The 112,408-nt window shown below is 68.6% G+C and carries 99 protein-coding genes, 1 tRNA gene, 2 pseudogenes and 1 riboswitch (1 of these 103 running past the window's edge); of the genes and pseudogenes, 46 read left to right on the forward strand and 56 right to left on the reverse strand.

Annotated elements, in window-relative coordinates:
* The 9 genes from nuoI to CCO03_RS05075 form a co-directional block, all read left to right on the forward strand.
* On the forward strand, positions 1 to 352 hold the 3' portion of the coding sequence (gene nuoI, locus CCO03_RS05035) for an NADH-quinone oxidoreductase subunit NuoI (protein ID WP_087278049.1). The gene continues 161 nt to the left of window position 1, outside the view; the window shows 352 of its 513 coding nt (coding positions 162-513); the start codon falls outside the window, past its left edge; it ends in the stop codon at positions 350 to 352.
* 27 nt (positions 353 to 379) lie between these two features.
* Positions 380 to 1,018, forward strand: a complete 639-nt coding sequence (locus CCO03_RS05040; protein WP_087278053.1) for an NADH-quinone oxidoreductase subunit J — start codon at positions 380 to 382, stop codon at positions 1,016 to 1,018.
* Complete coding sequence (gene nuoK, locus CCO03_RS05045) at positions 1,015 to 1,326, forward strand: NADH-quinone oxidoreductase subunit NuoK (protein WP_087278056.1); 312 nt, start codon at positions 1,015 to 1,017, stop codon at positions 1,324 to 1,326. Before CCO03_RS05040 ends, nuoK begins: the two co-directional genes overlap by 4 nt.
* Positions 1,327 to 1,332: 6 nt before the next feature.
* A complete protein-coding gene (gene nuoL, locus CCO03_RS05050) occupies positions 1,333 to 3,366 on the forward strand; it encodes an NADH-quinone oxidoreductase subunit L (RefSeq protein ID WP_087278059.1) in 2,034 nt (677 codons plus the stop codon).
* Between the two features lie 13 nt (positions 3,367 to 3,379).
* Positions 3,380 to 4,864: an NADH-quinone oxidoreductase subunit M gene (locus CCO03_RS05055; RefSeq protein ID WP_087278062.1), complete on the forward strand. Its 1,485-nt coding sequence runs from the start codon at positions 3,380 to 3,382 to the stop codon at positions 4,862 to 4,864.
* 13 nt (positions 4,865 to 4,877) lie between these two features.
* On the forward strand, positions 4,878 to 6,383 hold the full coding sequence (gene nuoN / locus CCO03_RS05060) for an NADH-quinone oxidoreductase subunit NuoN (RefSeq protein ID WP_087278065.1): 1,506 nt from the start codon (positions 4,878 to 4,880) through the stop codon (positions 6,381 to 6,383).
* Entirely contained in the window at positions 6,380 to 6,682 is a 303-nt protein-coding gene (locus tag CCO03_RS05065) for a DUF2818 family protein (RefSeq protein WP_087278067.1), read from the forward strand. Before nuoN ends, CCO03_RS05065 begins: the two co-directional genes overlap by 4 nt.
* A gap of 58 nt (positions 6,683 to 6,740) precedes the next feature.
* The gene (locus tag CCO03_RS05070; protein ID WP_087278070.1) at positions 6,741 to 7,418 is read left to right on the forward strand and encodes an NUDIX domain-containing protein; all 678 of its coding nucleotides are present in this window, start codon (positions 6,741 to 6,743) and stop codon (positions 7,416 to 7,418) included.
* Positions 7,419 to 7,495: 77 nt separating this feature from the next.
* Positions 7,496 to 7,939: a DUF1178 family protein gene (locus CCO03_RS05075; RefSeq protein WP_087284208.1), complete on the forward strand. Its 444-nt coding sequence runs from the start codon at positions 7,496 to 7,498 to the stop codon at positions 7,937 to 7,939.
* Between the two features lie 316 nt (positions 7,940 to 8,255).
* Here CCO03_RS05075 and CCO03_RS05080 read toward each other — a convergent pair whose 3' ends face one another.
* From CCO03_RS05080 to CCO03_RS05130, 12 genes and pseudogenes are all read right to left on the reverse strand, one after another.
* Positions 8,256 to 8,735, reverse strand: coding sequence for a hypothetical protein (locus CCO03_RS05080; RefSeq protein ID WP_087278073.1), 480 nt, complete (start codon positions 8,733 to 8,735; stop codon positions 8,256 to 8,258).
* Positions 8,736 to 8,748: 13 nt separating this feature from the next.
* Entirely contained in the window at positions 8,749 to 9,528 is a 780-nt protein-coding gene (locus tag CCO03_RS05085) for a tyrosine-protein phosphatase (RefSeq protein WP_236904034.1), read from the reverse strand.
* A gap of 157 nt (positions 9,529 to 9,685) precedes the next feature.
* Positions 9,686 to 10,147, reverse strand: coding sequence for a GNAT family N-acetyltransferase (locus CCO03_RS05090; protein ID WP_087278079.1), 462 nt, complete (start codon positions 10,145 to 10,147; stop codon positions 9,686 to 9,688).
* A gap of 224 nt (positions 10,148 to 10,371) precedes the next feature.
* Positions 10,372 to 11,421: a DctP family TRAP transporter solute-binding subunit gene (locus CCO03_RS05095; protein WP_087278082.1), complete on the reverse strand. Its 1,050-nt coding sequence runs from the start codon at positions 11,419 to 11,421 to the stop codon at positions 10,372 to 10,374.
* A gap of 67 nt (positions 11,422 to 11,488) precedes the next feature.
* Positions 11,489 to 12,019, reverse strand: coding sequence for a hypothetical protein (locus tag CCO03_RS05100; protein WP_157667509.1), 531 nt, complete (start codon positions 12,017 to 12,019; stop codon positions 11,489 to 11,491).
* 3 nt (positions 12,020 to 12,022) lie between these two features.
* Positions 12,023 to 13,321: a TRAP transporter large permease gene (locus tag CCO03_RS05105; RefSeq protein WP_087278089.1), complete on the reverse strand. Its 1,299-nt coding sequence runs from the start codon at positions 13,319 to 13,321 to the stop codon at positions 12,023 to 12,025.
* Positions 13,318 to 13,455, reverse strand: a complete 138-nt coding sequence (locus CCO03_RS19510) for a hypothetical protein (protein WP_157667510.1) — start codon at positions 13,453 to 13,455, stop codon at positions 13,318 to 13,320. The genes CCO03_RS05105 and CCO03_RS19510 overlap by 4 nt, the downstream gene beginning before the upstream one ends.
* Complete coding sequence (locus tag CCO03_RS05110) at positions 13,452 to 14,009, reverse strand: TRAP transporter small permease (protein WP_087278092.1); 558 nt, start codon at positions 14,007 to 14,009, stop codon at positions 13,452 to 13,454. Before CCO03_RS05110 ends, CCO03_RS19510 begins: the two co-directional genes overlap by 4 nt.
* Positions 14,010 to 14,420: 411 nt before the next feature.
* A pseudogene (sbcB, locus tag CCO03_RS20280) lies at positions 14,421 to 14,573 on the reverse strand (exodeoxyribonuclease I); the annotation flags it as partial.
* A gap of 10 nt (positions 14,574 to 14,583) precedes the next feature.
* A complete protein-coding gene (locus tag CCO03_RS05120) occupies positions 14,584 to 16,239 on the reverse strand; it encodes a sensor histidine kinase (protein ID WP_236904035.1) in 1,656 nt (551 codons plus the stop codon).
* 79 nt (positions 16,240 to 16,318) lie between these two features.
* Positions 16,319 to 16,981 carry a response regulator transcription factor gene (locus tag CCO03_RS05125; protein WP_087278097.1) on the reverse strand — a complete coding sequence of 221 codons (663 nt, stop codon included), beginning with the start codon at positions 16,979 to 16,981 and terminating at the stop codon, positions 16,319 to 16,321.
* Between the two features lie 3 nt (positions 16,982 to 16,984).
* The gene (locus CCO03_RS05130) at positions 16,985 to 17,731 is read right to left on the reverse strand and encodes a PepSY domain-containing protein (RefSeq protein ID WP_087278101.1); all 747 of its coding nucleotides are present in this window, start codon (positions 17,729 to 17,731) and stop codon (positions 16,985 to 16,987) included.
* A 140-nt stretch (positions 17,732 to 17,871) separates the two neighbouring features.
* Between CCO03_RS05130 and CCO03_RS05135 the strand changes: the two genes are divergently transcribed.
* From CCO03_RS05135 to tatC, 11 genes are all read left to right on the forward strand, one after another.
* Positions 17,872 to 18,510, forward strand: a complete 639-nt coding sequence (locus CCO03_RS05135; protein WP_087278105.1) for a PepSY domain-containing protein — start codon at positions 17,872 to 17,874, stop codon at positions 18,508 to 18,510.
* A gap of 439 nt (positions 18,511 to 18,949) precedes the next feature.
* Positions 18,950 to 20,398, forward strand: coding sequence for a phosphomannomutase/phosphoglucomutase (locus tag CCO03_RS05145; protein WP_087278110.1), 1,449 nt, complete (start codon positions 18,950 to 18,952; stop codon positions 20,396 to 20,398).
* Between the two features lie 73 nt (positions 20,399 to 20,471).
* Complete coding sequence (locus tag CCO03_RS05150) at positions 20,472 to 21,863, forward strand: 3-deoxy-D-manno-octulosonic acid transferase (RefSeq protein ID WP_087278113.1); 1,392 nt, start codon at positions 20,472 to 20,474, stop codon at positions 21,861 to 21,863.
* A 59-nt stretch (positions 21,864 to 21,922) separates the two neighbouring features.
* Positions 21,923 to 22,702, forward strand: a complete 780-nt coding sequence (hisF, locus tag CCO03_RS05155; RefSeq protein ID WP_087278116.1) for an imidazole glycerol phosphate synthase subunit HisF — start codon at positions 21,923 to 21,925, stop codon at positions 22,700 to 22,702.
* Positions 22,703 to 22,836: 134 nt separating this feature from the next.
* Positions 22,837 to 23,262 (forward strand): phosphoribosyl-AMP cyclohydrolase, encoded by a 426-nt coding sequence (gene hisI / locus CCO03_RS05160; protein WP_087278119.1) that lies wholly within the window; start codon positions 22,837 to 22,839, stop codon positions 23,260 to 23,262.
* Positions 23,263 to 23,274: 12 nt separating this feature from the next.
* The gene (locus tag CCO03_RS05165) at positions 23,275 to 23,661 is read left to right on the forward strand and encodes a phosphoribosyl-ATP diphosphatase (RefSeq protein WP_087278121.1); all 387 of its coding nucleotides are present in this window, start codon (positions 23,275 to 23,277) and stop codon (positions 23,659 to 23,661) included.
* A 103-nt stretch (positions 23,662 to 23,764) separates the two neighbouring features.
* Positions 23,765 to 24,160 (forward strand): DUF4870 family protein, encoded by a 396-nt coding sequence (locus CCO03_RS05170; RefSeq protein ID WP_087278123.1) that lies wholly within the window; start codon positions 23,765 to 23,767, stop codon positions 24,158 to 24,160.
* On the forward strand, positions 24,157 to 25,209 hold the full coding sequence (locus CCO03_RS05175) for a patatin-like phospholipase family protein (RefSeq protein WP_087278126.1): 1,053 nt from the start codon (positions 24,157 to 24,159) through the stop codon (positions 25,207 to 25,209). The genes CCO03_RS05170 and CCO03_RS05175 overlap by 4 nt, the downstream gene beginning before the upstream one ends.
* Positions 25,210 to 25,440: 231 nt before the next feature.
* Positions 25,441 to 25,683, forward strand: coding sequence for a Sec-independent protein translocase subunit TatA (gene tatA / locus CCO03_RS05180; protein WP_087278129.1), 243 nt, complete (start codon positions 25,441 to 25,443; stop codon positions 25,681 to 25,683).
* 111 nt (positions 25,684 to 25,794) lie between these two features.
* Entirely contained in the window at positions 25,795 to 26,301 is a 507-nt protein-coding gene (gene tatB, locus CCO03_RS05185) for a Sec-independent protein translocase protein TatB (protein WP_087278131.1), read from the forward strand.
* A gap of 157 nt (positions 26,302 to 26,458) precedes the next feature.
* Positions 26,459 to 27,298: a twin-arginine translocase subunit TatC gene (gene tatC / locus CCO03_RS05190; protein ID WP_087278134.1), complete on the forward strand. Its 840-nt coding sequence runs from the start codon at positions 26,459 to 26,461 to the stop codon at positions 27,296 to 27,298.
* A 103-nt stretch (positions 27,299 to 27,401) separates the two neighbouring features.
* Here tatC and CCO03_RS05195 read toward each other — a convergent pair whose 3' ends face one another.
* A complete protein-coding gene (locus CCO03_RS05195; protein WP_087278137.1) occupies positions 27,402 to 27,818 on the reverse strand; it encodes a hypothetical protein in 417 nt (138 codons plus the stop codon).
* A 139-nt stretch (positions 27,819 to 27,957) separates the two neighbouring features.
* Between CCO03_RS05195 and CCO03_RS05200 the strand changes: the two genes are divergently transcribed.
* Positions 27,958 to 28,800 carry a helix-turn-helix domain-containing protein gene (locus CCO03_RS05200; RefSeq protein ID WP_087278140.1) on the forward strand — a complete coding sequence of 281 codons (843 nt, stop codon included), beginning with the start codon at positions 27,958 to 27,960 and terminating at the stop codon, positions 28,798 to 28,800.
* 108 nt (positions 28,801 to 28,908) lie between these two features.
* On the opposite strand, the gene CCO03_RS05205 is transcribed toward CCO03_RS05200, so the two are convergent.
* The 8 genes and pseudogenes from CCO03_RS05205 to CCO03_RS05235 form a co-directional block, all read right to left on the reverse strand.
* Positions 28,909 to 30,144 (reverse strand): hypothetical protein, encoded by a 1,236-nt coding sequence (locus tag CCO03_RS05205; RefSeq protein ID WP_087278142.1) that lies wholly within the window; start codon positions 30,142 to 30,144, stop codon positions 28,909 to 28,911.
* A gap of 87 nt (positions 30,145 to 30,231) precedes the next feature.
* Complete coding sequence (locus CCO03_RS05210; RefSeq protein WP_087278145.1) at positions 30,232 to 31,125, reverse strand: SDR family oxidoreductase; 894 nt, start codon at positions 31,123 to 31,125, stop codon at positions 30,232 to 30,234.
* A 288-nt stretch (positions 31,126 to 31,413) separates the two neighbouring features.
* Positions 31,414 to 32,208: an enoyl-CoA hydratase/isomerase family protein gene (locus CCO03_RS05215; RefSeq protein WP_087278148.1), complete on the reverse strand. Its 795-nt coding sequence runs from the start codon at positions 32,206 to 32,208 to the stop codon at positions 31,414 to 31,416.
* A gap of 182 nt (positions 32,209 to 32,390) precedes the next feature.
* Positions 32,391 to 32,535 (reverse strand): annotated as a pseudogene (locus CCO03_RS20285) (aldehyde dehydrogenase family protein); the annotation flags it as partial.
* Between the two features lie 235 nt (positions 32,536 to 32,770).
* Positions 32,771 to 33,553 carry an SDR family NAD(P)-dependent oxidoreductase gene (locus CCO03_RS05220; protein ID WP_087284214.1) on the reverse strand — a complete coding sequence of 261 codons (783 nt, stop codon included), beginning with the start codon at positions 33,551 to 33,553 and terminating at the stop codon, positions 32,771 to 32,773.
* A 702-nt stretch (positions 33,554 to 34,255) separates the two neighbouring features.
* A complete protein-coding gene (locus CCO03_RS05225) occupies positions 34,256 to 35,179 on the reverse strand; it encodes a LysR family transcriptional regulator (protein WP_087278150.1) in 924 nt (307 codons plus the stop codon).
* Positions 35,180 to 35,545: 366 nt separating this feature from the next.
* Complete coding sequence (locus tag CCO03_RS05230; protein WP_087278153.1) at positions 35,546 to 36,283, reverse strand: SDR family oxidoreductase; 738 nt, start codon at positions 36,281 to 36,283, stop codon at positions 35,546 to 35,548.
* Between the two features lie 75 nt (positions 36,284 to 36,358).
* Complete coding sequence (locus tag CCO03_RS05235) at positions 36,359 to 36,943, reverse strand: TetR/AcrR family transcriptional regulator (RefSeq protein ID WP_087278157.1); 585 nt, start codon at positions 36,941 to 36,943, stop codon at positions 36,359 to 36,361.
* Between the two features lie 181 nt (positions 36,944 to 37,124).
* Between CCO03_RS05235 and CCO03_RS05240 the strand changes: the two genes are divergently transcribed.
* On the forward strand, positions 37,125 to 38,153 hold the full coding sequence (locus tag CCO03_RS05240; RefSeq protein WP_087278160.1) for a zinc-binding alcohol dehydrogenase family protein: 1,029 nt from the start codon (positions 37,125 to 37,127) through the stop codon (positions 38,151 to 38,153).
* Positions 38,154 to 38,216: 63 nt separating this feature from the next.
* Here CCO03_RS05240 and CCO03_RS05245 read toward each other — a convergent pair whose 3' ends face one another.
* The 5 genes from CCO03_RS05245 to CCO03_RS05265 form a co-directional block, all read right to left on the reverse strand.
* The gene (locus CCO03_RS05245; RefSeq protein ID WP_087278163.1) at positions 38,217 to 39,833 is read right to left on the reverse strand and encodes a DHA2 family efflux MFS transporter permease subunit; all 1,617 of its coding nucleotides are present in this window, start codon (positions 39,831 to 39,833) and stop codon (positions 38,217 to 38,219) included.
* A complete protein-coding gene (locus tag CCO03_RS05250) occupies positions 39,830 to 41,125 on the reverse strand; it encodes an HlyD/EmrA/EmrK family protein (RefSeq protein WP_087278167.1) in 1,296 nt (431 codons plus the stop codon). The genes CCO03_RS05245 and CCO03_RS05250 overlap by 4 nt, the downstream gene beginning before the upstream one ends.
* A 53-nt stretch (positions 41,126 to 41,178) precedes the next feature.
* On the reverse strand, positions 41,179 to 41,775 hold the full coding sequence (locus CCO03_RS05255) for a MarR family winged helix-turn-helix transcriptional regulator (RefSeq protein ID WP_087278169.1): 597 nt from the start codon (positions 41,773 to 41,775) through the stop codon (positions 41,179 to 41,181).
* A gap of 95 nt (positions 41,776 to 41,870) precedes the next feature.
* A complete protein-coding gene (locus CCO03_RS05260) occupies positions 41,871 to 42,470 on the reverse strand; it encodes a 2'-5' RNA ligase family protein (RefSeq protein WP_157667511.1) in 600 nt (199 codons plus the stop codon).
* Between the two features lie 254 nt (positions 42,471 to 42,724).
* Complete coding sequence (locus CCO03_RS05265; RefSeq protein ID WP_087278175.1) at positions 42,725 to 43,207, reverse strand: Lrp/AsnC family transcriptional regulator; 483 nt, start codon at positions 43,205 to 43,207, stop codon at positions 42,725 to 42,727.
* A 136-nt stretch (positions 43,208 to 43,343) separates the two neighbouring features.
* Here CCO03_RS05265 and glmS point away from each other — a divergent pair, with 136 nt between their 5' ends.
* Positions 43,344 to 45,257, forward strand: a complete 1,914-nt coding sequence (gene glmS / locus CCO03_RS05270) for a glutamine--fructose-6-phosphate transaminase (isomerizing) (protein ID WP_087278179.1) — start codon at positions 43,344 to 43,346, stop codon at positions 45,255 to 45,257.
* Positions 45,258 to 45,382: 125 nt separating this feature from the next.
* Here glmS and CCO03_RS05275 read toward each other — a convergent pair whose 3' ends face one another.
* Genes CCO03_RS05275 through CCO03_RS05285 form a run of 3 tightly spaced genes read right to left on the reverse strand, consistent with a single transcriptional unit; the run spans position 45,383 to position 47,876 of the window.
* Positions 45,383 to 46,165 (reverse strand): SDR family oxidoreductase, encoded by a 783-nt coding sequence (locus CCO03_RS05275; RefSeq protein ID WP_157667512.1) that lies wholly within the window; start codon positions 46,163 to 46,165, stop codon positions 45,383 to 45,385.
* A complete protein-coding gene (locus CCO03_RS05280; protein WP_087278186.1) occupies positions 46,162 to 46,920 on the reverse strand; it encodes a class II aldolase/adducin family protein in 759 nt (252 codons plus the stop codon). Before CCO03_RS05280 ends, CCO03_RS05275 begins: the two co-directional genes overlap by 4 nt.
* Complete coding sequence (locus CCO03_RS05285) at positions 46,917 to 47,876, reverse strand: Bug family tripartite tricarboxylate transporter substrate binding protein (protein ID WP_236904036.1); 960 nt, start codon at positions 47,874 to 47,876, stop codon at positions 46,917 to 46,919. Before CCO03_RS05285 ends, CCO03_RS05280 begins: the two co-directional genes overlap by 4 nt.
* A 128-nt stretch (positions 47,877 to 48,004) precedes the next feature.
* Between CCO03_RS05285 and CCO03_RS05290 the strand changes: the two genes are divergently transcribed.
* From CCO03_RS05290 to CCO03_RS05310, 5 genes are all read left to right on the forward strand, one after another.
* Positions 48,005 to 48,682, forward strand: a complete 678-nt coding sequence (locus CCO03_RS05290; protein ID WP_236904037.1) for a GntR family transcriptional regulator — start codon at positions 48,005 to 48,007, stop codon at positions 48,680 to 48,682.
* Positions 48,683 to 49,169: 487 nt separating this feature from the next.
* Positions 49,170 to 49,484: riboswitch (cobalamin riboswitch) on the forward strand.
* A 302-nt stretch (positions 49,485 to 49,786) separates the two neighbouring features.
* Positions 49,787 to 50,827, forward strand: coding sequence for a cobalamin biosynthesis protein CobW (gene cobW / locus CCO03_RS05295; RefSeq protein ID WP_087278192.1), 1,041 nt, complete (start codon positions 49,787 to 49,789; stop codon positions 50,825 to 50,827).
* Position 50,828: 1 nt separating this feature from the next.
* A complete protein-coding gene (gene cobN / locus CCO03_RS05300; protein ID WP_087278195.1) occupies positions 50,829 to 54,740 on the forward strand; it encodes a cobaltochelatase subunit CobN in 3,912 nt (1,303 codons plus the stop codon).
* Positions 54,733 to 56,061 carry a magnesium chelatase ATPase subunit I gene (locus CCO03_RS05305; RefSeq protein ID WP_087278197.1) on the forward strand — a complete coding sequence of 443 codons (1,329 nt, stop codon included), beginning with the start codon at positions 54,733 to 54,735 and terminating at the stop codon, positions 56,059 to 56,061. Before cobN ends, CCO03_RS05305 begins: the two co-directional genes overlap by 8 nt.
* Positions 56,062 to 56,219: 158 nt before the next feature.
* On the forward strand, positions 56,220 to 56,759 hold the full coding sequence (locus CCO03_RS05310; protein ID WP_087278200.1) for a vWA domain-containing protein: 540 nt from the start codon (positions 56,220 to 56,222) through the stop codon (positions 56,757 to 56,759).
* A 534-nt stretch (positions 56,760 to 57,293) separates the two neighbouring features.
* Here CCO03_RS05310 and CCO03_RS05315 read toward each other — a convergent pair.
* Together CCO03_RS05315 and CCO03_RS05320 are read right to left on the reverse strand one after the other, a co-directional pair.
* Complete coding sequence (locus CCO03_RS05315; protein ID WP_087278203.1) at positions 57,294 to 57,665, reverse strand: hypothetical protein; 372 nt, start codon at positions 57,663 to 57,665, stop codon at positions 57,294 to 57,296.
* Positions 57,666 to 57,886: 221 nt separating this feature from the next.
* Positions 57,887 to 58,909 (reverse strand): GlxA family transcriptional regulator, encoded by a 1,023-nt coding sequence (locus CCO03_RS05320; RefSeq protein ID WP_087278206.1) that lies wholly within the window; start codon positions 58,907 to 58,909, stop codon positions 57,887 to 57,889.
* A 104-nt stretch (positions 58,910 to 59,013) separates the two neighbouring features.
* On the opposite strand from CCO03_RS05320, the gene CCO03_RS05325 reads away from it, so the two are divergent.
* From CCO03_RS05325 to CCO03_RS05340, 4 genes are all read left to right on the forward strand, one after another.
* Complete coding sequence (locus tag CCO03_RS05325) at positions 59,014 to 59,838, forward strand: dienelactone hydrolase family protein (RefSeq protein WP_087278209.1); 825 nt, start codon at positions 59,014 to 59,016, stop codon at positions 59,836 to 59,838.
* Positions 59,839 to 60,072: 234 nt separating this feature from the next.
* Positions 60,073 to 60,672 carry an ATP-dependent Clp protease proteolytic subunit gene (locus tag CCO03_RS05330; RefSeq protein WP_087278211.1) on the forward strand — a complete coding sequence of 200 codons (600 nt, stop codon included), beginning with the start codon at positions 60,073 to 60,075 and terminating at the stop codon, positions 60,670 to 60,672.
* A gap of 19 nt (positions 60,673 to 60,691) precedes the next feature.
* A complete protein-coding gene (locus CCO03_RS05335) occupies positions 60,692 to 61,312 on the forward strand; it encodes a glutathione S-transferase family protein (protein WP_087278214.1) in 621 nt (206 codons plus the stop codon).
* A 26-nt stretch (positions 61,313 to 61,338) separates the two neighbouring features.
* Positions 61,339 to 61,950, forward strand: coding sequence for a LysE family translocator (locus CCO03_RS05340; protein ID WP_418236050.1), 612 nt, complete (start codon positions 61,339 to 61,341; stop codon positions 61,948 to 61,950).
* A gap of 120 nt (positions 61,951 to 62,070) precedes the next feature.
* On the opposite strand, the gene CCO03_RS05345 is transcribed toward CCO03_RS05340, so the two are convergent.
* The 3 genes from CCO03_RS05345 to CCO03_RS05355 all read right to left on the reverse strand — a co-directional run bounded on the left by CCO03_RS05345 (position 62,071) and on the right by CCO03_RS05355 (position 67,561).
* Positions 62,071 to 62,820 (reverse strand): SDR family oxidoreductase, encoded by a 750-nt coding sequence (locus CCO03_RS05345; protein WP_087278216.1) that lies wholly within the window; start codon positions 62,818 to 62,820, stop codon positions 62,071 to 62,073.
* Positions 62,821 to 63,021: 201 nt separating this feature from the next.
* Positions 63,022 to 63,095, reverse strand: a tRNA-Gly gene (locus CCO03_RS05350).
* A 236-nt stretch (positions 63,096 to 63,331) separates the two neighbouring features.
* Positions 63,332 to 67,561: a sulfite reductase subunit alpha gene (locus CCO03_RS05355; RefSeq protein WP_087278219.1), complete on the reverse strand. Its 4,230-nt coding sequence runs from the start codon at positions 67,559 to 67,561 to the stop codon at positions 63,332 to 63,334.
* Positions 67,562 to 67,966: 405 nt separating this feature from the next.
* Between CCO03_RS05355 and CCO03_RS05360 the strand changes: the two genes are divergently transcribed.
* Entirely contained in the window at positions 67,967 to 69,778 is a 1,812-nt protein-coding gene (locus tag CCO03_RS05360; protein ID WP_087278222.1) for a bifunctional protein-serine/threonine kinase/phosphatase, read from the forward strand.
* A gap of 137 nt (positions 69,779 to 69,915) precedes the next feature.
* Here CCO03_RS05360 and CCO03_RS05365 read toward each other — a convergent pair whose 3' ends face one another.
* From CCO03_RS05365 to CCO03_RS05380, 4 genes are all read right to left on the reverse strand, one after another.
* Complete coding sequence (locus CCO03_RS05365) at positions 69,916 to 71,136, reverse strand: MFS transporter (RefSeq protein ID WP_087278225.1); 1,221 nt, start codon at positions 71,134 to 71,136, stop codon at positions 69,916 to 69,918.
* Positions 71,137 to 71,224: 88 nt separating this feature from the next.
* Positions 71,225 to 71,725, reverse strand: coding sequence for a nitrate reductase associated protein (locus tag CCO03_RS05370; RefSeq protein WP_087278228.1), 501 nt, complete (start codon positions 71,723 to 71,725; stop codon positions 71,225 to 71,227).
* Between the two features lie 637 nt (positions 71,726 to 72,362).
* The gene (locus CCO03_RS05375) at positions 72,363 to 72,968 is read right to left on the reverse strand and encodes a GAF domain-containing protein (protein ID WP_087278230.1); all 606 of its coding nucleotides are present in this window, start codon (positions 72,966 to 72,968) and stop codon (positions 72,363 to 72,365) included.
* Positions 72,969 to 73,349: 381 nt separating this feature from the next.
* Positions 73,350 to 73,937 (reverse strand): acyltransferase, encoded by a 588-nt coding sequence (locus tag CCO03_RS05380; RefSeq protein ID WP_087278233.1) that lies wholly within the window; start codon positions 73,935 to 73,937, stop codon positions 73,350 to 73,352.
* A 201-nt stretch (positions 73,938 to 74,138) separates the two neighbouring features.
* Here CCO03_RS05380 and CCO03_RS05385 point away from each other — a divergent pair, with 201 nt between their 5' ends.
* Positions 74,139 to 75,572: an NHL repeat-containing protein gene (locus CCO03_RS05385; protein WP_087278236.1), complete on the forward strand. Its 1,434-nt coding sequence runs from the start codon at positions 74,139 to 74,141 to the stop codon at positions 75,570 to 75,572.
* Between the two features lie 214 nt (positions 75,573 to 75,786).
* On the opposite strand, the gene CCO03_RS05390 is transcribed toward CCO03_RS05385, so the two are convergent.
* From CCO03_RS05390 to CCO03_RS05400, 3 genes are all read right to left on the reverse strand, one after another.
* Positions 75,787 to 76,833, reverse strand: coding sequence for an amino acid ABC transporter permease (locus tag CCO03_RS05390; RefSeq protein WP_236904038.1), 1,047 nt, complete (start codon positions 76,831 to 76,833; stop codon positions 75,787 to 75,789).
* 5 nt (positions 76,834 to 76,838) lie between these two features.
* Complete coding sequence (locus CCO03_RS05395) at positions 76,839 to 77,858, reverse strand: ABC transporter permease subunit (RefSeq protein ID WP_087278242.1); 1,020 nt, start codon at positions 77,856 to 77,858, stop codon at positions 76,839 to 76,841.
* Between the two features lie 631 nt (positions 77,859 to 78,489).
* Positions 78,490 to 79,530 carry an amino acid ABC transporter substrate-binding protein gene (locus CCO03_RS05400; RefSeq protein WP_418236039.1) on the reverse strand — a complete coding sequence of 347 codons (1,041 nt, stop codon included), beginning with the start codon at positions 79,528 to 79,530 and terminating at the stop codon, positions 78,490 to 78,492.
* Between the two features lie 308 nt (positions 79,531 to 79,838).
* On the opposite strand from CCO03_RS05400, the gene CCO03_RS05410 reads away from it, so the two are divergent.
* The 3 genes from CCO03_RS05410 to CCO03_RS05420 all read left to right on the forward strand — a co-directional run bounded on the left by CCO03_RS05410 (position 79,839) and on the right by CCO03_RS05420 (position 82,313).
* Positions 79,839 to 80,552: a YggS family pyridoxal phosphate-dependent enzyme gene (locus CCO03_RS05410; RefSeq protein WP_087278252.1), complete on the forward strand. Its 714-nt coding sequence runs from the start codon at positions 79,839 to 79,841 to the stop codon at positions 80,550 to 80,552.
* Between the two features lie 658 nt (positions 80,553 to 81,210).
* Entirely contained in the window at positions 81,211 to 81,519 is a 309-nt protein-coding gene (locus CCO03_RS05415) for a putative quinol monooxygenase (protein ID WP_087278258.1), read from the forward strand.
* Positions 81,520 to 81,773: 254 nt separating this feature from the next.
* Positions 81,774 to 82,313, forward strand: a complete 540-nt coding sequence (locus tag CCO03_RS05420; RefSeq protein ID WP_205690362.1) for a GNAT family N-acetyltransferase — start codon at positions 81,774 to 81,776, stop codon at positions 82,311 to 82,313.
* A 449-nt stretch (positions 82,314 to 82,762) separates the two neighbouring features.
* Here CCO03_RS05420 and CCO03_RS05430 read toward each other — a convergent pair whose 3' ends face one another.
* Positions 82,763 to 83,671, reverse strand: a complete 909-nt coding sequence (locus CCO03_RS05430; protein ID WP_087278264.1) for a LysR family transcriptional regulator — start codon at positions 83,669 to 83,671, stop codon at positions 82,763 to 82,765.
* Positions 83,672 to 83,913: 242 nt separating this feature from the next.
* Here CCO03_RS05430 and CCO03_RS05435 point away from each other — a divergent pair, with 242 nt between their 5' ends.
* Positions 83,914 to 84,987 carry a Bug family tripartite tricarboxylate transporter substrate binding protein gene (locus tag CCO03_RS05435; protein ID WP_087278268.1) on the forward strand — a complete coding sequence of 358 codons (1,074 nt, stop codon included), beginning with the start codon at positions 83,914 to 83,916 and terminating at the stop codon, positions 84,985 to 84,987.
* Positions 84,988 to 85,364: 377 nt separating this feature from the next.
* On the forward strand, positions 85,365 to 86,474 hold the full coding sequence (locus CCO03_RS05440) for an NADPH:quinone oxidoreductase family protein (protein ID WP_087278270.1): 1,110 nt from the start codon (positions 85,365 to 85,367) through the stop codon (positions 86,472 to 86,474).
* 244 nt (positions 86,475 to 86,718) lie between these two features.
* Here CCO03_RS05440 and CCO03_RS05445 read toward each other — a convergent pair whose 3' ends face one another.
* From CCO03_RS05445 to CCO03_RS05475, 7 genes are all read right to left on the reverse strand, one after another.
* Positions 86,719 to 87,150, reverse strand: a complete 432-nt coding sequence (locus CCO03_RS05445; RefSeq protein ID WP_087284226.1) for an OsmC family protein — start codon at positions 87,148 to 87,150, stop codon at positions 86,719 to 86,721.
* 554 nt (positions 87,151 to 87,704) lie between these two features.
* Entirely contained in the window at positions 87,705 to 88,238 is a 534-nt protein-coding gene (locus CCO03_RS05450) for a dihydrofolate reductase (protein WP_087278272.1), read from the reverse strand.
* Positions 88,239 to 88,412: 174 nt separating this feature from the next.
* Positions 88,413 to 89,096 carry a hypothetical protein gene (locus CCO03_RS05455; RefSeq protein ID WP_157667514.1) on the reverse strand — a complete coding sequence of 228 codons (684 nt, stop codon included), beginning with the start codon at positions 89,094 to 89,096 and terminating at the stop codon, positions 88,413 to 88,415.
* A gap of 11 nt (positions 89,097 to 89,107) precedes the next feature.
* Positions 89,108 to 90,073, reverse strand: a complete 966-nt coding sequence (locus CCO03_RS05460) for a 5'/3'-nucleotidase SurE (RefSeq protein ID WP_087278279.1) — start codon at positions 90,071 to 90,073, stop codon at positions 89,108 to 89,110.
* A 237-nt stretch (positions 90,074 to 90,310) separates the two neighbouring features.
* Positions 90,311 to 91,297, reverse strand: coding sequence for a Bug family tripartite tricarboxylate transporter substrate binding protein (locus tag CCO03_RS05465; protein WP_087284229.1), 987 nt, complete (start codon positions 91,295 to 91,297; stop codon positions 90,311 to 90,313).
* Positions 91,298 to 91,477: 180 nt separating this feature from the next.
* Positions 91,478 to 92,452, reverse strand: coding sequence for a thymidylate synthase (locus tag CCO03_RS05470; RefSeq protein WP_087278282.1), 975 nt, complete (start codon positions 92,450 to 92,452; stop codon positions 91,478 to 91,480).
* 267 nt (positions 92,453 to 92,719) lie between these two features.
* Positions 92,720 to 93,724, reverse strand: a complete 1,005-nt coding sequence (locus tag CCO03_RS05475) for a Bug family tripartite tricarboxylate transporter substrate binding protein (RefSeq protein WP_087278285.1) — start codon at positions 93,722 to 93,724, stop codon at positions 92,720 to 92,722.
* Between the two features lie 859 nt (positions 93,725 to 94,583).
* On the opposite strand from CCO03_RS05475, the gene aceA reads away from it, so the two are divergent.
* From aceA to CCO03_RS05500, 5 genes are all read left to right on the forward strand, one after another.
* The gene (gene aceA / locus CCO03_RS05480) at positions 94,584 to 95,915 is read left to right on the forward strand and encodes an isocitrate lyase (protein ID WP_087278288.1); all 1,332 of its coding nucleotides are present in this window, start codon (positions 94,584 to 94,586) and stop codon (positions 95,913 to 95,915) included.
* Between the two features lie 271 nt (positions 95,916 to 96,186).
* Positions 96,187 to 97,818, forward strand: coding sequence for a 3-(methylthio)propionyl-CoA ligase (locus tag CCO03_RS05485; RefSeq protein WP_087284232.1), 1,632 nt, complete (start codon positions 96,187 to 96,189; stop codon positions 97,816 to 97,818).
* Positions 97,819 to 98,169: 351 nt separating this feature from the next.
* On the forward strand, positions 98,170 to 100,275 hold the full coding sequence (locus CCO03_RS05490) for a 3-hydroxyacyl-CoA dehydrogenase NAD-binding domain-containing protein (RefSeq protein ID WP_087278290.1): 2,106 nt from the start codon (positions 98,170 to 98,172) through the stop codon (positions 100,273 to 100,275).
* A 118-nt stretch (positions 100,276 to 100,393) separates the two neighbouring features.
* Entirely contained in the window at positions 100,394 to 101,569 is a 1,176-nt protein-coding gene (locus tag CCO03_RS05495; protein ID WP_087278293.1) for an acetyl-CoA C-acyltransferase, read from the forward strand.
* Between the two features lie 514 nt (positions 101,570 to 102,083).
* Positions 102,084 to 102,818 carry an SIMPL domain-containing protein gene (locus tag CCO03_RS05500; protein ID WP_157667515.1) on the forward strand — a complete coding sequence of 245 codons (735 nt, stop codon included), beginning with the start codon at positions 102,084 to 102,086 and terminating at the stop codon, positions 102,816 to 102,818.
* 487 nt (positions 102,819 to 103,305) lie between these two features.
* On the opposite strand, the gene CCO03_RS05505 is transcribed toward CCO03_RS05500, so the two are convergent.
* The 7 genes from CCO03_RS05505 to tsaE form a co-directional block, all read right to left on the reverse strand.
* Positions 103,306 to 105,369, reverse strand: a complete 2,064-nt coding sequence (locus CCO03_RS05505; RefSeq protein WP_236904108.1) for a family 2A encapsulin nanocompartment cargo protein cysteine desulfurase — start codon at positions 105,367 to 105,369, stop codon at positions 103,306 to 103,308.
* Between the two features lie 60 nt (positions 105,370 to 105,429).
* On the reverse strand, positions 105,430 to 106,368 hold the full coding sequence (locus CCO03_RS05510; protein ID WP_087278299.1) for a family 2A encapsulin nanocompartment shell protein: 939 nt from the start codon (positions 106,366 to 106,368) through the stop codon (positions 105,430 to 105,432).
* A gap of 60 nt (positions 106,369 to 106,428) precedes the next feature.
* Positions 106,429 to 106,701, reverse strand: coding sequence for a helix-turn-helix domain-containing protein (locus tag CCO03_RS05515; protein WP_087278305.1), 273 nt, complete (start codon positions 106,699 to 106,701; stop codon positions 106,429 to 106,431).
* A 3-nt stretch (positions 106,702 to 106,704) separates the two neighbouring features.
* Entirely contained in the window at positions 106,705 to 107,646 is a 942-nt protein-coding gene (gene epsC / locus CCO03_RS05520; RefSeq protein WP_087278307.1) for a serine O-acetyltransferase EpsC, read from the reverse strand.
* Positions 107,647 to 107,670: 24 nt separating this feature from the next.
* Positions 107,671 to 108,141 (reverse strand): rhodanese-like domain-containing protein, encoded by a 471-nt coding sequence (locus CCO03_RS05525; RefSeq protein ID WP_087278310.1) that lies wholly within the window; start codon positions 108,139 to 108,141, stop codon positions 107,671 to 107,673.
* A gap of 627 nt (positions 108,142 to 108,768) precedes the next feature.
* Positions 108,769 to 110,319, reverse strand: a complete 1,551-nt coding sequence (locus CCO03_RS05530) for an N-acetylmuramoyl-L-alanine amidase (RefSeq protein ID WP_087278313.1) — start codon at positions 110,317 to 110,319, stop codon at positions 108,769 to 108,771.
* On the reverse strand, positions 110,316 to 110,834 hold the full coding sequence (gene tsaE / locus CCO03_RS05535; protein ID WP_087278316.1) for a tRNA (adenosine(37)-N6)-threonylcarbamoyltransferase complex ATPase subunit type 1 TsaE: 519 nt from the start codon (positions 110,832 to 110,834) through the stop codon (positions 110,316 to 110,318). The genes CCO03_RS05530 and tsaE overlap by 4 nt, the downstream gene beginning before the upstream one ends.
* A 51-nt stretch (positions 110,835 to 110,885) precedes the next feature.
* On the opposite strand from tsaE, the gene queG reads away from it, so the two are divergent.
* Entirely contained in the window at positions 110,886 to 112,085 is a 1,200-nt protein-coding gene (gene queG / locus CCO03_RS05540) for a tRNA epoxyqueuosine(34) reductase QueG (RefSeq protein ID WP_157667817.1), read from the forward strand.
* 136 nt (positions 112,086 to 112,221) lie between these two features.
* Positions 112,222 to 112,404 (forward strand): DUF4124 domain-containing protein, encoded by a 183-nt coding sequence (locus CCO03_RS05545; protein WP_087278319.1) that lies wholly within the window; start codon positions 112,222 to 112,224, stop codon positions 112,402 to 112,404.
* Positions 112,405 to 112,408 lie beyond the last annotated feature (4 nt).

Below are 112,408 nucleotides of genomic sequence, written 5' to 3' on the forward strand. Positions count from 1 at the left end.
GTTTCGGGGACTGCACGCCCTGCGCCGTTACGACAACGGCGAAGAGCGCTGCATCGCCTGCAAGCTGTGCGAAGCGGTCTGCCCCGCTGTGGCCATCACCATCGAATCGGATGTGCGCGACGACGGCCAACGCCGCACCACACGCTACGACATCGACCTGACCAAGTGCATCTTCTGCGGCTTCTGCGAAGAAAGCTGCCCTGTGGACTCCATCGTGGAAACCCAGATCCTGGAATACCACGGCGAGAAGCGTGGCGACCTGTACTTCACCAAGGACATGTTGCTGGCTGTGGGTGACCGCTACGAACAAGAGATCGCCGCGGCCAAGGCTGCCGATGCGAAGTACCGCTGACGCCGTGCGTTCGAGAAGAAGACACCCATGAATTTCTCAACGGTATTTTTCTACCTGTTCTCGGTGGTGCTGCTGTTCTCGGCCTTCCGGGTCGTGACTGCCCGCAACCCCGTGCACGCGGTGCTGTTCCTGATGCTCGCGTTCTCGCAGGCCGCTGGCCTGTGGCTGCTCCTTCGCGCCGAGTTCCTCGCCATCACGCTGGTGCTGGTGTACCTGGGCGCCGTGATGGTGCTGTTCCTGTTCGTGGTCATGATGCTGGACATCCGCATCGATGGCGTGCGTGAAGGGTTCTGGCGGCAAGTGCCGGTGGCGGTGGTCATTGGCGCCGTTGTGGTGGTGCAGCTGGTCACTGTGCTGATGGGCAGCTTCGGCCTGGTCGACGCGCCGCTGCAGCCCATGGGCGACGAGATTGGCAACACCAAGGCCCTTGGCATCCTGCTCTACACCCAATACCTCTACCCCATTCAGATCGCTGCGGCCATTTTGTTGGTGGCCATGGTGGCGGCCATTGCACTGACCCTGCGTCGTCGCAAGGACACCAAAAAGTTGGATGCCTCGGTGCAAGTGCGCGTGAAGGCCGGCGACCGCCTGCAAATGGTGAAGATGGCGCCCACCCCGGAAGCGCAGCCTGTGGCCGACGCGGCCGCAGAGGAGAAGAAGGCATGAGCCAGATCACATTGGGCCACTTCCTGACCTTGGGCGGCATCCTGTTCGCCATGGCCACGGTGGGCATTTACCTGAACCGCAAGAACCTCATCGTCTTGCTGATGGCGGTGGAGCTGATGCTTCTGGCCGTGAACATGAATTTCGTTGCCTTCTCCCATTACCTGGGCGACATGCACGGTCAGGTGTTCGTGTTTTTCGTGCTCACGGTCGCTGCGGCTGAGTCGGCCATCGGCCTGGCCATCCTGGTGCTGTTGTTCCGCAACCGCGCCAGCATCGCCGCCGACGAGTTGGATTCTCTGAAGGGTTAAAACAAGATGAATCAAACCCTCCAGGCAGGCTGGTTGCTTGCCGTTCCCCTGTTGCCTTTGCTGGGTTCCATCCTGGCGGGGGTGTTCGGCACCAAGCTCGGTGGCAACCTGCTGGGCCGTGCCGCGTGTCACAGCATCACCATCCTTGGTGTGTTTCTGTCGTTCGCCATCTCTGCATGGACGCTCTACCAGGTCATGCACGGGGCCAGCTTCAACGACACCCTCTACACCTGGATGGTGGTCGGTGGCCTGAAGATGGAGATCGGCTTTCTGGTCGACTCGCTGACCGCCATGATGATGGTGGTGGTGACGTCGGTCTCGCTGATGGTGCACATCTACACCATCGGCTACATGCACGACGACGAAGGCTACAACCGCTTCTTCTCGTACATCTCGCTGTTCACGTTCTCGATGTTGATGCTCGTGATGAGCAACAACATGCTGCAGCTGTTCTTTGGCTGGGAAGCCGTGGGCCTGGTGTCGTACCTGTTGATCGGCTTCTGGTACAAGAAGCCCACGGCCGTGTTCGCCAACATGAAGGCCTTCGTGGTCAACCGGGTCGGTGACTTCGGCTTCATCCTGGGCATCGGCCTGGTTGCGGCCTACACCAACACGCTGAACTACAGCGAAATCTTCGCGCGTACCGACCTGTTCGCCACGCAGCTGCTGCCGGGCACCGGCTGGATGCTGGTGACGGTGATCTGCATCTGCCTGTTCATCGGTGCCATGGGCAAATCGGCCCAGGTCCCGCTGCACGCCTGGCTGCCCGACTCCATGGAAGGCCCGACCCCGATCTCGGCCCTGATTCACGCCGCCACCATGGTGACGGCCGGCATCTTCATGGTGTCGCGCATGTCGCCGATCTTCGAGCTGTCGGATGCCGCGCTGAGCTTCATCATCGTCATCGGCGCGACCACGGCCCTGTTCATGGGGTTCCTGGGCATCATTCAGTACGACATCAAGCGCGTGATTGCGTACTCCACGCTGTCGCAGTTGGGGTACATGACGGTGGCCCTGGGCGCCTCGGCCTACTCCGTGGCGGTGTTCCACCTCATGACGCACGCCTTCTTCAAGGCCTTGCTGTTCCTGGGTGCCGGCTCGGTCATCATCGGCATGCACCACAACCAGGACATCCGCTGGATGGGCAACGTCAAGAAGTACATGCCCATCACATGGCTCACCTTCCTGATTGGGAACCTGGCCCTGATCGGTACGCCGCTGTTCGCCGGCTTCTACTCGAAGGACGCGATCATCGTGGCCGCTCACGCTGCGGCTGAACATGGCTTGTTCGGTGCCGGTTACGCCTACTTCGCGGTGCTCGCGGGCGTGTTCATCACGGCGTTCTACTCGTTCCGGGTGTACTTCATCGTCTTCCATGGCAAAGAGCGCTTCGACCAGAATCCCGATGCGCATCACCACCACGACGATCACCATGGTCACGGCCATGACGACAAGCCGCACGAATCACCCTGGGTGGTGACCCTGCCGCTGGTGCTGCTGGCCATCCCATCGATCGGCGCGGGCTACGTGATCATGGAGTTCCTCTTCGGCGACTTCTTCAAGAACGTCATCTTCGTGGACGCGGTCAAACACCCGGCCATGGCCGAACTGGCGAACGACATCCATGGCGTGTTGGCCATGACCACGCACGGCTTCATGACCGCGCCGCTGTACCTGGCCGCGGCCGGTGTGCTGTGCGCCTATGTGTTCTACATGCTCAAGCCCGAGATTCCCGCTCAGCTCAAGGCGTTCTTCCAGAAGATCAAGGTCTACCAGCTGCTGGAAAACAAGTATGGCGTGGACTGGATCTACGAGAACATCTTCGCGCGCGGCGGCCGCCTGATCGGCAGCCTGCTCTGGAAGGTGGGTGATCGCGGCCTGATCGATGGCCTGATCGTGAACGGCTCGTGGAAGGTGGTCGGCTGGGTGTCTGGCGTGGTCCGCTGGTTCCAGAGCGGTTACCTCTACCAATATGCGCTCGTGATGATCTTGGGGATCTTCGTGCTGATGTCGTATTTCGTGATCTGGCCGGCCAAGTAGGAGAAGAAGAAAAATGGTTGCTACGCCTTGGTTGAGCCTTTCAATCTGGTTGCCGATCGCCATCGGCGCCTTCTTGCTGCTGTTGAGCAAGCCAGGCCAAGCGCAGATGGTGCGCTGGATTGCCTTGCTCGGTTCACTGGTCAGCTTCTTGGTGACCCTGCCGGTCTACACCAACTTCCAGCTGGGCACGGCCCAGATGCAACTGGAGGAAAAGCGCTTGTGGATCGAGACCTTCAACGTCTTCTACCACCTGGGGGTGGACGGTTTGTCGCTGTGGTTCGTGCTGCTGACCGCCTTCATCACCATCATCGTGGTGATCGCCGGCTGGGAAGTCATCCAGGACCGCGTGAACCAGTACTTTGGCGCCTTCCTGATCCTGAGCGGGCTCATGATCGGCGTGTTCTCGGCGCTCGACGGCCTGCTGTTCTACGTCTTTTTTGAAGCCACGCTGATCCCGATGTACCTCATCATCGGCATCTGGGGCGGCCCGAACAAGATCTACGCCGCGTTCAAGTTCTTCCTGTACACGCTGCTGGGCTCGCTGCTGACACTGGTCGCCTTCGTCTACCTGTTCAATGCCTCGGGTGGCAGCTTTGACATCCAGACCTGGCATCAAACCCCGCTGGGTGCCACGGCGCAGACACTGATCTTCTTTGCCCTGTTCGCAGCTTTTGCGGTCAAGGTGCCGATGTGGCCGGTGCACACCTGGCTGCCCGACGTGCACGTGGAAGCGCCCACGGGTGGCTCCGCCGTGCTGGCCGCCATCATGCTGAAGCTGGGTGCCTACGGTTTCCTGCGCTTCTCGCTGCCCATCGTGCCCGATGCAGCCCGCGAATGGTCGGGTCTGATGATTGGCCTGTCGCTGGTTGCCGTGGTCTACGTGGGCCTCGTGGCGCTGGTTCAGAAAGACATGAAGAAGCTGGTGGCCTACTCGTCGGTGGCCCACATGGGTTTTGTCACGCTGGGTTTCTTCATGTTCAACTCGCTGGGCGTGGCCGGTGGCATCGTGCAGATGATTGCCCACGGCTTCGTGTCGGCCGGCATGTTCCTGTGCATCGGTGTGCTGTATGACCGCGTGCATTCGCGTGACATCGCGGCCTATGGCGGCGTGGTCAACACCATGCCCAAGTTCGCGGCCTTCGCCCTGCTGTTCACCATGGCCAACTGTGGCCTGCCGGGTACGGCCGGCTTCAACGGCGAATGGATGGTCATTCTGGGCGCCGTGAAGTTCCACTTCAGCATCGGCGTGCTGGCCGCCACGGCCCTGATCCTGGGTGCGGCCTACAGCCTCTGGATGTACAAGCGGGTGTACCTCGGTGAGGTGGCCAACGACCATGTGCGCGACCTGCAGGACATCAACGGCCGCGAGTTCCTCATGCTGGCTTTGCTGACGGCGGCCGTGCTCTACATGGGCATCTACCCCAAGCCGTTCACCGACGTGATGGATGCATCGGTGATCGAGTTGCTGCGCCATGTGGCCGTTTCCAAATTGAATTGAGAAGAGACTGGTCATGATTGATTCAACCAGCGTGGTGGGCAAAAGCGACCTGATCGCCATCTACCCCGAGATCTTTTTGCTGGTGATGGCGTGCGTCGTCGCCCTGGTCGACCTGTCGGTCAAGTCGCGCTTGCGCACGGGCACCTATGTGCTGGCCGTGTTGACCACGGCCGGCGCCGCCTTGCTCACCGGCCTGTATGCCGCCGGCGGCCAGACGCTGTTTGCGTTCGATGGCCTGGTGGTCAGCGACCCCATGGGCAACTGGCTCAAGTGCTTTGCGGCCATCGCCATGCTCGTCACCTTCATCTACGGCCGGCCCTATGCGGGCGACCGCGACATGCTGCGTGGCGGCGAGCTGTTCAGCATGGGCCTGCTGTCGTTGTTGGGCATCTACGTGATGATCTCCGGCCACCACTTCCTGACCATTTACCTGGGTCTGGAACTGCTGACCCTCTCCAGCTACGCCATGGTGGCCCTGCGCCGCGACAGCGGTGCAGCCACCGAGGCCGCCATGAAGTACTTCGTGCTGGGCGCCATGGCCTCGGGCTTCCTGCTCTACGGCATGTCCATGCTGTATGGCGCGACCGGTTCGCTCAACGTCAGCGAGGTCTACCAGGCCATCGCCTCGGGTCAGATCAACAAGCAAGTGCTGGTGTTCGGCCTGGTGTTCATCGTGGCGGGCGTGGCCTTCAAGTTCGGCGTCGTGCCGTTCCACATGTGGATCCCCGACGTCTACCAGGGTGCCCCCACGGCCGTGGCGCTGATCGTGGGCGGTGCGCCCAAGCTGGCGGCTTTCGCCATGGCGATCCGCCTGCTGGTCGAAGGCATGCTGCCGCTGTCATTCGACTGGCAGCAGATGCTGATCCTGCTGGCCATCGCGTCGCTGCTCGTCGGCAACCTGGCGGCTGTCGCCCAGACCAACATCAAGCGCATGCTGGCGTACTCGACCATCGCGCAGATGGGCTTCGTGATGCTGGCGCTGGCCTCCGGCGTGTTTGGGGGCAACGCCTCCATGGCGCCCGACGCCTACGGCGCCGCCATGTTCTACATGGTGACCTATGTGCTGACCACGCTGGCGTCGTTCGGCATCATCTTGCTGCTGGCCCGTGAAGGCTTCGAGCACGAGGAAATCGCCGATTTCGCCGGCCTGAACCAGCGCAGCCCCCTCTACGCGGGCGTGATGACCATCTGCCTGCTGTCGCTGGCCGGCATCCCGCCGCTGGTCGGCTTCCAGGCCAAGCTGACGGTCATCCAGGCCCTGCTGGCCTCGGGCTCGTCCTTCTACATCGGCCTGGCGGTGTTCGCCGTCATCATGTCGCTGATCGGCGCCTTCTACTACATCCGCGTCATCAAGGTCATGTACTTTGACCAGCCCGCCGAGGTCACGCACCCGGTGCGTGCCGGGTTTGACGTGCGTGCCACGCTGTGCGTGAACGGCCTGCTGGTGTTGGTGCTGGGGGTCATGCCCGGTGGCTTGCTGGCGTTGTGCTACGGCGCCGTCCAGACCCTGTTCCGGTGAACCAGTCCCAGCTGCTCTGGATCTTGCTGTTGGCGGCCCTGGTGGCCGCCAATTTGCCATTTGTCAACGACCGATGGCTGGCCATCGGCCCGCGCATGCGCACGCGCAAGCACCTGGGCTGGCGCCTGGGTGAATGGCTGGTCTGGCTGGTGGCCGTGATTGCCCTGGGTCGCGGCCTGGAGCAGTGGCTGGGCCAGGCCGCCCCGCAGGGCTGGGCCTTTTATGCGGTCATGACCTGTTTGTTCGCGACCTTTGCCTTTCCGGGTTTTGTCTACCGGCATTTACTCAAGCGTAAATGAGCAGTATGGCCTAGTCGTTGTAAATGAAACGGCAACAGCCGCATACTCCATTGAAGTGATGCCTGATCAGCCTCTGCCAAGCCCTGCACCCCCGACCTCGGTGCACGACGCCGACGCGCATCTGCGCGAGACGCGGCTGTCGTCCTCGCGCGTGTTCGAGGGCGATTTCCTGCACATCCAGCGCGATGTGGTGCGCCTGCCCAACGGCCGCCAGGCCAGCCGCGAGTACATCGTCCATCCCGGCGCGGTGGTGGTGATCGCCCTGGTGGAGGCCGGTGAGGTCGTGTCCTTGCCGGGCCAGGCCTTGCCCACCATGGTGAGCGCGCGCAGCGTGGTCATGGAGCGGCAGTTCCGCTACCCGGTGGGACAGGTCATCCGCGAATTCCCGGCCGGCAAGCGCGACCCCGGCGAGCGCAGCCAGGTGTGCGCCGAGCGCGAGCTGCGCGAGGAAACCGGCTTCGTCGCCCGGCAGTGGGCCCATGCCGGCGCGCTGCTGCCCACCGTGGCCTATGCCAACGAATCCATCGACATCTGGTTCGCCCGCGGCTTGGTGCAGCAGGGGCGGCGCCTCGACGACGAGGAGTTCCTCGCCGTGGACCTGTGCACGGTCGAGGACCTCGCCGAGCAATGCCGGCAAGGTGGACTGCCCGACGCCAAATCCGTCACCTGCCTGTGGTGGCTGGAGCAATGGTGCGCCGACAAGCTGAACCTGCATTGGCTGGACCCGCTGGCTTGAGCCGTGGGGTGCCGCAGGCGTCTGCGGCAAGCCCTTGCGCATGCCGTTTTCGGGACCATTTCGGGATAATGCCCACGATGAAAGTGTTTGACCTTCAATGCGCGCACGAGCATGTGTTTGAAGGCTGGTTTGCATCGGAAGACGATTTCCAGCGCCAGCTGGCGCAGCGCTTGCTGACATGCCCCGTGTGCGGCGAGGCCGAGGTCCGCAAGCTGCCGAGTGCGGCCCGCTTGAACCTCGGGGCGTCCGAGCCCCCGCGCCGCGCGGCGCCCAGCCAGAAGCCGGTTGACCGCAGCGAGGTGCAGGGCCTGTGGATGGCGGCCGTGCGCCACCTCATGGCCAACACCGAAGACGTCGGCACGCGCTTCGCCGAAGAGGCGCGGCGCATCCACCACGGCGACGCGCCCGAGCGGGGCATCCGCGGTCAGGCCAACGCGGAAGAGTCGCAAGCCCTGCGCGACGAAGGCATCGAGGTGCTGCAGCTGCCGCTGCCCGATTTCGCCAAGGAAACGCTGCAGTGAGCGTGCGCGCCCAGTGACGGCGATGGGGCCCGTCCATGAAGGCCGGGTTGGCCGCCGTGCCGATGGCTTCCGGTGATCGGTGGAGTTCTGGTGCCCGTACCCTGGAGGCAAGCCGCTGAACGGTCCTGATCTGGCCTGTGCTGGGAGGCACACCCTGAGGGGGCTGCTCCTGAACACGCACTGAAGCACCGTCGATGGTGAAACGCGCGAAGACGTGCTGGCCTTCAGACGATTCGGCGATGCGCCTGATCTGCCCCGTCGCCGGGACGATTTCACGCGGCGCTTTGGCGGATTCGGTGGCCGGATGGCCGCAGGCTCAAGGGTGGTCCAGCGGTGCCGTGTCGGCAAACGGTGCTTCGCGAGCCTGGCGCGCCCGCCAGTGCGCGCGCAGGGCCTGGGCCAGCGGGCACAGGTAGAGCAGGGGCGCGAGGATGCAGCCCAGCCAATACACCAGGGCCGTGAGCCAGAACGCCAGGCTCTGCTCGCTGAGGTTGACCCAGGTGCCGGGACAGCCCGCGTCACCGCAAGACAGCAGGTTGCCGTGGATCGAGGCCCGCCACAGTGCCTGGCCCAGCGCGACATGCAAGCCCAGCGCCGCCAAGCCGATCACGGCCCAGAGCAGGACGACCCCGGGTGTGGGCCAGCCGGCATCCGCTTCGCCGTCGACCCCGGTGTCAGCGGACAGCGGCTGACCGGTGCGGCGCAGCCGAGCCCAGACCAGGCACAGCGACACCAGCGCACCCAGGGGCACACTCAGCTGCAACAGCAGGTGGCTGAGGACGGCGTAGGTGTGCATGGCGGGGTTGGCGTCAGGCCAGGTAGCGTGCGCGCAGCTCGCGCTGGGCGTCGGCGCCCACCCCCAGGGCGTCGCGCAGGTAAGTGTCGGTGTTGCCCCAGCCGGCATCCACGGCCTCGAAGGCGGCAGTCAGGAAGTCGGGCTGCACCTGCCAGATGACGCGCAGCACCTCGATCGGGGTGTTGGTCGCGTGCGGGGTGTCGGGCCGCTGGTACAAGGCGTTGGTCAGCAGGTAGTCGGCCATGATGTCGTCCTGGCTGACGCCCAGCACATGCAGGATCAGCGCGGCCGCAAAGCCGGTTCGGTCCTTGCCGGCGGTGCAGTGGAACACCAGCGGGTCGTCGCTGCTCAGCAGGGCCTGGAAGAGGGCCGCAAAACGTTCGGCGTTGTGGTTGACGAAGCCGCGGTAGGTGTCCTGCATCAGCGACACGGCGATGACCGGCGTGACCTGTTCCCCGGCGGCCACCAGCTCCTGCAGCCCTTGCACGACGGTGGGCTCGATGGGCAGGCTGTGCTGGGTCAGGCCCAGCAGCTCGTAAGGCGACGCGGCACGCTCATGCTGACCCCGGAAATCAAAGCTGCGTTGCACGCGCAAGCCTTGGATGGCCTCGTAATCCTGCGGTGTGAGCCGGGCCAGGTTGTCCGAGCGGAACAGGCGGCGCCAGACCACCCGCCGGCCATCGGCGCCCAGGTAGCCACCCAGATCGCGGAAATTGGTGGCCCCCAGCAACCCCAGGCTGCGGGTGGGTTGCGACTGGGCGGCGGCTGGGTTCAGGGTGTGGGTGGTGCTCAAGGTGAACTCGCTGGGTGGTGAAAAGGGAACTGGAAGATGGTGACGCATCTTGCCAGCAGGCTTTGACACGCGTGCGTCAAACGGTGAGCGCCCTGGCGGCTCGTGCGAAACGGTCGGCTGCAGCTGGGCACCTGCGGCCAGCCGATGGCCTTTGGCTTCATCCGGGACTTCGAAATTTCAGAAAGCGCTGCCCGTCCAGCATCACCTCGCCCACGCGCTGGAATCCCAACCTGCTCAGGCCCCTGGTGCGCAGCCGGCTGGGCGGCAGCAAGATGTTGACGGCCTCCAGGCCCAGCTCAGCCCTGCGGCTCATGAAATGGCGAACAATCCGGCCACCTTGCCCCCAGTACGCAGGGAAAAGCACCAAAGCGAAATCAGCCTCGCCATCTTCTCGCTGAAAGCCGCCCCAGCCCGCAAAGTGGCCATCGACTCGGATGGCGAGCGGCCCATGGCCGTTGTCCACCCATTGCGCATCCTTGGCCTGAACCCATTCGGCAACGGCGTCTTCATCCCAGTTGGGGTCTGCCAAGGGCATGTGACGGATCACGTCGGGATGGCGCAGCAGCGCCATCCACTGGGGGATTGGAATGTCGGAGAAGGCGTGCAGAGAAAAACCCATGCGGTGCGCGAAAACTGGAAGCAGGGCTAGCCTGGGGGCAGGGTGGGCGGAGAAGGTTGTGTGAGGCAGTATCACCTGATAGCCGTTCAAGAAAAAACGGCATTCGGCTCATACTCCTGTTTGTGTCGAGGCCGTGTCGCACGGTCGCTCGAGCGGGTGCGAATGACATGGACCTCATCCACAGGCCCATCCGCCAGTCGGCGGATGGCCGTGCGGACGGGCGCTCAGCGCTTGCGGGCGGCGATGGCCTTCTCGGCCTCGGTCACCAGCGGCTCGCCGATCTGCTTCTTCCACTTGTCGAACACCGGACGCGTGGCCTTGGCGAAGGCCTCGTGTTCCGCCGGGCTCAGCTTGGTCACGGTCACGCCCAGGCCTTGCAGCTCCTTGATCAGCGGCTGGTCGGCTTCGACCAGGCCCTTGCGGGCGATGACGATTTGCTCCTTGGCGGCGTCCAGGGCGGCCTGGCGCACGATGGCCTGGTCTTCCGGCGTCCACGAGGCCCAGACCTGCTTGTTCACCACGAACATCAGCGGGTCGGCCACGTAGCCCCACATCGTCAGGTGCTTCTGCTCCACGGTCTGCAGCTTGGCGGCCATGTAGACCGACAGCGGGTTCTCCTGGCCGTCGACGGCGCCGCTGGCCATGGCGGGCTGGGCATCGGCCCAGCTCATCTGCGTCGGATTGGCGCCCAGCGCGGTGAAGGTTTCGAGGAACAGCGGCGAGCCCACCACGCGGATCTTCAGGCCCTTCAGGTCGGCCGGCGACTTGATGGCGTGCTTGGAGTTGGAGATTTCCCGGAAGCCGTTCTCACCCCAGGCCAGCGGCACCACGCCGGCCTTGTCCAGCGTGCCGAACAGCTGCTTGCCCACGCTGCCCTGCGTCAGCGCATCCATGCCCGCGAAGTCGGGGATCAGGAAGGGCAGCGAGAACAGGTTGAGCTGCTTGACCTGCGGCGACCAGTTGATGGTCGAGCCCACGGCCATGTCGATCACGCCCTGGCGCAACGCGGAGAACTCGCGCGTCTGGTCGCCCTGGATCAGCGACACGCCGGGGTAGAGCTTGATGTTGATGCGGCCGTTGGTGCGCTCGCGCACCTTGTTGGCCCACAGCTCGCCGCCCTTGCCCCACGGAAAGGCCGTGCCGAGCACCAGCGACATCTTGTATTCGGATTTGTACTTGGCCGGGTTGGCCTGGGCCAGGGCGGTTTGCGGCAGCAGGGCGGCGGCGAAGGTGGCGGCGCCGGCCAGGGCGATGAGGCTGCGACGAAGGTTCATGATCGGTCTCCTGGAGAGGTTTGTGGCCCTGGGGGCGGTGATGAAAAAGGGGTGGCGGGTGGCCGATTCAGGGGGACAGGCGCGCAATGCCGACCCGGCCGTTCACCGGGCTGCCATCGAGGTTCAACAGCAGCAGCTGGTTCTCGGACACGGCGCCAAACAGCATCACGCCGCTGACATCCTCGATGCGGTCCGGCGTCAGCCGCAGCTGGGTGCCGCCTTGTTCAAGGGCCCAGCGTCCCGTGACGCGTGGGATCACGACCCCACCTGTGAACACGTAACGGCCGCCCGCTTTGAACTCAAAGATTTTGGGATCGTCGCTGTCGCTGGCCTGGAGGTCGAAGATGACGTTGCTCAAGCCGAAGCGGCCGACGACCTGAGCGGGGGTCAGTTGGACGGTGGCTGCCGGTGCGGGTGTGGGCGCTGGCTCCGAGGCCGGCCCGTCCGCAGGCGCCGCCTGGGGGGCGAGGTGGTCGTCGCTGGTGCGGGGTGCCTGGACGACGTCGACCGCCTGGCTGCTGGCCGGCGGGTCGGACGCCTGCCCGCAGGCCGTCAACAGCATGCAGCAGGCCAGACCGGTGGAAAGACGCGTGATCATGGCCTAGTATCCAAGCTGATGCGGCAGCCACAAAGCGATCTGAGGCCAATACATCACGGCCAGCATGACCAGGCCCATGGCGATCAGCATGGGCCAGACCCAGCGGATCGTTTCTTCCATGCGCACGCCGGCGATGCGGCAGGACACCATCAGGTTCACGGCCAGCGGCGGCATGAACTGGCCCAGGGCCACCTTCAGCGTGATCAGCACGCCGAACCACACCGGGTTCCACTGGTAGTGGTCGATGATGGGCCACAGCAGCGGCACGAAGATCAGGATGATGGACACGCCGTCGAGGAACATGCCGACCACGATCAGCATGAGCATCAGCAGGATGAGCACGCCCATCTCGCCCAGGCCCGAGTTGACGATGGCGTTCGTGACGGGGTCGATGATGCCCAGGGTGGACAGCGAGTAGGCAAAGATGCCCGCCAGCGACACCACCAGCAGGATCACGGCCGACAGCTCGCCCGACTCGCGCAGGATGGGGAAGAGGTCGCGCACCTTGATCGTGCGGTGGATGCACATGCCCACGAACAGACCGTAGAACACGGCGATCACGGCGGCCTCGGTGGGCGTGAACCAGCCCATGCGCATGCCGCCCAAGATCAGCACCGGCGCCGACAGGCCCCAGATGGCCTCGCGAAAGCTCTGCCACAGCGCGGGGCGGGGCAGGGCGGCTTCGAGCTGCCCCATGTTGTGGCGGCGCGCCAGCCACACCGCGGGCACGATGAGGGCGATGCCGGCCAACACGCCGGGCACCATGCCGGCGGCAAACAGCGCCGGCACCGAGGCTCCGGGCACCAGCACCGAATAGACGATGAAGGCGACCGACGGTGGAATCAGGATGTCCGTAGCGGCAGCGGCGCCCACCACGCTAGCCGAATACGCGTTGGGATAACCGGCGCGCGACATGGCGGCGATCATCACTGCGCCCACCGCTGCGGCGTTGGCTGGGCCCGAGCCCGAAATGCCACCCAGGAACATGGCCACGACGATGGCCACCAGCGGCAGCATGCCAGGCCCGCGGCCCACGATGGCGATGGCAAAGTTCACCAGCCGCGCGGCGACGCCCGAGCGGTCGAAGATCGACCCCACGAGCACGAACATCGGGATGGCCAGCAGCGGGTACTTGCCCAGGCCGGCGTAGAAGTTCTGCGGCACGGCCAGCAGGCCGAACCACATCACGTCCTGGTTCGCCAGCGCGATGGCCGCGGCGCCGGCCAGGCCCAGGGCCACGCCGATCGGCACGCCGATCAGCATCATGGCGATGAAGGCGACGAAGAGCAGCGTGGCGATCATGACCAGGCTCCCACGTTGCTCAGCGCGGTGCGCAGGGCCTGCTGCCCTTGGGGGCCGCGTGGTGCCACGCTGCACGGCGTGGGGGCGATCTGGCGGGAGAACGGCTGCGGGCCGTGGCCGGTCAACCGGGTCATGCGGGGTCCTTGTTCACGGGGGTGCCGGGGTCGGGGCGCGACTGCCGGATGTACAGACCCAGCGCCCGCAGCGTGATGGCGAAGGCGCAGATCGGCATCCACATCGTGTACCACCAGACGGGCACGCCGATGCCGGGCGAGGTCTCGCCGAATTCGATGTCGTCCAGGAGCACGCGTGCGCTCAGCACCGTGAGCAGGGCAAAGAACACGACCACCAGGGCCGTGGCGACGCGGGCGAACGCGCGCTGGCGGCTGCTGCTGCCGCGCTCGGCAAAGTACTCGATGCGGATGTGGGCGTTGCGCGCGAAGGCGGCCGAACCGGCGACCATGGCCAGCACGATCATCAGGAAGACCGAAAACTCCTCGGTCCAGGCGAACGAGACGCTGGTGAAGTAGCGCACCAGCACGTTGGCAAAGGTGATCAGCGCCAGGGCCGCCATGATGAGGACGGTGAGCCAGTCCTCGATCTTGAGCGGCACGCGCGTGTTCACGTCGGGGGGCGAGCCGGCGTCGGGACGCGCCTCGTCGGGGTCGGGCAATTCGGGAGAGGACATGGGCCAGCAACACAGGAGATGCCAGGGCGAAGCGCTGCGGTGGGCAGGGCCAACCGTCTCCCTGGATCGGATTGGGCATCAAAACGGTGCGACATCTTACTTTCTGGTACGCGTTCGGTCCTTCGGTCTGCCACACGCGTGCAGCCGGCGCACTGTGTCAGGGCGATGACGGCCGGGGCCAGGCCCTCGCGTGAGGGTGGCCGATGACGACTGCGCTGCGGGTTGCTCGGCGCAGCGGGGCGGGCAGGCATCCGCTCGCGGCCACCTGGGGCCGCGGTGAGTCCCCCTCGGCCATCGCCGGAGCGGTTTGCGCGCGGTCGGTTGAGGTGGCTGCACCGGCCCAGGCCGGCTCCTGCCACGGTCTTGCCCATCCACCGGCGATGCCGGCTTTCCATGACGACGTTCAACACCGACGGTGAGGTCGGCCAGCCCTGCGGGGTCCTCACGCAGGTCCCAGGCCAGCAGCTCGTTGGCGTTCGTCGGGTGCATCGCCAGCGGCCACATCACGGCCAGACAGCCGCGGGTGGGTGAAAACACGCCCGACACGATGCTCCGCGGCGGCGCCGGGCATTCGTCAGGCCGCGCCGGTGCGGCCCTGCGACGCCGGCGCAGCGGAGGCCATCCGGCAGGGCGTGAGCCGCAAGCTGGCGCGCAGCCCCTTGAGGCGCGCGCTTTTCGCAAGCACCAGCTCGCCGCCATAGGCGTGCGCGACTTGTCGCGCGATGGCCAGGCCCAGGCCGTGTCCCGACACGGATTCGTCGAAGCGCAAGCCGCGCTGGCCGGCGCGCTGCAGCTGCTCGGCGCTCATGCCCGGGCCGTCGTCCTCGATGTGCAGCCACAGGCTGTCGCCCTCGGCGCTGGCCTGCACGGCCACGGTCGAGGCTGCCCACTTGCCGGCGTTGTCCAGCAGGTTGCCCAGCACTTCCGCCAGGTCGGTGGCGTCGCCACGCCAGAGCCACGGGATGGAGTCGGGCAGGTCCAGGTGCCAGTTCAGCTCCTGCGCCGCATGCAGCTTGCGCATGGCGCGCACCACCTCGCGCAGGGAATCGGCCACGTTCACCGTGCCGGTGGCGGCCCGGGCCTGGGTGGCGTCGCTCCAGGTGCGGGCCTGGTAGCGGTCGATCAGCTCCGTCAGCGTCTGGCTGTGTTGCAGCACCTCCGCGGCGCTCACGCTGGGCTGCTGGCTGGCGGCGGCCGTGAGCAGGGCCAGGGGCTTTTTCAGGGCGTGGTTCAGGTCGGCGGCATGGGCCCGCGCCCGGCTGACCACCTGGGCGTTCTGCTGCAGCAGGGCCTGCAACTCCTGCTGCAGCGGGGCCAGGTCGGCGCCCACGCGCACATGAGGCACCGCGTGCTCGGCAGCTTGCGCGGGGTCCCGTTGGGCGGCCACAGCCTGGGCAAAGCGCCGCAGCGGCAGCAGGCCCACCCGCAGCTGCACGGCCAGCAGCACCGCCAGCAGGGCCACCAGGGCGATGGCCGTGGTCAGCAGGATGTGGTCGATGCGCTGCAGGCTGGCGCGCAGGGCGGTGGCCGGGCCGTAGACGGTCAGGCTCACGGGCACATCCAGGCCGCTCACGGCCACGCGCTGCTGCCAGCCGATCAGGGGCTCGCCCAGTGGCCCCGTGGCTTGCACCAGGCCCAAGGCGGCTGGGCCCACGGCCCGATGCGCCACCAGGCTGGGGGCATCCCACAGCGAGCGCGAGACGCCACGCGGCATGAACGGCATGGATGGCATGGATGGCGCGGCGCCGTCGGATGCGGCGCGCCCGGCAACGGGTGGCGGAACTTGGGCTTCATGGGCCCAGGCCGTGTTGTCGGCGTCGTTGGATGGCGCCAACGAGGGCGCCTGAACCGAGGGGGACGCCGATGCCCCCGGCGCGGGCTGGCGGTGCGCGGCGCGTGGTTCAGACGGCGCTGCGCCGGCTGCGGAAACGTCGGCCTGGGCCTGCCAGTACCAGCCCGAGTAAATGGTGCTGAACTCGTCGGCGCTGGTTGGGGGCTCGCCGAGGCGCTGCTGGGGGCCGGGTCGCAGGCGTGCGGCCACCCGTTGGTGCTTGTCTTGCAGGGTCTGCGCCATGCTGGCGTACAGGGCGTCGTGCATCTGCTGGCGCAGCACGGCCGATCCCGCACCCACCACCAGCGCGGCCGGCACCAGCGCCAGCCAGGTGATGCGCTGCGCAATCGTCCAGGGACGTGAGGCCGGACGGGAGGAGGGCTGCGGGCGTGGCGTCAATCGGGTGGTGGGGGTATGGTGCAGTTATCGATGTCAATGAAACGGCAAGGGGGTTATACCCATGCATGTCATTGACGCGTCAATCCACCTTCAGCCGGAACCCCTGGCCGCGCTCGGTCACCAGCAGGTCGGGCGCACCCAGCTTGCGGCGGATGCGGCCGATGAGCACGTCCAGGGTGTTGGAGTCGGGGTCCAGGTCACGTGCGTAGACGTGTTCGCTGATGGCCGTGCGCGTGAGCAGCTGACCCGGGTGGTGCATGAAGTAGGCCAGGATTTTGTGCTCCTGCGCCGTCAGCTGCAAACCCTGGCCCTGCCAGACAAAGCGGCCCGCGGCCACGTCGTATTCGAGCCCGCCGGCCCGCAGCACCGCGCTGCCGCTGCCCGACACGCGGCGCAGCATGGCGCGCAGGCGCAGCACCACCTCTTCGAGCATGAAGGGCTTGGTCAGGTAGTCGTCGGCCCCCGCGTTGAAGCCTGCCAGCTTGTCGCTCCAGCGGTTGCGTGCCGTCAGCACCAGCACCGGCCAATGGCGGTCGGCCTCGCGCCAGTCGCGCAGCACGGTCAGGCCGTCCTTGCGCGGCAGGCCCAGGTCCAGCACCGCGGCGTCGTAGGCCTCGACGCTGCCCGCAAACGCCGCGGCCTCGCCGTCGTGCTCCACGTCGACCACGAAGCCGGCCGCCTGCAGGGCATGCTGAATCTGCGCGGCCAGCGCCACATCGTCTTCCACCACCAGGATGCGCACCCGTCAGTCCTCCACCTTGCGCTTGAGGATGGCGCCCGTCCTCGCGTCCACGTGCAGCTCCAGCGTGCTGCCAGGGTCCTGCGCCAGCTCGATTTCGTAGTACGCCCCCTGGCGCTCGTCCTGCTCCAGCTCCACCTCGCGCACCAGGCCGGCGAAGCGGCCGCTCAAGGCCTGCAGCACCTCGGGCATGGGGGTGATGGCCGTGGCCGACAGGCTGCCCGCTGGGCCTTCGAGCGCGCCGGTGCGCGCATCCATGAGCACCTTGTGCGTCGTGGTGCCGCGCGGCATGAGCTTGAGCTTGTAGTGGGCCTTGCCGCGGTTCACCTCGAACTCGGCATCGACCACGCGGCTGCCCAGCTGCTGCTCCACACGCCGCAGGTGCGCGGCCAGCTGGGCCAGGGTCAAGGCCTGGTCGCCCAGGTCGGGCTCCTGCGCCAGCACGCGCCCGGTTGCCGCGTCCACCAACAGCTCTTGCTTGTGCCCTTGCGGGCTGGCCAGGGTGATTTCGTAGCGCAGCTCGCCCTGCGGCCCGCGCTTGGTTTCCACGTCCAGCACACGGCCAGGGTATGTCTTGCTCAGGTCTGACACGATGACGGCCAAGGGCTTGTACTGCCCGGTGTGCACGCCGGCACGCACCTGGTCCTGCTCGCCAGCCCAGCCGCCGGGCAGGGCCAGCAGCCCGCTCGCGGCCACGGCGGCCAGCGTCGCGCGCAGCAGGGCAAAAGGAGGGCGGATCGCGCGCGGTGTCATGCGGCTCGATTGTGCCGGTCGCCGGTTAAACGCCGCGTGAACGGCCGCTTCACGCTCGGTTTAGGGGCGGTTGTCGACACTGACACCGTCGTTGGCAGCCGGCTGGCTCGCTGCCGTTCATCCCGTTTCCGGAGTTTTTCATGACCGTCACCCGCACCACCCTGACCACCACCGCTGCCGCGCTGCTGCTGGCGCTGGCCCCCGCCGCCTGGGCGCTGAACGCCTCGCAGGCCCTGCAGGTCATGCAGAACAACGGCTACGTGGCCGCGCATGGCCTGGTGCTGGAGCACGGCCACTGGACCGCCCAGGCCACCTCGCAAGCCGGCCAGCGTGCCCACCTGCTGGTCCACGACGCGACCAGCGGCTTCACCGCGATCCAGCGCGCCGACATCGGCACCAAGCTGCCCGGCGCGGCCCAGGTGACCGAGCGCCTGCGCAGCCTGGGGTATGCCGTGATCCACGACGTGGCGTTTGACGACGGCTTCTGGGAGGCCGAGGTGCGCCAGAGCCGGCGCGGCGAGAAGATCGAGCTGGTGCTGCACCCCGTGAGCCTGGCGGTGTTGAGCCAGACCAGTGCCGCCGGCAATGCCAACGCCAACGTCCTGCCCGCGGCGCAGATCCTGCAGCTGCTGCAGCAAGCCGGCTACACCCAGGTGCGCGACCTCGAGTTCGACGATGGCCGCTGGGAGGCCGAGGCCTACAACGCCGCCGGTCAGCCCGTGGACCTCTCCATCAACGCCGCCACCGGTGCGGTGGAGCGCGAAAAGCTGGACGACTGAGGCGCAGCGCGAGGCCGAGATGGTCGGCCTCGCCAGGCATGCGCAGGGGGCGGTCCCGCCAAGTGGGCGGGCGCTGCCCCCATGGCGTTGGCGTTCCATGCCGCGCGCATGCCGTGCATGGACGTGCGGATCAAGCATCCGATCAAGCAGCTGGGCTGGCTGTTTGCATCAGGCCGCCGCTGCATGCAGCAGGGCGTCGCTGATGGCGCGCGCGATGGGCTCGAAGAGCGCTGGGCTGGTCATCGCGGCCGAGCCGTCTGGCGTGTGGCTCGAGGGCGCCCGCGATGCCGAAGGTGCGCAGCGGCTCCGGACCCCCGGCACGCGCTTCGGCGGGCGCGGGCTGGGCATTTGCGGCTCCATGGGGCCTGCTGGGCCGGTGCGTCCCTAAAATCGGGCCCTTCGCAGATGAGCCGGCGCGCAGCAGCCGGCGTTTCGCTTCATGCAGCTCACCCCCTCCATCTTCAAGGCCTACGACATCCGCGGCATCGTGCCGTCCACCCTGAACGAGGCCGTGGCCGAAGGCCTAGGCAAGGCGTTCGGCACGCATGCGCTGCGGCAGGGCGAACGCGTCGTGGCGGTCGGACGCGATGGCCGCCTCTCCGGTCCGTCGCTCGTCCAGGCGCTGATCCGCGGGCTGGTGGCCGTCGGCATCGAGGTCATCGACATCGGCATGGTGACCACGCCCATGCTGTATTTCGCCGCCAGCACGCTGTGCCACAGCGGCATCCAGGTCACGGGCAGCCACAACCCGCGCGACTACAACGGCTTCAAGATGGTCCTGGGCGGCCGGGCGATCCATGGCGACGAGATCCAAGGCCTGCGCGAGATCATGGAGGCCGAAAGCTGGACCGAGCCACGCGAAGGCGGGGGCACGGTCCAGCAGGCCGATGTGTTTCCCGCCTACCTCGCGCGCATCACCGGCGACGTCAAGCTGGCCCGTCCCATGACCGTGGTGGTCGACTGCGGCAACGGCGTGGCCGGCGCCACGGCGCCACAGGTGCTGCGGGCGCTGGGCTGCGAGGTGATCGAGCTGTTTTCCGAGGTGGATGGGCGCTTCCCCAACCACCACCCCGACCCCAGCAAGCCCGAAAACCTGCGCGACGTCATCGCCGCGCTGCAGACCGGTCCGGCCGAGCTGGGCCTGGCGTTCGACGGCGACGGCGACCGCCTGGGCATCGTCACCAAGGACGGCCAGACCATTTACCCCGACCGCCAGATGATGCTGTTCGCCCGCGATGTGCTGCAGCGCGTGCCGGGCGGCACCGTGGTGTTCGACGTGAAGTGCTCGCAGCAGCTGGCGCCCGCCATTCGAGAGGCCGGCGGCCAGCCGCTGATGTACAAGACCGGCCACTCGCTGGTCAAGGCGCAGATGAAGGCCGTGGGCGCGCCGCTGGGCGGCGAGATGAGCGGCCACATCTTCTTCCAGGAGCGCTGGTTCGGCTTCGACGACGGCACCTACGCCGGCTGCCGCCTGCTCGAGATCCTGAGCCGCGAGGCCGACCCCAGCGCCGCGCTGAACGCCTTGCCGACCAGCCACGCCACGCCCGAGCTGAACGTGCCGTGTGACGAGGGCGAGCCGCATGCGCTGGCCGCACGGCTGCAGACGCTGGCCGCCAGCTGGTTTGCGGCGCCGGCTGCGGGCCAGGCCCCGTCGGGCGCACGGGCGTTGCCCGAAGGCGTGGCCGCGCCCGTGGTCTCCACCATTGACGGCCTGCGCGTGGACTGGTCCGACGGGTTTGGCCTGATCCGCGCCAGCAACACCACGCCGGTGTTGGTGCTGCGCTTTGAAGGGCAGACCGATGCAGCCTTGCGCCGCATCGAGGCCGACATGCTGGCGCTGCTGCACGCGGTCAAGCCCGATGCGCAGCTCGCCCAGGCCGCGCATTGACCGACATGAGTGGAGTATGGGTGAATTGCCATTTTTTGATCAACGGCAGTGCCTGGATACTGTCTGATAAACCATGCCCATGATGCGCACGCTCTACAGCCTGGCCACGGTGCTGGCCCAGCCCCTGCTGCGCCGCAAGCTCAGGCGCCGCGGGGCGGCCGAGCCGGGCTACCTGCAGGCCGTGCCCGAGCGCTTCGGCCAGTACGACCCGCGGGTGCGCAAGGCCGCCGGCCTGGCGCGGCGCGGACCGCTGGTCTGGGTGCACGCGGTGTCGCTGGGCGAGACGCGGGCCGCCGCGCCGCTGGTGGCGCGCCTGCGCCGCCAGCTGCCGGCGATGCGGCTGCTGCTCACGCACGGCACGGCCACGGGCCGGGCCGAAGGCCGCAGCCTGCTGCAGGACGGCGACATCCAGGTCTGGCAGCCCTGGGACACGCCGGCCGCCACGCGCAAGTTCATCCAGCAGTTCAGGCCCGACGTGGGCGTGCTGATGGAAACCGAGGTCTGGCCCAACCTGATGGCCGCCTGCACGGCCGAGGACATCCCCGTGGTGCTGGCCAACGCCCGCATGTCCGCGGCCTCGCTCCAGCGCGCGCGGCGCCTGGCCTGGCTGGCCCGGCCGGCCTATGGCGCGCTGGCGGCGGCGCTGCCGCAGACGAACGAGGATGCGCAGCACCTCAAGGCCCTGGGGGCGCCGGTGCGCGCTGTGCTGGGCAACCTGAAGTACGACGCCGATCCGGACCCGGCGCTGCTCGCCGCCGGGCGACGCCTGAAGTCGCAGTCACGCAAGCCCATCGTGGTGTTCGCCAGTTCGCGCGAAGGCGAAGAGGGCGAGCTGTTCAAGTGGCTGCGCCCGGCCGTGGCCGGCCGCGATGCCACGACCAGCGGCGTCGAGCTGGCGCACGATGCCCTGCACGCCGTGCAGTGGCTGGTGGTGCCACGCCATCCGCAGCGCTTCCAGTCGGTGGCCGAGCTGGCGCAGATCCAGCACCTGCGCGTGAGCGAACGCAGCACCTGGGGGCGCGAGCCCGACCACCTGGTGCTGCCGGCCGAGGCCGACCGGCCCGAGGTCTGGATCGGCAACAGCCTGGGCGAGATGGCGCTGTACTACGGCATGGCCGACCTGGCCTTGCTGGGCGGCAGCTTCAAGCCGCTGGGCGGGCAGAACCTCATCGAGGCCATCGCCTGCGGCTGCCCCGTCCTCATGGGGCCGTCCACCTTCAACTTCGAACAGGCGGCACGCGAAGCGCAATCGCGCGGGGCGGCGCTGCGCGTGGCCAACCTGGGCGAGGCGGTGCAGCGCGCCGCCGCCCTGGCGACCGATGCGCCGCGCATGCAGCGCCTGCGCCAGGCGGGGGCGAACTTCTCGGCCTCGTACCGGGGGGCGGCCGAAGCCACGGCCCAGGCCATCGCCGACGTGCTGGCGCGCCGCGGCGCCACGGGCGGGGGCGCGCCCACGCAGTGGTGAGCGCCGGCCCTGTCAAACCGGGCATCCGGGTTTGCCCGATATGACGAGATAATGACGCCATGCTCGCCAAACGAATCATTCCCTGTCTGGACGTCACCGGTGGTCGCGTCGTCAAAGGTGTCAACTTCGTCGAGTTGCGCGACGCCGGCGATCCGGTCGAGATCGCCGCGCGCTACAACGAGCAGGGGGCCGATGAGCTCACCTTCCTCGACATCACGGCCACCAGCGACGGGCGTGACCTGATCCTCAACATCATCGAGGCCGTGGCCAGCCAGGTCTTCATCCCGCTGACGGTGGGCGGCGGTGTGCGCACCGTCGACGACGTGCGCCGCCTGCTCAACGCCGGGGCCGACAAGACCAGCTTCAACTCGGCCGCCATCGCCAACCCCGAGGTGATCCGCGAGGCCTCGGCCAAGTACGGCGCGCAGTGCATCGTGGTCGCCATCGACGCCAAGCGGCGCGTGGGCGACGAGGTTGTCGCGCGCGGCGAGGGCTGGGACGTCTACAGCCACGGCGGGCGCAAGAACACCGGCCTGGATGCCGTGGCCTGGGCCACCCGCATGGCCGAGCTGGGCGCGGGCGAGATCCTGCTCACCAGCATGGACAAGGACGGCACCAAGAGCGGATTCGACCTGGCGCTGACGCGCGCCGTGGCCGACGCGGTGCCGGTGCCCGTCATCGCCTCGGGGGGCGTGGGCACCCTGGACCACCTCGCCGACGGCGTGCAGCAAGGCGGTGCCGATGCGGTGCTGGCGGCCAGCATCTTCCACTACGGCGAGTACACCGTGGGCCAGGCCAAGGCGCACATGGCCAGCCGCGGCATTCCGGTGCGCGAGTGATGCACTCATCGGGGGTATGCCCATGCCCTCGTTGATTCGAAAACGGCAACCGAGTCATACTGCCCGATTTTTGCCGCCAACCCCGTGACCCGCCGCAGCCCGCCTGGCCTGCGGCCCGATTGAAAGCTTGATGCATGTCTGAACCCAACGTCGAACGCGGCTCGCCGAACTGGCTGGGCCAGGTGAAGTGGGACGAACACGGCCTGGTGCCCGTCATCGCGCAGGAGGCGCAGACGGGCGATGTGCTGATGTTCGCCTGGATGAACCGCGAGGCCCTGCTCAAGACCTCGGAGCTGGGGCGCGCGGTGTACTTCAGCCGCTCGCGCCGCAAGCTCTGGTTCAAGGGCGAGGAGTCCGGCCACGTGCAGCAGGTGCACGAGATCCGCATCGATTGCGACAACGACGTCATCTTGCTGAAGGTGACGCAGCTGGGCCACGAGCCCGGCATCGCCTGCCACACCGGCCGCCACAGCTGCTTTTATTCGCGCCTGGAGCAAGGGCATTGGCAGCCCGTCGATCCGGTCTTGAAAGATCCGGACAGCATCTACACCTCTGTCTGAAGGCTGTTGCACATGAGCGAGACCACCCTGACCGATGCGCTGGCGCGCCTGGCCGATGTGCTGGAAAGCCGTCAACCTGCCGCTGGCGGCGATCCCGACAAAAGCTATGTCGCGCGCCTGTTGGCCAAAGGGCCCGATGCCTTCCTGAAAAAGATCGGCGAAGAGGCCACCGAGGTCGTCATGGCCGCCAAGGATGTGGACGCGGGCGCCGACAAGACCCAGCTGGTGTACGAGGTCGCCGACCTGTGGTTTCACACCCTGGTGGCGCTGACGCATTACGGGCTGCGGCCCGAGGACGTGGTGGGCGAGCTGGTGCGCCGCGAGGGCCTGAGTGGCCTGGAGGAAAAAGCCTTGCGCAAGGCCGTGGGTCGGGAACAATCCGAGTCGCGTCCGGTCTGAGCCGGGCGCCGTCCGACCACCCACGGGTTGCGCCGCCGTGCACGGGCCGGGTGACCGCCTGGACCGCCGTGTTTGTGTTTGCCTTTCCTGAAAGGGACTTGCCGTGCCTTCCAAAGACATCATCGACGTCGAACCCGTGAACCGCCAGGCGGCCGATTCGCTCAAGACCTGGGGCTGGGTCAGCTACATCCTCCACCTCATCGTGGCCGTGGGGGCGGTGGTGCCGGGCGCGCAGGTGTCGGTGGCGCTGCTGCTGGTGGCGCTGGCCATCGACCTGGTCAAGCGCGACGACGCGCTGGGCACCTGGCAGCAAAGCCACTTCAGCTGGCGCATCCGCTCGGTGCTGTGGGCCGCCATCTGGTACGCGCTGACCTTCTGGGGCTTCCTGCTGGGGCTGCTGCTGTTCAACCCGATCTGGGTGGTGGTGTCGGTGTGGTTCCTCTACCGCATCGTGCGCGGCATGGTGGCCATGGAGCGCGGCGTCGCCGTGGGCGCATGAGCGAGGCGCAACCGCTGCCGGCTGCTGCGGCCGCCGAGTCCGACGCCCCGAAGCGGCGCATCAACCTGGCCCTGCAAGGCGGTGGCGCCCATGGCGCCTTCACCTGGGGCGTGCTCGATGCACTGCTGGAAGACGGCCGCATCGAGTTCGAAGGCATCAGCGGCACCAGCGCTGGCGCCATGAACGCCGCCGTGATGGCGCATGGCTTCGCGCAGGCGTTTGCGCGCAACCAGCGCGGCCGGCTGGCCGCCCAATCCGCGCGCGATGCCCTGCGGGCGTTCTGGACCCAGGTCGGGGCCGTGGGCTCGATGGCCGCGGCCGGCATGGCCGTGCCGGGCGTGCAGCTGCTGATGAGCGCCATGGCGCGCGTGATGTCGCCCTACCAGGCCAACCCGCTGGACATCAACCCGCTGCGGTCGCTGCTCGAGCAGCAGGTCGACTTCGAGGCCATCGCGCGGCAGCGCACGCTCAAGCTCTTCATCGGCGCCACCAACGTGCGCACGGGCCGGGCCGAGATCTTCTCGGGCAAGCGCGTGACGGTCGATGCCCTCATGGCCTCGGCCTGCCTGCCGCAGCTGTTCAAGGCCGTGGAGATCGACGGCGAGGCCTACTGGGACGGCGGCTACACGGGCAACCCGCCGCTGTACCCGCTGACCTACGGCACGGTGTCGTCCGACGTCCTCATCGTCCAGATCAACCCCATCGTGCGCGAGGACGTGCCCGATCGCGTGGCGGACATCCAGGACCGTGTCAACCAGATCACCTTCAATGCGCCGCTGATCGCCGAGACGCGCGCCATCGCCTTCGTGCGCAAGCTCATGGAGCAGGGGCGGCTCGACACCGCGCTCTACCGCAGCCTGTTCCTGCACCGCATCGACGGCGGCGAGGCCTTGCTGGCCCTCAACCCCAGCAGCAAGCTCAACGCCACCAGCGGGCTGGTCGAACACCTGTTCGTCGAAGGCCGCCTGGCCGGCCAGACCTGGCTGCTGCAGCACTTCGACGACCTGGGCGTGCGCGACAGCCTGGTCATCCCCAAGGTGCACCTGTAGCGCCGGACCTGCCGGCCGCGCTGTCCGGCCGCACCTCGCCGGCCGCACCCGCCGGCCGCACCCGCCGGACACCGGCTCCGGGGGCCCGGCCCTAGACTCCGGGGGCTGCGGCGCCCGCGGCTTCGCCACGGTGGCTGTCGCCTAAGTCGAATGACTTATCCAACAATTGACCGGGACCGGCCGGGAATAGGTGGGCGCCCACTAAAATGCCCGCATTGCAAGGAGATTCTCATGGGTTCGTTTTCCATCTGGCACTGGCTGGTCGTGCTGCTCATCGTGGTGCTGGTGTTCGGCACCAAGAAGCTCAAGAACATCGGTTCTGACCTGGGCGGCGCCGTCAAGGGGTTCAAGGACGGCATGAAGGACGGCACCGCCACCGACACGCCCGCCGAAACCACGGCGACGCCGCAGGTGGCCAACCAGACGACCGCCGACAAAGCCACGATCGACGTGGAAGCCAAGACCAAGTCGTGACATTGCGCGATGGTGTCATGGGGTATGGTGCGGTTGTCGTTCAAGCATGAACGGCCGTGGCCTCATACCCCTTTGTTGTGTGCGTGTCGCAAGACGTGAGCGAGTGCTGGTGTGATTGATCTGGGCATTTCCAAGATGGCCTTGATCGGCGTGGTGGCGCTGATCGTCATTGGTCCCGAAAAACTGCCGCGCGTGGCCCGCACCGTGGGCGCATTGCTGGGCAAGGCGCAGCGCTACGTGGCCGACGTGAAGGCCGAGGTGAACCGCGCCATCGACCTGGAAGAGCTGCAGAAGATGAAGAGCTCGGTCGAGACCGCGGCGCGCGACGTCGAATCGTCGGTGCGCACGGGCTTGTCCGAGGTCGACGACCAGCTCAACGGCCGCGATGGCGCGGCGCTGTCGGACGACGACCGCGGGCTGGACACGGCCGGTGCCGAGTACGGCCTGGCCAGCGGCTGGGCCACCCCCAGCCCCAGCGCGCTCAAGCCCAAGAAGAACTGGCGCCTGAAGCGGGGCGCGACGCCGCAGTGGTACAAGTCCAAGGCCCGCGTGCGCACCCATGTGCAATCGGGCGCGGCCCGCGTGGCGCGCTTCCGGCCCAAATCGCATGGACGCTGACGGAACCCGGGTCACCCGGGCCGGGCTGAACCGGGCCGGCGTGCCTTCCCACCCCATGACCCCAGGCCATTTCCCCCTGTTCTTCACCCCCGGGCCTGCGGCTGCCGAATGCCGGCAGCCCATGCCCGCCGGGGTTCACGTTTTCCTGGGCTGAACCATGGCCGACAACACCTCCCAAGACGAACTCGCCGGCACCGAACAGCCGTTTGTCGAACACCTGATGGAGCTGCGCGATCGCCTGATCAAGGCGATCTTGGCCATTGGCGTGGTGGCCATCGTGCTGGCGCTGTACCCCGGCGCGGGCACGCTGTACGACTGGCTGGCCAAGCCCCTGGTGGCGCACCTGCCCGAGGGCGCGACCATGATCGCCACCTCGGTGATCTCGCCGTTCATGGTGCCGATCAAGATCCTGCTGATGGCGGCCTTCCTGGTCGCGCTGCCCGTGGTGCTCTACCAGGTCTGGGCCTTTGTGGCGCCCGGGCTGTACTCGCACGAAAAGCGCCTGGTGTTGCCGCTGGTGGTGTCCAGCACCATTTTGTTCCTGGGTGGGGTGGCGTTCTGCTACTTCATCGTGTTCGGCAAGGTGTTCGCGTTCATCCAGAGCTTCGCGCCCAAGTCCATCACCGCCGCGCCGGACATCGAGGCCTACCTGAGCTTCGTGCTGTCCATGTTCCTGGCCTTTGGCCTGGCGTTCGAGGTGCCCATCGCCGTCATCCTGCTGGTGCGCATGGGCGTGGTGACCATCGAGAAACTCAAGTCCTTCCGCGGCTATTTCGTGGTGGCGGCCTTCGTCATCGCGGCCGTGGTCACGCCGCCCGATGTGGTGTCGCAGCTGGCGCTGGCGATTCCCATGATCCTGCTGTACGAGGTCGGCATCCTCGCGGCGCGCCTGTTCCTGCCGCCCGAGACCGAGGCGGAGGCCAGCTCCGACTCCGGGGCCCTCGCGACGCAGGGCGACGAGGCGACGCAGGACGGCAAGGGCAACAGCGCGCCCTGATCGCCACCGCCCTTTGATGCGGAGTATGGCCCTGTTGCCGTTCAAGCTTGAACGGCAACAGGGCCATACTGCATTCAACGGCTGATGAAGCCGATGCGGCTGCTCACGCCGGTTGTGGCTGGCCGCGCCCGGGCCGGGTGCGGCGCAAGCCGGTCCACTGCAGCTCGGCCAGCACCACGACCACCACGGCCTGCAGCCCCAGCCAGGCCAGGCCCAGGCCGGTCAGCGGCAGGGCCTGGCTCAGCATCAGCGCGATGCAGCCCAGCGCCCAGGCGAAGTTGCCGACCACGACCAGGCCGGTCAGGCCGCGCGGCGTGGGGTCTTGTCGCGCCATCCAGGCCGCCAACAGGGCGTAGACGACGAGGAAGACGCCGGTGCCGGTCAGCAGCGGGGCGGGCAGTCCGGTCCAGCTGGCCAGGGTGGGGGTGATCGCCAGTTGCAGCGCGCCGGTGGCCAGGCACGAGGCGGCGTCCAGCCAGAGGATGCGGGACAGGAAGCGGGGGGCGGTGAAGAGGGACATGTGCGTTCTCCAAAGTGGGGGTGAGACAGGCATGCGACCGATTCAGGCGGCATGGGTCGCATGGTCGGCGCCGGGCGTCATCGCGTCCATGACCTCGGAGGTCATTGCCGCAGGCCAGGCTTGTGCGTAAGGTGCGGCGATGCGCCACACCACCGCCACCTCACTTGCCTCGTCCCCCACCGTGCCCAACGCGCGTTCGCCGTTTGGCGACCACCTGCGCCACTGGCGCCTGCACCGGCGCCTGAGCCAGCAGGACCTCGCGCTCGAGGCCAACGTCTCCACCCGCCACCTCAGCTGTGTCGAAACCGGGCGCGCCATGCCCAGCCGCGAGATGATCCTGCGCCTGGCCGACCGGCTGGCGGTGCCGCTGCGCGAGCGCAATGCGCTGCTGGTGGCGGCGGGCTTTTCGCCCACCTATGGCGCGCGGCCGCTGGACCACCCCGAGCTGGCCGCAGCGCGTCAGGCCGTCGAGCAGCTGCTGAAGGCGCATCAGCCGTACCCGGCCCTCGCGGTGGACCGCCACTGGAACCTGGTCATGGCCAACGACGCGGCCCAGGGCCTGATGGCCGGCGTGGCGCCGCACCTGCTGGCGCCGCCGCTCAACGTGTTGCGCCTGAGCCTGCACCCCGATGGCCTGGCCCCGCGCATCGTCAACCTGGCGCAGTGGCGGGCGCACGTGCTCGAGCGGCTGGCGCAGCAGATCAACGCCACGGCCGACGCGCAGCTGCTGTCCCTGCGCGACGAACTGGCCGCGCTGAGCGAGGCCGCGGCCAGCCATCCCGAGTCGGAGGAGGCGCCCAACGCCGGCATGGGCGCCGGCATCGTCGTGCCGCTGGTGTTGCGCACACCGGGCGGCACGCTGCGCTTCATCAGCACCACGACCATCTTCGGCACGCCGGTCGACGTCACGCTGCAGGACCTGGCGATCGAGTCCTTTTTCCCCGCCGATGCCGCGACGCAGGCCGCCTTGGCACGTGCATGACGGGTGGACGTGTGGCCGGATGGGAGTGGGTGGTACAGCCTGGTGCAGCGATGTATTGCCCCGGATGGCGACGTGCCACCGTGAGCGGCCCCAATCAGGCTTGGTGGGTCAGGCCTTGCGCCGCAGGCCGAGCGCCGACATGGTGGCCGCCAGCAGGCTCAATGCGAGCATGCCCAATCCAGGGACCGGTGCCACCGATCCGATGGAAGCGGCCACCACGGTGAACGTTTGCGTTTGTGAGGTGGTCGTGCCCGTGATGGTCGCCGTGACCGTATAGGTGCCCGGGACGAGCCTTGCGCCAGCGATGCTGTAGCTGTTGCCAGGCAGGAGGGGGGCCTGCAGGGTTTCGCTGTAGCCGAGGCCGGTGATGAGCAGGTCCACGGTGCTGGCCGTGCCCGGGTTCTGGACCGTGCCCGCATAGGTGGGGGCCGTGTTCGCTGGCAGGGTGCCCGGGTTTGTCAAGGTCAGGCTGGGCGCTGGGGCTACGGCCCCAGCAGGCACGTCGAAAGCAGCCGCGACCAGGGAAATGCAGTCGGTGAGGCTGTTGGTCAAGGCGTACGGCAAGGTGTTGGCTCCCGGGCTCAAGGCCGAGGTGATGTCGTAGCGCACGGAGTCCCACAGTGCACCCGACTGATCTTCACCTGTACCCAGTTGGACCGTGTTGCCACTGAAGGTGGCCGTCTGGCTCCAGCTGCCCACCGACAGGTCGCCGTCCGTGCCCGAACCAGGGTCCTGGCCATCGGTGACCACCAGGTGCATCCAGGCGGTGCCGGATGTGTAGTTGGGAATGGTGAAGGTACCTGCCCAGCCTGCTGGATCTTCAGGTGGACCAGGGAAATACTGATTGCCGTCGTTGCCGCTGAAGACGATCACATCGCGGTTGTTGCTCGGATTGCCGTCGTTGTAGAACACGAGCAGCTGCGCACCGTTGACGTCGGCATCGGGCTTGATGAAATTGCTCAGGGCATAGCTGCCATTGCCGGTCACCAGGCTGGTCACATCGGCCTTGTAGGTCTGACTGTTGCTGAACCCCATCCAGCAGTTCGAGTCGGCCAGCCCGCCCACATTGATGCCGGCGACGGCTTGACCCGCCAGCTGCACATCGGCATTGACCGTCAGGCTGGAGCTGCGGGTGGGGCCATGCCAGTACAGCACGGCCCGTTGTACCGGGCCGCTCACGCCCGTGACGACCAGGTTGCCGGTGCCCGAGCCACGCAACTGGCCGATGCCAAAGGTGGCGAAATCGGTGCTGGTGACCGTGAAATCGCTGGTCAGCGGGCCTGCTGTCGCGCTCAGCGGCCACGCTGCAGCGACCAGAAGCTTCGTCAGCTGTCTTGTGTTCATGGTTCCCTCCAGAAAACTCCACCGCTTGGCAACAGATGATTGGCACGCACAGGCATGCGTGCCACGAGCGACAGCTGAGTCTGCGCGTCAGGTCGTGCGCTGCTCGCGGTCGGCCTTGTTCTTGGCCTCGATGTTCTCGCGGGCCTTTTGCCAGTCGGCGTCGGTCCACTGGCTCATGAAGGCGAAGTTGCCGCCCGTGGCCTGGTACTGGCCGCCGTCGATGGCCATGGTCTGGCCGGTCATGTACTCGGCCTGCGGGCTCATCAGGTACACGGCCAGGTTGGCCAGCTCGGGCATCTTGCCGGTGCGGCCCATGGGGTTGCCGCCACGCGTGGTGTGCTCGCCACCTTGCGGGTTCAGGCGGGCGCTCATGCCTTCAGTGGGGAACAGGCCGGGTGCGATGGCGTTGAAGCGGATGCCCTTGGGGCCCCATTCGACGGCCAGCGACTGGGTCAGTGTGTTCATGGCCGACTTGGCCATGGCCGAGGGCACGACGAAGGGGCCGCCGTTCCAGATCCAGGTCACCAGGATGGACAGCACCGAGGCCTTCTGGCCCGCTTCGATCCAGCGCTTGCCGCACTCCAGCGTCAGGTTGAAGCCGCCGCGCATGACGATTTGCGACACGGCATCGAAACCGCGCATCGAGAGGTCTTCGGTGCGGCTGACGAAGTTGCCGGCGGCGTTGTTGACCAGGCCGGTCAGGGCGCCCGAATCGGTCCAGATCTTCTCGACCATCTCGCCCACCATGCCGCTGTCGCGCACGTCGCAGGCATGGCCAACGACCTTGCCGCCGTGCAGGTCCATCAGCTCGCGCGCGGTCTCCTCGACCACGCCGCCGCGGCGGCCACAGATGTGGACTTCGGCGCCCAGCAGTTGGAAGGCTTCGGTCATCACACGGCCCAGGCCGGTGCCGCCGCCGGTCACGAGGATGCGCTGGCCATTCAACAGGCCGGGTTTGTACATCAGGTCGTCCAGGGTCATGGCTGCTTCTCCATCTAGGTGTTCAATGCAGTATTGGACGGTTCCCGTTGAATAGAAAACGGGAATGGCCGGATACTGTGCAAGTCAAGCGCTGGTTGGCCCGGGCGGGCATGGCTTCTGGCTTGGGCCGGGCGATGCTAGCGGAGCGCCGCCCCGGCCGCTGACGCGCGCGGGATACCGGGGGCGGGCTGGGCGCAGCCCGATCTGGCGACGGTGGGGCTTGCGCGAACGGTCGGCCCGCAGCGGTTTGGACAAACCAGGCCATGGGCAGGCCCGGTTGGCTTGTGCTCAGCCTTGCGAGCCGGTGTAGGCCGGCTCGCGCTTTTCGAGGAAGGCGCGCACCCCTTCGTCGAAATCGGGCGTTTGCGTGCACAGCACCTGGTTGCGGTCTTCCAGCGCAATCGCGGCGTCCAGGCTGGGGGCGTCGACGGTGAAGTTCAGCGCGTCCTTGGTCAGGCGCAGAGCCAGCGGCGTGGCGCGCAGCATGTCGGCGCACAGGGCTTTGGCCTCGGTCTCGAGCGCGGGCAGCTCGTCGATCTGGCTCACCAGGCCCAGTTGCTGGGCGCGTTGCGCGCTCATGAAGCGGCCCGTGAGCATGTACTCGGCGGCGACCGAGCTGCCCACCATGCGCGGCAGGAAGTAGCTCACGCCCACGTCGCAGGCCGACAGGCCGATGCGGATGAAGGCGGCGTTGAAGCGCGCGTCGGGCGTGGCCAGCCGGATGTCCGAGGCCAGCGCCAGCGCAAAGCCCCCGCCGCTGGCCGAGCCCTGCACGATGGACACGATGGGCTGTGGGCAGCGCCGCATGGCGATCATGATGTCGCGCACGTTCTTCTGGCTTTGCAGCACCGTTTCGACCGAGCGCTTGGGCGTCTTGCCGCGCGCCTTCAGGTCGAGCCCGGCGCAGAACGCACGGCCCGCGCCGCGCAAGACCACGACCCGGGCCGAGGACTGCGCCGTGAGCGATTGGAAGTACTCGCGCAGCGCCGTCATCAGCTCGTCGTCCAGCGCGTTCAGGCGTTCGGGGCGGTTCAGCGTGAGCCAGGCGACGCCTTGGGATTCTTCGATGTGCAGGACGGACATGGGTGCGGAGGCCGCGCACGGCCTGGGGTTGGTGGATGAACAGGCCATGCTAGCCACGCGCTCCATGCTGGGCTGCCGCACACGGGACGGCCGCGTGGTTTCGACCTGGCCGGTCCGGTGCTGTGGGCGACCCGTCATCGGCGGCGCACCAACGGTGGGCCCACGGCGACCCGCACACGGCTTCAGGCCAGCGTGTAGCTGGTCTTGACCGTGGTGTAGAACGCCTGCGCGTGAGGGCCTTGTTCACGGGGCCCGTGGCTGGACCCCTTGCGGCCGCCAAACGGCACGTGGTAGTCGCCCCCCGGCCGTGGGCAGGTTGACCACGATGCAGAGTGGATGTGTGCCGCTGCTCATCCACCCCGGAGGGCAGCGCGGCACTGGGGAACCGCGCAGAGGCGACGCCGGCCTCGATGGCGAGCCAGCGCGAACCGCGCCGCCCGCGCGGCATGCGATCGGCCTGCAGGCCCGCAAACGCAACATGGGCTGGCGGGCGTCCGTTGCCGAACGCCTGCCAGCCCATGCTGCGGGTTGCCGGTAGCCCCCGTGGCCGGGGGGCGTTGCCTCAGCGAGGAGCCATGCGGATGGCGCCGTCCAGACGGACGGATTCACCGTTGAAGTACTTGATGCGGATCATGGTCTCGGCCAGGTCGGCGTACTCGTCGGCTTCGCCCAGGCGCTTGGGGAAGGGCACTTGGGCAGCCAGGGCGGCCTTGACGTGCTCGGGGGCGCGGTTCAGCAGCGGCGTGTTGAACAGGCCGGGCAGGATGGTGTTGATGCGGATCGACTCGCCCATGAAGTCACGGGCGATGGGCAGCGTCATGCCCACGATGCCGGCCTTCGAGGCCGAGTAGGCCACTTGGCCCATTTGGCCGTCTTGGGCGGCAACGGAGGCGGTGCAAATCACCACGCCACGGTCGCCGTCTTCCAGCACGGGGATGGAGGCCATGCCGGCAGCCGACTTGGCGATGCAGCGGAAGGTGCCGACCAGGTTGATCTGCACGATGCGGTCGAAGCGGTCCGACGGATAGGCCTTGATTTCGCCCGTTTCCTTGTCGCGCGACACGGTCTTCAGGGCACCGCCCGAACCGGCGCAGTTCACCAGGATGCGTTCCTGGCCGTGGGCTGCACGGGCCTTGGCGAAGGCGGCGTCCACACCGGCTTCGTCGGTCACGTCCACCTTGCAGAACACGCCGCCGATTTCCTTGGCCATGGCTTCGCCGGTTTCTTCGTTGAAGTCGAAGATCGCGACCTTCACGCCGTGCTTGGCCAGGCGGCGGGCAGTGGCGCCACCCAGGCCGGATGCGCCACCGGTGATGACGGCGGAAATGGACGAGTCGAGTTTCATGAACAAATCTCCAAAGGGGGAACAGGCCGCTGCGTCATGCACACAGCCGGACAAATGTGTCCCCCCGATTATCAGATGACTGGATGGGCGCTGCTGTCACCAACGCTCGACCGCCATGGCGCCAGCGGCTGACGCGCTGGGGCCGAGCCGGGCGCCCGTTTGTCGGCGCGTCCAGTGAAGGGGTGACGGGCCCGCACACCCGGTCGCGCCTAGGGCCTCACCTTTCGCCTGCAAGGTGTTTGAACGAGCCTGCTGACGTCGCGCCCCACAGGCGTTGCGCGCCGGCGACGGCCACCACTGGCGGGATGGTCGCCTCGCGGTGGAAGGGTCGACCCTCGAACGCCTGCTGCAAGGCCGGCACCGACGTGTGGCGCTCCGTAGCGCGCTCGTGGGGTGTAAGGGTGGCTCCGCAAGGCTGGCGTCTGATGGCCGCTGGCCGCACGCGAGCAGCACCTGAACGTGCCCGACGCAGTTGGCCGGGCCGGCTGCGTGGCGTGCGGCACAGCTCTCGGTGGCAGTTTGGTTGGCAGTATTCGGTCATTTCCGTTCATTCAAGATCGGAATATGGGGCATACCCCAAGATGAATTGTTGTGACGTGCGCGCTCTGCCCAGGATGGTGAACGCACCCCGTCGTGCGCCACGGCCCTCGCGGCTCGGTCAGTCGAGACACGGCCGAGCGCGGCAGGTCTGGTGCGGCCCGGTTAGCCGTCCAGGTCTGGCCAGCGGGGCCAGGGCAGGGCGTCCAGCCGGGGCTGCAGCCAGGCGCGCAGGGCGCGCACGGCCGGGGTGAGCTGCTGCCGGCCGGGCACCACCAGGGCCAGGGGGCTGGCTTCGCCCACCCAGCCGGGTTGCAGGTGCAGCAGGCGGCCGGCGGCCAGGTCATCGGCCACGTCCAGCCAGGACTTGTAGGCCAGGCCCAGGCCGCGCAGGGCCCAGCGCTTGACGACTTCGCCGTCGTTGGCCGAATGGCGGCCCGTGACCTCGATGGTCTGCCACTGGCCCGCCAGGTTGAACCGCCACTGCGTCTGCACCTCGCCACCCAGCATGAAGCGCAGGGCCTCGTGCGTGCGGACCGCATCGGGCGTCTGCGGGATGCCGTGCCGGGCCACGTAGGCGGGCGACGCCACGAGCACGCGCCGGTTGTTCGGCGCCAGCGGCAGGGCCACCTGCGTGCCGGCCGTGGGCGTGCCATAGCGGATGGCCGCGTCGAGCGGCGCGCGCACCAGGTCGGCGTTGTGGTCGGCCAGGTGCAGCCGCAGGCGCAGCGCGGGGTGCTGCTCGGCGAAGGCGTCCAGCCACGGCAGCAGCAGGTTGCGCCCCAGGTCAGAGGGCAAGGCCAGCTGCAGCTCCCCGCTCAGGTCCTGTGCCTGGGCGCGGGCGGCTTCGTCGGCGGCGTGCAGCGCGGCCAGGGCCTGGCGCAGATGCGGCAGCAGGCGCTCGCCCTGCGGGCTCAGCCGCAGGCTGCGCGTGCTGCGCACCAGCAGGGGCACCTGCCACTGCGCCTCCAGGCGCTTCACCGCGGCACTGGCGGCGGCAGGTGACCCGTCGAGCGCGCGGGCCGCGGCCGTGAGGCTGCCCAGGTCGACGGCGCGCAACAGCAGCTGGAGGTCGGCGATGCGGGTCATCGAGGTGTTGGATGGGGGTTTCAGTCAGGACCGCTTTATGCCAGAGCGGGAACGCTGCACGCGGCATCTCTTGAATGTAGCGGCTGGCAGCACGCGTCCGTCCTGCCTGTTCAGGGGGATGCCGATGAGCACCGCATCGCCACAAGGGGGCGGGCGCTCACGGCCGCGCTTCGTGTCCTGGCCGGCGACGTGACATGCAGCTTGGCATGCCTTGGCCGCCCAGCTGAATGCGGTGCTGCGGCCGTGCAACGGCTGCTGGCCGATGGCTACGCGGTGGCCTTCACCTAGGTCTCCAGCCCAACAGGCGAGGTGCTTGTTGGCTGGATGAGGTGTTTGCGCAGTCACAGGCGTCGCAACCGGATCGGCTCAGAGCGTGCCCCCACCGTCGATGGTGAGGCTGGCTCCCGTCATGTAGCGCGATGCGTCGCTCGCCAGGTAAGAGATGAGCCCCGCCACCTCCTGCGCGGTACCGACGCGCTTGAGCGGGCTCAAGTCCGCGAGCATGTCGAGGTGGTCGCTGTTCATGTCGGTGTCGATGGGCCCGGGTTGCACGTTGTTCACGGTGATGCGGCGTGGCGCGAGGTCCAGCGCGATGCCCTTCACCATGCCGGCCACCGCTGACTTGGTCGTCTGATAGACGCTGGACCCCGCGAAGCCGGTGCGGATGGCGACGTTGCTGCCGATGGTGATGACGCGCGCTCCGTCGACCAGGTACGGCACGGTCGCCTGGATGGACAGGTAGACGCCACGCACGTTGACATTGAGCATCTGGTCCAGGACGTCCAGCTCGACGGTGTCGATGGTGCCCAGGCGAAGGATGCCGGCGTTGACCACGACGACGCTCAGCAGGCCAAAGCGCTCGGTGGTCGTGGTGACCGCGTGTCGAATCGCGGCGGGGTCTGCGCTGTCGGCCTGGATGGCGAGGGCCTGCAGCCCTTCTTGCTCCGCGGCGTTCACGATGGCCTGGGCCTTGTCGGGGCTGGAGACATAGGTGAAGGCCACCGCGTAGCCATCGGCCAGCAGCCGTTGCACGGCCGCGGCGCCAATGCCGCGCGAGCCGCCGAACACGAGTGCGGTCTTGCGGCTGTCTTGCTCTTGATGCATGCTTTTTCCTTTTTGGATCAATTGATCAATAATTGAGTAAAAAAAATGCCCTGCCAAGCCGTGGGACGGTGAACGTCAAGTGGCCTTGAGGCGGTCTGCGGTGAAATCAGCGATGGCGTGCATGGTCTGAAGGTTCGCTCCGGCGCGGGCCGAGAGCTGCAGTCCGGCCATCGCGGTCTGGATGAAGGCGGCGGTCTCCTGGGCATTCAGCGAGGCGTCCAATTCGCCCAGCTCCTGCCCCTCGTGCACACGTGCTTCGATCCGGCGTTCAAGCACTGTACGTATCACCTCGCGTTGCGCCATCAGCTCCGGGTCGCTGGTTCCAAACTCGCCCACCGACCCGACGCCGAAGCACCCCAGTGCCCGGGTGCAATCGTCCGTAGCGGCCAGGCCCCGCAGCAGTTGGCGGATGCCCTGCAGCGGCGACTCGGGTGTGTTCAGGCGTTTGAGGTGTCCGCTCAGAGACTGTTCCTGATACGCCTGCAGCACCGCGAGGTAGAGCTGACGCTTGTCCCCGAAGGTGTTGTACAGCGTCTGCCGGCCGATGCCCATCTCCTTGAGTAGCAGGTCCGTGGATGACGCAGCGAAGCCGTGTTGCCAGAACACCCGTGTGGCACGTTGCAGAACGGTCGCTTTGTCGAACTTGCGTGGTCTGACCATGGTGCGGATGGTATTCGATATGGACTGATTAGTCAATTACTGAGCGCGGGCGCCAGCTGTTGAAGATGGAGGCGGGTCATTGTCTTGATTTTTTTGAAAATGATTCAGCCCGAACCCACTGTTATGCCAGAGCGCCGGCCTGCACACTGCACACCTCGTTGATTGATTTGAAAGTGAAGCCATGAAAGCCGTTGCCATGCAGGCTGCCTTGCCCAGCCACGATCCGCGGTCACTGCAGGACGTGACCTTGCCCGACCCGGTGCCGGGCGCCCGCGACCTGCTGGTCGAGGTGCGGGCCGTGTCCGTCAACCCCGTGGACACCAAGGTGCGCGCCAGCGCCCAGGTGCCGCCCGGCGAGTGGAAGGTGCTGGGCTGGGACGCCGTGGGCGTGGTGCGCGCCGTGGGGCATGCGGTGAGCCTGTTCAAGCCCGGCGACCGCGTGTGGTACGCCGGCGCCATCGACCGCCCGGGCACCAACGCCCAGTTGCACCTCGTGGACGAGCGCATCGCCGCGCTGGCCCCGCAGTCGCTGGACGATGCCCACGCGGCGGCGCTGCCGCTCACGGCCATCACGGCCTGGGAGCTGCTGTTCGACCGCCTGGGCGCACGGCCTGGCGCCCAGGCCGTGCCGGGCGAGGCGCTGCTGGTGGTGGGGGTCGCCGGGGGCGTGGGCTCGGTGCTGGTGCAGCTGGCGCGTCAGCTGACCGACCTGACCGTGATCGGCACCGCGTCGCGCGCTGAAACCGCGCAGTGGGTGCAGCAGCTGGGCGCGCACCACGTGCTGGACCACAGCCAGCCACTGGACGCGGCCCTGCGCGCGGCCGGCTTGCCGGCGCCCTCGCGCATCGCCAGCCTGACGCATTCGGCGCAGCATTTCGGCCCGCTGGCGCAGCTCATCGCGCCCCAGGGCCGGCTGGGCCTGATCGACGACCCCGAGCCGGGCAGCCTGAACGTGAACCTGCTCAAGACCAAGGCGGCCTCGCTGCACTGGGAGTTCATGTTCACCCGCTCGCTGTTCCAGACGCCGGACATGCTGGCCCAGCACACCTTGCTGACCGAAGTGGCGCGGCTGGTGGATGCCGGCCGGCTGCACAGCACGCTGAGCGAGCACGCAGGCTCCATCAACGCGGCCAACCTGCGCCGCGCCCACGCCGGCCTGGAAAGCGGCCGCACACGGGGCAAGGTGGTGTTGGAAGGGTTTGATGATTGATTGGTGGAGTATGGGGTGATTGCCATTTTCAATGAAACGGCAATGCACCCATACTCCGGTTTGTCAATGCGCGCCGGCGGCAGCCTCGGCGCCGCCGCCGGCATGGGGCGCGGGCCGGTCGCAGAACCACACGGCCACGATGAGCACCAGGAACAGGCAGGCCGAGCCGAAGAAGATGTCGTCGGCGGCGCGCGTCCAGGCCTGCTGGTTGACCAGGCGGTCAAGCTGGGCCAGCGCCTGGCTGTGGCTCAGGCCCTTGGCCTGCAGCATGTGCAGCGTGTTCACCAGCGTGGTGTTGCCCTGGTGCAGGCTCTCGGTGAGGTGGGCGTGGTGCAGCGTGGCGCGCGACTCCCACAGCGTGGTCGAGATCGAGGTGCCCACGGCCCCGGCCGTGATGCGCACGAAGTTGCTCAGCCCCGCCGCTGCCGGCAGCATGTGTGGTGGCTGGCCGGCCAGCGTCAGCGTGGTCAGCGGCACGAAGAACATGGACACGCCCACGCCCTGCAGCACGGTGGGGATCAGGATGTGGAAGAAATCGGTGTCGGTGGTGAACTGTGCGCGCAGCCACAGCACCAGCGCGAACACGGCGAACGCGAACGAGGCCATGGCGCGCGGGTCCCAGGTGCCCACCTTCTTGCCCACCAGCGGCGTCAGCAGGATGGCGAACAGCCCGACCGGCGCCAGCGCCATGCCGGCTGCGATGGCGGTGTAGCCCATCCACTGCTGCAGCCACAGCGGCAGCAGCACCACGTTGCCAAAGAACAGGCCATAGGCCAGCGCCATGGTGAGGCTGCCGACCAAAAAGTTGCGCTGGGCGAACAGGCGCAGGTGCACCACGGGGTGGCGCTCGGTCAGCTCCCAGATCAGGAAGGCGACGAAGGCCACCACGGCGACGATGGTCATCCAGACGATTTCCATCGACGCGTACCAGTCCTGCTCCTTGCCCAGGTCCAGCACCAGCTGCATGCAGCCCACCCAGACCACCAGCAGCACCAGGCCCACGCCGTCGATGGGCAGCTTGCGGCGCTCGGTGTCGCGCTCCTTGTAGAGCACCCAGGTCATGAACGCGGCCAGCGCCCCCACGGGCACGTTGATGTAGAAGATCCACGGCCAGCTGATGTTGTCGGTGATCCAGCCGCCCAGCAGTGGCCCGACCACCGGCGCCACCAGCGTGGTCATGCCCCACAGGGCCAGCGCGATGCCGGACTTTTCGGGCGGGTAGCTTTGCAGCAGCAGGGTTTGCGACAGCGGGATCATGGGCCCCGCGAAGGCGCCCTGCAGCACGCGGCAGGCCACCAGCATCTCGAACGACAGCGCGAAGCCGCACAGCCAGCTCGCCAGCGAGAACATCAGCACCGCCAGCACGAACAGCCGCACGGCGCCGAAGCGCTGCGTGAGCCAGCCGGTCAGCGGCACCGAGATGGCGTTGGCCACGCCGAAGCTGGTGATCACCCAGGTGCCCTGGGTGGTGGACACGCCCATGTCGCCCGCGATGGCCGAGAGCGACACGTTGGCGATGGTCGAGTCCAGCACGTTCATGAACGTGGCCAGCGACAGGGCCAGCGTGCCCAGCACCAGCGCCGGGCCGACCATGGGCGGGTAGGTCACCGACGGCGGCGGTGCAGGGGGGCCACCGCCGGCGTCGTCGGCCACCCCGCCGGACAGGGTGGCGCTGCTCATGGGGCGCCGCGCAGGTTGGCGCGGATGATGGCCTGCACGTGCTCATCGGCGGCCTGGTCCATGGCGTCGTAGACCGCCGTGCTGGCCACCGGCCGGTGGCCAGGTGCGGTGCCCGACGGCAGGGGGGCCGATCCGGCATGGACCGGGGCGGCTGCGCTTGCAGCGTCGCTGGCGGTGGGTGCCGGCGTGGCGGTCACCGCAGCCTGCGCGTCGCTGCCGGTGTCGCGCGTGTCCACCGTGGCCGTCATCGACAGGCCGATGCGCAGCGGATGCGCCTGCAGGTCACGCGGGTCGAGCGAGATGCGCACCGGCACGCGCTGCACGATCTTGATCCAGTTGCCGGTGGCGTTCTGGGCCGGCAGCAGCGAAAACGCCGAGCCCGTGCCGGCGCCCAGGCCGGTCACCTTGCCGTGGTAGACCACGTCCTTGCCATAGACGTCGGAGAACAGCGTCACGGCCTGGCCGATGCGGATCTCGCCGAGCTGGCTTTCCTTGAAGTTGGCGTCCACCCACAGGTCGTTCAGCGACACCACGCTCATCAGCGCCGAGCCCGGCTCGATGCGCTGGCCCACCTGCACGTTGCGCTGTGACACCTGGCCGTCGATGGGGGCTGGCAGCTCGGCGCGCAGCAGGGCCAGGTAGGCCGCGTGCAGGCTGGCCGCAGCGCGCTGCACATCGGGGTGGCTGGCCACGTCCGTGCCGTCGATGTTGACGCGGCTGGCGGCCAGCTGGTCGCGCGCCGTCTGCACCGCCGCGCGTGCCGCTTCCAGCGCGCTGCGCGAGCTGGCCACGCCGGCGGTCGAGTGGTCGAACTCTTCGCGGCCCACCGCGCCCAGCTTGACCAGCGTTTCGCGGCGCTTGACGTCGGCCTCGGCCTTGCTCAGGTCGGACTGCATGCGCGCCAGGTCGGCCTGGCGCGCGGCGATCTGGCTTTGCAGCGTGGTGGTGTTGGCGAACAGGCCGCGCACGTTGCGCACGGCCTGGGCCAGCTGCGCCTCGGCCTGCATCAGGTTCACCTTGGCGTCGGTGGCGTCCAGCTTGAGCAGCGGCTGCCCCAGCGTCACGGTGTCGTTGTTGTCGGCGTAGATGCCGATCACCGTGCCGCTGACCTGCGAGGTGATCTGCACCACGTTGCCCCCCACGTAGGCGTTGTCCGTGCTTTCGACGTGCCGGCCGTGCAGCCAGCTGTACACGCCCCAGGCCGCGCCGGCCAGGACCACGGCCGTGCCCAGCATCACAAGGCCACGTTTGCGGGCGCGTGGCGCCTCGGGGGACAAGGTTGAATCGCTCATGTTCGATCAGGAAGAAGGTGGGGGCGGGCTGGCGTCGGTGATGCGGCGTGACGTCAGCCAGTATCGGGCGATTGCCGTTTTTTGGATATCGGCTTCAGGGGGATACTGCTTGAATTTGTCGCCTCGTCAAGCGCCTGCGTGTCTGGGGCCAGACACGGCGGCGTGATGGGCGCCAGCCGCTGTGCGTTGGCCTGCATGCGGTGCAGAAAGCCCATGAGCTGCAGCCACTCGGCTTCGCTGAAGCCCGTCAAGTGGGCGTTCAGGGCCTGGGTCAGCACGGGCTTGAGCTGCTGCGCCACCTGCTGCCCCTGCGGCGTGATGTGCAGCTCGACCAGGCGCCGGTCGGTGCAGCTGCGCTGGCGCTCGACCCAGCCGCGCGCCACCAGCTTGTCGGTGGACCGCGTCATGGTGGCGGCGTCCACGCCCAGGTCGCGGGCCAGGGCCACCACGGTGCAGCGCTGACCCATGGCCAGCCGCATCAGCGGCATCCACTGCACGCTGGGCAGGTCCCAGGGCGCCAGCGCCTCGCCGATCAGCCGGGTCGCGCCCGACATCAGCTGGCGCATCACGTAGGCCCAGCTGTCCTGGGGCCCGTACTGGCCCGAGCGGTAGAACTCGGGCGGCGCGTCGGGGCAGGTGGGTGTGGGCATGGAGCGCGCATTGTGCGCGCGAGGTCATTGCAAATGCAATGGTTGCAATGCGAAGTTTGTCGCACCCATGACCGGGTTGGGACCGCTTGCCCGGCTCAGAACAGCTCGCCCTGGCCTTCGGGTCCGGCCGGCGCCGGGCGCAGCGGCCAGGCGTCGATCGCCTCGTAGCGCGGGATCGCGGGCCGCACCCTGACCAGCCACACGGTGGCCACGCGCCAGTGCACCTCGCCCATCTCGGGGTGCTGGCGCGGCAGGCGCACCAGCGGCCCGGGCGCGCGGTAGCTCACCGTCACGTGCGGCCGGTTGCCATGAGGAACGGCCACGCCCCGCGCCCGCAGCGCCTCGTGCAACCGCTGCTGCAGCACGGCAAAGCCCGGCGCCGCACCCCGCACCTGAAACGCCCAGTGGATGGCCGACGCTGGCGAGGACGACACGGCATCGCGCAGGCGGTTGAAGCTCAGGGTGAAAGCAGGCGTCTGCTCGGCGGCTGCGGCACCGGCCTGCCGCAGCACGGTGCGCAGGGCGGGTGGGCCTTCGCACTTGGGCGACAGCGACTGATGCCAGTTCGCCGGGTCAAACGCGTGCGGCGCCGCGAGGCGCTGGCCACGAACGGCCAAGGCCTGGCGCAGAGCCTCGACCAGGGCCAGGCGTTCGGCCGGCGACGGCATGGCCATGAACAGGTAGCAGTCCGCCATGGGCGCAGTGTTGGGGCTGCCTCGGCTGGCGTCAACGCGTGTGACGCCGATGTTGCGCGGCTGATCCAATGGCAAGGTGAGGCCTTCACGGCTCAACGCACGCTCTTGAGACACCCGGCTGGCCAGGCTTCTCAGTGCCGGGGCCGCGCAGCTGGGTTCAGGCGCGTCCGGACAGGCCTGGTCTGCAGACCGAGCCACGGCGGCCAGACGGGTGACAGTGCGCAGGGAACAGGTCACCCATCCACCGCCCGCCGTCAGGCGATGGTCAGCCCCGGGTCGAACTTGATCAGCTGCGTGCAGAAAAACGCCTTCACGTTGCGCACGTTGGCATGCTGGGTGAACAGGTGCTGGGCCAGCGCCTGGTAGCCGGGCAGGTCACGCGCCTGCACCACCAGCACCAGGTCGGGCCCGGGCGACACCTGCCAGCACTGCTGCACCTGCGGGTCGGCCGCGGCCAGCTCGGCAAAGGCCTGCACATGTTCCTGGCCTTGTTGATCCAGCGTGATTTCGACCACGGCCTGCACGCCATGGCCTTGCGCCTGCGCCAGCCGCTCGGGGTTCAGCAGCGCCACCTCGCGGGCGATCAGGCCCAGCTCGCGCAGGCGCTTCACGCGGCGCAGGCAGGTGGCGGGCGAGGCATGCACGGCTTGGGCCAGCTCGTGGTTGCTGCGGCCGGCATCGGCCTGCAGGGCCCGCAGCAGCTTGCGGTCCAGCTCGTCGATGGTGATATTGGTCATTTGATGATGATATTTGCAGAAAAATTTCTCACCAATCAGGAGGTGAAATAAATCTCCAAAATGGTCCAAACAATGAACGCCTTCGTCAAACGCTTGTCTCTACCATGCGCACACGTTTACTCAGAGAGGGCCTGCCATGTGCGGCATCGTTGGCGCCATCGCGTCACAGAACATCGTTCCCGTGTTGCTGCAGGGCCTGCAGCGGCTGGAGTACCGCGGCTATGACTCGTGCGGCGTGGCCGTGCAGGGCGCGCACGGCCTGCGGCGTGCGCGCAGCACGGCCCGGGTGGCCGAGTTGCTCACCCAGGTGCAGGACGAGCAGCTCAGCGGCAGCACCGGCATTGCCCACACGCGCTGGGCCACGCACGGCGCGCCGGCCGTGGGCAACGCCCACCCGCATTTCAGCTTTGGGCCCAGCCAGCTCGGCCAGGAAAGGCCCGGGGCAGCTCCGCAACCCGCCCCGCAAGACGGCGGCACCGTGGCCGTGGTGCACAACGGCATCATCGAGAACCACGACGCGCTGCGCGCCGAGCTGCAGGCCAAGGGCTATCCCTTTGCCAGCCAGACCGACACCGAGGTCGTGGTGCACCTGGTCCACAGCCTGTACGACGGTGACATTTTTGAAGCCGTGCGCGCCGCCACCGCACGCCTGAAGGGCAGCTACGCGCTGGCCGTGCTGCACAAGGACGAGCCGCACCGCCTGGTGGGGGCGCGCCAGGGTTCGCCGCTGGTGGTGGGCATCGGCCGCGACGGCAGCGCGCACTACCTGGCCAGCGACGCCATGGCGCTGGCCGGCGTGACCGAGCAGTTCATCTACCTGGACGAGGGCGACCTGGTCGACCTGCAGCTGGGCCGCTACTGGGTGACCGGCAGCGACGGCCGGCCCGTGCAGCGCCCGGTGAAAACGGTGCGCGCCATGAGCGTGGCGGCCGACCTGGGCCCCTACCGGCACTACATGCAAAAAGAAATCTTCGAGCAGCCGCGCGCCATTGCCGACACGCTCGAAGGCGTGGCCGCCATCGTGCCCGAGCTGTTCGATGGCCACGACGACCAAGGCAACACCACAGTATCGGCCTGGCGCGTTTTTGATCAGATCGACAACGTGCTGATACTGGCCTGTGGCACCAGTTACTACAGCGGCTGCACCGCCAAGTACTGGCTCGAGTCCATCGCCAAGATCCCGACCCAGGTCGAAATCGCCAGCGAATACCGCTACCGCGACTCGGTGCCCAACCCCAACACCCTGGTGGTCACCATCAGCCAGAGCGGCGAAACCGCCGACACCCTGGCCGCGTTGCGCCACGCCCAGGGCCTGGGCATGCGCCACACCCTCACCATCTGCAACGTGGCCACCAGCGCCATGGTGCGCGAATGCCAGCTGGCCTACGTCACGCGCGCGGGGGTCGAGATCGGCGTCGCCTCGACCAAGGCCTTCACCACCCAGCTGGCCGGGCTCTACCTGCTGGCCATGGTGTTGGGGCAGATGCGCGGCCACGTCAGCGCCGACGAGGCCAATGTCCAGCTCAATGCCATGCGCCACCTGCCTGCTGCGCTGCAGGCCGTGCTGGCGCTGGAGCCGCAGATCATCACCTGGGCCGAGCAGTTCGCCAGCAAGGAAAACGCTCTGTTCCTGGGCCGCGGCCGGCACTACCCCGTCGCGCAAGAGGGCGCGCTCAAGCTCAAGGAGATCACCTACATCCACGCTGAGGCCTACGCCGCCGGCGAGCTCAAGCACGGTCCGCTGGCCCTGGTCACCAGCGCCATGCCCGTGGTCACCGTCGCGCCCAACGACGAGCTGCTGGAAAAGCTCAAAAGCAACATGCAGGAAGTGCGCGCCCGTGGCGGCGAGCTGTACGTGCTGGCCGACGCCGGCACCCAGATCGAGTCCGAGCCCGGCGTGCACGTCATCCGCATGCCCGAGCACTACGGCAAACTTTCACCCATCCTGCACGTCGTGCCGCTGCAGCTGCTGGCCTACCACACCGCCGTGGCCCGGGGCACCGACGTGGACAAGCCGCGCAATTTGGCGAAGTCGGTGACGGTGGAGTGAGGGGCTGGAATTCGAATAATAGGTGTTGGCCCTTGCGGCACTTCAAATGGCTGGCCGTACCGGAGGCTGTCGCTAAGCCCTCGAACCGAGAATGACTCAGAGCAGTCACTCAAGCAGGATGGCTCTCAAAAACTCATCCCATACCCCCCATCCAGCGTCAGCGTGACGCCGTTCACGTACGACGCGGCGTCGGAGACGAGGAAGAGCGCGGGCCCGACGATTTCGTGGGGCTGGCCCCAGCGGCGCAAGGGGTTGCGCTGCAGGCGGGCTTGGTTTTCGGGTTTGTCCAGCAGCTGGGCGTTGAAGGCGGTGGCAAAGGATCCGGGTGCAATGGCGTTGCAGCGGACGCCTTTGGGGCCATACTCCACCGCGATGGCGCGGGTCATGGTTTCGACGCCCTGTTTCGAGATGGGGTAGGCGAAGTCGGCGTCGCGCATCAGCTGGCCTTGCAGCGAAGTGATGTTCAGGATGCTGGCGGCGCAGCCCGCCGGCAGCCGGGCCAGGTAGGCCTGGCACAGGTGCACGGTGGCGATGAGGTTGGTGTCGATCACGCGCTGCACGTCGGCCATGCTCAGGGCCTGCAGGCCGCGCCGGTCGCGCACGCCGGCGTTGTTGCACAGCACGTGGATGGGGCCGTGGGCGGCCTGCAGCTCGTCCAGCGCCTGGGCCACGCGGGCGTGGTCGTTCAGGTCGAACGCCACGCCGTGCGCGTGCAGGCCCTCGTCGGCCAGCTGCTGCACGGCCTGGGCGACATCGGCCGGCTGGCGGCCATGCACGATGAGGGTGGCGCCGGCCTGCGCAAAGCCGCGCGCAATCTCCAGGCCCAGGCCGCGCACGGCGCCGGTGACGAGCGCGGTCTTGCCGGCCAATGAAAACAGGGCGGTGCCCACGGGTGGCGCCTGCGTCATGTCTTGTAGCTCGCGTCGCGCCGGTCGAGGTAACGCAGCATGGCGGGCCATTCCATCAGGCCGAAGGGGCGGCGCACGTGGGGCTGGTACAGGTTGAAGGTCTTGTCGACGATGGCCTGGCTGGGGTAGTTGATCTCGGCGCCGCAGGCCATGACATCGACCTGGGCGCGGCAGGCCATTTCCAGCCAGTACATGGCGTTGAAGGCTTCGGCGATGCTGGGGCCGGCGACCAGCAGGCCGTGGTTGCGCAGGATCATGCTGTTTGACGCGCCCAGGTCGGCCACTAGGCGCTGCTGCTCGTCCATGTCGATGGCCACGCTTTCGTAGTCGTGGTAGGTGATGTCGGCAAAGCGCATGGCGGTTTGGGTGATGGGCAGCAGGCCTTGCTTCATGCAGGACACGGCCATGCCGCAGCGCGTGTGGGTGTGGATGACGCAGCCCACGTCGTGCCGGTGGGCGTGCACGGCGCTGTGGATGACGTAGCCGGCGCGGTTGGGCGCAAGGTCGGTGCAGCCGGGGTCCAGCACCTCGCCCTGCAGGTTGATCTTGATGAGGCTGGAGGCGGTGATCTCCTCGTACATCCAGCCGTAGGGGTTGATGAGGATTTCATCCTCGGACCCCGGGGCGCCGGGAATGCGCGCCGTGATGTGGTTGTAGATGAGGTCGCTCATGCCGAACAAGGGCATCAGGCGGTAGGCGGCAGCCAGGTCCACGCGGGTCTGCCATTCGATGTCGCTGTAACGGTGCTGGCTCATTGCGCAATCCCCACTTGCTTGACCACGTCGCCCCACATGCGGTGGTTGTCGGCGACGAATTGCTTGAAGGCCTGGGGCGAGGGGCTGGTGACGACCTCGGTGCCCAGGGCGATGAGGCGCTTTTGCACCTCGGGCTTGTTCACGCTGGCCACGATGTCGGCATGCAGCTTGTTGACCACGGCTGCCGGCGTGCCGGCCGGTGCGATGTAGCCCAGCCAGGCGCCGACGTTGAAGTCGGGCACGCCCTGTTCCTGCAGCGTGGGCACATCGGGGGCCAGCTGCGCCCGCTTGCTGGTGCTGACGGCGATGGCGCCCAGTTTGCCGTCCTTGACGTGCGGCATGGTCGACACCACGGTGTCGAAGGTCATGTCCACGTTGCCGCCGATCACGTCGGCCTGCGACTGCGCGCTGCCCTGGTAGGGGATGTGGCGGAACTTCAGCCCGGTCTTGCCCTGCAGGATCTCGACCAGCAGGTGGCTGGTGGTGCCCACGCCGATGGTGCTGTAGGTCAGGGCGTCGGGCTTGCTGGCGGCGAACTTGCGCAGGTCGTCAAAGTTCTTGAAGCCGTGCTTGGGGTTGGCCACCAGCAGGTAGGGCAGCCAGGTGGTCTGGGTGACGAACTCGAAATCCTTGAGGGGGTCGTAGTTCAGCTGCTTGTTCACGTGCGGGTTGATGTTCAGCGGCGCCGTGGCCGACAGCGCCAAGGTGTAGCCGTCGGGCTTGGCGCGCTTGAGCTGAGCCACGGCCATGCTGCCGCCCACGCCGGGCTTGTTGTCGATGACCACGGGCTGGCCCCACTTCTTGCTCAGGTCTTCGCCAATGATGCGGGCCACCGCGTCGGTCGACGTGCCGGGCGGAAAGCCGATCAGCACGGTCACGGGGCGGCTGGGGTAGTCCGCGGCCAGCGCGGTGGTCATGGTGGCGATGCCGATCGCCGTCGCAAGCAGGTTGCGCATCGTGTCTCCTGGGATAAGGCTTGTGGGGTTTGTTTTCAACGATATTATTGATAATCTCATTGGCCATAGACATCGGGTTATCCCGAGCCCGCCACCTCATCGACAATTGCGTGATGGATGTTTCTGCCATGACCCGCCGCCCTGAAACCGCACCGCCGTGCTCGGCCGCCGGCCTGGTGACGCAGCTTGAGGAAGACATCGTGTTCGGCCGGCTGCACCCGCGCGAGCGGCTGGTCGAGGACGAGCTGATGGCCCGCTTCGAGGCCAAGCGCCACGTGGTGCGCGAGGCGCTGGCCTCGCTCGACCGCATGGGCCTGGTCGAGCGCCGGCGCAACGTGGGTGCCTTCGTGCGCAGCTTCAGCACGCAAGAGGTGGAGGAGCTGTACGACCTGCGCAGCCTGCTCGAGGTTGAGGCGGCGCGGCAGATCGCCCTGCCGCTGGCGCCGCAGGCCCTGGACGAGCTGGTTGCCATCCAGCACCGGCACGATGAGGCCGTCGCCCAGGGCCACGCGCGCGAGGTGTTCGTGGTCAACCTGGCGTTCCACAAGACCCTGTTCACGCTGGCCGGCAACCGCACGCTGGCCCGCGCGATCGAGGAGTACGCGCGGCAGACTTACGCCATCCGGTTTGCCGGCCTGGTGTCGGCCGAGTACCGCAGCAAGGCGCGCGACGAGCACTGGCAGATGATCGAGGCCCTGCGCCGCAACGACAGCCCGACCCTGCAGGCCCTGTGCCGCGCGCACCTGCGCCCCTCGCAGGATGCTTACCTGCAGACCCAGCGCTTGCGCGACGCCACCGGCGGCTGAGCGGCCACGGCCGGGCAGAAGGGGCGCGGTTCCACGGCTTCGGCGTTTGCGTTGCGCGGTGACTGGCCTTGCGCTCACCAACGGCGGCAGGCAGAGGGGCGTGGGGGCGGCTCCGCGAGCCTGGACCGCGAACCGCACGTCACGAACGGCGCGTCACGAACGCGGCCAGCCAGGCCAGCGCAGGCCGCGGTGTCTTGCCTTGCGCATCCCACAGGCCAGTGCGGTGCCGACGCAAGCCGGCCGCCGCTGACGGTCTTTGGCGGCACCATCGCGCTTGGCCGGTTCCGGGTGGCCGTCCGCGACGCGGTTCGCGTGGCGGCTGGCCGTGTCCGAGGCTGACCGCCCGTGGCCGGCGCCGCGTCGCGTGGACCTCACTCGTGTCAGCGACCCGCATCGCCGGTGAGCCACGACCCTGTTCGGGTTGAACGGGACTGCGCTGGCCCGGGGCCCAGTCCGGCGCTGTCTATAATTTTCGGGCGCCGGGTTTGGCCTGGCGCTCGGTGTTGGTGCCTGCAGCAGCAGGCTGAAATGGGAAGCAGGTGATTCTGCGCCGCAGGCAGTATGACTGGGTTGCCGTTGGATATTCAACGGGAACTGGTTGATACTGCCGCTGAGCGACACAATCCTGCACTGCCCCCGCAACGGTGATTGGTTGGTGAGGCTCCGGGTCAGGCGACCCAGCCACTGGGGTTTGGGCGGTGTCTAGCAGGGCGCCGCCGGACCGTGGGAAGGCGAGCATCACGCGTGGCTGGCGCCACTTCATGCCATCAGTCCGGAGACCGGCCACCCCGATTCGCAGCTGCGGCCCGTGCGCCGCAGCCATTTCCGCTCTTGAACCCGGCGGGGTAGCCGGGACTGGATGGTTGGCATGTCTGTCGTGAATCGCGCGCCTGTGGCCAGGCGCGCCCCGCCTCGAACCCCGGCCTGGGGTGGTGCGTGGGCGGCGCCGGCGCGCTCCGCCCGCGTCCCCGCTCTTGCGCGCGTTCCTGCACGGGACCCCGTGCGGTCCGGCGCGGGTCCGCGTCCCCCCTTGTCCTGATCCCTTTTCGTTGACCGCCTGCCGCGCGACGCGCCGTTGCGTGGCGGCTCCCATGGGCTTTTCACATGCACGCCAAAAAGATTCCCGCCACCATCGTCACCGGCTTCCTGGGCAGTGGCAAGACCACGCTGTTGCGCCATATCCTGAGCAACGCCCAGGGCCTGCGCATCGCGGTCATCGTCAACGAGTTCGGTGAACTCGGCATCGACGGCGACATCCTGCGCAGCTGCGCGCTCGAATGCGCCGAAGACGGTGGCACCGAGCAGGTTGGCCAGCTGTACGAGCTGGCCAACGGCTGCATGTGCTGCACGGTGCAGGAAGAGTTCTTCCCCGTCATGAAGCAGCTGGCCGAGCGCCGCGACGACATCGACGTGCTGCTGATCGAAACCAGCGGCCTGGCCTTGCCCAAGCCGCTGGTGCAGGCCTTCCGCTGGCCCGAGATCGCCAACGTGTTCACGGTCGATGGCGTGGTGACCGTGGTCGACGCGCCGGCCACGGCGGCCGGCCAGTTTGCGGCCGACCCGGTGGCGGTGGACGCGCAACGCCGCGCCGACGACAACCTGGACCATGACGCCAGCCTGCACGAGCTGTTCGAGGACCAGCTCTCGGCCGCCGACCTGGTGGTGGTGAGCAAGGTCGACCTGGTGGACGAGGCCGCGCTGGCCGAGGTCGAGGCGCTGGTGCGGGCCGAGGTGCCGCCCGAGGTCAAGCTGGTGCGCGCCGAGCGCGGCGCGCTGCCGCTCAGCGTGGTGCTGGGGCAGGGCAAGGCGGCCGAAGACAGCATCGAAGGCCGCCACAGCCACCACGACCACGACGAGGACCACGACCACGACGACTTCGATTCGCTGGACCTGGACCTGGGCGAGCAGGACCCGCAACGCCTGCTGGCGGCCCTGGCCGAGGTGGTCAAGGCGCACGACGTGCTGCGCGTCAAGGGCTTCGTCGCCGTGCGCGGCAAGCCCATGCGGCTGCTGGTGCAGGGCGTGGGCAAGCGCATCGACCACTACTTCGACCGCGCCTGGGCCAAGGACGAGGCGCGCACCACGCGCCTGGTGTTCATCGGCCGCGACCTGGACGCGCAGCGCCTGCAGCACGCGCTGGCCTGACATGCACCTGCTGAGCACCCAGCCGGGCCGCTTCGTCGAGGACGAGGCCATCGTCACGCGCCTGAACCAGACCCCGGCCGAGATCGTCGTCCTCAGCTCGGCCGACACCACGCTGGCCCTGCTGTCGGCCGCGCGCACCCACCTCGCGGCGCAGGACCCGGACTTTCCCGGCCTGCGGCTGGTCAACCTGCTGCACCTGCGGCAGAACGCCTCGCTGGACCTGTACGTGGACGAGGTGCTCGCGTCGGCCCGCGTGGTCGTGGTCGACCACCTGGGCGCGGCCTCGAGCTGGACCTACGGCATGCAGTGCATCACCCAGCTGGCGCGCGACCGCGGGCAGCAACTGGTCATGTTCTCGGGGGATCAGCAGGAGGACCCGGACCTGCTGGCCCGCAGCACCGTGGCCGTGGCTCAGGCGCGCCTGCTGTGGCAGTACCTGCGCGCCGGCGGCGTGGCCAATGCGGTGGGGTTTTTGCAGGTGCTGGCGCAGGGCATGGCGCCGGCCGGCAGCTCACCGCTTCGCCCGCCGCCACCACCACCGCGGGTGTATCCACCGGTAGCAGTATATGTACCTTTGCGTTGGATGGAAAACGGCAACCCCGGCATACTGGGTGATGTCAATGCGCTGAAAGCCAGCCGCTGGCAGCCGGGCAACCCCGTGGCCGTGCTGGTGTTTTACCGCGCGCACCTGCTGGCGGGCAACACGCTGGCCTTCGATGCGCTGGCCGATGCGCTGCTGGCGCGCGGCCTGAACCCGCTGCCGCTGGCGCTGGAGTCGCTGAAGGACAGCACCTGCCTGCAGGTGCTGCAAACGCTGTGCGCTGAACACGACGCGCAGGTCGTCATCAACACCACCGCGTTTGCCGCGCTGGGCGAGGCCGGCGGCGAGCTGGTGGGCGACGTGCCCGTGCTGCAGGCCATCGCCTGCGGCAACAGCGAGGCCGACTGGGCCGAGGACCCGCAGGGCCTGCGGCCGCGCGACATTGCCATGCAGGTGGTGCTGCCCGAGGTCGACGGCCGCATCATCTCGCGCGCCATCAGCTTCAAGGGCCTGTCGCACCACTGCCTGTTGACCCAGGTCGACGTGCTGGGCTACGTGCCCAAGCCGGACCGCGTGCGCTTCGTGGCCGAGCTGGCGGCGGCCTGGGTGGCCCTGCGCCGCCTGCCCGCGGCCGACAAGCGGCTGGCGCTGGTGCTGGCCAACTACCCGGGCAGCGAAGGCCGCATCGGCTCGGGCGTGGGGCTGGACACGCCGGCCACCGTGATCGGGCTGCTGGCCCAGCTGGAGCGCGACGGCCTGGCGCTGGGCGACCCCACGCTGCGGCCGGCCAACGGCGACGAGCTGATGCAGCTGCTGACCGCCGGCGTGGCCAACGACGCGCGCCAGTGGCCGCTGCGCCCGGCGTTCCAGAGCTACGCGCTGGCCGATTACGAGCGCCGCCTGCGCTCGCTGCCGGCCGAGCTGCGCGCGGCCATCGTGCAGCAGTGGGGCGAGCCGGCCGACGACCCGGCGGTGCGCAAGGGCCGTTTCATGATTGCCGGCATCCGCCTGGGCCATGTGTTCATCGGCATTCAGCCGGCGCGCACGCTGGCCGCCGCGGGCGTGCCGCAGGCCAACGATGCGGCGAGCTACCACGACGCCGAGCTGGTGCCGCCGCACCACTACCTGGCGTTCTACTTCTGGCTGCGCGAGGCCTTTGGCGCCCACGCCGTGGCCCACGTGGGCAAGCACGGCAACCTCGAATGGCTGCCCGGCAAGAGCCTGGCGCTGTCCGCGTCCTGCTGGCCCGATGCCATCCTGGGTCCGCTGCCCAACCTCTACCCCTTCATCGTCAACGACCCCGGCGAGGGCGCACAGGCCAAGCGCCGCACCCAGGCCGTGATCATCGACCACCTGATGCCGCCGCTGGCGCGGGCCGAAAGCCATGGCCCGCTGCAGGACCTGGAGCGCCTGGTGGACGAGTACTACGACGCGCTGCTGGTGGACCAGCGCCGCGCCCGGTTGCTCAAGCAGGCCATCGTCGAGGCCGTGCGCGCCACGGGCTTGCTGGCCGACCTGGCGGATGGCCGGCCCGTAGCGGCGCGGGACACCCCGGCCGGCGCCTGCTGCCCCCCGCCGGCCGAGGCCGGCGAGGCACGCGAAGACGACGCGCTCATCGCCCAGGTGGACGCCTACCTCTGCGAACTCAAGGAAACGCAGATCCGCGACGGGCTGCACATCTTTGGCCAGTCCCCCACGGGTGAACAACGCCTGTCCACGCTGGCGGCGCTGGCGCGCCTGCCGGCGGGCGACGGCCAGGGCGAGCGCATGGGCCTGCTGCAGGCGCTGGCGCTGGACGTGCTGGGGCCACCCGAGGCCGGGCAGCCGGCGTTCAACCCGCTGGACATCGAGCCGGCCGTGCCCTGGTCAGGTGCCCGCCCCGAGGTGCTGGCGCGTCAAAGCGACGCCGCCTGGCGCACCCATGGCGACACGCGCGAGCGGCTGGAGCTGCTGGCGCTGCAGGTGTTGGCGCAACCTGACCTGGCGGCCGGCTGGCCGCACACGCAGGCGGTGCTGGGGCGGGTGCTGGGGCAGATCGGGCCGGCGCTGGACGCCTGCGGCCCGCAGGAGCTGGCGCAGTTCTCGCAGGCCTTGCGCGGCCGCTTCGTGCCGGCCGGGCCCAGCGGCTCGCCGTCGCGCGGGCGCCTCGACGTGTTGCCCACGGGGCGCAACTTCTACACCGTCGACACGCGGGCGATTCCCACGCCCACGGCCTGGAAGCTGGGCCTGCAGTCGGCCGAGCGCCTGATCGAGCTCTACCTGCAGACCCATGGCGAGTACCCGCGCGAGCTGGGCCTGTCGGTCTGGGGCACCTCGACCATGCGCACCGGGGGCGACGACATCGCGCAGGCGTTTGCGCTGATCGGCGTGCGGCCGATCTGGGCGCCGGGCAGCCAGCGCGTGACCGACTTCGAGGTGCTGCCGCGCGTAGGCCTGCACCGGCCGCGCGTGGACGTGACGCTGCGCGTGTCGGGCTTCTTCCGCGATGCCTTTCCGGGCGTGATGCAGATGTTCGACGCCGCCGTGCAGGCCGTGGCCGCGCAGGAGGAAGACGAGGAGGACAACCCGATCCGGGCCCGCATCCTGGCCGATGCGGCGCAGCTGCAACAGGGCGGTTTGAGTGAGGCCGAGGCCCGCGCGCGCGCCGGCTGGCGCGTGTTCAGCGCGGCGCCCGGGCGGTACGGCACCGGCATCCATGCGCTGCTGCAATCGGGCCAGTGGGAGGGCGACGCCGACCTGGCGCAGGCCTTTGTCAGCGCCGGCGCCTACGCCTATGGCCAGCAGGTGCACGGGGCGCCTGCCGGCCCCGAGCTGCAGCGCCGGCTGGCGCAGCTGCACATCGTGCTGCAGAACCAGGACAGCCGCGAGCACGACCTGCTCGACTCGAGCGAATACAGCCAGTTTCAGGGCGGCATGGCGGCGGCGGCGCGCCACTACGGCGGGCAGCAGCCCGAGCTTTACCACGGCGACCACGGCAACCCCGAGGCCGCCCGCATCCGCCCGCTGCGCGAGGAAATCGGCCGCATCGTGCGGGCCCGCGTCACCAACCCCAAGTGGATTGCGGGCGCCATGCGCCATGGCTACAAGGGCGCGTTCGAGATGGCGGCCACGGTGGACTACCTGTTCGGCTTCGACGCCACGGCCCGGGTGGTGGGCGCCCACCACTACCAGGCCCTGGCCGAGGCCTACCTGTTCGATGCCACCGTGCATGACTTCATCGCTGGTCACAACCCCCAGGCGCTGGTGGACATGCACGCGCGCCTGCTCGAAGCCATCTCGCGCGGCATGTGGGCGGCCGAGGCCGACACCGTGGCGCGGCTGCAGGCCCAGTTGCTGGCCGCCGAAGGCGAACAGGAGGGGCGCCATGCCTGAATCCCGTGATCCCACCCGCGATGGCCGCTCGCCGACGGTCCTGGTGCCGGCCGAGCCGCCGCTGCATTTCCCGTTCACGGCCATCGAAGGGCAGGACGAGCTTCAGCAGGCCTTGCTGCTGACGGCCATCGAGCCGCGCATCGGCGGCGTCGTCGTCGAGGGGCCGCGCGGCACGGCCAAGACCACAGCCGCGCGCGGCCTGGCCGAGCTGCTGGCGCCGGCCCCTTTCGTCAGCCTGCCGCTGGGCTGCACCATCGAGCACCTGGTCGGCAGCCTGGACATCGGCCAGGCCCTGAGCCACCAGCAGCTGGCCTTTGCGCCCGGCCTGCTGGCCAAGGCGCACGGCGGTGTGCTGTACGTCGATGAAATCAACCTGCTGCCCGACGCCCTGGTCGACGTGCTGCTCGATGTGGCCGCCAGCGGCGTCAACCGCGTGGAGCGCGACGGCATTTCGCACCAGCACGCGGCGCGCTGGGTGCTGGTGGGCACCATGAACGCCCAGGAAGGCCGGCTGCGCCCGCAGCTGCTGGACCGCCTGGGGCTTGGCGTGGTGGTGGGCAACGTGCACGATGCCGCCCAGCGCCAGCGCATCGTGCGCGCGCGGCTCGCGTTCGACCACGACCCCCAGTCGTTTGTTCAGCAGCACGCGCAGCGCCAGCAGGCGCTGGCCCGGCGGCTGGCGCGCGCCCGCGCGGCGTTGGCCGGCCCGGTCGAGGTCTTGGACGCGGCCTGGGCCGACGTGGCCCAGCGCGGCATCGCGGCGGCGGTGGATGGCCTGCGCGCCGACATCGTGATGCTGCGCGCCGCCACCGCGCAGGCTGCCTGGGAGGCGGCGGCCGTTGACATGGCCGACGCTGCTGACACTGCCGCCAAGGCGCAAGCCCTTCAGGTCACGCCCGCGCATGTGGCGCAGGTGGCCGAACTGGTGCTGCGCCACCGCCGCGCGGCGGGCGAGGCGCCGGCGCCCGCTGCAGCACGCCCGGCGTCGCCGCCGCCCGCCGCGCCGCAGGCGCCGACGCCCGCGCCACCGCCATCCGACGCTGGCCAGCCCCCGGCCAGCCAGCCTCAGCCGACCACGCCCGGGGGCGGACCCGATGCGGGTGAGCCAGGCGCCGTCCAGCGCGATGCGGCACCGCCCGCTGGCGGGGAGTCAGGCGTGGAACCATCGGATGCGGGCCAGGGGCCGTCGTCCGGTCAGGCCGATTGGGGCGGGCTGGCGGCTGAACCCGTCCCCAGCGCCACCGCGGCCAATCCTTTGCTGCAGCGGTGGCTGCAGACGCTGTCGCAGGCCGTCGCCGAAGACCCGCCAAAAAAAGCCTGAGCCCCCGCGTTGGCCCCCCGCGCGCAGCGCGGGCCGGGGCAGGGCGGGGGCGGGCATCCGGGCCGCTCAGGGCCGCGTCGGCGGGCCGGGCGACGCCTGCGTCTGTCCAGCGCGGCACGCCCGGCGCGGGCGCGCGCATCGACTGGCCGCGCAGCCTGGTGCAGCGCCCGCTCGACGCGGCCTTGTACCAGCCCTGGCAGCTGCACTGGCGCGACGACCGGCCGCCGCCGCGCGTGCTGGACCTGTTGCTGCTCGATTGCTCGGCGTCCATGGTGCAGTCCGGTGCGCTGGCGCTGGCCAAGGGCCTGGGCATTGCGCTCATGGACGAGGCCTATCGCGCGCGGCGCGACGTGGGCCTGATCCGCTTTGGCGGGCAACATGCGGGTGTTGAAGTATGGCCTCAGCAGTCAGGCTGGTTCAATGGCGACTGGGTGGAACCCCTGACCGGTGGTGGCGGCACCCCGCTGCAGGCCGCCGTCGATCTGGCGCAGGCCGTGGTGCAGCAGGCGCGCCCCGCGGTGTGCTGCCTGTGGCTGTTGAGCGATGGCCGCGTGCACGAGCGGCCCGCCGCGCCGCAAGGTTGCGACGTGATCCACGTGCTCGATGTGGACCAGGCGCCGCCGCACCGCCGGCTGCCAGGCGCGCGGCTGCTGGCCGAGCATTGGCAGGCGCGCTACCTCGCCTTGCCGGCCGCATGAGCTGTCCGCCTGTGGGCGGCCAAGGCCAGCCGGTTCGTCGCGATGGCGTGCGGGCCGAGTAGGCCGCTTGTGCCACCGACGGCCGGCCGGCGCGGGTTGGGCAGCGCGTGTACCGCACCGCCTGGCGTGCTTGACCAAGCCTGGCCGAGGGCCGCGGCTGTCCCAGCGGCCGAGTGGGCAAGCTGGCCACCGCAGGCCCGGTCGCTTCAGCGGGCAGGCTGCGATCGGCGGCGCGGTGGCTGGCCCGGGTGCTGGCTTTCATGGGCCGATGTTGTCATCAGGTCGATGCAGTATACATGGGTTGTCGATGTCAAATCATCGGAATTTGAACCATACTGCTGAACATAGTGATGACCTGACCTGACCTGACCCATCAGCCCATCAGCCCATCAGCCCATCAGCCCATCAGCCCATCAGCCCATCAGCCCATCAGAACGCGGTGGCCGGCATGGCCGACCGCTGGCCGGCACCCATTGCCGACCGCATCTTGATGGCGTTTCCCCGTGCGTTGGCCAAACCATCAGCCGGCGTTGGTCAGACAGAAGGGCCCGTGGCGACCTCCACGTCGATCGGCTTGCCTGGGTGCGCGGCCTCAGGCTTGCTCGTCCGCCTGCCGATGGCCGAGGTGCAGGCCGGCCCCCATGCCCAGTCCGGCACCGTCCGCGCCCCCGCACCGCCCCCGCGCCCACCCGCACCGCTTGCAGGGCCGGTGTTGCGGCCATTGCGCGCGCCGCCGCCTGCCGGGCTGGGGCGCAGCGGTCCCGGGTCGGGCACGACCACATTGGCAGGCACCGGCTCCAGGTCCAGCGCGCTGCGGATGACGGCGCGCAAGGCGTGCACCAGGGGCGCCAGTTGCACGCTGCGGCCGGCCACCATGTCCTGCGCGGCGGTGGCGGCCAGGCACACTGGCTCCTCGGTGCCCAGCAGGGATGACGTCGGACAAGGCGGCCTCCATGGCATCGCGCGTGCGGCGCCGGCGCTCGGCGGCGGACTCGGGCAGCGTGTCGGCCGTGGAGGGGTGAGAGGCGCAATCCGCGCTCAACTCGACGACTCGGACGACGCCCGCCGCGCACCGTGATCTTGAAACCCATGGTCAGGCGCAATCCGAGAACCAGGGCGTGCCCACACTAGCCCGGCTGGCGCGCAGGTGCTGCGATGCCGTCGTCGCAAGCTGCGGCCATCGTCGCGGGGCGGTAGCGGCTGGGGTTGGCGCCGGCAACCTTCTTCATCAGCCGTCGCAGCGCGGTGGCATCCTGGTAGCCGACCGCCTCGGCCACCTGGTCCACCGTCATGCGGCTGCCTTCGAGCAGCGCGCGGGCGCGCCGCAGCCGCACGCTTTGCACCAGGGCCAGGGTGCTCTTGCCAGTGGCCTGGCGGATGCGGCGCGACAGGGTGCGCTCCGACATGCAAAAGGCCTCGGCCAGGGCAGCCACGCTGGGCGGGTTGGGCAGCGCTGCCTCAACACGCGCAGCCAGCTGTGCCACCAGGCTGTCGCCGTTGGCCAGCACCTCGGCCACGATGTAGGGCGCCTGCGCCTGGCGGCCGTCGATCAGCAGCATGCGCGACACCGCATCGGCCAGCGCGGCGCCGCCGTGCGCGCGCAGCAGGTGCAGCATCAGGTCGGTCTGCGCGAAAGCGGCACCAGCGGTGGTGATGGGGCCGTCGGCGCAGACCATGCGGTCGGCATCGACCGTGCAGCCGGGTGCCAGCCGCTGCAGCAAGGGTGCATGCCACCACGAGGTGGTGGCGCGACGCCCCGCCAGCAGCCCGGCCGGCTGCAGCAAGAACACCGAGGAGCATGAGGCGACGACCCGCCCCCCGCCCTGCACATGGCGCGCGATGCGCCGCGCCAGCGCCGCGGTGTCGGGTCGGGCCAGCCGCTGCGTGATGGCGGCGGTGGTGTTCAGGCCCAGGCCAGGCAGCACCCAGGTGGAGCGGTCGTCGCGTGCACGCACAGGTAGCCTCGTCGCCTCGACCTGCATCCCGCCCTGCAGCCGCACCAGGCCAGGTTCGGGGGCGCACAGTCGCCAGCGCGGCACCGGCACGCCCAGGCGTGGCGCGAGGGCCCGCGCGGCGACCAGGATGTCGAGGGTGGCGGCGAGGCTGCTGGCATAGGCGTCGTCCAGCGCCAGGATGGTGAAGTCGTGCATGTCAAAGGCTGTCGGATAAGGCCCGGAAAGAGACGGAACAGACACTGTCATTTTGCGTGCCTCAGGGCTCCAATACCCGTTTCACTGCCCAAAAAGGACACACCATGGCCACCGCCCGCAGGCTGGACGAAGACGACTCGCTGGACGATTTCACGCCCCGCCGCATCACGCTAGACGGCGTGGAGAAGGTGGTGCATGTGGCCGGCAACGGTCCGGCCGTGATCGTGATGACCGAGATGCCCGGCATCAGCCCGCACGTCGCGCGCTTTGCCCGCTGGGTGCGCGATGCCGGATTCACCGTCTACATGCCTTCGCTGTTCGGGCGTGACGGCGCGGTGCCGGACGCCGAGGAAGGCGTGGCGGTGTTCAGGCGCGCCTGCGTGAGCGCCGAGTTCCGCGCTTTCGCGGCCAACGAGTCGCACCCGGTCACGCAATGGCTGCGCGCGCTGGCACGGCAGGCGCATGCCGAATGCGGTGGGCCGGGCGTGGGCGCGATCGGCATGTGTTTCACCGGCAATTTCGCGCTGTCGATGATGCTGGAGCCCGCGATGCTGGCGCCGGTGATGTGCCAGCCTTCGCTGCCCATGGACAAGCCGGCGGCGATGAACATCGCCCCCGAGGAACTGGCGGTTGTGGGCGAACGCCTGCGGCGCGAAGACCTGACCGTTCTGGCCTACCGCTTCGAGGGTGATCGCCACTGCCGGGCCGAACGCTTCGCCGCCTTCGCGCAGGCGCTGGGTGACCGCTTCGTGGCGCGGGTGCTGCCCGACAGTGCGGCCAACACGGTGACGCCGCCTTTCTTTGCGCAAGTGGTGGCCAGCCCGCACAGCGTGGTGACGGCGCACCTGATCGACGAGGCAGGCCAGCCGACCGTGGCGGCGCGTGACGAGATGCTGGGCTTTTTCGCGCAGCGCTTGCGGAAAGGCTAGGGTGCGCTTCAGCGCGCACTCATGCGGCCGACGCGGTCCCTTCACCCCGCGATGAGGACCCCAGCATGACGCTGTCATTCAGCTGGCTCACCTTGCGAGAACGTGGCTTGTTGCCAACAGCGTGTCCGGGTAGTCCGACACGCCGCTTGACCTCAAGTTAACCTGAGGTCTTATCCTGCTGCTGTGCCTTTCGCGCGACTTGTGCACCGCCCATGACTTCCGGAGTTCCCATCCATGTTCGCCAGCCATACAGCATCACCACCGGTCGCTCAACCAGGAAGCGCCGGCACCTTTCTTGAAGAGAAGGCCTTTCGCGCACGGACAGTGCTCGTGTTCGGGACCGTGACGGATGCGCTGGCCTCGGAAACCGTCCGTAAGCTCCTGGCGCTGGATGCGGAATCCAGCGCGCCAATCACCATGATCGTGTCTTCTCCGGGAGGCCATCTCGAATCGGGTGATGCGATCCATGATGTCGTGCGCTTCGTTGCTTCACCCGTCAACATGGTGGGCACGGGGTGGGTGGGCAGCGCGGCGACCCACCTCTACCTAGGGGCATCACGCGAGCGGCGCTTCTGCCTGCCGCAGACCCGTTTTCTGATTCACCAGCCGAGCGGCGGTGCCGGCGGCCCCGCAAGCGACATCGCGATCCAGGCCAGGGAGATCATCCAGGCCCGGGAACGCATCGCCCAAGTCATCGCACGCGAGACAGGTCAGCCTCTTGAGCGCGTGCTGAAGGACATCGAGCGCGACCTGTGGATGCCCGCCGAAGAAGCGCTGTCCTACGGACTCGTGTCGCGCGTCATCCAGCGCCGCGAGGAGCTCGAACCCGCCTGACGCACTGTTGGAACAGCACATGCTCAAAATCCTGGGAAAACGATCCTCCATCAACGTTCGCAAGGTCCTGTGGGCTTGTGCCGAACTCGGCCTGCCGTTCCAGCGGGAAGACTGGGGCAGCGGCTACCACGATGTGAACACGGACACGTTCAAGGCGCTCAACCCGAACGCGATGGTGCCGGTGCTGATCGACGGAGACTTCGTGCTGTGGGAATCGAACAGCATCCTGCGCTACCTTGCCAATCGTCACGACGACGGTGCGTTGTACCCACACGGTGCCGTGGCGCGCGCCCGTGTCGACCAGTGGCTGGACTGGCAGGCGTCGGACCTCAACCGTGCGTGGAGCCATGCTTTCATGGCATTGGTTCGGCGCTCGCCAGAACACGCAGACGTCCGGCAGGTGCAGCGATCCCTGGACGACTGGCATCGGTTCATGCGCGTGTTGGAGGGCCGGCTGGTTGACACGGGGGCCTACGTCGCGGGAGAAAACTTCAGCCTGGCGGACATCGCCATTGGACTGTCGGTCCATCGCTGGTACCAGACGCCCTTCGAGCATCCCCACCTGGATGCGGTGGACACCTATTACCAGCGCATCGAACGGCGCAGCGGATTCATCGCACACTGCATCGGCGTACCGTGAGCCGATCGGCCTTGTCCACCGCGATCATGCCCATGCAACCTGATCTGCTTCTGGCTTTCGTGACCTATGCGTTCGTGACCTCCATCACGCCCGGTCCCAACAACACCATGTTGCTCGCTTCGGGGCTCAACCATGGGTTTGCCCGCAGCGTGCCGCACATCCTGGGCATCAGCATCGGCTTTGCGGCAATGGTGTTGGGTGTGGGGGCAGGATTTAGCCGCCTGTTTCTTGCCTGGCCGTCTTTGTATACCGCGTTGCGCGTGGTCGGTGCGATCTACATGCTCTGGCTTGCCTGGCAGATTGCGACCGCGCAGCCGTTGCAGGACACGGCCGCGCCAGGCCGGCCGTTCGGCTTCTGGAAGGCTGCCGCCTTCCAGTGGGTCAACCCCAAGGCGTGGATCATGGCCATTGGCGCCATCGCCACCTATGCGCCCGCCGAGGGCGGGGGGGTGGCGGTGATCGCCATCGCGGTCCTCTATGCCGCCGTCAATGCGCCCAGCGTCGCTGTTTGGGCCGTCTTTGGGACGACGCTGCGCCGCTGGCTCACGGACCGGCGGCACCTGCGCATCTTCAACATCGCGATGGCCGTGCTGCTCGTGCTGTCCTTGTATCCGCTGCTATTCGGTCACGCCGCGTGACAACGACATGCTCTCCAGGCAACAGGGATTGCGTCCTGGTCAAAGTGCCCGGCACGGGCTCGACGTGCAGCGCTTCGACTGAGGCCGTGGAAGCCGCGTTCCCTTGGGAGCCGCCTGCGGTTACTTCACGGCAGCATTGCCACCATCGGCGTACAAGGCTGATCCTGTGACGAAACTCGACATGGGACTCGCAAGAAAGAGCGCAGAGGACGCAATTTCTTCCGGCCGAGCGAGTCGCTTCATGGCGTGCAACCCCGCAGCCCAGTCTTTGGTGCTTTGGTCTCCTGCTATCTCGGTATCGGTTCCGCCCGGCAGCAGCGCATTCGCCCGTATGCCTTGAGTTGCATAGTCGGCGGTGATGCCCTTCACCAAACCCATCAGCCCCGCTTTCGAGGCGCCATAGGCCGCCATGCCGGGCAGGCCTGCACTGGTGCCCACGAAGCTCGATGTGAAAACAATCGAGCCGCCACCGCGAGTGAGCATCGCCGGAATCTGGCTACGAGCACCCAGGAAGGCTGCCGTGAGGTTCGTCTCCAACGTGACCTGCCATTCCTCTGGCGTCATCTCAGCCAGCGGTTTGAGGGCACCGACGATGCCGGCATTGTTGATCGCCATGTCGAGTCCACCGAATTTGCTCATCGCTGCCTCGATCACCTGCTCATGAGTTTCAGGACGCCCAACATCCCCCGCCACAACCTCGGCGCGGCCACCGTTCTGCCGGATCACGTCAGCGACGTCGTTGAGCAGGGCTTCGCGTCTGGCGGTGAGGATGACCGCCGCCCCGTGCGCGGCAAACATCGACGCGATCGCACGTCCGATACCAGAGGACGCACCAGTGACGACGGCCACTTTTCCATCAAGCAAAGCCATGAGAGATTCCCTTCGTATCCCATTGAAAGTGGGCATCGTATGGGTCCTGACCTTGCCCGGAACTCCGTTTCTTGCTGTCAAACAGGGGGGGCTGGGTCAAGGCAGGACAGCGATGGCGGGACTCATCGTGAAACAAAAAACCCGCAAAGCCTTGTGCCATGCGGGTTTTGAGAGGTTCCGGGGCTTTCTGAAAGCCTGAACTGGAGCGGGTGAAGGGAATCGAACCCTCGTATGAAGCTTGGGAAGCTGCCGTTCTACCATTGAACTACACCCGCTGAAGGTGTTTCGCCGACCCGGCACCGGCCCGATCAGCGAAGCCGCGATTCTAGCAGCGGCAGCCGTGCTGCGCCCGTTGCACGTCAACGCGCCGCTGGGCATGACGGGCTGGGCGAGGGCTGATTGCCGCGAGCACACTGGTGCGCGTGGCCCTCGTGCTGACACCGATGGGTGGCAGTATGAGTTCATTGATATTTTTTAGTGAACGAGAAGCGGTGGATACTGCAGTTGTGTCTCAATACACATCGCGCACGTAGCGCTTGTTGCGGCTCAGTGCCTGCACGTGGGCCTGGGCCTGCTCGGCGCTCAGGCCGCCGTGCTGCTGGATGAGGTCGCGCAGCGCCTGATCGACGTCCTTGGCCATGCGGCAGGCGTCGCCGCAGACGTAGAGCTGCGCGCCGTCCTGCAGCCAGGCCCACAGCTGCGCACCGTGCTCGCGCATGCGGTCCTGCACGTAGACCTTGTCGGCCTGGTCGCGCGAGAAGGCGAGGCTGAGCCGGGTGAGCAGGCCGTCGTGGTGCATGGCTTGCAGTTCGTCCTGGTAGTAGAAGTCGGTGGCCGCGTGCTGCTCGCCAAAGAACAGCCAGTTGCGGCCGGTGTGGCCGCGCGCACGGCGCTCGTGCAAAAAGCCCCGGAACGGCGCCACGCCGGTGCCGGGCCCGATCATGATGGCGGGCGTGTCGGACGCCGCGGGCGGGCGGAAGTGGGTGGACGGCTGCACGAAGATCGGCACCTCGGCCTCGCTGGCGCGATCGGCCAGGAAGGTGGAGCACACGCCGCGCCGGGGCTTGCCGGACTGGCCGTAGCGCACGGCCGAGACGGTGAGGTGCACCTCGTTGCGCTGGGCCTTTGGGCTGGACGAGATGGAGTACAGCCGGGGCTGCAGCCGCCCGAGCGCAGCGACCCAGTCCTGGGCCGCGACCTCGATGGGGAAGGCCTCGAGCAGGTCGATGAGCTGGCGCCCGCAGAGCCAGGACCGCAGGTCGCGGGCGCGTTCGGGCTGCAGCAGCTCGGCAAGCATGGCGCTGCCCGAGCGTTGCTGGATGAAGCCCAGCAGCGCGGGCGTGACCTTGGTGATGTCGTGGTGGCGCAGCAGCGCTTCGGACAGCGGCAATTCGCCCAGGCCGGTCACGCCGACGGGCGCGTGGCCGGGCAGCCGGAGCGCGGCCAGCGTGTCGGCCACTAGCTCGGGGCAGTTGGTGGGGCGCACGCCCAGGGCATCGCCGGCTTCGTACTGCAGGCCGGTGTCGGCCAGGTCGAAGACGATCTGACGGGTCTCCTTGCCCGACCCCGGGCCGTTCAGCACGCGGTTGGCCAGCAGCCGGGCGTGCAGCGGGTGGGTCCGGTTGCCGGTGTGGGCGTTGACGCCAGCCGTGCCTGACGCGGGTGCAGCGGGTGCGTGCTGTGCGGCGAGGGGCGCGGGGGCATGGACCGGCGTGGCGGGGGCAGGGGGTGAGGGTTGGGCGCCGGGCTGCGAATCGCCCAGCGCCTGCCGCACCGAGGCCAGCCAGCCGGCGGTGGCTGCCGTGTCGTCGGCTTCGCAATCGACGCGGGCCACCAGCCGCTGCGCGCCCAGCACGGCCAGGCGGTCGTCCAGCTGGCGGCCAAAGCCGCAGAACTGGTCGTAGCTGCGGTCGCCGAACGCGAGCACCGCGTAGCGGTAGCCGCTCAGCCGACCGGCTGTGTCCGCCTGCAGCGCCTGCCAGAGGGGCGCGCCGTTGTCGGGCGCCTCGCCGTCGCCAAAGGTGCTGGTGATCAGCAGCAGGTGGCCGCCGGCGGGCAGCTGGTCGATCGCCCAGGCGTCCATGCTGGCCAGCGTGACCTGGCAGCCCTGCTGCTCGAGTTGCCGGGCGCAATCGGCGGCGATGCCTTCGGCGTTGCCCGTCTGCGAGGCCCAGAGCACGGTCACCTGCGTGGCCGGCATGGGCGCCGGGGGCAGGGTCGGCGCGGGGTGGAGGTCGGCAGCCGGTGCCAGAGCGCCGGCGGGCAGCCAGGTGCGCGAGAACAGGCCGGCCAGGATGCCGTCCACCAGCGCGCGCTTGCCGGGCGCCAGCGGGGCGGTCGGCGGCAACAAGGGCACGCCGCCTCGCTCGCGGGCGTCGTCGCTGTGCAGGCCGGTGATGAAGCCTTGCAGGTAGAGCTGCTCGTGCGGCTCCAGCGTGGGCATGGGCGCGGTCGGTAGGCCCAGCAATTGGGACAGGGCTTGGGTTTGCATGGTGTGGTGCTCCCGTGACGGGTGTGGGGCGGTGACCGTGGCGGCCTGTGGCCTGGGCTGAGGCGCGGCGGCGCGGGCCTCGGTCGCCTGCACGGGCTCGGGCGGCAGGCGGCGCAGTGCCACGGCGCTGAACTTGAATTCGGGCTGTTGCGACAGCGGGTCGATGGCGTCGCTGGTCACGGCGTTGATGGCCAGGTGTTCGCCATGGACGTCGTTCCAGTGGAACGGTGCAAAGCACTGGCCCGGCTGCACGCGGTCGGTGACCACGGCCGGCAGCACCGCGCGCCCGCGCCGCGAGCGGATTTCGACGCGGTCGCGGCCCTGGATGCCGAGCGTGGTCGCGTCGTCGGGGTGCAGCTCGACGAAGGGGCCGGGGTTGAGCTTGTTCAGGCTGGGCACCTTGCCGGTCTTGGTCAGGGTGTGCCACTGGTGCTGCAGACGCCCGGTGTTCAGCACCATGGGGAAGTCGGCATCCGGCAGCTCGGCCGGGTCGCCGTGCGGCCGCGCAAAGAACACGCCCTTGCCGCTGGGCGTGGCAAACGCCAGGCGCGGCGGCGTGCCGGCTTCGTCGGCCCGAAGGGCCTGGCTGATGCCGGTGTTCAGGTAGCGGATGGGGTGGCGGTCCTCCCCGTCATCGGGGGGGCAGGGCCATTGCAGCGGCGTTTCGCGCAGGCGGGCATGGCTGGCGCCGCGGATGTCGTAGCCGGTCTTGGGGTTCCAGAAGCGCTTGATCTCCTCGAACACCTCGTCGGCGCTGGTGTGGCTGAAACCCTCGGCGTAGCCCATTTTGCAGGCCACGCGGGCGATGATCTGCCAGTCCGGCAGGGCCTGGCCGGGCGGCGCCACGGCCTGCTGCATCAGCGTCAGGTTGCGCTCGGAGTTGATCATCACGCCCTCGGCCTCGGCCCACAGCGCGCCAGGCAGCAGGATGTCGGCGTAGCGGTTGGTTTCGGTGTCGAGGAAGGCGTCCTGGGTGATGACCAGCTCGGCCCGCTGCAGGCCTGCGATCACGTTCTGGCGGTTCGCAACCGAGGCCACCGGATTGGTGCAGATCACCCAGCAGGCCTTGATGTCGCCGGCCTGCATGCGCTCGAACAGGGCCACCGTGCCGCCCACCTGGCGGGTGTGCAGCGTGCCGCGCGGCACCTGCCAGATGTCTTCGACAAAGTGACGGTCGTCCTCGGCCAGCACCGTGCGCTGGCCGGGCAGGCCGGGGCCCATGTAGCCCATCTCGCGCCCGCCCATGGCGTTGGGCTGGCCTGTCAGCGAAAACGGGCCGCTGCCGGGCTTGCAGATGGCGCCGGTGGCCAGGTGCAGGTTGCACAGGGCATTGGTGTGCCAGGTGCCATGGGTGCTCTGGTTCAGGCCCATGGTCCAGCAGCTCATCCAGGCGCCGGCCTCGCCGATCCACTGCGCGGCCTGCCGGATGTCGGCTTCGGGCAGGCCAGTGATGGCACTCACCTTGTCGGGTGAGTAGTCGGCCAAGAAGGCTGGCATGGCATCCCAGCCTTCGGTGTACTGGGCGATGAAGTCGGGGTCGGTGTGCCCGTTGGCGTGCAGCAGGTGCAGCAGGCCGTTCAGCAGGGCGAGGTCGGTGCCCGGCTGGATCGGCAGGTACAGGTGGGCCTTGTCGGCTGTGGTGTTGCGGCGCGGGTCCACCACGATGAGCTTGGCGCCGGCCTTCACCCGGTCCATGAGCCGCAGGAACAGGATGGGGTGGCAGTCGGCCATGTTGGCGCCGATGACGAAGAACACATCGGCGTGGTCGAAGTCCTGGTACGAGCCGGGCGGGCCATCGGCGCCGAGCGAGAGCTTGTAGCCGCTGCCGGCGCTGGCCATGCACAGGCGTGAGTTCGACTCGATCTGGTTGGTGCCGATGTAGCCCTTGCACAGCTTGTTGACCAGGTACTGGGCCTCCAGCGACATCTGGCCCGAGACGTAGAACGAGATCGCGTCGGGGCCGTGCTGGTCCAGCAGCGCCTTCAGGCGCCTGGCGGTCTGCGTGATGGCGGCATCCACACTCACCTGCACCGGTTCGCGCTGGCGGTCCAGGCGCGTGAACGCCGTTTCCATGCGCCCGGAATGCCGCAGGACCTGGGCGCTGCTGACCCCCTTGGTGCACAGGCGGCCAAAGTTGGTCGGGTGTGTCTTGAGGCCGGACACCTTCACCACCTGCTCCTGGTCGACGTGCAGCGTCATGCCACAGCCCACGCCGCAGTAGGGGCACACGGACGAGACTTCGCAAGCCATGGCCGGTCCTCAGGCGCCCGGCCGGGCCGCGCGGCAGTGCCGCGCAGGGGGGGTGGGGTGAGCGTGTGGCATGCGGCCTCCTTGGGCGGGCGGGCAGCGGGTGGCCGCTCGCGGGTCGTGAAACACACAAGGCGCCCGCAACGCGTGCCGCCCTCATGGGGGCCGGCAGGTCACGGACGCCTTTGTCCAGGTTGACGAGGGCAGGGTGGGTCCGCTTCGTCACCCAAACCGATGCAGGTTTTGTGCCAGGCCATGGCGCCCGGCCGCACACCGGCACGGTGCGTGCTTGCGGGTGCCAGGTGCCCTGAGCGGGCCGTTTTCTGGGCAGCTGCCCCCTGCAACAGGGCATGCCGCACCGAGCCCGTGCACGTCGCGACCTTGCGGTGCATTACCTTCATCACCCTCATGCCGTTTGAACTCGACATCGGCCTGGTCTCCCGGGCCGGGCGCGCGCCCCACAACGAGGACTTCGCCGCCGTGCAGCCCGCGGACGACCACACCCGCGTGGTGGCCGCCATTGCCGATGGCGTGAGCGCCGGCGGCCGGGGCCGCGAGGCCGCGCAGACCAGCGTGGCCAGCCTGGTGCGCGACTTCTTTTGCACGCCCGCCACCTGGGAGCCCACGGTGGCGCTCGACCGCCTCATCGGCGCGCAGAACGCCTGGCTGCACGGCATCAACCGGCGGCGCCAGCCGGCCTACGGGCTCACCACGCTGACGGCGCTGGTGCTGAGCGGCCAGAGCTTCACGCTCGCGCACGTGGGCGACACCCGGGCCTACCTGCTGCGCCAGGGCCAGCTCGAGCAGCTCACCGACGACCACGTGATGGGCGGCACGGACTTTGCGCACCGGCTGTCGCGTGCGCTGGGGCTGGAAGACCGCATCGCCATCGACTACCGCCAGGGCGAGGTGCTGCCGGGCGACGTGTTCGTGCTGCTGTCCGATGGCGTGCACAACGTGCTCACGCCGCGCCAGATCGCGCGGCGGGTGGGCGAGGCCGGCGGTGCCCAATCCCTGGCCGAGCACCTGGCCGACGCCGCGTGGCAGCAGGGCAGCCGCGACAACCTCACGGCCCTGGTGGTGCGCGTGCAGGGCGTGCAGGACGCCACGCTGGACGACATCACGCGCCAGGCCCAGGCCCTGCCGCCCTTGCCGCTGCTGCAGCCGGGCAGCGTGATCGACGGGCTGCACGTCGAGGCCCTGGTGGCCGACAGTGGCGTCTACCGCGTCTACCGCGTCTACCGCGTGCACGACGGGCGCAGCGGCCGACGTTACGCGCTCAAGACCCTGCACACTCAGCGCGCCCATGACCGCGAGGAGTGGGCCGCGCTGGCGCACGAGGCCTGGGTGGCCCGCCACCTGCAGACGGGGCCAGCCGCCCCGCACCTGGTGCGCGTGCACACGCTGGCCGAGGTCGCCCTGGCCGCGACGGCGGTGCCTGGGGAGTCGGCGTTGCCGCAGCCCGTGCCTTCGCCCTCGGCATCGGCATCGGCATCGGCATCGGCATCGGCATCGCCCTCGGCCTTCTACCTGCTGTACGACTGGGTGGACGGCGAGACGCTGGCGCAGTGGTTGGCGCGGCGTCATCGGCCCGCGGTGGTCCAGGTCGTGAGCCTGGCGCAGCAGGCGGCCCGCATCCTGGGCAGCCTGCACCGGCAGGGCGTGGTCCACCGCGACGTGAAGCCCGCCAACCTGCTGTGTGGCCCAGATGGCGTGCTGCGGCTGCTGGACCTGGGCGTTGCGCTGACCGGGCGCGAACCGGCGGCCGTGCGCGCCCTGCACGCGGGCACGGCCAGCTACGTCAACCCCGAGCAGTGGGACGACCCGCCCGCGCCGGCCGACGCAGGCAGCGACCTGTTCGCCCTGGGGGTGACGCTGTACCAGCTGCTGACGGGCCGCCTGCCCTATGGCGAGGTCATCGCCTACCAGCGCGGGCGCTACTGGCGCGACCCCGTGCCGCCCAGCCGGCACAACCCGCAGGTGCCGATCTGGCTGGACGCCATCGTGCTCAAGGCCGTCGCGCGCTCGCCGGCGCAGCGGTTTGAAACGGCCGAGGAGCTGTTGCTGGCCCTGGAACGTGGTGCGGCGCGGCCGTTGGCCCTGCCGGCGCCCAGTCCGCTGTCGGTGCGCGATCCGGCCTTGGGCTGGAAGCTGGCCTGCCTGTTCAGCGCGCTGCTCAACGCCGTGCTGGTCTACTGGCTGCTGTTCCTGCCGCGATGAGTCTGCTGACGGCTGTTGAAAGACCTGTGCAGTATGGCCTCATCGCCGATTGGATGTGATCGGCGATCTGGCCATACTGCGCCATGCGTCCAATTGGACGCTGACATGCGGACGAGGCGCAGGGCGGGGGAAACCGCTCAGGCGGCCACCATGCGGGCGCGGCCGCCGCGCTCGGCCCAGGTGCGCGTCCAGCGGATCTGCATGAAGCGCAGCATGATGAGCATGGCCAGCGCGCAGGCTGCGAACACCGCAAAGCCCGTGAAGTAACTGCCCGTGTGCTGCTGCGACAGGCCCATGCTGGCGGGAATCAGCCCGCCGCCCAGGGCGCCCAGCTCGCCGATCATGGAGCCGGCCACTGCGGTCGAGGCCGGCCAGCGCAGCGGCACGAGCTGAAACAGCGCGCCGTTGCCCGCCCCCAGTGCCGCGAAGCAGACCAGGAAGAACAGCACTGTCAGCGCCAGCGAGCCGTTGCTCAGCCCGCACATCAGCAGGCTGAGGCTGATCACCACCAGCACCGCCGTCAGCGTGTTGACGCCGCCCCAGTGGTCGGACAACCAGCCGCCGAAGATGCGCGTGACCGCGCCCATGAAGGCCGCCAGCATGGTCAGCTGGCCGGCTTCCACCTTGCTCACGCCGAACTGGTCGTGGAAGTAGCTGGGCAGGAACGTCGCCAAGCCGATGAAGCCGCCAAACGTGACGGCGTAGATCAGGCTGAAGGCCCAGCCGTCCTTTTCGAACAGGCAGGCGACGTGGTCGCGCAGGCTGGCGTGGGCGTCGACGTCGTCCGGCTCGCGCGCGAACACAACCATCACCACCATGGGCACCAGGATGCCGATGGCCGCAAAGCCATACACCGCCTGCCAGCCGTAGGCCTGGGCCAGCGGGGGCGCCAGCAGCGCGGCCACGGCCGTGCCGATGTTGCCCGCGCCGACCAGGCCCATGGCCAGCCCCTTGTAGCGCGGCGGGAACGAGCCGGATCCCAGCGACAGCGCCACGCCGAAGCTGGCGCCCGCGATGCCCAGCAGCACGCCCATGGCCAGCAGGTCGCCAAACGAGTCGACGGCGAAGTAGCCGTACAGCATGGCCAGCACGATGCCCACCATCTCGACCAGGGTGGCGTTCTTGCGCCCGATGTACTGGGCCAGCAGGCCCAGCGGGAAGCGCATCAGCGAGCCCGCGACGATGGGAATGGACAGCATCAGGCCCTTCTGGGCCGGTGTCAGCTCGAAGTGCTCGCTGAGGAACGGCGCCATCGCGCCGTTGATGACCCAGATCCCGCACGAGCAGGCGAAGTAGAAGAAGGCAGCGCCCAGCGTGGGCGCGTGTCCTGACTGCAGGAAGGTGCGAAAGCCCGACATCGATGGATCTCCATGCTCAAGGGGAAACGGCGTGTGGCCTGGGCTTGAGGGGCCCGGCCTGACGCCAAGGGGAAAAGAGGGCAGGCCGTCAGGCTGTGGGAAGCGCCGCCGCCATCTGCGGTGCGGGCGCGGGCTGCACCAGGCCGAACTCGCGCAGCGCGGGCAGGAAGTTCTCGTTCTCGTGCCCGCCGCGCGTGAGCTTGACCAGCGCAAAGCGCTGCAGCGCATCCAGCTGGTGCCACCGCCGGGGGCCGTCCAGGGGCTGGTGCAGGGCCTGCGCTTGGGTGGCGACCACCTCGGGCAGGCGCTCGGTCTGCGCCCATGCCGGGTCGGGCGGCAGCGCCAGCGTGACCACCGGCTCGCCCACGTCCGCGATGGCGCTGGCGAGAAAGGCGCGGTAGCGTTCGAGCTCATCGGGCTGCGCCACGCCCATGGACGCCAGCCGGCTGCGGGTGCCCAGGCTGAAGCGGCTCCAGGCGCGCAACGAGAGCTTGATGCCGCAGGCATCCAGCTTGAAGCGGACCACCATGGGCACGCAGCGCAGCGTGTTCACGAACGCTGCCTCAAAGTCAAAGTAAGTGGGGGTCATGGGCCACGCTCCTTCGGTGGGCGGCTGGCGCGGATCGCGCCGTTCAGCCGCCTGCACACGCAAAAACGTCCGCACCTTCGGGGCCTTCGCGGTTGAGGCGAGGGGTCGAATGTGCGGACGCCGTTGTCCTGCTGAGCGCGCCCCGGATCGGTTCGCGTCAGCGAGCCAGCCGAGCTGGACTGCGCAGGTTCACGCAAAACCCATGCCAGCGTTGACGGGTGCGGGTGGCCCGTGGCGTGCGTCAAATCGGGGTGCGCGGCCGCGTGTCACGCACCAGCGTGCGGCTGCATGGGGGATGCGCGGGACCAGCTTGGTGCACGGTGGTGCGCGCCTGGTGCGGGTCCGGGTCAAAGGCCGGGCGCTGGCGTCCCGACGATTGCCGCGCACCGCCTGCGGCTTCAGCCTGGCGGAACCGGACATGGCAATGTGCCGGGCGCGCTCGGCTTCCAGCGTTCGCGGAGGGCGGGTGCGTGACGCTTGCCGCGCGTGTTCGGCCGCCGCGGTGGGGCGGCTTGACCCAGCCCATGGGCGGCTTGTTGCGACAGGTCACGGGTGGCCGAGACCACCATGGCGCCGCACATCGCGGCAACGGTCGCACGGGGCCGCAGGGGCAAGGCGAGCGCCGCGCCAGGGCGCCTCAGATGCGGCGCGTGGGCTTGCCCAGTGGGTGGCTGGCCAGGGGCTCGAGGGCCCAGGCCTGCATTTCGTCGTCGCGCACGCGCTGCCGGCGGGCATCGATGCGCTTGGCGGCCACGCGGGCCACGCATTCGAGCTTCTGCAGGTCGCGCTCGGTCAGGGTCTCATCGCCTTCGTGGCTGAAGCAGCACAGCGTGCCGTAGGTGCGTCCGTCGCCCAGCACGATGGGGGCGCTGAGGTGGGCCCCGACGCGGAAGGGCGTGGGCGGCAGCTGCGGAAAGGCCGGGTGCACGGCGGCGTCGTGCACCAGCTGCGGCAGCTTGCCCTCGAGCACGCACTGGCAAAACGACTCTTCCAGCGACGAGCCACCGCCGGTGGCGATGACCTCGCAGCCGGGTTTGGTGTCCACGTGCTTGAACATGCGCTGGCCGTCGCGGATCTCGGAGAAGAAGATCACGTCCATGCTCAGGTGCTCGCGCAGGTCGTGCAAGACCTCGCGCACGGTGTCGTCGATCAGCTTGTCGCTGGAGGAGGCGGTGGCGATGAGCAGCTCGCTCACCGTCACTTCCAGGGCTTCAGGCGGGTAATCCCACAGGTGCAGGCTCATGGTCCAAACAAAGTAATCCTTTGGAGTGTATTTTTGCACCGACCCGGGTGGCGCACCGCCTTGGGGTTTTGGCTCAGGCGCATGGCAACGAGGATCGCCGCGCCGGACCCGATCCGGGCCGCAGGCCGGAGGGCCTGCGGCGAGCATCCCACGCGAGCGTGGGTTGGTCTGGGTCCTGCCACTGGGGTATCGGATGTTTCCGATTGAAAGGCAATCGCTGCGCTTCAATACTGCCAGCAAGTATCGCGGTGCACTGCCGGATCGAGCCGCGCCGGGCGCCATCGGGCCGGTGACGCAATCAGGTGTCTGCTCCAGCGCACTGCGTCGATGGGCCAGCTGTTGCGGCTGCGCAGCCTGCTGAGCCTGGCCCCGCGAACCCGCTCAGTCCAGCGCGCGGACCTGGCCCGCCTGCAGCACATGCCGCGTGCCGGTGGCCGGGCAGCGCGCCTCGCCCTCGCCGGTCAGCGGCAGGTCCAGGCGCTCGCCGTGCCGGCTCATCCAGCCGATCTGCCGGGCCGGCACACCCACCATCAGCGCGTGCGCGGGCACGTCCTGGGTGACCACGGCCCCGGCACCGATGAAGGCGTATTCGCCCACGGTGGCCCCGCAGACCAGGGTGCAGTTCGCCCCCAGGGTCGCACCCCGCTTGACGTGCGTGCGGCGGTACTCGTCCTTCTTCACCACGCCGGCGCGCGGGTTGACGACGTTGGTGAACACCATGCTGGGGCCGCAGAACACCTCGTCGTCCAGCGTCACGGCGTCGTAGATGCTGACGTTGTTCTGCACCTTCACGCCGTGGCCCAGCACCACGTCGTTGCCCACGAACACCCCCTGGCCGAGCGAGCAGCGCTCACCGATGCGCGCGCCGCCGCACACGTGCACCCAGTGCCAGATGCGCGTGCCGACGCCAAGCTGGGCGCCTTCGTCGACGATGGCTGTGGGGTGAATGTGAGCGGAGGAGGTGTTCATAGCAGGGATGGGGAGGCAGGAGGACGGGCGAGCCGAGACTTTGATTGTTCCTCATGCGCGCGGCACGCAGCCTGCGAGTGGTCTGCCGACGATTGGCACGGTGAGCGAAGCGTGGCCAAGGGCCTTTGCTAAGCTCGTCGTCATCCACGGGCTGCGTGTCTTCGCGCATCCCTACATCCATGTATTCAGGGAGCCAGCCGCATGCACATCCGCATTCACACCGTCAAGATCGCGTTGTTGGGGCTTGCCCTGGGGTTAAGTGCATGTGGCGGCGGCGATGCCACGCCTGACCCGTCCCCTGAGCCTGGCCACGCGCCGCTGGCGGTGGACAAACGGTTCGGCGAGCAAGGCAGCGTGAAGCTCACGCTGGCCCCGCATGGCGGCAGCGTGAGCCGCGTGCTGGAGCTGCCCGACGGCAAGCTGATGCTGTTGGGTCACCGTCAGCTGAACACAAACTTGGCCGACACGCCGGGGCCCTACAACCGTCGCCGCCCCGCCACGCAGTTGTTTGCGCAACGCTTGCTGGCCGACGGGCAGCTTGACACCAGCTTCGGGGATCAGGGCATGGCGGTGTGGCAGGTGGCAGGCGCAGACGTCATCGACGATGCCATTGCGCTGAGCGACGGCACGGTGGCGCTGGTGGCGCTCGTGTCCCGCTCCTGCTTCTTCGTGCCCACCCCCTATGGTTGCGTCGTCGACCTGGAAAACCAGACAGGGGAGTACCGCGTGCCGCACCTGCAGCGCCTGCTGGCGGATGGCCGCATCGACCGCTCGGCTGCAGCGTCGGGGGCGGTGAGGCTGTCCGGCTCGACCAGCCGACTCACCGAGGCCAATGGCCAGGTGCTGGCGCTTAGCACCGCCTCTTACGCGCGCGGCGGGCTGTTCAGCTGGGTGCTGTCGCGCCATGCCTTCAACGGCCAGGTGGACGCTGGTTTTGGCCAGAACGGTGCGGTGGTCTCGCGCTGCGAAACCGACGGTGCCGCCGTGCGCGCCGATGGTGACCGCGGCATCTGGGTGGTGGGTGCGCGCGTTTCGGTGAGCTACGTCGAGCCGCCGGCTGAGGTGGGGCTGTGCTTGGAGCGCCTGACCGCTGACGGCGGACCGCATGCTCGCATGCCGCAACCGCTGCAGGTGCCCATGGGCCTGAACCTCAGCGTTGGCGATGTGCGGGTGTTGTCCGATGGACGCGTGCTGGTGGCCGGCACGGGCCGTGACGACACGCGCGCCCTGGCGTATGCCGTGTCCGTCAGCCCCGATGGCCAGCCTACCAACGGCTTTGGCCAGCAAGGCGTGGCGACGTTTGCCGCGTCGTCGGCGAACGCCACCGGCGGGAACTACAGCGCGTCGGCGTTCATTGGCGAGGCCGGTGACGTGCTGTACACAGGGCGCTACGCATGGCAGGGCGACGGTGCGCAGCTCACCAAGCCGCTTGGCCTGCGGTTCACGGCCCAGGGCCAGCTGAACATGGCCTGGGGTGGCGATGGCCTGATGACCGAGCCCTTGCTGGCGTCCGGTGGGGGTGCGTTGGTCCTCCGGGACTCGCACCAGCGCTGGCTGGTGCAGGCCAGCGATGGCGCTGCGGAGGATGCGCCGTCGGTGGTCACGCTGACGCGGTTACACGGGGACAGCCGCTGAGGCCGACTGCGCGGGGACGCATCAGGTGGCTGACGCGCGCCCTTTGCACGGTTTGTGCGCCGTATAAGCTGTTTGGCAATCCGCCCGACGACTTGCTCAAAACCATGGTTCAGGGTCTTCCGTGCAAGCCAGGTGTTTGATGGATCACGACCTGGGACATATACCTGTTTTTGATAGTTTTTGATCGGAAGTAGGGAGATACTTCACCTTTTCATCAGATCGCGTGCTCGCGCCGCAGATAGCCCTCCAGCCACAGGCTGTAGCGCGCCAGGCCAAAGCACAGCACCCAGTAGATCAGTGCGATGAAGAGGTAGGCCTCGAGGTAGAAGGGCCGCCAGACCGGGTCGCCGCCCAGCGCCAGGCTCAGGGCACCCGTCAGCTCGAACAGGCCGACCACGGTGACCAGCGAGGTGTCCTTCAAGGCCCCCAGCACGTTGTTGGTCAGCGCCGGCACCACCATGCGCAGGGCCTGCGGCAGCACGATGTGACGCTGCACGCCCCAGCGGGTGAAGCCGAGCGCGCGGGCCGCGTCGACCTGGCCGCCCGGCACGGCCTGCAGGCCGCCGCGGATCACCTCGGCCAGGTAGGCCGCGATGAACAGCGACAGGCCGACGATCACGCGCAGCAGCACATCCGGTTGGGCACCCACAGGCCACAGCAGCGGCAGCAAAAAAGTCGCCATGAACAGCACCGAGATCAGCGGCACGCCGCGCACCAGCTCGATGTAGCTGGCGCACAGCGTGCGCACCACCGGCCAGTCGGAACGCCGCCCCAAGGCCAGCGCCAGGCCAAGCGGAAACGCCAGCGCCACGCCGAGCACGGCCAGCACGATGGTCAGCGGCAGGCCGCCCCACTGGCCTGTGGGCACATGGGGCAGCCCCAGGCCGCCGCCCATCAGCAGGCCAGCCGTCAGCAGCACGGCCAGCCACAGCGGTGCCAGCCACCAGCGCCAGACCCGCGGCCAGGCGCTGCCCAGGGTCATGGCCATCAGCAGCAGGCCGGCCACGGCGGGTCGCCACTGGGCCTCGAACGGGTAGCGGCCAAACAGCAGCGGCCGCCACTTCTCGGCCACCACGCCCCAGCAGGCGCCTTCGCGGTGCGCGCGGCAGGTGGCGGCGTCGGGCGCCCAGGTGGCCTGCAGCACGGCCCAGGGCAGCAGGTGCGCCAGGGCCCAGGCGGCCAGGGCCAGCACGACCAGGCTGAAGGCCGCGCGCCACGGCGAGCCCCACAGGTCCTGGGCCCAGGTTCGGGGAGCACGCATGGGCATCATGACCAGCCTCGCAGCGCCACGCGGCGGTTGTAGGTGTTCATCAGGGCGGCAATCGCGAGCGACAGCGCCAGGTACACCGCCATGACGATGGCGATGCACTCGAACGCGCGGCCGGTGTTGCCGATGGTCATGTTGGCCACCGAGACCAGCTCCGGGTAGCCCACGGCCACGGCCAGCGACGAGTTCTTGGTCAGGCTCAGCAGCTGGTTGGTCAGCGCCGGCACGATGACGCGCTGCGCCTGCGGCAGCACGACCAGGCGCATCTCCTGCCCGGGCTGAAGGCCCAGGGCCCGCGCGGCCAGCCATTGGCCCTCGGGCACGGCCTGGATGCCGGCGCGCACGATTTCGGCCACGAAGGCGGCCGAGTACAGCGCCAGCGCGGTGACGATGGCCACGTACTCGGGGCTGAGCGCGGCGCCGCCCGTGACGCCGAAGGTGCCCGGCTCGGGCCATTCGACGAACCAGCCCGCCTCGCCCTGGGCCGGCCAGGGCATGCTCAGGCCGGCCTTGCTGAGCCACACCCCGGGCAGCAGGTGCAGGGGTTCGGTGGGGTCGGGCAGCAGGGCGCCGATGGCAAACGCCACCATCAGCAGCTGCAGCAGCAGCGGCACGTTGCGCACCAGGTGGATGTAGCCCCCGCACAGGCCGCTGACCAGGCGGTGCGGCACCAGCCGGCCCACGCCCAGCAGCACGCCCAGCACCACGGCGACGATGGCCGCGGGCACGGCCGCGCGCACGGTGTTGCCCACACCGGTCAAAAAGGCGCGCCAGAACGGCTGCTCGGGCGAGTAGGACGGCCAGCCTTCGCTGATCGGGATGCCGGCCGCATCGCCGAGGAAGTCGAAGCCCGAGCGCACGCCGCGTGCGCGCAGCACGTCGAGCGCGTGCTGCACCGCCCACCAGACCAGCCCCACCAGCGCCAGGATGAGCACGACCTGCAGCACCAGGGCGATGCGCGACGACGTTGCGCCGCGGGCGGGCGGCGGCGCAGCGGGTGGGGGCGAGGGGTGGGTCATGGTCTGGTCAGGGTATGCGGTGATTGCCGTTTATTTCGCATCAACAATTGCTTGATACTGGTCATGTCGGAGTGTGGCGCATGGCCGTGGCGCAGGGGATGGGCGCTTGCAGGGGCGTTCATTCGCTGCGGTTCGGGTTGGCCCTCCATCACTGCCTGCCTCGATGGGCCGTGCGGCGCTCGCGGTGCTCGGCCGGAGACGGCTGCATGCCCGAGCACCGCGTTGGCGGCTGGCCTCGATGAAGGGTTGCGCCACCTGTCGCGCCGCCAGCGATGGCCAAGCTGACCCGCCGCGACGCGCAGGTGCCAGACATCGGGTGTCCACGGATTGGCCCCCCGGCTGTCTGTTGGTTGGCCCCCAGCACGGCCCTGAGCCCCCGACGCCTGCACAACCCGGCACCTTCGTCACCGCACATCCAGGCCGGGTGAACCCGTGGCGCCGCCCGACGTCCAGACCAAGGCGTGGGTGGCGAAGGCGTCGCGGCACACAACGCCCTGAGCGATGAACGCCGCAGCCGCGGTGAGCATCCCTTGCACGGGCCGAGCTGACGCAGCGCGGCGCGTCGAACGCCGTCAGGGCGTTGGCACGGCCTGCCAACGCCTGCAGGGTCTGGCCCATGCGGTCACCCGCCTCACTTCACCGGCAGCGCGTACAGCAGGCCGCCCTTGTTCCACAGGCGGTTGTTGCCGCGTGGCAGCTTCAGCACCGAGTTCGGGCCGACGTTGCGCTCGAAGACCTCGCCGTAGTTGCCCACGGCCTTGATGGCGTGGTAGGACCAGTCCTTGCTCAGGCCCAACAGCTTGCCCAGGTCATCGCCCGTGCCCAGCAGGCGCTGCTGGGCGGGGTCTTTGCTGCTGCCGCGCAGCTGGTCGATGTTGGCCTGCGTGATGCCGACTTCCTCGGCCTCGATCAGCGCATTGGGCACCCACTTGACGATGGCGAACCAGTCGTCGTCGCCGCGGCGCACGAAGGGCGCCAGCGGCTCTTTCGAGATCAGCTCGGGCAGGATCAGGTAGTCGTCGGGGTTGGGCGCTTCCTTGTTGCGCAGGCCCGCCAGGGCCGACACATCGGTCGTGAAGGCCTGGCAGCGGCCCGAGAAGAAGGCCTTGAACGAGGCCTCGAAGCTCTCGAACACCACCGTCTTGACGGGGATGCCCTGGGCGCGGAAGTAGTCGGTCGCGTTCTTCTCGTTCGTCGTGCCCGACTGCGTGCAGATGGTGGCGCCCTTGAGCTGCTTGGCGCTGCTCACCTTCAGCTTCTTGGGCACCAGAAAGCCCTGGCCGTCGTAGTAGTTGATGGTGGTGGCGTGCAGGCCCAGCGACGCATCGCGCGTGAGGTTGGCCGTCGTGTTGCGTGCCAGTACATCCACCTCGCCGGCCTGCAGGGCCGAGAAGCGCTGCTGGGAGTTGAGCGGCACGAACTCGACCTTGTTGCCATCGCCCAGCACGGCCGCGGCGATGGCGCGGCAGGTGTCCACGTCCAGGCCGGTCCACTTGCCTTGCGTGTCGGGGGCCGAGAAGCCGGCCACGCCATTGGTCACACCGCATTTGACGGTGCCGCGTTTCTTCACGGCGTCCAGCGTGGCGCCGGCGTGGGCCGAGGTGGCGGCCATCAGGCTCAAGGTGGCGGCCACCAGCGTGGCGCCCAGAGTGGGAAGGGGCAGGGAGGACATCGTGAAGCTCCTGATCAGGCGGATGAAGTCCTGGGCCAGGGTCCTGGGGGATCGTTCGGCAGCACCGGGTGGCAGGGCGCGCCGGCCGGCTCCGGCGGATCGGGAGCCGTGGCGCTGGCGTGCCGCTCACGCGCTGCAGAGGGTCCGGCAGGTCAGGCCGCAGTGCAAAGCCTGGGGATGGTAACTGGGTGGGCGGACGTTTTCGTTATGAGCTTATGCCGTGCGCGCCATGCCCCGGGGAGCGCTGGGGGCGCCGGAACGCCCTTGGCGGCAGGATGGCGCCGGCGTTTCGTGTAGAACCGCAGGCCATGAATGCAACGAGTACCTCTACCCTGGCGCAGCGCCTGCAGGCCTTGCGTGTGCGCATGGACCTGGCCGCGCAGCGCGCCGGCCGCGACCCCCTGTCCGTGCAGCTGCTGGCCGTGAGCAAGACCTTCGACGCCGACGCCATCCGCGAGGCCCACGCGCTGGGCCTGACGCACTTTGCCGAGAACAAGGCGCAGGAGTTGCGCGAGAAGGCGGCGCAACTGGCCGACCTGGGCGACATCGTGTGGGTGATGATCGGTCACCTGCAGACCAACAAGGCCAAGGAGGTGGCGCGCGTGGCGCACGAAATCCAGAGCCTGGACCGGTGGGAGTTGGCCGAGGCGCTGCACAAGCGGCTGACGCTGGAGGGGCGCACCCTGCGCGCGCTGGTGCAGGTCAAGACCGCGAACGAAGAGAGCAAATTCGGTCTGGCGCCCGAGCGCCTGCACGACTTCGTCGCCCGCGTGCAGGCCGAATGCCCCACGCTGCAGCTGCAGGGCCTGATGACCCTGGCCGACCACACCGACGACCCGGCCGTGGTGCGCGGCTGCTTTGCTCAGCTTGCACGCCTGCGCGAAGGCCTGCTGGGGGCCGGGTTCGCGAGCATGACGCGCCTGTCCATGGGCATGAGCGGTGATTTCGAGCTCGCGATTGCCGAAGGTGCGACCGACGTGCGCGTGGGCTCGGCGCTGTTCGGTGCCCGCGATTACGCTTGAAGTGTGTGATGAAGTATGCGGCAAGCTGCGTTTGTTGAATAACGAGAACGGCTGCATACCCCATTTTGAGCCTGCGTGAGGACCACCGCTGGCGGGATGAGGGCTTCCATCACGCCGGCCACCGCATGTCGTCTCGCCCTTGGCCACGAGCGCGTCGCCGTCCCATGCCGTGCGGCCCGAACCGATTTAGCACCGCTGCAGCGAGGCCGCGACCTGCAGGCCGGGTCGAGGTCCACGCCCGCGGCCACGCAGCGGGCGTTGGCCATGGTGTCGGTTCATGGAGCGGGCTGACGCCGGGCATCCCGATCAACACGCTGGCTCAACACGCAGCGGCAGCGCTCTCGGCTGGGGCCTGGCGGGCTTGCATCGGGAATCAGGCGCAGACGCCAGGTCCCCGAGCCCAGCGCCTGAAACACGGCCCGAGAAGCCGTGGCGTGGTGGTGGAGGGCGCGCAGGCCGAAGCTGACGCCTTGGCGCCTGTCGTGCGGGGGCAAACCGACTAGATTGCAGTCGGCCCAGGGGCGGTGCTGGTGCCAGCGCATGGCGTGGCAGTCAGGCCGCCGGATCGCCGGACCTGATGGGTTTGCGCGGTGCCCGCGCTGGCCGCCTGCCAGCGGCAAGCCGCCCCTTTTGTTTCATCACCCCAGGAGACCCATCCATGATCAGCGTCGTTGCCGTCATCACCGCCAAGCCCGGCCTGCGTGCCCAAGTGCTCGAAGCCTTCAACGCCAACCGCCCGGCCGTGCTGGCCGAAGACGGTTGCATCGAGTACCAGGCCGCCGTCGATGCCTCGGCTTTCCCGCCGTCGCGCGGCAGCTTCGGCGAAGACACCTTCGTCGTGCTCGAGCGCTGGGCCAGCCCTGCGGCGCTCAAGGCCCACGGCGCCTCGGCCCACATGGCCGAGTACAGCGCCAAGACCAAGGAGCTGGTGGCCAGCCGCGTCATCCACATCCTGGAAGCCGTTTGATGCCATGGCAGTATGCATGTTCTGCCGTTCAGCATGAAACAGAAGCACATGCATACTCCGCCAGTTTGATGGCGAACATGCCCTGCGCCTGATCCGCCATCGGGCGTGACGCGGCCAGGCCAGACCGCAGGCGCTTTGGCGTTCCCAGTCGCCCGCGTGGCGCCGGGGGCAGAGGTCGGCGCATGAAGCAGGCGCCTGCACGGTTGATGTGCCGGCGCCTGAGCGGCGGGCCGGGCCGGCGCACAATCGCGGCCATGTCTTCGCTCACCTCCGCGCCTCGCGTGCGCATTCGCTCCGCCGTGCCGGCCGATGCCCCGGCCATTGCCGAGATCTACAACGACGCCGTGCGCCACACCACGGCGATCTGGAACGACGTGACCGTCGACGCCGTGAACCGCGAGGCTTGGCTGGCCCAGCGTCAGGCCGGCGGCTTTCCGGTGCTGGTGGCCGTGGCGGACGATGAGCGCAGCGCCCTGGGGTATGCCTCGTACGGGCCTTGGCGCAATTTCGACGGCTACCGGTACACGGTGGAAAATTCGGTCTATGTGCACCCGGATGCGCGCCGTCTCGGGGTGGCGCGCGCGCTCATGGCGGCCCTGATCCAGCGCGCCCGCGACGACGGCCTGCACACCATGGTGGCCGCCATCGAGGCCGGCAACCAGGCCTCGATCGCGCTGCATCAAGACTTCGGGTTCGTCGAAACCGCCCGCATGCCCGAGGTGGGCTGCAAGTTTGGCCGCTGGCTGGACCTGGTGTTCCTGCAGCTGCGGCTGCAGGACTTCGAGCCGCGCTGACAGCAGGCCTGTCCGGTCCTGTCAGAAGAGACACGGCCCAAAAGGGTTCGGCCAAAAAAAGCCCGCCCGAAGTGGCTGGGCCGGCAAGGGCTTGGCCAGACGGCTCCACCTTCGTCAGGACTGGCGCGGCCAGAAGCCGTTCGAAGGGCACCCTTCTCACCCTCTGTGTGGCAGACACTGCGAGGCCTCGTCGCGCGCGAACTGCACGGGCGACGAGGTGCGCGCCTCCACGCCCGTCAACACGGCGTCGCTGCGGTCAAAGCCTTTGATCTTCTTGCCAGCGCGGCCCGAGCGGGTTGGCTCCAGGCATGGGCTGACGCAAGACGGGGACGTGGGGCATGCGCATCGGCCACGGGCTGGACGAACGCTGGGGCCGCAGGCCTGATGTGGGCCGTCCGCTCCCACCCTCACAGCGCGCTCCATGCGTCCGTCCGTTCGGCGTGGCGGGTTCAGAACGTGCGGGCGACGCACCAGCGGATCGCCTCGTCGCGGAACTCGCGGCCCAGGGGCGTCAGGCTGTCGCCCTGGGCGTTGGCGCGCCACACCACGCCCAACTCGTGCTGCCATTGAAAGTCGGGCCCATCCAGCGCCACCAGGCCGTGCCCCTGCGCCTGGCGCAGCATGCTGAGGGTGGCCAGGCCCAGCAGGTCGCTGTGGCGCAACAGGCTGGCAAAGCTGGCCGGCGAGGCGTTGCTCTCCACCGCCACCCGGGCCTCGGGCAGGCTCTGGGCGCGCAGTTTGGCATCCAGCCACTGGCGCAGGAACAGGTCGGCCGTGGGCAGGGCCCAGCGTTCACCGGCCAGATCGGCCAGGCTGCGCAGGCTGGCCAGGCGCGGGTGGTCGGCGCTGGCCACCAGGCACATGGCCAACGGCCCCAGCGACTGCTGCGCCATGCCCTGGGGCAGGACATCGGGCAGTGCGAGGAAGGCCAGGTCCAGCTCACCCGTGGCCAGGCGGTCGAGCAAGGGCGCGCTGAGCTGGCTGTCGAAGCGGAACCGCGCCATGGGCCGGGTGGGCAGGAAGCGCGCGATGAGTGGCGACAGCAGGGTGTGCGTGAGCGCGGGCAGCACGCCGATGCGCAATTGGCCGGTTACCGCGGCGCGCTGTTCGGCCATGCTGGCCTGCAGCGCCTGGCAGTCCAGCAGCACGGTCTGGGCATGGGCCAGCAGGCGCCGACCCGCGGCCGTGGGCGTGACCCCGCGCGGCGCACGCGCCAACAGCGGCAGGCCAAACTCGGCTTCGAGCCGGCCCATGGCCTTGGACAGGGCCGATTGCGTGCTGCCCAGGGCCCGGGCGGCTGCCGAGAGTTGGCCATGCTCGCAAATCGCGACCAGGCAGTGCAGATCATCCAGGCGCATGGGCAGGGCGGTGATTGGGGCGAGTGGCGCCGCGAGGTCTGCGGTATTCCACTGAGGAATGCCTGGGCGCCGAAATGGCATGCATTATCGGCGCCGCACTTTCTAGACTGTGTGCACATCGGCGACGCGTGCGCCCCGGACTTTTTCCTCTGGTTCGGGCACGCGCGTGGCCTGGCTGTTCGCTTAGCGCCCAGGCCGGCCGCGATTCAGTCACCCGCACAACAACGCTTTGGAGACACACCATGACGCGCTTCCCCATCCTGTTTCGCCCATCCCGCAGTCCGGGGGGCCGCGCGCTGCGGCCTGCCCCTGACCGAGGCCTGCCACGCGCACGCCGGCCGGTGCTGGCGGGTCTGGCCGTGGCGCTGGGCCTGTTCGGCAGCGGCGCCTGGGCCCAGGCTGCGCCGGGCAAGGTCGACGGTTTTCCCAACAAGCCCATCACCCTGGTCGTGCCGTCGACGGCGGGCAACGTGAACGACGCCGTGGCGCGCATCCTGGGGCAGGAGCTGCAGGCGGCCTGGGGCCAACCGGTCATCGTCGAGAACCGCCCGGGCGCCGGCGCGGTGACGGGCACCAAGGTCGTGCTGGGTGCACCCAAGGACGGGCACACGCTGCTGCTCACCTTCACCGCCCACGTGCAAAACCCGTCGCTGATCAAGAACACGGGCTACGACCCCGTGAAGGACTTCGCCGCCGTCAGCGAGGTGGCGCTGTCCAGCGTCATGCTGGTGGCACACCCGCAGTTCGAAGCCAAGACCGTGGCCGACATCGTCAAGCTGGCGAAGGCCAAGCCCGGCGAGCTGGCCTACGGCTCGTACGGCACGGGCACCACGGGCCACATCCTGGGCGAGCAGTTCAAGCGCGCCGCTGGGCTGGACCTGATGCACGTGGCCTACAAGGGCGGGGCGCCGCTGGTCAACGACCTGGCGGCCGGCCACGTCAAGTTCGGCTGGGCCCCGGTGGGCACGGCCATTGCGCTGGTGAAGGCCGGCAAGCTGCGCCCGGTGGCGTTTGCGGGCGAGAAACGCTCGGCCCTGCTGCCCGAGGTGCCGACCCTGGCTGAGGCCGGCTACAAGGGTTTCGAGCCCGACGCCTGGATGGGCCTGCTGGCACCCGCCGGCGTGCCGGCCGAACGCATCAACGCCTTGTCGGCGCAGATCCAGCGCATCGTGCACAAGCCCGAAGTCGCCCAGCGCATGCGCGAGCTGAACCTGGTGCCCGTGGGCAGCACCGCGCCCGCGTTCCAGGCCAAGCTGGCGTCGGACCTGGCGCACTGGACCGGCCTGATCCGCGAGCTGAACATCACGGCCGAGTGACCGGGCGGTGGCCTGCTCGGGCGCGTGTTGGCGCGTCCGGGCTGGCCGTCTGCCGCATCCGCCTGCATCGCGGGGCCATCCGCGCATGACATGGGCAGCCGTCCGCGATGTCGTGGCGGTGACCGGACAGCCACCTGCACCCAAGGTCCCTCCATGCTCGGCATCCCCATGCGCCACGCATGCACACGCCAGACGCTGACAAACGCCGGGGTCCACGGTGGGTGCCGGTTGGCGGATGCCGGTGCACGGGCTTGACGCGACCCGAGTATCTTCACCTTGGCGTCAGTCCGGCATCGGCCAAGGCGGCATACTTCAGTTCGTTCAACCCTTCTCAGCCCGCGGCTCCTGCTCGGGCGCCTCTCCTGAATCCCTTCGCCATGACTGTTGCCCAAGCCCCGCTGTTCCCCGCCGTGTCCGACGCCGTGGCCGTGCCCACGGCCTGGCCGCCTGCGGCCCGCCTGGCCACTTCGGCCGATGCGCACACCTTCGAGGGCGTGCTGTGCGAGCAGTGGTGCGATTGGCAGGACCTGCAGGTCAAGACCTTGGCCCGCCCGCCGCTGCAGCCCGGCCAGGTGCGCCTGGCCATGCACCACGCGGGCATCGGCTTCGCGCTCAAGCTGTTCGTCTCGGGCAAGTACCAGCGCAAGCCGCCGCTGCCCTTCACGCCGGCCACCGAAGGCTCGGGCGTGGTCATCGAAGTGGGCGAGGGCGTGACCGGCCTGCAGGTGGGCCAGCGTGTGGCGGCCGCGCTGGACTGGGGCGGCCTGGCGCAAGAGGCCGTGGTGACAGCCGAAACCGTGTACCCCGTGCCCGATGAGCTGCCGCTGGGCCTGGCGGCGGCCCTGCCGCTGACCTATGGCACGACCTGGGCGGCGTTCGAGTGGCGCGCCAAGCTGCAGCCCGGCGAGGTGCTGCTGGTGCACGGCGCCAGCGGGGCGCTGGGCATGGCCGCGGTGCAGATCGGCCGCTTCATGGGTGCCACCGTCATCGCCACCGCGAGCACGCCCGAAAAGCGCGCCGCTGCGCTGGCCAACGGGGCCCACCACGTGCTGGGCAGCGAGGCCGAGGCCCTGTCCAGCGAGGTCAAGCGGCTGACCGGCGGACGCGGGGTGGACGTGGTGTTCGACCCCGTGGGCGGCGCCCTGTTCGATGCCTCGCTGCGCTGCACCGCGCCCGAGGGCCGCATGCTCAGCATCGGCTTCGCGAGCGGCACCATTCCCCAGGTGGCGACCAACCTGCTGCTGGTCAAAAACATCTCGGTCATCGGTTTCAACTACGGCCTCTACATCGGCTGGGGGCTGAGCGACGAGCGCCGCCGCCATGCGGCCACCGTGCAGGCGCTGATGGCCAGGCTGTTTGCCGCCGTGGGCCAGGGCGCGGTGGCGCGGCCTTTGACCCAGCACGTGCCGTTCGCACAGTGGCGCGAGGGCGTGGCCACGACCATGACGCGTCAGGCCGTGGGCAAGGTCATCATCGACCTGGTGTGAGCCGTGGGCGGGGCGCGATGGTGCGCGGAGCGCCAGCCGCCGCGCGGATGCCGGATGGCTGAGTGGACGCCGGCTGACTGATGCAGGCGCCCGGCGCGCCTCCGCAGGCGTGACCTGCCGCAGGCAGCCGGAGTACCGGATGCTGCCGATGCAGAGGAAACGAGATTTTGCGGATACTGCTCAAGCAGTGACACAGCGCTTGGCCAGGGCGCAGCAGGTGCTGGTTGCCCAAGCCCGCTTCAGCTCACAACAGCTCGGCCTGCAGCGTGATCTCGGGCACGCTGGCCAGCGCCTTGGACAAGGGGCAGTTTTGCTTGGCGCCGTTGGCCAGGGCCTGAAACTGCTCGGCCGACAGCCCGGGCACCTTGGCCTTGAGCGTGAGCTGGATGCGGTCGATGACGAAGCCGTCGCCATCCTTGGCCAGGCGGACGTCGGCGTGGGTGTCCACGGTCTCGGTGTCGAAGCCAGCCGCCTTGGCCGCGAACGAAAAGGCCATGGTCAGGCAAGCCGCGTGCGCGGCGCCCAGCAGCTCCTCGGGGTTGGTGCCGAGCTTGTCGTCGCCAAAGCGCGTGGCAAAGCCATACGGCGCCTTGTCGAGCTGCCCGGTTTCGGTGCTGATCTCGCCGCGGCCGTCCTTGCCGGCGCCCGTCCAGTGCACAGAGGCGTGTTTGCCCATGGGGATCTCCTTGAGGGTGGTGCAATCCGCCATGACACCACAACGGTGGGTGCGGGCGTGTAGGAGGGCATGCGCAATGGCCGGCCCGGCACGCCACCGGAACGCACCTGGCTCAGCGCGGCACCACGAGATCACGGGCACAGCACAGGCAGGGGGCGGGCACAGGACCGAGCACGTCTGCAGATGGTGGCCCTTCTGCGCTGTGGCATGACCGCGGGAGCGCAGACCGTGAGGCGGACTGCTTGTTGGCTGGCGGGAGTATGGGTGTATTGACGTTTGATGTTGAACGACAAAGGAATCATACTCATGGCCAAGTCGCATGACCACCAGCGGTACGCTGATGCAGCAGCTCAACCGCTGCGCGATGGCGCTTGCACCGCTTTGAACCCGACACGTTGAACTGTGCCCGTGGTTCGTGCCAGGGTGTTCTGGTGCCGAGCCGCATTCGCCAGGGCAACGATGAGCCCGACCCGCGGCATGCGGGCCTCGTCAGCCCGCGCCAGCGCCGGCCGCATGCTGGGCGGCGCGCAACCCGCAGACGATGGCGCGACGGCTCAGGCGGGGCTGCGAACGTGCCGCACGAAGCGGTGGCGCAGGGCGGGCGGCTGGCTCTTGTGGCTGGTTTGCCAGTCGCCGGTCTCGGTGTGCACGGCGGGGGTGCGCCAGGCGCTGAGGTCCGGCGCGCGCGTGTCGCCGGCGACGTTCAGGTCGATCTCGGTGACCTGCACCTCGTCGGCGAGCGGCAGGGCCAGCGTGTACAGCTCGCCACCGCCGATGACCCAGACCTGGGGCGTGTCGGCGCACTGCTGCAGCGCCTGCTCCAGCGAATGGGCGACTTCGGCGCCGGGCGCCTGCCAGTCCGGCTGGCGGGTGATGACCACGTTGCGCCGGCCCGGCAGCGGGCGAAAGCGCTCGGGCAGCGAGTCCCAGGTCTTGCGGCCCATCAACACGGGGTGGTTCAGCGTGGTGCGCTTGAAGTGCGCCAAGTCTTCGGCCAGGTGCCAGGGCATCTGGCCTGCCATGCCGATGACGCGGTCGTGCGCCTGGGCGTAGATGAGGCCGATGCGGGGAAGGGAGGGGGATGGCATGCGCAATGGCCGTGGGCGCTCCGGAGAGCCGCGCACAGCGCGTTCAAAACCTCGATTTTCGGACAAGTTGCTGGCCCGCGCGCCCGTCAGGACGCTGGGAGGGGATGAAGCCACTCACCCGGTGGCTGTCGGCAGCGGTGGCTGGCACGCCGTGCCGGCCACCGCGAGGGACGGTCACTCGCCCTGTAGCCACAGCTCCAGCACGGCGTTGGCGTCCGTGTTGATCAGCCGCAGTTGGGCGGGGGCGTAGTCGGCATCGATCAGCGCCACCCCGGTGAATTGGCTCGGCAGGCCGCTGCAGCCCTGGGTGCGAATCTCAGCCTCGAAGGCCTGAGGCAGGGTGCTGGCGCTGAGCCGGCCGCTGAGCTGGCAATCACCGCCCGTGGCCGACAGGGTGCCCGAAGCATCGAGACGCAGCACGGCCTCGTCCTGATTGGCCAGCAGGGTGCGGTAGACCCCGGCAAGCTGGCTCAGCGAGGTGGCTTCGGGCGTCCAGGCCGTTTGGTTGGCGAACGTGATCGGCGCGGTGGGCGAGTGGCCGGCAGCCAGCCAGCCCGCGGTGTTGCCGGCTGAGTGGCGATACACCGCCTGGGCTTTGTCATCTTCGCCAACGAGGACCACGAGGCCCTGGCCGTCGCTGGCTTGCAGGTAGGTGCCGACCTGCACGCGCTCGCCACGATCCACGGCCACGCGGTATGCGCCAGCACCGGCCGTGGGCGTGATGGTCACGGTGGGCCGAGGAGACGGGGGTGGTGCGGTGTCGTCGTCACCGCCTCCGCCACACGCGGTCAGGGCCAGCGCCAGGCTGGTGGCCACAGGCAGCCAGGTCCTGCGGGCAACCCGAAGAGCGGGGTTCATGGTGCGCGCTTTCATTGGCCGTTGACCGATTTGAGGCGAAGGCGCAGCCATTCCTGGGCAACGGGCCGCGATTCGTAGCCGAATTGCATCGCGGTGACGGCCACCTTGTTGCTGACGACGACGGATTCGTCCTCGCGCTGTGCGGCGGTGGGGGTTTGGGTGTTGACGTTGGCACTCATGCTGAAGGTGCCGTTGTTGTTGCGGATGGTCAGCGCGTAGCCGTTGTAGGTGCCCACGCGTGAAAACGCAAAAGGCGTGCTGGCGGTGACGGCCTTGGGAAAATTCACGTTCAGGGCGATGCCTGCGGGCAGCAGGGCGCCCTGGCCTTGTTGGGCGATGAGCTTGTTCAGCAGCTGCACGCTGAGGTTGGCCACCACTTTGGAGTTGGCATTGGCCAGCCCGGCGTCGTCGACCGTGTTGCTGTCTGCGCTCAGGGCAATCGAGGGGACGCCGCGGCTCAGGGCAATTTGAGCGTTGCTGACGGTGCCGGACGCGATGATGACGCTGCCGATGTTCTGGCCCTCGTTGGGGCCCGAGATCACCAGATCGGGAAGCTTCCCCCAGCGCGACTGGCCCACGATGTCCAGGCCATACAGCGTGGCCATCACGGGGGTGCCGTGGGTGTAGTACCAGTCGCCGTTGGTGTAGCCGTCCTTGGTGAAGGCGCCTGCGGCGGGTGCGCCAATCGGTGCAGCCCCGTTGTGGCAACCGTTTTCCTTGGTGATCTGGGAGTCGTTGTCGGCTTGGATGACGGTGCTGCTGTACATCACGATGCCGGCACCGCGTCCGCTTTGGGGGCTGCAGGGGACGGAGACCAGCACGTCGTGGCCGGCGGCTTTCAGGCTGTCGTAGAGCGCCTTGACGTTGCTGGTCAGGCCATCATCGTTGGAGAGCAGGATGTTGAGGGCGGAAGCGGGCGTCGTCGTCAGCGCCAACGCAGCGGTCAGCGCGAGGCCTCGCAGAAGGGGTGTTGTCATCGTCATGTCCAGTCAAATCAGACTGGGACGAAGCGTATGACGTGATCGTGACGGCGGCGTGACCGATGGCGGTGTGGATGGCCGCGCATGCCCGGTGCATCGTCACCAACGCCGTCCCCGGCCCGGCGCACGTTGGGTGAGCTGGCTCGATGTGCGCCTGGCTCGATGCCCCGGGGGACCCGGCCGCCAGGTCCAGGAACCCGGCTGCGCAAGAGCCCGGTCGGGAGCCGGCGAGGCTCAGTCGACCTTGGCGCCCGACGCCTTGACCACGGGTGCCCAGTTGTTCACCTCGCTGCGGATGAACTGGCTGAACTGGGCCGGTGTGGTGGGCTCGGCCACGGCGCCCAGCTTGGCGTACGAAGCCTTGACCTCGGGCTTGTCGAAGGCGGCGTTCATGGCCTTGTTGACCTTGTCGATCACCTCTTTGGGCGTGCCTTTGGGGGCCACCATGCCGAACCACGAGGTGACGTCAAACGGCGCCACGCCGCTTTCCTCCATGGTGGGCAGGTCGGGCGCGGTGGGCGAGCGCTTTTTGGTGGTGACGGCCAGCGCACGCAGTTTGCCGGCCTGTACTTGCGGCCACGCGGCGGGCATGTTGTCGAAGCTGAACTGCACCTGGCCGCCCATGAGGTCGGCCAGGGCCGGTGCGCTGCCCTTGTAGGGCACGTGCTGGGTCGTCAAGCCCGTGCGCACCTTGAACAGCTCGCCGGCCATGTGGATGGAGGTGCCGCTGCCCGAGGAGGCGTATGAGACCTTGTCGCTGTTGGCCTTGGCCCAGGCGATCAGCTCCTTGACGTTCTTGGCCGGCACGCTGGGGTGCACGACCAGCACGTTGGGCACCTTGGCGCCCAGCGCGATGGCGTCGAAATCGCGGTTCAGGTCGAACTTGATGTTGGGGTAGAGCGTCTGGTTGATGGTGCTGGTGACGGCCACGAACAGCAGCGTGTAGCCGTCGGCGGGCGCCTGGGCCACGTACTCGGTGGCGATGTTGCTGCCGCCGCCGGGCTTGTTCTCGACGATGAAGGACTGACCCAGGGCTTCGGTCAGCTCGCGGGCCATGATGCGCGCCACCACGTCGGTGCTGCCGCCGGCCGAGAAGCCGACGACGATGCGCACGGGTTTGGTGGGGTAGCTGCCTTGGGCGCTGGCGCCCAGCGCGCAGGCGGCCAAGCAGGCGGCCGTACCCTGGGCCAGTCGGCGGCGGGTCAGCAGCGGGAAGGTCATGGTCATGCGGATCTCCAGGAAGTGGACGGTGGCAGCCATCCTCCTGGCGGGTCGACCGACCCGCAATGGGGCTTGTCCCAGCACGCGCGCATCGCCTGGATGGCGCGTCGCCTGTCGCACCACCTCGTGCTCGAGCTGGGCAACGCGGGCATCACGCGCGGCGTGCCGCAGGCCGGATCGTCAGACCGCCATGGGCGCGGTCAGCGGGGCATGGTGCTGGTAGCCGACGAGCGAGAAGTCGCCGGGCTCGACCTGCTCCAGCCACTCGGGCTCGTAGCGGCCGGTCTGCGCACGATCGGGGATGCGGTCGGACAGCAGCAGCTGCGGCAGCGGGTGGGGCTCGCGCGTGAGCTGCTCCTGCAGCATGGGCACGTGGTTTTCGTAGATGTGGGCGTCACCGATGAAGTAGGTGAACCACTTGGGCGTGTAGCCCGTCAGCCGGCCGACCAGGTGCAGCAGGGCGGCACCCTCGGCCAGGTTGAAGGGCGTGCCCAGGCCCAGGTCGTTGCTGCGGATGTAGAGCGACAGCGAGATTTCGCGCCGCGCCACGCTGGGGTGGAACTGGTAGAGCAGGTGGCAGGGGGGCAGCGCCATCTCCTCGATCTGCGCCCAGTTCCAGCCGTGGAAGAGGATGCGGCGGTCGGTGGGGTTGGACTCGATGGTGTCCAGGCACTGGCGCAGCTGGTCGACGGCCTTGTACAGCAGCACGGCCGGGCCCAGGTTGCAATCGATGAACTCGGTCACCTGGCGGTAGCCGCGGCCCTGCGCATCGGCGATCTGCGCCGTGTTCTCGGCCGGCAGCACCTTGTAGGCGGGCCAGTGGCGCCACTGGGCGCCGTAGACAGGGCCGAGGTCGTCGGGCCCCTCGCGGTAGGGGTTGGCCAGCCAGGCGGCGTTGTCGTTCGCGTTCTGGTCCCACACCTTGCAGCCCAGCTCGCGGAACTCGGCCGCGCTGCGGCTGCCGCGCAGAAAGCCGACCAGCTCGCCCACAGCCGTCTTGAAGGCCAGCTTCTTGGTGGTGACGGCGGGGAAGCCCTGCTGCAGGTCAAAGCGCAGCATGGCGCCCGGCAGGCTGATGGTGCGCGTGCCGGTGCGGTTGTCCTGCCAGCTGCCTTCGGTCAGGACGGATTGAACGAGGTCGAGGTAGGACTTCATGCGCGTGAGCGGTGGCGCCAGACGCGGCCACCGAGAAAGGGGGACGGAAAAGCGCCCGATTGTGCCCGCGTTGCCTGCGGCGGGCTGCGGGGCCGCCACATGCCCATGCGGGTGTCGTGCGCCACCGGCCGGGCCGTGCGGCGGGGTCATCCTCCATCCGCGCGCGGCGGCAAGGCTGGTGCAATGCGGTGTTGGCTGTGTGATGAGGAGTATGAGGCTGTTACCGTTCGCCAATAAACGGCAATTGATTCATACTCCTTCATGCCATCAATCCATCTGGATGTTGGCAGCCTTGACGACCTGGGCCCACTTGGTCATTTCGCTGCGCAGGAAGGTGGCCATCTGCTGCGACGTGCCGGGCTTGGCCTCGGCGCCGGCTTCGAACAGGCGCTGCTTGATGGCGGGCTGGTTCAGGGCCTTGTTCACGTCGGCGTTGATCTTCTTGACGATGTCGGGCGGTGTGCCCTTGGGGGCGAACAGGGCCGCCCACGAATAGGCCTCGTAGCCGGCCACGCCCTGTTCGGCCACCGTGGGCACGCCGGGAAACAGCGCCGAGCGCGTGAGGCTGGCCACGCCCAGCGCCCGCACGCGGTTGCCCTTGAGCTGCGGGATGGCGGTGGGCGCATCGCTGAACATCAGCTGCACCTGGCCGCCGAGCACGTCGTTCATGGCCGGCGCGCTGCCCTTGTAGGGGATGTGGCGCAGCTTGGTGCCCGCGTGCATGTTGAACAGCTCGCCCGCGAGGTGCGTGCCGCCGCCGTTGCCCGAGGAGCCGAAAGTCAGCGTGCCGGGCGACTTCTTGTCCAGGGCGATCAACTCGGCGATGTTCTTGGCCGGCACCGAGGGGTGGGCCACCAGCACCACGGGGAAGCTGGCCGCGAAGCTGACGGCCACGAAGTCGTTCTCGATGTCGTAGGGCAGCTTGGAGCGCAGGCTGGGCATCACCGCATGGTGAATCGCCGCCACGAACAGGTTGTAGCCATCGGCCGGCTGCTTGGCGGCCATTTCGGCGCCGACCACGCCACCGGCGCCGGCGCGGTTGTCGATCACCGTGGGTTGCTTCCACATCTCGCCCAGCGGCACCGCCATGCCACGGCCCGTGGTGTCGACCGGGCCGCCCGGCGGGAACGGCACGATGAAGCGCACGGCGCGGTTCGGAAAGTCGCCAGATTGCGCGTGGGCAGGGGTCAGCAAGCCGGGCAGCAGGCTGGGGGCCAGGCCAGCGCCCAGCAGAGCGGTGGATCGAAGCGTTTGACGGCGCGTGAGGGACATGCAGGAATCCGGTTGGGTGAACTCCGGACATTGTTGTCTCGCCAACAGGGGTCTGCAATGTGGCAAGTCACATCGTGCGCCCGCAAGCGACTGCGGCGGGCGGGCAGACGCGGTTGGTGCCAAGGGTCGAGTGCACATGCACCACGCGAAGGAGCAGGGCCTGATGGGAGGCGAATCCGGGGTCGCTCCACCGGCGTGTTGTTCTGCAGTGCAGCCTGTGGTGCAGGCTGTCACGCGACAGGCGTTGCTGGTGCGGATCATGGAGGCCGATGCTTGCGGCGGCGGCGGTCGTCGGGGCGAGAGATCGCCGCCCGGAATGGCGGGCACCTACCCTGAACGGCATCGGAAGCCAAATCGAGCGGCACTGACCCGTCAGATGCTGAGCGGTCGTGCCTCGTCAGGGCGATGAGGAGTCGGACGCCGGTGCTCGGAGGAACAGAGGGGATGCGGGAGCGGCGTCCTGCGGGTGTGTGGGGCAGCAGAAAACGCAGCGAGAGGGCGCCACCCTCGTGCATTTCATTGAATCGAGTTTCGTTTCACATTGCGGAATGTAGACAGGGTGTCTGCGACATTGAGTTTTCATTGATCAAATTTTCCTTCCGCATTGCAAAATATTGAATTCAAGTTGTTGTTTTGAAAGATGGAAAAAAATTCTTATATAAGACATAAGAGTGGTTTTATGTCTTATATAAGAGTTAGACTAACGGCACCGACAGCGACAGGAACCGCACCACAAACAGGCGGTTTCCGGCGCCCCACCTCGGCACGGTTTGTGCATTGCAGCAACCGTTCTCCGAAGGTCTGTCGACCGTTTGCAACCCACTGTGTCATTGGCCTAGCGGCCACCAGGAGTAATCACATGCCTCAGAACGTCAAAGAGCAATTGAGCCGCGAACAGCAGATCGCCGCGCTGGAGAAGGACTGGGCCACCAACGCCCGCTGGAAGGGCGTCAAGCGCGGCTACAGCGCCGCCGACGTGGTTCGCCTGCGTGGCAGCGTGAACATCGAGCACACGCTGGCGCAGCGCGGTGCCGAAAAGCTGTGGGCGCTGGTGAACGGTGAGGCCAAGAAGGGCTACGTGAACGCGTTTGGTGCCATCTCGGCCGGCCAGGCCATGCAACAGGCCAAGGCTGGCCTGGAAGCGGTCTACCTGTCGGGCTGGCAAGTGGCCGCCGACGGCAACACCAGCGAAACGATGTACCCCGACCAATCGCTGTACGCCTATGACTCGGTGCCCACCATGGTGCGCCGCATCAACAACACCTTCAAGCGTGCCGATGAAATCCAGTGGGGCCGCGGCGTGGGCCCTGGCGACAAGGACTACCTGGATTACTTCCTGCCCATCGTGGCCGATGCTGAAGCCGGTTTCGGCGGCGTGCTGAACGCTTTCGAGCTGATGAAGAACATGATTGCCGCAGGCGCTGCCGGCGTGCACTTCGAAGACCAGCTGGCTGCCGTGAAGAAGTGCGGCCACATGGGTGGCAAGGTGCTGGTGCCGACGCGTGAAGCCTGCGAAAAGCTGATCGCTGCGCGCTTTGCCGCCGACGTGATGGGCGTGCCCACCATCGTGCTGGCCCGCACCGACGCCGAAGCCGCCAACCTGATCACCAGCGACCACGACGACAACGACAAGCCGTTCCTGACCGGTGAGCGCACGCAAGAAGGCTTCTACCGCGTGAAGAACGGCCTGGAGCAAGCCATCAGCCGCGGCATCGCCTACGCCCCCTACGCCGACCTGGTGTGGTGCGAGACCGGCACGCCCGACATCGGCTTTGCCCGCGAATTCGCCCAGGCCGTGCTGGCCAAGTGCCCGGGCAAGCTGCTGAGCTACAACTGCTCGCCGTCGTTCAACTGGAAGAAGAACCTGTCGGACAGCCAGATCGCGTCGTTCCAGGACGAGCTCTCGGCCCTGGGCTACAAGTACCAGTTCATCACGCTGGCCGGCATCCACAGCAACTGGTACAACACCTTCAAGTTCGCCCACGAATACGCCCGCGGCGAAGGCATGAAGCACTACGTGGAAATGATCCAGGAACCCGAATTCGCCGCGCGCGAAAAGGGCTACACCTTCGTGTCGCACCAGCAAGAAGTGGGCGCAGGCTACTTCGACGACGTGACCACCGTGATCCAGGGTGGTTCGTCCAGCGTGAAGGCCCTGACCGGCTCGACCGAAGAAGAACAGTTCCACTGATCGATCCGTACCGCGTTTCCTGAGGGGGAGACAGCACCGGGATGATGTGTCCCGGTGGCAGAAGGCCTTGCGATGTTCATCGCAAGGCCTTTTTGCGCCTGTACGCCGGACGCGCAGGCGATTGACGCGGCTGATGGTTTCTGCGAATGGCGATTGATGGCCTGGCCTGGGCACAATGTCGGGTGCAATCCGGGCCAGGCGAAGTGCTTTTTAAGCTGTAGTATGGTTGTATTGCCGATCTAGATTCAACGGAGACAAGGAGATACTGATGATTTCTGGCCTGATGCAGGACAAGCCGCTGTTGATTTCCGACCTCATCGAGTTCGCTGCCCAGTACCACGGCGGCACCGAGGTGATTTCGCGCCGGGTCGAGGGCGACATCCACCGCTCGACCTGGGCCCAGGTGGCGGCGCGCGCGCGGCAGGTGGCCCACGCCCTCGACGGCTGGCGGATCGGCCAGGGTTCACGCGTGGCCACGCTGGCCTGGAACGGCTACCGCCACCTCGAGCTGTACTTCGGCGTCAGTGGCTCGGGCCGGGTGCTGCACACCATCAACCCCCGCCTGCACCCTGAGCAGATCGCCTGGATCATGAACCACGCCGAGGACGAGGTGCTGTGCTTCGAGGCCTCGTTCCTGCCGCTGGTGCAGGCCGTCTGGCAGAAGTGCCCCACGGTCAAGCGCTGGGTGCTGCTGTGCGAGGCCGACAAGCTGCCGGCCGACACCGGCATTCCCGGTCTGGTGTCGTACGAGGCCTGGATCGCTGGGCAGGCGACCACCTACGCCTGGCCCAAGCTCGACGAAAACGCCGCCTCCAGCATGTGCTACACCAGCGGCACCACGGGCAACCCCAAGGCCGCGTTGTACTCGCACCGCTCCACGGTGCTGCACACCTACGCCTCGGTCATGCCCGACGGGCTGAACCTGAGCTCGCGCGATGCCGTGCTGCCCGTGGTGCCCATGTTCCACGTCAACGCCTGGGGCATCCCGTACTCCACCGCCATGGTCGGCGCCAAGCTGGTGTTGCCCGGGCCTGCGCTCGACGGCGAATCGGTCTTCAACCTGATCGAAGCCGAGGGCGTGAGCATTGCGCTGGGCGTGCCCACGGTGTGGCAGATGCTGCTGGGCCACGTGGCCAAGCACAAGCAGCGCTTCTCCACGCTCAAGCTCACGGTCATCGGCGGGGCGGCCGCGCCGGCCGCCATGATCCAGACCTTCGAGAAGGACTACGGCGTGGAGGTGCGCCACGCCTGGGGCATGACCGAGATGTCGCCGCTGGGCACGGCCGCCTCGCTGGGCCGGCGCCAGGCCGCGCTGAGCGATGCCGAGCAGCTGGCGATCAAGACCACACAGGGTCGCGCCATCTTTGGCGTCGAGATGCGCATCGTGGGCGATGGCGGCAAGGCCTTGCCCTGGGATGGCAAGGCCTTTGGCGACCTGCACGTGCGCGGTCCCTGGATCATCCGCGAGTACTACAAGGCGGGCGAGTCGGCGTTGGTCGACGATGGCTGGTTCCCCACGGGCGACGTCGCCACCATCGACGCTGAGGGCTACATGCACATCACCGACCGCAGCAAGGACGTGGTGAAGTCCGGCGGCGAGTGGCTGTCCACCATCGACATCGAGAACATCGCCATGGGCCACCCGGCCGTGGCCATGGCCGCCGCCATCGGCGTGAAGCACCCCAAGTGGGATGAGCGCCCCATCGTGGTGGTGGTGAAGAAGCCCGACGCTCAGGTCAGCCGCGAGGAGCTGCTGGCCTTCTACGAGGGCAAGCTGGCCAAGTGGCAATGCCCGGATGACGTGGTGTTCGTCGACGCCATCCCGCTGGGCGCCACCGGCAAGATGCTCAAGACCGAGCTGCGCAAGCAGCTGGCCGGCTACAAGTTGCCCGAGCTGGCCTGAGGGCGCGGCCTCGCAACGAGGCCTGACGGCGAGCCGTGACGGCACGGCCTGATGGCGAGCCTGACGGCACGGCCCGAACTCGCCGCGGGCTTGATCCACATCAACCTCATGCTGCATGGGGTATGGTGTGCTTCCCGTTGAGTAAGAAACGCAAATCCGGGCATACTGTGAACAGGTTTGCATGACATTCCACCATGCAGTTTGCTGTCGCCGAAGTGCTGGCAGCGGCTGCACCTGAGCGCCGACGATTGCCCGACGCCACCCCCGCGGGCGCCGGTTGGCGCGCGCCGGTGACTTTTTTTCCTTCGCCTGGCAACGGCCAGGCCCACCATCCAACCACAGGAGCAATGGATGACCGCAGAGTACAAGGTGAACGGCGATGTGGCCGTGATCACGCTGAAGAATCCGCCCGTCAACGGGCTGAGCTACGCCACGCGGCTGGGCATCTCGAAGGGGCTGGACCAGGCCCTGGAAGACGCCAACGTCAAGGCCGTCGTCATCACCGGTGAGGGCAAGGCCTTCTGCGGCGGCGCCGACATCACCGAGTTCGGCACCGCCAACGCGGGCAAGCAGCCCGGGTTGCACCCCATCATGCGGACCATCGAGCTGTTTCCCAAGCCCGTGGTGGCCGCCATCCACTCCGTGGTGATGGGCGGTGGTCTGGAGCTGGCGTTGAGCTGTCACTACCGCGTGGTGGCGCCAGGCACCCAGGTGGCCCTGCCTGAAGTCAAGCTGGGTCTGCTGCCCGGCGCCGGCGGCACGCAGCGCCTGCCGCGCGTGCTGGGCGTGGAGGCCGCCGTCAACATGATCGTCAACGGCTCCATCGTGCCCAGCGAGGTGCTGGCCAAGGCGCCTGGCCAGAAGCTGTTCGACAAGTTGACCGCCACGGCCGCGTCGCTGATGGACGAGGCCACTGCGTTTGCGCGTGAAGCCGCGGCCAAGCCCGGCCCCTACCCGATGGTGCGTGACCTGCCCTGCAAGCACCCCCAGGGCGAGGCCTATTTCGGCTTTGCCGAACAGATGGTGGGCGGCATGGCCAAGAACCTGCCGGCCCCCATGAACAACCTGTTGGCCGTGAAGGCGGCCACCACCAGCGCCACGTTCGACGAAGGCATGCGCCGCGAGCGCGAGCTGTTCGAGCAGCTGATGGCCTCGCCCGAATCGCGTGCCCTGCGCCACCTGTTCTTCGCCGAGCGCGCGGCCGCCAAGATCCCCGACGTGCCGAGCGACACGCCCGTGCGCGAGATCAAGTCGGTGGGCGTCATCGGTGCCGGCACCATGGGCGGCGGCATCACGATGAACTTCCTCAACGTGGGCATCCCGGTCAGCATCCTCGAAACCAAGCAGGAAGCGCTGGACAAGGGCCTGGCCACCATCCGCAAGAACTACGAGGCGCAGGTCAAGAAGGGCAAGCTCAAGCCCGAGGTGTACGAGCAGCGCATGGCCTTGCTCACGCCCACGCTGGACTACGCCGCGCTGAAGGACGTGGACCTGGTCATCGAGGCCGTGTTCGAAGACCTGGGCGTCAAGGAAACGGTGTTCAAGAAGCTGGACGAGGTCTGCAAGCCCGGTGCCATCCTGGCCTCCAACACCTCCACGCTGGACGTGAACAAGATCGCCGACTTCACGAAGCGTCCCCAGGACGTGGTGGGCCTGCACTTCTTCAGCCCCGCCAACGTGATGAAGCTGCTCGAGGTGGTGCGCGGCGACAAGACCGGCAAGGACGTGCTCGCCACGGTCATGAAGCTGGGCAAGACCATCAAGAAGACGGCCGTGGTCTCGGGCGTGTGCGACGGCTTCATCGGCAACCGCATGGTGGCCAAGTACAGCGCGCAAGCCCACCTCATGATGGAAGAGGGCGCCACGCCGCAGCAGGTCGACAAGGCGATCGAGAAGTTCGGTTTCGCCATGGGCCCGTTCCGCATGGGTGACCTGGCCGGTGGCGACATCGGCTGGGCGATCCGCAAGCGCCGCATCGCCGAGGGCCTGCTGCCCAACGTGCCCAGCATCGCCGACAAGGTGTGCGAGCTCGGCCGCTTTGGTCAAAAGACCAGCGCCGGCTTCTACGACTACGCACCGGGCCAGCGCGACCCCATCCCGAGCGCGGTGGTGGGCCAAATCATCGACGACTACCGCAAGGAGCACGGCATCACGCCGCGCAAGATCAGCGACGACGAGATCGTGCAGCGCCTGGTGTTCGCCCTGGTCAACGAAGGCGCCCGCATCCTCGAAGAGGGCATCGCCAGCAAGTCCAGCGACATCGACATGATCTACCTGACGGGCTACGGCTTCCCGATGTTCCGCGGTGGCCCCATGCACTATGCCGGCGAGGTGGGCCTGTACAACGTGCAAGAGGCCATGAAGCGTTTCGCACGCAACCCCAAGGCCGATCCGAAGTTCTGGGAGCCCGCACCGCTGATCCAGAAGCTGGTGGCCGAAGGCAAGACCTTCTCCTGATCGACGGCCTCCCATCAAACGCAGTATGCGTGTGTTGCCGTTCAGCAGTGAACGGCAACTGGTTGATACCCCGTGGTGATGCCGCGGACACGCAGCGCAACGCATTCAAGGAACATTCATGACATCCGCATTGATCGTCTCAACCGCGCGCACCCCGTTGGCCAAGAGCTGGAAGGGCGCCTTCAACATGACGCACGGCGCCACGCTGGGCGGCCATGCCGTGCAGCACGCCGTGCAGCGTGCCGGCATCGACGGCGCCGAGGTCGACGACGTGATCATGGGCTGTGCCACGCCCGAGGGCGCGACCGGCTCCAACATCGCGCGCCAGATCGCCCTGCGCGCCGGCCTGCCGGTGACCGTGTCGGGCCAGACCGTGAACCGCTTCTGCTCGTCGGGCCTGCAGACCATCGCCCTGGCCGCGCAGCGCATCATCGCCGGCGAGGCCGACGTCTATGTGGCCGGCGGCGTCGAAAGCATCTCGTGCGTGGCGCCCCATGCCAACAAGCACATGATCGTCGACCCCGAGCTCAAGGCCATGAAGCCTGAGATCTACTGGAACATGCTGCAAACGGCCGAGCAGGTGGCCAAGCGCTACAACATCGGCCGCGAGGCCATGGACGAGTACGGCGCCGGCAGCCAGCAAAAGGCGGACGCCGCGCTCAAGGCCGGCCTGTTCAAGGCCGAGATCGCGCCCATCACCGTGACCGCCGGCGTGGTGGACAAGAACCTGGGCCTGATCACCAAGCAGGTCACGGTCGAGCACGACGAAGGCATCCGCGCGGGCACCACCGTGGAAGGCATCCGCGGCATCCGCCCCGCCATTCCCGGTGGCGTGGTGGCGGCGGGCAACGCCAGCCAGTTCTCGGACGGCGCAGGCGCCTGCGTGCTGGTCAGCGAAAGCTACGCCAGCCAGAAGAACCTCAAGCCGCTGGGCCGCTTCCTGGGCTTTGCCGTCGCCGGTTGCGAGCCCGACGAAATGGGCATCGGCCCCGTGTTCGCCGTGCCCAAGGTGCTCAAGAAACTCGGCCTCACGGTGAACGACATCGACCTGTGGGAGCTGAACGAAGCCTTCGCCGTGCAGGTCATCTACTGCCGCGACAAGCTGGGCATTCCGGCCGACCGCCTGAACGTGAACGGCGGCGCCATCGCCGTGGGCCACCCCTATGGCGTGTCGGGCCAGCGCCTGACCGGCCATGCGCTGATCGAAGGCAAGCGCCGTGGCGCCAAGCGCGTGCTGGTGACCATGTGCATCGGCGGTGGCATGGGCGCCGCCGGCGTGTTCGAGGTGCTCTGAAGCCGGCCTGCGCCTGAGTGCCCACGCGTCCCTTCGGTGGGCGCGTGATGCGCTTCAGGTGCACCGCCTTGAGTCGAGGTCCGATGCCAGTATGCAGAAGTTGCCGTTTTGGAATGAACGGTGGACCCTGCATACTGGCATTGTTTTTGGATGCCACCCGGCCGCTTGAACGAGGCCGGATCGCCCACGACGGCGTCGCGGTGCTTGCGGCCCGGCAGTGGCCCGGCGCGCTGCGGCCCAGGCCGTGCTCTGGCGTGGGCGCCGAACGGGCTGAACGCCGACGCCCGCGCGGGGTTTGTTCCTGATGCGCTTGTCGCGCAGCCCGTGCGATGGGCGATCGGCCGACCGCGCGTTGCAGCCTGGCGTTGTGACTGCCGGGCGTCCCGCTGCAGTCGGCGCCACCTTGCAGCCGGCGCCACGCGCAGCCAGGCGTCGCGTCAGGTCATGACGGCGTGTCACACATCGCCGGGCGTCCTGACGCACACTCGCAGCTTTTCATTTGCATGACGTGCCCATGATTCGCCTCACCCCTTTGTTGCTGGCCCTTGCGCTGTCGGGCGCTGCCACCACCAGTTTTGCCCAGACCACCATGGAACCCACCTCGAGCACCGAGCGATCGGCTCATCCCACCCTGCAACTCGAAGCCAGCGCCAGCCGCCAGGTGCCCGAGGACACCGCCTGGGCGCTGTTCGCCGTCGAGCGCGAGGCCAAGGACCAGGCCACGGCGCAGCAGCAGGCCCAGGCCGCACTGGCCGAAGTTGTGGCGCTGGCCCGCAAGGCTGGCCAGCTCGATGTGCGCACCGAGGGCATGTACACCTCGCCCATCTACGCGCCCAAGGGCGACAAGGTCACGGGCTGGCGCTCGCACCTCGAGCTGCGCATCGAATCGACGCAGACCGGCCAGGTCGCGCAGACCGCCAGCGCCTTGATGGACAAGGCGCGGCTGCAGGGCGCGGGCTTTTTCCTGTCGACGGCCAAGCGCCAGGAGGCCGAGCGCGAGCTCATCGGTGCGGCCGTGCAGGAGTTCCAGCTCAAGGCCCAGACCACGGCCAAGGCCCTGGGCTTTGCCAGCACCTCGTACAAGAACGTGGCCCTGCAGCAGCCGCAGATGGCGCAGCCCATGTCGACGCGCATGTTCAAGGGCGCACGCGCCGAAGCCGATGGCGCACCGGCTGAGCCGCTGACCCTGGAGCCCGGCAAGACCGAGGTGTCGGTGTCGGTCAGCGGGACCGTGAACCTGCTGCGCTGATCGGTGGCGTGGGTGGCCTGCTGCAGGGTCAGCGCGCCGCCCATGGTCACTGCGCCGCCACCGGCGTGCAAAAGCCGAGGTGTGTGCCGGCCGGTCACATCGCCCAGGGGCGTTGGCGGTGCCGCGCCCGGCGCCGACCCGGTCCGGGATGGCGCGGTGGCGGGCCTGCAGTGGAAGGTGCGTGGGCAACCGGCTCTGCGCAGACCGCTGCAGGGCGGTGATCCTGTCGGTCCGCTGCACCCAGGCGCTGTTTTTGAGGCGTGGGGTATGACCTGTTTGCCGTTGATTCAGAAACGGTGAGGGCTGCATACTCTGGTGTCTGAATGCTGACAGCCACAGTGCCAGGGCAGCAGCCCGGCGTGCACGCGCTGGCCTGACCGGCGATGGGCGGCCGCCCCCACCGGCGCGCACCGCCTTCGCGTGACCCCCTCCAACGCCAACGGGCGTGCCGCTTTCGGCGGCACGCCCGTTGATCTGGTGTTCAACCTCAGCGGCGCTGGCCGGCCAGGCGGCGCACCACGGTCACCAGCTGGTCGATTTCGTCGAACGTGTTGTAGAAGGCCAGCGAGGGCCGGACGGCCGTTTCCACGCCAAAGCGGCGCAGGATGGGCTGGGCGCAGTGGTGACCCGTGCGCACGGCAATGCCCTCGGCGTTCAGGGCCTGGCCGACTTCATCCGTGGTGTAGCCCGCCAGGGTGAAGGACAGCACGCTGGCTTTGCCCGGCACGGTGCCGATCAGGCGCAGGCCCGGGATGCTGCCCAGCTGCTGCATGCCGTAGTCGACCAGCGCGTGTTCGTAGCGGCTGATGGTCGCGATGCCGATGCGCTCCACGTACTCCAGGGCGGCGCCCAGGCCCACGGCGTCGGCGATGTTGCCGGTGCCGGCTTCGAAGGTGTTGGGCAGCGGCTGGAACACCGTTTTCTCGAAGGTGACGTCGGCAATCATGTTGCCGCCGCCTTGCCAGGGGGGCATGGCCTCCAGCACCTCGCGCCGGCCCCAGAGCACCCCGATGCCGGTGGGCGCGAAGATCTTGTGGCCCGAGAAGACGAAGAAGTCGGCGCCGATGTCCTGCACGTCGACCGGCGTGTGGGCGATGGATTGCGCCCCGTCGACCAGCGTGGTGATGCCGCGCTGGCGTGCCAGCTGCACCACGTCCTTCACCGGCACCACCGTGCCCAGCACGTTCGACACGTGGCCGATGGCCACGAGCTTGGTGCGGGCGTTGAGCAGCTTCTGGTACTCGTCCAGGCGGATCTGGCCCTGCTCGTCCACGGGGATGACGCGCAGCTTCGCGCCCTTGGCCTGAGCGAGCTGCTGCCAGGGCACGATGTTGGCGTGGTGCTCCAGGTGGCTGACGATGATCTCGTCGCCTTCGCCCACGTTCTGCCCGCCCCAGGCCTTGGCCACCAGGTTGATGGCCTCGGTGGTGCCGCGCACGAAGATCACCTCGCTCACCTCGGGCGCATGGATGAAGCGGCGCACGACCTCGCGCGCGTGCTCATAGGCGTCGGTGGCGCGGCCGGCCAGCGTGTGGGCCGCGCGGTGGATGTTGGAGTTCTCGTGGGCGTAGAAGTGGGCGATGCGCTCGATCACCTGCCGCGGCTTGTGCGTGGTGGCGGCGTTGTCCAGCCACACCAGGGGCTTGCCGTTCACGCGCTCAGCCAGGATGGGGAAGTCGCGCCGCACGGCGTTCACGTCGAAACCCGGGTGGCGGTCGGCCTGGGCCTGGGGCAGGTCGGTTGGCGCCGTGCCCTGCGGATGGGGCTTGGCCGGCGTGACAAAGCCGTTGGGCAGCGTGACGTCCACGAAGTAGAACCGGGGCTCGGGGCTGGCCGTGGCTGCGGCCGGCGCTGCCGGGGTGGGCGGCTGGACCAGCGGCACGGTGGCCGTGGGCGCCAGGGCTGCCGTGGCGGCGTGGGCCAGGGCCTCCAGCCCATCGGCGGGCGCGGTGGGTGTCGCGGGCACGGGCTGCGCCACGCCGGGCTGGCCGAAGGCCGGGTTCACGAAGTAGTACGGCGAGGCCGAGTTGGCGTCGCCCGCCGACGCGTGCGAGGCCAGTGCAGGCGCGGGGCCCGCGGCACCGACCGCCTGCGGCACGCCATCGGTGGCGCTGGCCAGCCGGGGCTCGTAGCCGGGCAGGGCGGCAAAAGGCAGGTCGGGCACGCCGTTGCCCGCCGGGGCGTGGGGCAGCAGGGCCGGCGCGCGGTTGACCAGCGTCAACACCTGGGCGGGGTTGCTGGGCAACAGGTTGGTGCCGGGCAGCTGGCCTTGCGGCAGGGGTGTGCCGGGCAGGTTGGGCGACAGGCCCACAGGGCTGGCCAGCGGGGAGCCCGGCGGGGCGGGGTTGCTGGCCGGCTGGACGCCGAACGGCTTGGCGGGCGGCGAGGCGTGCGAGGTGGCGGACGGCGCCGCCTGCAGGCTGCCCGGTGCGGGCGCGCCCGCAGGTGATTCGCCGGGCAGCGCCCGGAACAGGGACGAGGCCAGTTGCGCAAGGGCCGCCGCGTCCAGCGGGCCGGGGTCGCCAGGCGGCTGCCAGCCGGTGCCGGGCAGCGCCAGCCCGTGCGGGCTGGTCGGCTGAGGAGGGGTGAAACTCAAGTCCGACTCCGTCGCTTACTTGTAGGTGTCCAGCACCGAGTAGTCGTGGTACTTGCCGATTTCGACGTCGTCGAGCACGGCCAGCGCGTCGGGCGTCAGCACGGCCAGCGAGCAGTACAGCGAGATCAGGTAGCTGGCGATGGCGTGGTTGTTGATGCCCATGAAGCGCACCGACAGGCCGGGGCTTTGTTCGCCGGGCAGGCCGGGCTGGAACAGGCCGACCACGCCCTGGCGCCGGTCGCCCACGCGCAGCAGCAGGATCTTGCTCTTGCCGTCGGCCACGGGCACCTTGTCCGAGGGGATCAGCGGCACACCGCGCCAGGTGATGAACTGCGAGCCGAACAGGCTCACGGTGGGCGGCGGCGTGCCGCGGCGCGTGGCTTCGCGGCCAAAGGCGGCGATGGTCAGCGGGTGCGCCAGGAAGAAGGCAGGCTCTTTCCAGACCTTGGTCAGCAGCTCGTCCAGGTCGTCCGGCGTGGGCGCGCCGGTCAGCGGGAAGATGCGCTGCTCGTCCGCGACCTGGGCCAGCAGGCCGTAGTCGGGGTTGTTGATGAGCTCACTCTCCTGGTTCTCCTTGATCGTCTCGATCGTCAGGCGCAGTTGCTCCTTGATCTGGTCGTGCGGGCTGCTGTAGAGGTCGGAGATGCGCGTGTGCACGTCCAGCACGGTGGACACGGCATTCAGGAAGTACTCGCGCGGGCGCTCTTCGTAGTCCACAAAGGTGCGTGGCAGCTGGTTTTCTTCTTCCCGGGCGGTGCAGGTGACCTTGATCGCCTCGGGGTTCTTCACCTGGTTCACGCGGTAGATGCCGGCCTCGACCGGGGCCCACTGCAGCAGGTGCGTGAGCCAGCGCGGCGTGATGGTGGCGAGTTGCGGGGCGGTCTTGGTGGCATTGGCCAACTGACGGGCTGCGTTGTCGCCCAGGGCGGTGGTTCCGCCAACGGTTGCGGTCATGAAAACTCTCTGTGAAGGGATGGAACGGCGCGAGCAGTCTCGCGGCCGGGGAGCACGGCTTCAACCGGCTATCGCCATCAAGCGCGCCTGGTTGGCATGGCGCCGGCTGGCGATGGTTTCGCCGCAGGCCATGAGTTCGGTGGGCCGCAGCTGCATGGCGTGCGCCAGCTTCTGCAGCGTGAGCAGCGAGGGCACGACCTGGCCGCGCTCGATCTCGCCGATGTAGCAGCGGTTGAGGCCGGCGTGCTCGGCCAGCAGCTCCTGCGACCAGCCGCGGGCTTCCCGCTGCTGCCGCACGGCCAGGCCAAAGTCGAGCAGGAACTGCACGGCCATGGCTCAGACCACCACGTCTGCCGGCGCTGCCGAGGGGTTGCCGCGGGTGTTGCGTTCGTGCTGCACCGAGGCCTGGTGCACGTGGCTGCCGGCGGGCACGTCGTGCGTGATCCAGACGTTGCCGCCGATGACGGCGCCCGCCCCGATGGTGACGCGGCCCAGGATGGTGGCGCCGGCGTAGATGACGACGTCGTCTTCCACCATCGGGTGGCGCGGCCAGGACTTTTGCAGGTGGCCCTGCGCGTCCTTGGGAAAACGCTTGGCGCCCAGCGTGACGGCCTGGTAGATGCGCACGTTCTTGCCGATGATGGCGGTCTCGCCGATCACCACCCCCGTGCCATGGTCGATGAAGCAGCCCGAGCCGATCTGCGCGCCGGGGTGGATGTCGATGCCGGTTTCGCCGTGCGCCAGCTCGGCCAGGATGCGCGCCAGCAGCGGCAGGCCCTGCACATACAGCTCGTGCGCCAGCCGGTGGTGGATCAGCGCCAGCACGCCGGGATAGCTCAGCACCACCTCGTCCACGCTGCGCGCGGCCGGGTCACCGTGGTAGGCCGCCAGCACATCGGTGTCCAGCAAGCGCCGCAGCCCGGGCAGGGTGCCGGCAAAGCGGCGGATGGCTTCGCCCGCCTGGGCGTCGATGTCGGGCGTGTTCTGGGCGAACAGCCGGTTGCGAAAGCGCAACTCGTTGCCGGCCTGCGCGGCCAGGGTCTGCAAGGCCTGGCTCAGCGTGTGGCCGACGTAGAAGTCTTCGTTTTCCTGGCGCAGGTCGGGCGGACCCAGGCGCAGCGGGAACAGCACGCCGCGCAACTGCGCCGCCACCTGCGCGATGGCGTCGCGCGAGGGGAATTCGCGGTTGGCGAAATCGTGCCGCTCCTGGCGCTCGCGCCAGGACTCGCGCACGCCGCGCAGCTCGTCAACGACATCGGCAATGGTCATCTCAAACATCGTGGGCTCCCTGCGGGGTGGGGGTCAGTCCTGGGTCCAGGGCAGGCCGTAGTAGCGCCAGCCGTTGAAGTGGCCACGCTGCTGCGCATCGTCCAGATCGCCTTCAAAGCCTTCGCTCACGTTGAACACGTGGGTCAGGCCAGCCTGCGCGGCGACCTCGGCCGCCAGGGCTGAGCGTTTGCCGCTGCGGCACAGCAGCAGCAGCGCGCCCTGGTCGGCGTGCTTGGCGGCCAGCGCCGCCAGCTCGCGGGCAAAGCGCGGGTTGCGCGTCAGTGAGGTGCCGGTGGCCCAGGGCAGGTGCAGGCTGCCGGGCACGTGGCCGACGAACTTGCGTTCTTCGGCCGAGCGCACGTCCACCAGCAGCGCGTGGCCGCGTTGGACGAGCTGCCAGGCCACGGTGGGCTCGACGCTGCCGGCATGCGGCAGTTGCTGGGCCTGGGCCGACTCGCGGGCGGCCTGCAGTTCGGGGATCTCGGTGAGGGTGGTGGTGCTCATGGTGTTGTGGTGTGGTGTTCAGGAGGACACACCCACAATGTAGAAAGCGCACCAGCGATGAAGAACGAATAAAAACACCCACCCATATGCAGAAGACAGATATGACTGCTTTCGGGTGAACGGGGAGGACTCAGGTCGCGGCCTGGAGGGCACTGAGCGAGGCGATGTCGTCGATGCCCCTGGGGCTGGACTGGCCGGGTGTGCGAGCTGGCTCCTGCCTTGGCTGCGGCATGCGCGCACCGCGGCCGAAACCGTCAGCCGATCAGCGAGCGCGTGCCCGCCCCATGACGCGTATCGAGCACCTGCGGCCCCTCGAACCACGGGATGGCCCGCGAGATGCCTCGGGGAGGGCACGGCCCACCGCTGACGGCGCGTGGCGAAGTTGGCGAGCCGCAGGCGCAGGAGGGGCAAGCGGCCGTAGGTCGAGGCGCGTTTGCGATTCGGCGGGCCTCATGACGAGGCGGGCGACCTCGCTCAGGCGCGGCGGCCGTCAGCGCCCCGCCTGGGCAGCCTGTTCACTCCAGATCAGGTGATGTGTCATGGAGTATGGTGCCACTGCCGTTTCAAATACATCGGCAAGGGGTGGATACTCCATTGAGGGTAGCGCCGGACGCCGGCGCAGACCGCTCAAACACTGCGGCTGCGTGCCAGCGGCGGGTTTTTGGCGAAGTAGGTGCGCAAGCCCTTCATGATGCCGTCGGCGATCTGGTCCTGGTATGCCGCCGTGCGCAGCTTGGCTTCTTCGCCCGGGTTGCTGATGAAGGCCGTCTCGACCAGGATGCTGGGGATGTCGGGCGACTTGAGCACGGCAAACCCGGCCTGTTCGACGCGGGGTTTGTGCAGGCGTGCGAAGCCGCCGATCTCGTTCAGCACATGGCTGCCCAGCTGCAGGCTGTCGCGGATCTGCGCGGTGGTGCTCATGTCCAGCAACGCGCTTTGCACGTGGCGGTCTTGCGAGTTGACGTTGACGCCGCCGATCAGGTCGGCCTCGTTTTCCTTGTTGGCCAGCCAGCGTGCGGCCGAGCTGGTGGCGCCGCGCTGGCTCAGCGCGAACACGCTGGCGCCGTTGGCCTGTGGGTTGGTGAAGGCGTCGGCGTGGATGCTGATGAACAGGTCGGCCTGCACCGAGCGCGCCTTGGACACCCGCGTGTTCAGGGGCACGAAGAAGTCGGCGTCGCGCGTCATGAAGGCGCGCATGGGGTTGCCGTTGATGGTGGCGGCGTTGATGCGCTGGCGCAGGCGGTGCGCAATCTGCAGCACGATGTCTTTTTCGCGCGTGCCATTGGGCCCGATGGCGCCCGGGTCTTCGCCGCCATGGCCGGGGTCGATGGCGACGATGATCAGCCGGTCGGTGCGCGATTTGCCGCGCGAGGACTGCAGGCCGGTGGCGCTGGATTCGCCGGCCGCCAGCTCGATGGGCGAGGGGGGGCGTTTGCTGGGCGCGGGCGGGCGCGGCGCCGGTGCCGGCGGCCGCGGCCTCGGCGCAGGGGAGGGGGCCGTGCCCGCCACCACGACGGCGGCGCTGCCGGTCTGCTTGGCGATCAGCTCGCCCAGCGGGTCTTCGCCCGCCGAGGCGCCGGGGGCCTGCAGCCCCGCGCCGGTGCCCGGCCGCAGGTTGGCCGTTTCGGTGACGTTGGCGCTCGGGGCCAGCGGGTCGCGCATGCGGTCGGCGATCAGCTGCTCCAGCGGGTCGGCCGGCCGGCTGGGGTACAGGTCGAACACCAGGCGGTGCTTGTAGGCCGCCACCGGCTGCAGGGTGAACACCTGGGGTTTGATGGACTGCTTGAGGTCGATCACCATGCGCACGACCTCGGGGGCGTTCTGGCCCACGCGGATGCCGCTGATGTTGGGGTCGTCGGCCTGGACCTTGCCCACCAGCTCGCGCAGCTCGGGGCTGAGCTGCAGGCCGTGGATGTCCACCGCCAGCCGGTTCGGCGATTCGATCACCTGGTGCGAGGCCTGCAGCTTGGTGTCCGACTCGATGGTGACGCGGGTGTAGTCCTCGGCCGGCCAGATGCGCACGGCCACGATGCTGGCGCCCCAGGCCAGCTGGCCGGCACCCAGCAGCAGCACCAGGCTGCCGCCTTGCTGCAGCAGTCGGCGCCGCTGCGTACTGGTGGGTTGGTCGGCGGCCTGGAGCCGGGCGGCGGGGGCGTGGTCTTGGGGCCGGCTGCTCATGCGCGCACCTGCTCAAGCATGGCGAGTCCGGTGGGGGTGCCGGCACGCAAATGCACCTGGCGGGTGTCGTCGTCTAGGGTCAGGATGTGCATGTCGAGGTCGGCGGTGGGCAGGGCGCCAGCCGCATGTTCTGGCCATTCCGCGACTTTGAGGCCCGGGGTGGCAAACAGTTCACGAAAACCGGCATCTTCCCACTCGCGCGGGTCGGTGAAGCGGTAGAAATCAAAGTGCCAGATGGCCAGATCGCCCGCTTCGTGCGGCTCCACCACGGCATAGGTCGGGCTTTTGATGCGGCCTTGCACGCCCAGGGCGCGCAGCAGCAGGCGCACGAACGTGGTCTTGCCGGCCCCCAGGTCGCCATGCAGGGCGATGAAGGCGTTGCGCACGGCGGCGGTGGCGGCCAGCCGGCTGGCGAAGGCCTGCGTGTCGGCCTCGGTGCGCCAGGCGAGCGACAGCGACGCGTCGGCCGAAGCGCTGGGGCTGCTTTTTACAATCGGGGGGTGGTTGACACTCACGTTTCACACCTTGCTGTCCCGCCGTTTGACCCGCATCGCTTCGTGGATCAGGTGGCCGGCTGGGCGAAAGACCTTGGATTCTCGCAAATCGGCGTGGCCGGCATTGATCTGCACACCGCCGAGGCGGGCTTGCAGGCCTGGCTGGCCCAAGGATTTCACGGCGACATGGCCTACATGGCGGCCCATGGCCTGAAGCGCGCGCGGCCGGCGGAGCTGGTGCCCGGCACGGTGAGCGTCATCAGCGTGCGCATGAACTACCTGCCGCGCGCAGCGCTGCAAGCGGCAGATGGGGCCGCGCTGGCCGGCCAACCCACGTCGCCGGTGGCCGAGGCGAATGACCTGGCCGCTGTGCCGTCAACCGTGGCCATGCCTGCCGCCACCGCTGCCGCAGGCGCGACGACCGGCTGGCGCCAGCGCGAATGGCAGAGCCTGCAGGCGCCGGGCGACGGCGTGGTCTCGCTCTATGCCCGGGGGCGCGACTACCACAAGGTGGTGCGCAACCGCCTGCAGCAGCTGCAGCGCCGCATGGCCGAGCAGCTGGGGCCCTTCGGCCACCGCGTGTTCTGCGACTCGGCCCCGGTGCTCGAGGCCGAGCTGGCCACGCGGGCCGGGCTGGGCTGGCGCGGCAAGCACTCGCTGGTGCTCAGCCGCGATGCCGGCTCGCTGTTTTTCCTCGGCGAGCTGTTCGTCGACCTGGCGCTGCCGGCCACGTCGGCACAAGCTGGCCATTGCGGGCAGTGCACGTCCTGCATCACGTCCTGCCCCACGGGCGCCATCGTCGCGCCGTACCGGGTCGATGCCCGGCGCTGCATCTCCTACCTGACCATCGAGCACGCGGGCCCGATAGACCCCGCCCTGCGGCCACTGGTGGGCAACCATGTCTACGGTTGCGACGACTGCCAGCTGGCCTGCCCCTGGAACAAGTTCGCCCAGGCCAGCGACCTGCCCGACTTCGACGCCCGACCCGACCTGCAAGCCGGCCAGCTGGTGCGCTGGATGCAGTGGGACGAAGCCGAGTTCCTGCGCCTAACCGAGGGCAGCCCCATCCGCCGCATCGGCCATGCCCGCTGGCTGCGCAACGTGGCGCTGGTGATGGGCAACGCCGCCTCGGCGCCGCTGACGACCACCCAGCGGCGCGATGTCGTGCAGGCCCTGGCGCGCTGGCAGGACCACGCCGACCCCGTGGTGCGCGAGCAGGTGGCCTGGTCGCTGGCGCGGCATGGTGCGGATGCCGGCCCGGGCGACCGCTGATCCGCAGGGCTGCGCATCGAGCGGCGCACCTGCGCGGCGGCTCGACGTTCAAGGGCCACGGCATCGGGCGCAGCCAGGTCGAGGATGCCTTCCTCGACTCGGCTGAGGGTGATGACGGCATGGAAGGGGGCGGGCGATGGCCCGCTTCTCGTCAAGCGGTCAGGTCCCGGTCCCCGCGGGTAACGTTTTTTCGCCCCTGGTGCTTGCGAGCCTGTGTCTGGTCTCTGCGCAAGCCTTTGCTCAATGGCAATGGGTCGGCAGCGACGGCCGCAAGGCGTTCAGCGACCGTCCGCCGCCAGCGGATGTGCGTCACAGGTAAGGTG

The sequence above is a fragment of the Comamonas serinivorans genome (assembly GCF_002158865.1).
Lineage (GTDB): Bacteria > Pseudomonadota > Gammaproteobacteria > Burkholderiales > Burkholderiaceae_C > Comamonas_E > Comamonas_E serinivorans.

What these genes read in the sequence shown, in the direction of transcription:
- CCO03_RS05040 (WP_087278053.1), top strand. Translation starts at nt 380, where the DNA reads ATGAATTTCTCAACGGTATTTTTCTACCTGTTCTCGGTGGTGCTGCTG.
- nuoK (WP_087278056.1), top strand. Translation starts at nt 1,015, where the DNA reads ATGAGCCAGATCACATTGGGCCACTTCCTGACCTTGGGCGGCATCCTG.
- nuoL (WP_087278059.1), top strand. Translation starts at nt 1,333, where the DNA reads ATGAATCAAACCCTCCAGGCAGGCTGGTTGCTTGCCGTTCCCCTGTTG.
- CCO03_RS05055 (WP_087278062.1), top strand. Translation starts at nt 3,380, where the DNA reads ATGGTTGCTACGCCTTGGTTGAGCCTTTCAATCTGGTTGCCGATCGCC.
- nuoN (WP_087278065.1), top strand. Translation starts at nt 4,878, where the DNA reads ATGATTGATTCAACCAGCGTGGTGGGCAAAAGCGACCTGATCGCCATC.
- CCO03_RS05070 (WP_087278070.1), top strand. Translation starts at nt 6,741, where the DNA reads ATGCCTGATCAGCCTCTGCCAAGCCCTGCACCCCCGACCTCGGTGCAC.
- CCO03_RS05075 (WP_087284208.1), top strand. Translation starts at nt 7,496, where the DNA reads ATGAAAGTGTTTGACCTTCAATGCGCGCACGAGCATGTGTTTGAAGGC.
- CCO03_RS05080 (WP_087278073.1), bottom strand. Translation starts at nt 8,735, where the DNA reads ATGCACACCTACGCCGTCCTCAGCCACCTGCTGTTGCAGCTGAGTGTG.
- CCO03_RS05090 (WP_087278079.1), bottom strand. Translation starts at nt 10,147, where the DNA reads ATGGGTTTTTCTCTGCACGCCTTCTCCGACATTCCAATCCCCCAGTGG.
- CCO03_RS05095 (WP_087278082.1), bottom strand. Translation starts at nt 11,421, where the DNA reads ATGAACCTTCGTCGCAGCCTCATCGCCCTGGCCGGCGCCGCCACCTTC.
- CCO03_RS05100 (WP_157667509.1), bottom strand. Translation starts at nt 12,019, where the DNA reads ATGATCACGCGTCTTTCCACCGGTCTGGCCTGCTGCATGCTGTTGACG.
- CCO03_RS05105 (WP_087278089.1), bottom strand. Translation starts at nt 13,321, where the DNA reads ATGATCGCCACGCTGCTCTTCGTCGCCTTCATCGCCATGATGCTGATC.
- CCO03_RS19510 (WP_157667510.1), bottom strand. Translation starts at nt 13,455, where the DNA reads ATGACCCGGTTGACCGGCCACGGCCCGCAGCCGTTCTCCCGCCAGATC.
- CCO03_RS05110 (WP_087278092.1), bottom strand. Translation starts at nt 14,009, where the DNA reads ATGTCCTCTCCCGAATTGCCCGACCCCGACGAGGCGCGTCCCGACGCC.
- CCO03_RS05130 (WP_087278101.1), bottom strand. Translation starts at nt 17,731, where the DNA reads ATGACACCGCGCGCGATCCGCCCTCCTTTTGCCCTGCTGCGCGCGACG.
- CCO03_RS05135 (WP_087278105.1), top strand. Translation starts at nt 17,872, where the DNA reads ATGACCGTCACCCGCACCACCCTGACCACCACCGCTGCCGCGCTGCTG.
- CCO03_RS05145 (WP_087278110.1), top strand. Translation starts at nt 18,950, where the DNA reads ATGCAGCTCACCCCCTCCATCTTCAAGGCCTACGACATCCGCGGCATC.
- CCO03_RS05150 (WP_087278113.1), top strand. Translation starts at nt 20,472, where the DNA reads ATGCCCATGATGCGCACGCTCTACAGCCTGGCCACGGTGCTGGCCCAG.
- hisF (WP_087278116.1), top strand. Translation starts at nt 21,923, where the DNA reads ATGCTCGCCAAACGAATCATTCCCTGTCTGGACGTCACCGGTGGTCGC.
- hisI (WP_087278119.1), top strand. Translation starts at nt 22,837, where the DNA reads ATGTCTGAACCCAACGTCGAACGCGGCTCGCCGAACTGGCTGGGCCAG.
- CCO03_RS05165 (WP_087278121.1), top strand. Translation starts at nt 23,275, where the DNA reads ATGAGCGAGACCACCCTGACCGATGCGCTGGCGCGCCTGGCCGATGTG.
- CCO03_RS05175 (WP_087278126.1), top strand. Translation starts at nt 24,157, where the DNA reads ATGAGCGAGGCGCAACCGCTGCCGGCTGCTGCGGCCGCCGAGTCCGAC.
- tatA (WP_087278129.1), top strand. Translation starts at nt 25,441, where the DNA reads ATGGGTTCGTTTTCCATCTGGCACTGGCTGGTCGTGCTGCTCATCGTG.
- tatC (WP_087278134.1), top strand. Translation starts at nt 26,459, where the DNA reads ATGGCCGACAACACCTCCCAAGACGAACTCGCCGGCACCGAACAGCCG.
- CCO03_RS05195 (WP_087278137.1), bottom strand. Translation starts at nt 27,818, where the DNA reads ATGTCCCTCTTCACCGCCCCCCGCTTCCTGTCCCGCATCCTCTGGCTG.
- CCO03_RS05200 (WP_087278140.1), top strand. Translation starts at nt 27,958, where the DNA reads ATGCGCCACACCACCGCCACCTCACTTGCCTCGTCCCCCACCGTGCCC.
- CCO03_RS05205 (WP_087278142.1), bottom strand. Translation starts at nt 30,144, where the DNA reads ATGAACACAAGACAGCTGACGAAGCTTCTGGTCGCTGCAGCGTGGCCG.
- CCO03_RS05210 (WP_087278145.1), bottom strand. Translation starts at nt 31,125, where the DNA reads ATGACCCTGGACGACCTGATGTACAAACCCGGCCTGTTGAATGGCCAG.
- CCO03_RS05215 (WP_087278148.1), bottom strand. Translation starts at nt 32,208, where the DNA reads ATGTCCGTCCTGCACATCGAAGAATCCCAAGGCGTCGCCTGGCTCACG.
- CCO03_RS05220 (WP_087284214.1), bottom strand. Translation starts at nt 33,553, where the DNA reads ATGAAACTCGACTCGTCCATTTCCGCCGTCATCACCGGTGGCGCATCC.
- CCO03_RS05225 (WP_087278150.1), bottom strand. Translation starts at nt 35,179, where the DNA reads ATGACCCGCATCGCCGACCTCCAGCTGCTGTTGCGCGCCGTCGACCTG.
- CCO03_RS05230 (WP_087278153.1), bottom strand. Translation starts at nt 36,283, where the DNA reads ATGCATCAAGAGCAAGACAGCCGCAAGACCGCACTCGTGTTCGGCGGC.
- CCO03_RS05235 (WP_087278157.1), bottom strand. Translation starts at nt 36,943, where the DNA reads ATGGTCAGACCACGCAAGTTCGACAAAGCGACCGTTCTGCAACGTGCC.
- CCO03_RS05240 (WP_087278160.1), top strand. Translation starts at nt 37,125, where the DNA reads ATGAAAGCCGTTGCCATGCAGGCTGCCTTGCCCAGCCACGATCCGCGG.
- CCO03_RS05245 (WP_087278163.1), bottom strand. Translation starts at nt 39,833, where the DNA reads ATGAGCAGCGCCACCCTGTCCGGCGGGGTGGCCGACGACGCCGGCGGT.
- CCO03_RS05250 (WP_087278167.1), bottom strand. Translation starts at nt 41,125, where the DNA reads ATGAGCGATTCAACCTTGTCCCCCGAGGCGCCACGCGCCCGCAAACGT.
- CCO03_RS05255 (WP_087278169.1), bottom strand. Translation starts at nt 41,775, where the DNA reads ATGCCCACACCCACCTGCCCCGACGCGCCGCCCGAGTTCTACCGCTCG.
- CCO03_RS05260 (WP_157667511.1), bottom strand. Translation starts at nt 42,470, where the DNA reads ATGGCGGACTGCTACCTGTTCATGGCCATGCCGTCGCCGGCCGAACGC.
- CCO03_RS05265 (WP_087278175.1), bottom strand. Translation starts at nt 43,207, where the DNA reads ATGACCAATATCACCATCGACGAGCTGGACCGCAAGCTGCTGCGGGCC.
- glmS (WP_087278179.1), top strand. Translation starts at nt 43,344, where the DNA reads ATGTGCGGCATCGTTGGCGCCATCGCGTCACAGAACATCGTTCCCGTG.
- CCO03_RS05275 (WP_157667512.1), bottom strand. Translation starts at nt 46,165, where the DNA reads ATGACGCAGGCGCCACCCGTGGGCACCGCCCTGTTTTCATTGGCCGGC.
- CCO03_RS05280 (WP_087278186.1), bottom strand. Translation starts at nt 46,920, where the DNA reads ATGAGCCAGCACCGTTACAGCGACATCGAATGGCAGACCCGCGTGGAC.
- CCO03_RS05285 (WP_236904036.1), bottom strand. Translation starts at nt 47,876, where the DNA reads ATGCGCAACCTGCTTGCGACGGCGATCGGCATCGCCACCATGACCACC.
- CCO03_RS05290 (WP_236904037.1), top strand. Translation starts at nt 48,005, where the DNA reads ATGACCCGCCGCCCTGAAACCGCACCGCCGTGCTCGGCCGCCGGCCTG.
- cobW (WP_087278192.1), top strand. Translation starts at nt 49,787, where the DNA reads ATGCACGCCAAAAAGATTCCCGCCACCATCGTCACCGGCTTCCTGGGC.
- cobN (WP_087278195.1), top strand. Translation starts at nt 50,829, where the DNA reads ATGCACCTGCTGAGCACCCAGCCGGGCCGCTTCGTCGAGGACGAGGCC.
- CCO03_RS05305 (WP_087278197.1), top strand. Translation starts at nt 54,733, where the DNA reads ATGCCTGAATCCCGTGATCCCACCCGCGATGGCCGCTCGCCGACGGTC.
- CCO03_RS05320 (WP_087278206.1), bottom strand. Translation starts at nt 58,909, where the DNA reads ATGCACGACTTCACCATCCTGGCGCTGGACGACGCCTATGCCAGCAGC.
- CCO03_RS05325 (WP_087278209.1), top strand. Translation starts at nt 59,014, where the DNA reads ATGGCCACCGCCCGCAGGCTGGACGAAGACGACTCGCTGGACGATTTC.
- CCO03_RS05330 (WP_087278211.1), top strand. Translation starts at nt 60,073, where the DNA reads ATGTTCGCCAGCCATACAGCATCACCACCGGTCGCTCAACCAGGAAGC.
- CCO03_RS05335 (WP_087278214.1), top strand. Translation starts at nt 60,692, where the DNA reads ATGCTCAAAATCCTGGGAAAACGATCCTCCATCAACGTTCGCAAGGTC.
- CCO03_RS05340 (WP_418236050.1), top strand. Translation starts at nt 61,339, where the DNA reads ATGCCCATGCAACCTGATCTGCTTCTGGCTTTCGTGACCTATGCGTTC.
- CCO03_RS05345 (WP_087278216.1), bottom strand. Translation starts at nt 62,820, where the DNA reads ATGGCTTTGCTTGATGGAAAAGTGGCCGTCGTCACTGGTGCGTCCTCT.
- CCO03_RS05355 (WP_087278219.1), bottom strand. Translation starts at nt 67,561, where the DNA reads ATGGCTTGCGAAGTCTCGTCCGTGTGCCCCTACTGCGGCGTGGGCTGT.
- CCO03_RS05360 (WP_087278222.1), top strand. Translation starts at nt 67,967, where the DNA reads ATGCCGTTTGAACTCGACATCGGCCTGGTCTCCCGGGCCGGGCGCGCG.
- CCO03_RS05365 (WP_087278225.1), bottom strand. Translation starts at nt 71,136, where the DNA reads ATGTCGGGCTTTCGCACCTTCCTGCAGTCAGGACACGCGCCCACGCTG.
- CCO03_RS05370 (WP_087278228.1), bottom strand. Translation starts at nt 71,725, where the DNA reads ATGACCCCCACTTACTTTGACTTTGAGGCAGCGTTCGTGAACACGCTG.
- CCO03_RS05375 (WP_087278230.1), bottom strand. Translation starts at nt 72,968, where the DNA reads ATGAGCCTGCACCTGTGGGATTACCCGCCTGAAGCCCTGGAAGTGACG.
- CCO03_RS05380 (WP_087278233.1), bottom strand. Translation starts at nt 73,937, where the DNA reads ATGAACACCTCCTCCGCTCACATTCACCCCACAGCCATCGTCGACGAA.
- CCO03_RS05385 (WP_087278236.1), top strand. Translation starts at nt 74,139, where the DNA reads ATGCACATCCGCATTCACACCGTCAAGATCGCGTTGTTGGGGCTTGCC.
- CCO03_RS05390 (WP_236904038.1), bottom strand. Translation starts at nt 76,833, where the DNA reads ATGCGTGCTCCCCGAACCTGGGCCCAGGACCTGTGGGGCTCGCCGTGG.
- CCO03_RS05395 (WP_087278242.1), bottom strand. Translation starts at nt 77,858, where the DNA reads ATGACCCACCCCTCGCCCCCACCCGCTGCGCCGCCGCCCGCCCGCGGC.
- CCO03_RS05400 (WP_418236039.1), bottom strand. Translation starts at nt 79,530, where the DNA reads ATGTCCTCCCTGCCCCTTCCCACTCTGGGCGCCACGCTGGTGGCCGCC.
- CCO03_RS05410 (WP_087278252.1), top strand. Translation starts at nt 79,839, where the DNA reads ATGAATGCAACGAGTACCTCTACCCTGGCGCAGCGCCTGCAGGCCTTG.
- CCO03_RS05415 (WP_087278258.1), top strand. Translation starts at nt 81,211, where the DNA reads ATGATCAGCGTCGTTGCCGTCATCACCGCCAAGCCCGGCCTGCGTGCC.
- CCO03_RS05420 (WP_205690362.1), top strand. Translation starts at nt 81,774, where the DNA reads ATGTCTTCGCTCACCTCCGCGCCTCGCGTGCGCATTCGCTCCGCCGTG.
- CCO03_RS05430 (WP_087278264.1), bottom strand. Translation starts at nt 83,671, where the DNA reads ATGCGCCTGGATGATCTGCACTGCCTGGTCGCGATTTGCGAGCATGGC.
- CCO03_RS05435 (WP_087278268.1), top strand. Translation starts at nt 83,914, where the DNA reads ATGACGCGCTTCCCCATCCTGTTTCGCCCATCCCGCAGTCCGGGGGGC.
- CCO03_RS05440 (WP_087278270.1), top strand. Translation starts at nt 85,365, where the DNA reads ATGACTGTTGCCCAAGCCCCGCTGTTCCCCGCCGTGTCCGACGCCGTG.
- CCO03_RS05445 (WP_087284226.1), bottom strand. Translation starts at nt 87,150, where the DNA reads ATGGGCAAACACGCCTCTGTGCACTGGACGGGCGCCGGCAAGGACGGC.
- CCO03_RS05450 (WP_087278272.1), bottom strand. Translation starts at nt 88,238, where the DNA reads ATGCCATCCCCCTCCCTTCCCCGCATCGGCCTCATCTACGCCCAGGCG.
- CCO03_RS05455 (WP_157667514.1), bottom strand. Translation starts at nt 89,096, where the DNA reads ATGAACCCCGCTCTTCGGGTTGCCCGCAGGACCTGGCTGCCTGTGGCC.
- CCO03_RS05460 (WP_087278279.1), bottom strand. Translation starts at nt 90,073, where the DNA reads ATGACAACACCCCTTCTGCGAGGCCTCGCGCTGACCGCTGCGTTGGCG.
- CCO03_RS05465 (WP_087284229.1), bottom strand. Translation starts at nt 91,297, where the DNA reads ATGACCTTCCCGCTGCTGACCCGCCGCCGACTGGCCCAGGGTACGGCC.
- CCO03_RS05470 (WP_087278282.1), bottom strand. Translation starts at nt 92,452, where the DNA reads ATGAAGTCCTACCTCGACCTCGTTCAATCCGTCCTGACCGAAGGCAGC.
- CCO03_RS05475 (WP_087278285.1), bottom strand. Translation starts at nt 93,724, where the DNA reads ATGTCCCTCACGCGCCGTCAAACGCTTCGATCCACCGCTCTGCTGGGC.
- aceA (WP_087278288.1), top strand. Translation starts at nt 94,584, where the DNA reads ATGCCTCAGAACGTCAAAGAGCAATTGAGCCGCGAACAGCAGATCGCC.
- CCO03_RS05490 (WP_087278290.1), top strand. Translation starts at nt 98,170, where the DNA reads ATGACCGCAGAGTACAAGGTGAACGGCGATGTGGCCGTGATCACGCTG.
- CCO03_RS05495 (WP_087278293.1), top strand. Translation starts at nt 100,394, where the DNA reads ATGACATCCGCATTGATCGTCTCAACCGCGCGCACCCCGTTGGCCAAG.
- CCO03_RS05500 (WP_157667515.1), top strand. Translation starts at nt 102,084, where the DNA reads ATGATTCGCCTCACCCCTTTGTTGCTGGCCCTTGCGCTGTCGGGCGCT.
- CCO03_RS05510 (WP_087278299.1), bottom strand. Translation starts at nt 106,368, where the DNA reads ATGACCGCAACCGTTGGCGGAACCACCGCCCTGGGCGACAACGCAGCC.
- CCO03_RS05515 (WP_087278305.1), bottom strand. Translation starts at nt 106,701, where the DNA reads ATGGCCGTGCAGTTCCTGCTCGACTTTGGCCTGGCCGTGCGGCAGCAG.
- epsC (WP_087278307.1), bottom strand. Translation starts at nt 107,646, where the DNA reads ATGTTTGAGATGACCATTGCCGATGTCGTTGACGAGCTGCGCGGCGTG.
- CCO03_RS05525 (WP_087278310.1), bottom strand. Translation starts at nt 108,141, where the DNA reads ATGAGCACCACCACCCTCACCGAGATCCCCGAACTGCAGGCCGCCCGC.
- CCO03_RS05530 (WP_087278313.1), bottom strand. Translation starts at nt 110,319, where the DNA reads ATGAGCAGCCGGCCCCAAGACCACGCCCCCGCCGCCCGGCTCCAGGCC.
- CCO03_RS05545 (WP_087278319.1), top strand. Translation starts at nt 112,222, where the DNA reads ATGGCCCGCTTCTCGTCAAGCGGTCAGGTCCCGGTCCCCGCGGGTAAC.